This is a genomic window from Vallitalea pronyensis, assembly GCF_018141445.1.
Taxonomy (GTDB): domain Bacteria; phylum Bacillota; class Clostridia; order Lachnospirales; family Vallitaleaceae; genus Vallitalea; species Vallitalea pronyensis.
In genome coordinates this window covers 1300759-1416101 of record NZ_CP058649.1, presented here as the reverse complement: position 1 = coordinate 1416101, position 115343 = coordinate 1300759, and the positions used below count along the sequence as shown (strand labels likewise).

The 115343-nt window shown below is 35.0% G+C and carries 98 protein-coding genes and 1 riboswitch (3 of these 99 cut by a window edge); of the genes, 4 read left to right on the top strand and 94 right to left on the bottom strand.

The window, feature by feature from the left end:
* The 46 genes from HZI73_RS05910 to HZI73_RS05685 form a co-directional block, all read right to left on the bottom strand.
* Positions 1–1276, bottom strand: partial view of a B12-binding domain-containing radical SAM protein gene (locus tag HZI73_RS05910; protein ID WP_212697333.1) — the 5' portion only. 32 nt of this gene lie to the left of the window's left edge; the window shows 1276 of its 1308 coding nt (coding positions 1–1276); the start codon lies at positions 1274–1276; its stop codon lies beyond the left edge, outside the window.
* Positions 1273–3669, bottom strand: a complete 2397-nt coding sequence (locus HZI73_RS05905; RefSeq protein ID WP_212697332.1) for a PEP/pyruvate-binding domain-containing protein — start codon at positions 3667–3669, stop codon at positions 1273–1275. Before HZI73_RS05905 ends, HZI73_RS05910 begins: the two co-directional genes overlap by 4 nt.
* Positions 3666–4565, bottom strand: a complete 900-nt coding sequence (locus tag HZI73_RS05900; protein WP_212697331.1) for an ACP S-malonyltransferase — start codon at positions 4563–4565, stop codon at positions 3666–3668. The genes HZI73_RS05905 and HZI73_RS05900 overlap by 4 nt, the downstream gene beginning before the upstream one ends.
* A 22-nt stretch (positions 4566–4587) precedes the next feature.
* Positions 4588–5910 carry a B12-binding domain-containing radical SAM protein gene (locus HZI73_RS05895; RefSeq protein WP_212697330.1) on the bottom strand — a complete coding sequence of 441 codons (1323 nt, stop codon included), beginning with the start codon at positions 5908–5910 and terminating at the stop codon, positions 4588–4590.
* A gap of 4 nt (positions 5911–5914) precedes the next feature.
* Entirely contained in the window at positions 5915–6409 is a 495-nt protein-coding gene (locus HZI73_RS05890; RefSeq protein WP_212697329.1) for a hypothetical protein, read from the bottom strand.
* Complete coding sequence (locus HZI73_RS05885; RefSeq protein WP_212697328.1) at positions 6406–7512, bottom strand: beta-ketoacyl-[acyl-carrier-protein] synthase family protein; 1107 nt, start codon at positions 7510–7512, stop codon at positions 6406–6408. The genes HZI73_RS05890 and HZI73_RS05885 overlap by 4 nt, the downstream gene beginning before the upstream one ends.
* Complete coding sequence (locus tag HZI73_RS05880; protein WP_212697327.1) at positions 7505–7747, bottom strand: acyl carrier protein; 243 nt, start codon at positions 7745–7747, stop codon at positions 7505–7507. Before HZI73_RS05880 ends, HZI73_RS05885 begins: the two co-directional genes overlap by 8 nt.
* A gap of 6 nt (positions 7748–7753) precedes the next feature.
* Positions 7754–8467, bottom strand: coding sequence for a beta-ketoacyl synthase N-terminal-like domain-containing protein (locus HZI73_RS05875; RefSeq protein ID WP_212697326.1), 714 nt, complete (start codon positions 8465–8467; stop codon positions 7754–7756).
* Positions 8468–8471: 4 nt separating this feature from the next.
* Positions 8472–9698 (bottom strand): beta-ketoacyl-[acyl-carrier-protein] synthase family protein, encoded by a 1227-nt coding sequence (locus HZI73_RS05870; protein WP_212697325.1) that lies wholly within the window; start codon positions 9696–9698, stop codon positions 8472–8474.
* Positions 9699–9708: 10 nt separating this feature from the next.
* A complete protein-coding gene (gene metK / locus HZI73_RS05865; protein ID WP_212697324.1) occupies positions 9709–10905 on the bottom strand; it encodes a methionine adenosyltransferase in 1197 nt (398 codons plus the stop codon).
* 287 nt (positions 10906–11192) lie between these two features.
* The gene (locus HZI73_RS05860; RefSeq protein WP_212697323.1) at positions 11193–12347 is read right to left on the bottom strand and encodes a hypothetical protein; all 1155 of its coding nucleotides are present in this window, start codon (positions 12345–12347) and stop codon (positions 11193–11195) included.
* 412 nt (positions 12348–12759) lie between these two features.
* On the bottom strand, positions 12760–14391 hold the full coding sequence (locus HZI73_RS05855) for a B12-binding domain-containing radical SAM protein (RefSeq protein ID WP_212697322.1): 1632 nt from the start codon (positions 14389–14391) through the stop codon (positions 12760–12762).
* Positions 14392–14431: 40 nt separating this feature from the next.
* Entirely contained in the window at positions 14432–15991 is a 1560-nt protein-coding gene (locus tag HZI73_RS05850) for a B12-binding domain-containing radical SAM protein (protein ID WP_212697321.1), read from the bottom strand.
* Between the two features lie 43 nt (positions 15992–16034).
* Positions 16035–17819 (bottom strand): amino acid adenylation domain-containing protein, encoded by a 1785-nt coding sequence (locus HZI73_RS05845; protein ID WP_212697320.1) that lies wholly within the window; start codon positions 17817–17819, stop codon positions 16035–16037.
* Between the two features lie 83 nt (positions 17820–17902).
* Positions 17903–19039, bottom strand: a complete 1137-nt coding sequence (locus HZI73_RS05840; protein WP_212697319.1) for a hypothetical protein — start codon at positions 19037–19039, stop codon at positions 17903–17905.
* 60 nt (positions 19040–19099) lie between these two features.
* The gene (locus tag HZI73_RS05835; protein WP_212697318.1) at positions 19100–20128 is read right to left on the bottom strand and encodes a hypothetical protein; all 1029 of its coding nucleotides are present in this window, start codon (positions 20126–20128) and stop codon (positions 19100–19102) included.
* A 36-nt stretch (positions 20129–20164) separates the two neighbouring features.
* Positions 20165–21427, bottom strand: a complete 1263-nt coding sequence (locus HZI73_RS05830) for a nucleotide disphospho-sugar-binding domain-containing protein (protein ID WP_212697317.1) — start codon at positions 21425–21427, stop codon at positions 20165–20167.
* 74 nt (positions 21428–21501) lie between these two features.
* Entirely contained in the window at positions 21502–22503 is a 1002-nt protein-coding gene (locus HZI73_RS05825) for a hypothetical protein (protein WP_212697316.1), read from the bottom strand.
* 25 nt (positions 22504–22528) lie between these two features.
* Positions 22529–25912, bottom strand: coding sequence for a condensation domain-containing protein (locus HZI73_RS05820; RefSeq protein ID WP_212697315.1), 3384 nt, complete (start codon positions 25910–25912; stop codon positions 22529–22531).
* A 16-nt stretch (positions 25913–25928) separates the two neighbouring features.
* The gene (locus HZI73_RS05815; protein WP_212697314.1) at positions 25929–26255 is read right to left on the bottom strand and encodes a hypothetical protein; all 327 of its coding nucleotides are present in this window, start codon (positions 26253–26255) and stop codon (positions 25929–25931) included.
* Positions 26256–26283: 28 nt separating this feature from the next.
* On the bottom strand, positions 26284–27291 hold the full coding sequence (locus HZI73_RS05810; protein ID WP_212697313.1) for a BtrH N-terminal domain-containing protein: 1008 nt from the start codon (positions 27289–27291) through the stop codon (positions 26284–26286).
* 80 nt (positions 27292–27371) lie between these two features.
* Positions 27372–28268: a hypothetical protein gene (locus tag HZI73_RS05805; protein WP_212697312.1), complete on the bottom strand. Its 897-nt coding sequence runs from the start codon at positions 28266–28268 to the stop codon at positions 27372–27374.
* Positions 28269–28311: 43 nt separating this feature from the next.
* Positions 28312–29151 carry a PIG-L deacetylase family protein gene (locus tag HZI73_RS05800; protein WP_212697311.1) on the bottom strand — a complete coding sequence of 280 codons (840 nt, stop codon included), beginning with the start codon at positions 29149–29151 and terminating at the stop codon, positions 28312–28314.
* A gap of 18 nt (positions 29152–29169) precedes the next feature.
* Positions 29170–30339 carry a glycosyltransferase family 4 protein gene (locus HZI73_RS05795; protein WP_212697310.1) on the bottom strand — a complete coding sequence of 390 codons (1170 nt, stop codon included), beginning with the start codon at positions 30337–30339 and terminating at the stop codon, positions 29170–29172.
* A gap of 2 nt (positions 30340–30341) precedes the next feature.
* Positions 30342–31178, bottom strand: a complete 837-nt coding sequence (locus HZI73_RS05790; RefSeq protein WP_212697309.1) for a radical SAM protein — start codon at positions 31176–31178, stop codon at positions 30342–30344.
* Between the two features lie 26 nt (positions 31179–31204).
* Positions 31205–32362, bottom strand: coding sequence for a Rid family hydrolase (locus HZI73_RS05785; RefSeq protein ID WP_212697308.1), 1158 nt, complete (start codon positions 32360–32362; stop codon positions 31205–31207).
* 54 nt (positions 32363–32416) lie between these two features.
* On the bottom strand, positions 32417–32695 hold the full coding sequence (locus tag HZI73_RS05780) for an acyl carrier protein (RefSeq protein WP_212697307.1): 279 nt from the start codon (positions 32693–32695) through the stop codon (positions 32417–32419).
* A gap of 38 nt (positions 32696–32733) precedes the next feature.
* A complete protein-coding gene (locus HZI73_RS05775) occupies positions 32734–34038 on the bottom strand; it encodes a hypothetical protein (RefSeq protein WP_212697306.1) in 1305 nt (434 codons plus the stop codon).
* Between the two features lie 49 nt (positions 34039–34087).
* The gene (locus tag HZI73_RS05770; protein ID WP_212697305.1) at positions 34088–35731 is read right to left on the bottom strand and encodes a carbamoyltransferase family protein; all 1644 of its coding nucleotides are present in this window, start codon (positions 35729–35731) and stop codon (positions 34088–34090) included.
* 70 nt (positions 35732–35801) lie between these two features.
* A complete protein-coding gene (locus HZI73_RS05765) occupies positions 35802–40103 on the bottom strand; it encodes an amino acid adenylation domain-containing protein (protein ID WP_212697304.1) in 4302 nt (1433 codons plus the stop codon).
* Positions 40096–41217 (bottom strand): U32 family peptidase, encoded by a 1122-nt coding sequence (locus tag HZI73_RS05760; RefSeq protein WP_212697303.1) that lies wholly within the window; start codon positions 41215–41217, stop codon positions 40096–40098. The genes HZI73_RS05765 and HZI73_RS05760 overlap by 8 nt, the downstream gene beginning before the upstream one ends.
* 18 nt (positions 41218–41235) lie before the next feature.
* On the bottom strand, positions 41236–42651 hold the full coding sequence (locus tag HZI73_RS05755; RefSeq protein ID WP_212697302.1) for a condensation domain-containing protein: 1416 nt from the start codon (positions 42649–42651) through the stop codon (positions 41236–41238).
* 1 nt (position 42652) lies between these two features.
* Entirely contained in the window at positions 42653–43765 is a 1113-nt protein-coding gene (locus tag HZI73_RS05750) for a U32 family peptidase (RefSeq protein WP_212697301.1), read from the bottom strand.
* A 38-nt stretch (positions 43766–43803) separates the two neighbouring features.
* Positions 43804–48306 (bottom strand): non-ribosomal peptide synthetase, encoded by a 4503-nt coding sequence (locus HZI73_RS05745; protein WP_212697300.1) that lies wholly within the window; start codon positions 48304–48306, stop codon positions 43804–43806.
* 34 nt (positions 48307–48340) lie between these two features.
* Positions 48341–51427, bottom strand: coding sequence for a cyclic peptide export ABC transporter (locus tag HZI73_RS05740; protein ID WP_212697299.1), 3087 nt, complete (start codon positions 51425–51427; stop codon positions 48341–48343).
* 35 nt (positions 51428–51462) lie between these two features.
* Complete coding sequence (locus tag HZI73_RS05735; protein ID WP_246552367.1) at positions 51463–52269, bottom strand: bifunctional 3-deoxy-7-phosphoheptulonate synthase/chorismate mutase; 807 nt, start codon at positions 52267–52269, stop codon at positions 51463–51465.
* Positions 52256–52798 (bottom strand): antiterminator LoaP, encoded by a 543-nt coding sequence (loaP, locus tag HZI73_RS05730; RefSeq protein WP_212697297.1) that lies wholly within the window; start codon positions 52796–52798, stop codon positions 52256–52258. The genes HZI73_RS05735 and loaP overlap by 14 nt, the downstream gene beginning before the upstream one ends.
* 336 nt (positions 52799–53134) lie before the next feature.
* Positions 53135–53944 (bottom strand): undecaprenyl-diphosphate phosphatase, encoded by an 810-nt coding sequence (locus HZI73_RS05725; RefSeq protein ID WP_330619752.1) that lies wholly within the window; start codon positions 53942–53944, stop codon positions 53135–53137.
* Positions 53945–54076: 132 nt separating this feature from the next.
* Positions 54077–54793 (bottom strand): aspartate/glutamate racemase family protein, encoded by a 717-nt coding sequence (locus HZI73_RS05720; RefSeq protein WP_212697295.1) that lies wholly within the window; start codon positions 54791–54793, stop codon positions 54077–54079.
* A gap of 324 nt (positions 54794–55117) precedes the next feature.
* Positions 55118–55474, bottom strand: coding sequence for an aspartate 1-decarboxylase (gene panD, locus HZI73_RS05715; RefSeq protein WP_212697294.1), 357 nt, complete (start codon positions 55472–55474; stop codon positions 55118–55120).
* On the bottom strand, positions 55464–56324 hold the full coding sequence (gene panC, locus HZI73_RS05710; protein ID WP_212697293.1) for a pantoate--beta-alanine ligase: 861 nt from the start codon (positions 56322–56324) through the stop codon (positions 55464–55466). Before panC ends, panD begins: the two co-directional genes overlap by 11 nt.
* A complete protein-coding gene (gene panB, locus HZI73_RS05705; protein WP_212697292.1) occupies positions 56308–57168 on the bottom strand; it encodes a 3-methyl-2-oxobutanoate hydroxymethyltransferase in 861 nt (286 codons plus the stop codon). Before panB ends, panC begins: the two co-directional genes overlap by 17 nt.
* Positions 57119–58024, bottom strand: coding sequence for a Rossmann-like and DUF2520 domain-containing protein (locus tag HZI73_RS05700; protein ID WP_212697291.1), 906 nt, complete (start codon positions 58022–58024; stop codon positions 57119–57121). Before HZI73_RS05700 ends, panB begins: the two co-directional genes overlap by 50 nt.
* A 176-nt stretch (positions 58025–58200) precedes the next feature.
* Positions 58201–59391, bottom strand: coding sequence for a bifunctional phosphopantothenoylcysteine decarboxylase/phosphopantothenate--cysteine ligase CoaBC (coaBC, locus tag HZI73_RS05695; RefSeq protein WP_212697290.1), 1191 nt, complete (start codon positions 59389–59391; stop codon positions 58201–58203).
* A gap of 100 nt (positions 59392–59491) precedes the next feature.
* The gene (locus tag HZI73_RS05690; RefSeq protein ID WP_212697289.1) at positions 59492–60427 is read right to left on the bottom strand and encodes a DUF1848 domain-containing protein; all 936 of its coding nucleotides are present in this window, start codon (positions 60425–60427) and stop codon (positions 59492–59494) included.
* Positions 60428–60536: 109 nt separating this feature from the next.
* Positions 60537–61523: a cysteine peptidase family C39 domain-containing protein gene (locus HZI73_RS05685; protein ID WP_212697288.1), complete on the bottom strand. Its 987-nt coding sequence runs from the start codon at positions 61521–61523 to the stop codon at positions 60537–60539.
* Between the two features lie 271 nt (positions 61524–61794).
* On the opposite strand from HZI73_RS05685, the gene HZI73_RS05680 reads away from it, so the two are divergent.
* The gene (locus HZI73_RS05680; RefSeq protein ID WP_212697287.1) at positions 61795–62829 is read left to right on the top strand and encodes a hypothetical protein; all 1035 of its coding nucleotides are present in this window, start codon (positions 61795–61797) and stop codon (positions 62827–62829) included.
* 162 nt (positions 62830–62991) lie between these two features.
* Here HZI73_RS05680 and HZI73_RS05675 read toward each other — a convergent pair whose 3' ends face one another.
* Positions 62992–63981 carry a hypothetical protein gene (locus HZI73_RS05675; protein WP_212697286.1) on the bottom strand — a complete coding sequence of 330 codons (990 nt, stop codon included), beginning with the start codon at positions 63979–63981 and terminating at the stop codon, positions 62992–62994.
* A gap of 332 nt (positions 63982–64313) precedes the next feature.
* Here HZI73_RS05675 and HZI73_RS05670 point away from each other — a divergent pair, with 332 nt between their 5' ends.
* Positions 64314–64904, top strand: coding sequence for a hypothetical protein (locus tag HZI73_RS05670; protein WP_212697285.1), 591 nt, complete (start codon positions 64314–64316; stop codon positions 64902–64904).
* Between the two features lie 135 nt (positions 64905–65039).
* On the opposite strand, the gene HZI73_RS05665 is transcribed toward HZI73_RS05670, so the two are convergent.
* The 44 genes from HZI73_RS05665 to HZI73_RS05450 all read right to left on the bottom strand — a co-directional run bounded on the left by HZI73_RS05665 (position 65040) and on the right by HZI73_RS05450 (position 111079).
* Entirely contained in the window at positions 65040–65963 is a 924-nt protein-coding gene (locus tag HZI73_RS05665) for a Fic family protein (RefSeq protein ID WP_212697284.1), read from the bottom strand.
* Between the two features lie 80 nt (positions 65964–66043).
* A complete protein-coding gene (locus HZI73_RS05660) occupies positions 66044–66976 on the bottom strand; it encodes a M23 family metallopeptidase (RefSeq protein WP_212697283.1) in 933 nt (310 codons plus the stop codon).
* Between the two features lie 117 nt (positions 66977–67093).
* Positions 67094–67561: a MarR family winged helix-turn-helix transcriptional regulator gene (locus HZI73_RS05655; protein ID WP_212697282.1), complete on the bottom strand. Its 468-nt coding sequence runs from the start codon at positions 67559–67561 to the stop codon at positions 67094–67096.
* Positions 67562–67734: 173 nt separating this feature from the next.
* Complete coding sequence (locus tag HZI73_RS05650) at positions 67735–69099, bottom strand: M23 family metallopeptidase (protein ID WP_212697281.1); 1365 nt, start codon at positions 69097–69099, stop codon at positions 67735–67737.
* Positions 69100–69463: 364 nt separating this feature from the next.
* Positions 69464–70180 carry an EcsC family protein gene (locus HZI73_RS05645; RefSeq protein ID WP_212697280.1) on the bottom strand — a complete coding sequence of 239 codons (717 nt, stop codon included), beginning with the start codon at positions 70178–70180 and terminating at the stop codon, positions 69464–69466.
* A gap of 179 nt (positions 70181–70359) precedes the next feature.
* On the bottom strand, positions 70360–71415 hold the full coding sequence (locus HZI73_RS05640) for an alpha/beta hydrolase family protein (protein ID WP_212697279.1): 1056 nt from the start codon (positions 71413–71415) through the stop codon (positions 70360–70362).
* A complete protein-coding gene (locus HZI73_RS05635; protein ID WP_212697278.1) occupies positions 71408–72025 on the bottom strand; it encodes a TetR/AcrR family transcriptional regulator in 618 nt (205 codons plus the stop codon). The genes HZI73_RS05640 and HZI73_RS05635 overlap by 8 nt, the downstream gene beginning before the upstream one ends.
* A gap of 208 nt (positions 72026–72233) precedes the next feature.
* Positions 72234–74615, bottom strand: a complete 2382-nt coding sequence (locus HZI73_RS05630) for an ABC transporter permease (protein WP_212697277.1) — start codon at positions 74613–74615, stop codon at positions 72234–72236.
* Positions 74612–75292, bottom strand: coding sequence for an ABC transporter ATP-binding protein (locus HZI73_RS05625; protein ID WP_212697276.1), 681 nt, complete (start codon positions 75290–75292; stop codon positions 74612–74614). The genes HZI73_RS05630 and HZI73_RS05625 overlap by 4 nt, the downstream gene beginning before the upstream one ends.
* Positions 75293–75401: 109 nt before the next feature.
* Entirely contained in the window at positions 75402–76466 is a 1065-nt protein-coding gene (locus tag HZI73_RS05620) for a sensor histidine kinase (RefSeq protein WP_212697275.1), read from the bottom strand.
* 217 nt (positions 76467–76683) lie between these two features.
* The gene (locus HZI73_RS05615; RefSeq protein ID WP_212697274.1) at positions 76684–77643 is read right to left on the bottom strand and encodes a hypothetical protein; all 960 of its coding nucleotides are present in this window, start codon (positions 77641–77643) and stop codon (positions 76684–76686) included.
* 225 nt (positions 77644–77868) lie between these two features.
* Positions 77869–78627, bottom strand: coding sequence for a DUF975 family protein (locus HZI73_RS05610; RefSeq protein WP_212697273.1), 759 nt, complete (start codon positions 78625–78627; stop codon positions 77869–77871).
* A gap of 181 nt (positions 78628–78808) precedes the next feature.
* Entirely contained in the window at positions 78809–79099 is a 291-nt protein-coding gene (locus HZI73_RS05605; RefSeq protein WP_212697272.1) for a hypothetical protein, read from the bottom strand.
* 237 nt (positions 79100–79336) lie between these two features.
* Complete coding sequence (locus HZI73_RS05600) at positions 79337–79762, bottom strand: hypothetical protein (protein ID WP_212697271.1); 426 nt, start codon at positions 79760–79762, stop codon at positions 79337–79339.
* A 123-nt stretch (positions 79763–79885) separates the two neighbouring features.
* Positions 79886–80416, bottom strand: coding sequence for a permease (locus HZI73_RS05595; protein ID WP_212697270.1), 531 nt, complete (start codon positions 80414–80416; stop codon positions 79886–79888).
* Positions 80407–80895: a permease gene (locus HZI73_RS05590; protein WP_212697269.1), complete on the bottom strand. Its 489-nt coding sequence runs from the start codon at positions 80893–80895 to the stop codon at positions 80407–80409. The genes HZI73_RS05595 and HZI73_RS05590 overlap by 10 nt, the downstream gene beginning before the upstream one ends.
* Before the next feature lie 294 nt (positions 80896–81189).
* Positions 81190–82092 carry a helix-turn-helix transcriptional regulator gene (locus tag HZI73_RS05585; protein ID WP_212697268.1) on the bottom strand — a complete coding sequence of 301 codons (903 nt, stop codon included), beginning with the start codon at positions 82090–82092 and terminating at the stop codon, positions 81190–81192.
* 78 nt (positions 82093–82170) lie between these two features.
* The gene (gene cobK / locus HZI73_RS05580; protein ID WP_212697267.1) at positions 82171–82929 is read right to left on the bottom strand and encodes a precorrin-6A reductase; all 759 of its coding nucleotides are present in this window, start codon (positions 82927–82929) and stop codon (positions 82171–82173) included.
* 10 nt (positions 82930–82939) lie between these two features.
* Positions 82940–83665 carry a precorrin-3B C(17)-methyltransferase gene (gene cobJ, locus HZI73_RS05575; RefSeq protein WP_212697266.1) on the bottom strand — a complete coding sequence of 242 codons (726 nt, stop codon included), beginning with the start codon at positions 83663–83665 and terminating at the stop codon, positions 82940–82942.
* Complete coding sequence (locus HZI73_RS05570) at positions 83658–84686, bottom strand: cobalt-precorrin 5A hydrolase (RefSeq protein ID WP_212697265.1); 1029 nt, start codon at positions 84684–84686, stop codon at positions 83658–83660. The genes cobJ and HZI73_RS05570 overlap by 8 nt, the downstream gene beginning before the upstream one ends.
* Positions 84683–85444: a precorrin-4 C(11)-methyltransferase gene (cobM, locus tag HZI73_RS05565; RefSeq protein WP_330619690.1), complete on the bottom strand. Its 762-nt coding sequence runs from the start codon at positions 85442–85444 to the stop codon at positions 84683–84685. Before cobM ends, HZI73_RS05570 begins: the two co-directional genes overlap by 4 nt.
* Positions 85445–85551: 107 nt before the next feature.
* Positions 85552–86136: a precorrin-6Y C5,15-methyltransferase (decarboxylating) subunit CbiT gene (cbiT, locus tag HZI73_RS05560; protein WP_212697264.1), complete on the bottom strand. Its 585-nt coding sequence runs from the start codon at positions 86134–86136 to the stop codon at positions 85552–85554.
* The gene (cbiE, locus tag HZI73_RS05555) at positions 86126–86740 is read right to left on the bottom strand and encodes a precorrin-6y C5,15-methyltransferase (decarboxylating) subunit CbiE (protein WP_212697263.1); all 615 of its coding nucleotides are present in this window, start codon (positions 86738–86740) and stop codon (positions 86126–86128) included. The genes cbiT and cbiE overlap by 11 nt, the downstream gene beginning before the upstream one ends.
* Positions 86741–86864: 124 nt before the next feature.
* Positions 86865–87977 carry a cobalt-precorrin-5B (C(1))-methyltransferase CbiD gene (gene cbiD / locus HZI73_RS05550; RefSeq protein ID WP_212697262.1) on the bottom strand — a complete coding sequence of 371 codons (1113 nt, stop codon included), beginning with the start codon at positions 87975–87977 and terminating at the stop codon, positions 86865–86867.
* The gene (locus HZI73_RS05545; RefSeq protein WP_212697261.1) at positions 87962–88762 is read right to left on the bottom strand and encodes a nitrilase-related carbon-nitrogen hydrolase; all 801 of its coding nucleotides are present in this window, start codon (positions 88760–88762) and stop codon (positions 87962–87964) included. The genes cbiD and HZI73_RS05545 overlap by 16 nt, the downstream gene beginning before the upstream one ends.
* Positions 88759–89439, bottom strand: a complete 681-nt coding sequence (cobI, locus tag HZI73_RS05540) for a precorrin-2 C(20)-methyltransferase (protein WP_212697260.1) — start codon at positions 89437–89439, stop codon at positions 88759–88761. The genes HZI73_RS05545 and cobI overlap by 4 nt, the downstream gene beginning before the upstream one ends.
* Before the next feature lies 1 nt (position 89440).
* The gene (locus HZI73_RS05535) at positions 89441–90070 is read right to left on the bottom strand and encodes a precorrin-8X methylmutase (RefSeq protein WP_212697259.1); all 630 of its coding nucleotides are present in this window, start codon (positions 90068–90070) and stop codon (positions 89441–89443) included.
* The gene (locus HZI73_RS05530) at positions 90057–91448 is read right to left on the bottom strand and encodes a cobyrinate a,c-diamide synthase (protein ID WP_212697258.1); all 1392 of its coding nucleotides are present in this window, start codon (positions 91446–91448) and stop codon (positions 90057–90059) included. Before HZI73_RS05530 ends, HZI73_RS05535 begins: the two co-directional genes overlap by 14 nt.
* Positions 91449–91461: 13 nt before the next feature.
* A complete protein-coding gene (locus HZI73_RS05525) occupies positions 91462–92241 on the bottom strand; it encodes an ABC transporter ATP-binding protein (protein ID WP_212697257.1) in 780 nt (259 codons plus the stop codon).
* Complete coding sequence (locus tag HZI73_RS05520; protein WP_246552365.1) at positions 92234–93259, bottom strand: FecCD family ABC transporter permease; 1026 nt, start codon at positions 93257–93259, stop codon at positions 92234–92236. Before HZI73_RS05520 ends, HZI73_RS05525 begins: the two co-directional genes overlap by 8 nt.
* A gap of 2 nt (positions 93260–93261) precedes the next feature.
* Positions 93262–94365, bottom strand: a complete 1104-nt coding sequence (locus tag HZI73_RS05515) for an ABC transporter substrate-binding protein (RefSeq protein ID WP_212697256.1) — start codon at positions 94363–94365, stop codon at positions 93262–93264.
* A gap of 170 nt (positions 94366–94535) precedes the next feature.
* Entirely contained in the window at positions 94536–95282 is a 747-nt protein-coding gene (locus HZI73_RS05510) for an ABC transporter permease (protein WP_212697255.1), read from the bottom strand.
* The gene (locus HZI73_RS05505; RefSeq protein WP_212697254.1) at positions 95279–96121 is read right to left on the bottom strand and encodes an ABC transporter ATP-binding protein; all 843 of its coding nucleotides are present in this window, start codon (positions 96119–96121) and stop codon (positions 95279–95281) included. Before HZI73_RS05505 ends, HZI73_RS05510 begins: the two co-directional genes overlap by 4 nt.
* A gap of 65 nt (positions 96122–96186) precedes the next feature.
* The gene (locus tag HZI73_RS05500) at positions 96187–97632 is read right to left on the bottom strand and encodes an ABC transporter substrate-binding protein (protein WP_212697253.1); all 1446 of its coding nucleotides are present in this window, start codon (positions 97630–97632) and stop codon (positions 96187–96189) included.
* 57 nt (positions 97633–97689) lie between these two features.
* Positions 97690–98556, bottom strand: coding sequence for a sirohydrochlorin cobaltochelatase (locus tag HZI73_RS05495; protein ID WP_246552363.1), 867 nt, complete (start codon positions 98554–98556; stop codon positions 97690–97692).
* A 150-nt stretch (positions 98557–98706) separates the two neighbouring features.
* Positions 98707–98888, bottom strand: a riboswitch (cobalamin riboswitch).
* Positions 98889–98979: 91 nt separating this feature from the next.
* The gene (locus tag HZI73_RS05490) at positions 98980–100029 is read right to left on the bottom strand and encodes a bifunctional 3-deoxy-7-phosphoheptulonate synthase/chorismate mutase (protein WP_212697252.1); all 1050 of its coding nucleotides are present in this window, start codon (positions 100027–100029) and stop codon (positions 98980–98982) included.
* A 405-nt stretch (positions 100030–100434) separates the two neighbouring features.
* The gene (locus HZI73_RS05485) at positions 100435–101283 is read right to left on the bottom strand and encodes a carbohydrate ABC transporter permease (RefSeq protein WP_212697251.1); all 849 of its coding nucleotides are present in this window, start codon (positions 101281–101283) and stop codon (positions 100435–100437) included.
* Complete coding sequence (locus HZI73_RS05480; RefSeq protein ID WP_212697250.1) at positions 101283–102239, bottom strand: carbohydrate ABC transporter permease; 957 nt, start codon at positions 102237–102239, stop codon at positions 101283–101285. The genes HZI73_RS05485 and HZI73_RS05480 overlap by 1 nt, the downstream gene beginning before the upstream one ends.
* Positions 102240–102365: 126 nt before the next feature.
* The gene (locus HZI73_RS05475; RefSeq protein WP_212697249.1) at positions 102366–103739 is read right to left on the bottom strand and encodes an ABC transporter substrate-binding protein; all 1374 of its coding nucleotides are present in this window, start codon (positions 103737–103739) and stop codon (positions 102366–102368) included.
* Positions 103740–103981: 242 nt separating this feature from the next.
* Complete coding sequence (locus HZI73_RS05470; RefSeq protein WP_212697248.1) at positions 103982–106126, bottom strand: glycoside hydrolase family 3 C-terminal domain-containing protein; 2145 nt, start codon at positions 106124–106126, stop codon at positions 103982–103984.
* A 44-nt stretch (positions 106127–106170) separates the two neighbouring features.
* Positions 106171–108516, bottom strand: coding sequence for an endo-1,4-beta-xylanase (locus tag HZI73_RS05465; RefSeq protein ID WP_212697247.1), 2346 nt, complete (start codon positions 108514–108516; stop codon positions 106171–106173).
* A gap of 51 nt (positions 108517–108567) precedes the next feature.
* Positions 108568–109578, bottom strand: a complete 1011-nt coding sequence (locus tag HZI73_RS05460) for a LacI family DNA-binding transcriptional regulator (protein WP_212697246.1) — start codon at positions 109576–109578, stop codon at positions 108568–108570.
* A 193-nt stretch (positions 109579–109771) separates the two neighbouring features.
* Positions 109772–110521 carry an MBL fold metallo-hydrolase gene (locus HZI73_RS05455; protein WP_212697245.1) on the bottom strand — a complete coding sequence of 250 codons (750 nt, stop codon included), beginning with the start codon at positions 110519–110521 and terminating at the stop codon, positions 109772–109774.
* 48 nt (positions 110522–110569) lie between these two features.
* Positions 110570–111079 (bottom strand): hypothetical protein, encoded by a 510-nt coding sequence (locus tag HZI73_RS05450; RefSeq protein ID WP_212697244.1) that lies wholly within the window; start codon positions 111077–111079, stop codon positions 110570–110572.
* A gap of 173 nt (positions 111080–111252) precedes the next feature.
* Here HZI73_RS05450 and HZI73_RS05445 point away from each other — a divergent pair, with 173 nt between their 5' ends.
* A complete protein-coding gene (locus tag HZI73_RS05445) occupies positions 111253–111879 on the top strand; it encodes a TetR/AcrR family transcriptional regulator (RefSeq protein WP_246552521.1) in 627 nt (208 codons plus the stop codon).
* Positions 111880–112053: 174 nt separating this feature from the next.
* Here the strand turns inward: HZI73_RS05445 and HZI73_RS05440 are convergent, their stop codons facing one another.
* Positions 112054–113595: a helix-turn-helix domain-containing protein gene (locus HZI73_RS05440; protein WP_212697242.1), complete on the bottom strand. Its 1542-nt coding sequence runs from the start codon at positions 113593–113595 to the stop codon at positions 112054–112056.
* A gap of 184 nt (positions 113596–113779) precedes the next feature.
* On the opposite strand from HZI73_RS05440, the gene HZI73_RS05435 reads away from it, so the two are divergent.
* Positions 113780–114424, top strand: a complete 645-nt coding sequence (locus HZI73_RS05435; RefSeq protein ID WP_212697241.1) for a class I SAM-dependent methyltransferase — start codon at positions 113780–113782, stop codon at positions 114422–114424.
* Positions 114425–114479: 55 nt separating this feature from the next.
* Here the strand turns inward: HZI73_RS05435 and HZI73_RS05430 are convergent, their stop codons facing one another.
* On the bottom strand, positions 114480–115343 hold the 3' portion of the coding sequence (locus HZI73_RS05430) for a response regulator (RefSeq protein ID WP_212697240.1). It continues 3 nt past the right edge of the window; 864 of the gene's 867 nt are visible here — the last part of the coding sequence; its start codon lies beyond the right edge, outside the window — the gene reads right to left on this strand; the stop codon is at positions 114480–114482.
* Position 115343, bottom strand: a 1-nt sliver of a protein-coding gene (locus HZI73_RS05425; protein ID WP_212697239.1) for a hybrid sensor histidine kinase/response regulator. 2957 nt of this gene lie beyond the right edge of the window; a 1-nt sliver of its 2958-nt coding sequence is all that appears in the window; its start codon lies beyond the right edge, outside the window — the gene reads right to left on this strand; the stop codon is cut by the window's right edge — 1 of its three bases falls inside, at position 115343. Before HZI73_RS05425 ends, HZI73_RS05430 begins: the two co-directional genes overlap by 4 nt.

Below are 115343 nucleotides of genomic sequence, written 5' to 3'. Positions count from 1 at the left end.
TCTTTATCCTAGACATTCTAATCTTCGTGTTCTTTTGTGAATAAAATTGATCATAAATCCATGCAACACCTTTAGCAAGTTCATCCTCAGTCATTAATAGGGGTTTATAGACCACATCCCAAAAGGTATAACGGCTCCAATCATAATCAATGATCTTATTTTCTTTGTCCATTTTCATAAATAGCTCTGTTCCTGGTAAAGGTGTCAATATTGTAAAACTACCAGAATAGATACCGTTTTTCATGGTAAAATCCAGCGTGTTTTCAAAAACACCCATACTATCATTATCTGTTCCAAACATGAACGATCCCCATATGTAAATACCGGCATGATGAATTTTTTCAATCATCTTGGCATACCTGTTTGCTATGTTGGCTTTCCATTTGTTTTTATCTAATAGTTCTAAACTATTTTTAGTAATGTTTTCAAACCCAATAAAAAGCCATCTGCATCCTGCTCCTTTTAGCAAATTCAACACTTTTGTATTGTCTGCAACGGAGATATCTGTTTGGGTTCCCCAAATAATATCTTCTTTTTTGATTGCTTCTAGTAATTTTATAGAGTTTTCCATATCTATAAACATATTATCGTCTGCAAAGAAAATAAAAGGTGAAGGATCGATGGCTTTTATTGCTCGAATTTCTGCTATCACTTGTTTAATTGATTTGCTTCGATATTTACTTCCATACATAACAGGTAAAGTACAATACCCACAAGTACGAGGACATCCTCTAGTTGTTTGAATACTATAGGAACTATATAATGCGGTATTGATTAAATCATATCGTGGTATAGGCGATTGGGATAGATCGATATAGTAACTTGCTTTATATATCTTTTTGGGTTGACCTACTCTAAAATCTTCTAAAAATTCAAGAAATATAGCCTCACCTTCACCAACCATTACCGTATTGGCATAGCCCATAGCTTCATCCGGATAAATGGTTGCATGAATACCGCCTATTACTGTATGACTTCCCTTTGCCTTAAACTGACTGCATATTTCATATGCTCTATTAATCTGTTGTGTCATTCCAGTTAGTATTACCAAATCAAAATGTTGATGGAATGGTATCTCTTCCCCATGATCCTCATCAATAAAATGCAAGCTATAATCTGGTGGAAATAGTCCTGCTATTGTCAGCAAACTTAAATTAGGTGTTTCCCAGGCTCCATAAAATTTTGATACAACATCATTTCTCTCAAGAAAATCTTTCAAATATTTATTCTTACCATATTTTGACCCTTTTGGTACAATAAGTGCAGTTTTTATCATCTTTTCACATCCATCACATTCATAAGTTTTATTCGCCCAGTAGTACCATTTATTTCAACCCATTCACCATTATGAAAAACAGTCGTGGCATCATCATTAAAAACAACTACAGGTATCCCATATTCCCTTGCTACAACAGCACCATGTGATAACATATTCCCATAGTTCATAATAAGCCCGTTAGCAATCTTTAGAATAGGTGTCCAACTGGGATGAAACGTTTTCACAACACCAATATCACCCCGTTCTACTTGCCCTAAATCATCTAGACTATTTATTATCTTTATCTTACCTACTGCTTTTCCTCCACTAATTCCCATCACTTTATAACTTTTGAAATTACCTGTTTTTTGAACAGAAACATGAACAGAATTCTTAATAATATAAGGTGGTTTATCTTTTTTTGCCTGTTCATAGTTATCTCTTCTGGTATTGATGATGTCTTTGTTCATTAAGTAGTTAGGATATAAAATGCCCTCTTTGATTTCATCAATTTTCATGTGAAATATATCCTCACTGTTTTGTATAACGCCCTTCGCTCGATAGTATTTCGAAATTTTTAATAAAATTTGTCTAATCAAAAGCCAGCTCTTGTCAAAATAATAGCGTTGATTTTCTCTCAAACACATATACTCACCTGTTAATGTTATGCGTTTTTTTAGCTTATGCCCATACCATAGCTTTCCAATGCCTTTGTGTTGTTTTGATATTGTTTTTATCAAGTTTCTTTTTATCTGCTCTGGATCAATATGTTGATCATCATCTGTTTGGCATAATATATCATTTCGTATGAGTTGCTTCATAAGAGCAACTACTTTACTGGGTTCCTCAACCCAATGGGTATAATATAAGTCATCGCACTCTGTCCCTCTGTGACCATGCTTCAATATAAACGCATTGAAGCGACTTAATATATAGGCATAAGCCTGATTATGTTGTATTTCTTGTAAGATTTCTTCAGCAGTATTTTGACTAAAAAACAAATTCAACTTATCATGATCATGGATTAATCGTGTAAGCTCTAGGAGCTCATTATTTGCCAAAACCGTTTTATTACCATTGGTTTGCTTTCCAATTAACTGTGCTATCTGGTGTTTATCATAATCATGATGTAAACATGTTTTCTCCAGGTCATCATATAATATCTGTGCTAATCCCAAAAACCTAAAATGGTCTATCCCAATAAATACACAAAAATTATCTATCACGTCCTCTAATAAAGCCAATAAATCATGATCATGATGCGTATGATGTATCTTATGCATGTAATGGGTAATCTTTTTATTATACGTTTGTAACCGTCTATACCATGATTTGTAGCCATTACACGCTATTCTATAGAATTGTATTCTTTTAAGAAACCTATTCTTTCCATCATCTTCGAAATATTTTTTTTGATAATGCACATTCCAATAGACACGATTATGTAGAAAGCAAAGGGGCTGTTCGTCAAAATCCAGTCCATGGTGATTGTTGTAGATACTGAGATATACTCTATTTTGCCATGACTCTAACAATGATAAATAGCATACGGTTGCTGGTTGTGCATACCTATCAAGCAAAATACAATTCAAATTATCTATAGAAACTTTCCCATAAACATTACCCTCGTTGCATCTGCTAATGGGTCGAACCTGAAATATCCATAGGATACCGTCTTTGATGCCCCATTCAAAATCACAAGGGTATAAGAAATCTAATTCAAGTTGCTTTGATATAATTTTAATACGTTTTTGTTCTCGTTTTGTGAGAACTTTTTGGTGTTTCGTCATGCCTTTTGCGGGAGTGACATAATCCTTTTCATCACCACCGGTTATACCTTGATTATTCCCCCAACAAGCTTCTGTCACAACTTCATTTTGTCTTGTAATAGGGTGACGTGTAAATGTAACCCCTGACTTGACACAATCAATCATACATTGTATTAGAACAGACATGGCTGGAATATGTCGCTCAACATCATGGGCATATTGTTTGGCTATTGGTGAGTAATATGAAGCCCATACTTTTTTAATGGCTAAAATCATATCTTCATCGCTTTTCACATGCATAACACTTTCAAAAATTCCTGCATAGGATGTGGATAATCCATCCTCTTCCAAAGCAGAAGAACGTACGATAATAGCCCCTGTTATGACTGATAATTCTTCAAAAATAGCCTGTAATTTTTTTATCAAAACTCCATCAAACTTACCCCTTAGTATCTTCTCTGGTAGCTTGTCGTCATTTACTTTAATTTGATTATATTTGCAGTATGCTATAAAAAGATCTGTTGTGATGACATAACCGCTACAAACATGATACCCCAGCTTGAGTAAACGACTAATTTGGTAAGCTTTTGTCCCTACCTTATGGATGGATTCTCTCTTAATATCTTTTATTTTTATTATCATAAATCACCTATATTGCCTATCCATTTGCAATTTAATGTGCTATCGGCTATGCGTGTATTGGCCGAAACGGTACAACCCGGACCAATCTCTATTAAATCCACAATGGCTTCTGATTTCATATTATTTACCAGTGTAAACCATTGTATGGGATGATTAATTTGACGAGATAGCTTGTCCCTTATTAACTTTCCATTATAACTTTTTGTACCATCGTAACAGCTATACACTGGCCCTGCATGATTGAATACTTTCATGTGTTCAAAATCAGCTTTGGCTCTATATGCAGCTCTGTTGCGAAGAGGACTGTGATATGCTTTCTCTGCATATAAGTTGATAGCCCATCTAGCCCCTTTTTTCTTAGCTAATTCTATTACTTTTTTGACATGGTTATACTTGCCAGATATAATATTTTGAGTATGTGATATATAGGAACTTACACAAACTTTTTCGTGATTTTCATCTACCTTTTGACAACATTTCTCCAAGGTTTCCTTATGAATACCTATGATCCGATACATACACTCATCATGAGAACTTTCACTCATGAGGATTGACTCTAATTGATGAATAAGCCTTAACGTATCGGATAATTCAAAAACCCCAGCAGCTACACATGCTATAAACTCTCCTTGGCTATATCCAGCAAATGCCCTTGGCTTTCCATACATCCTTTCAATAACCTTATAAATGGCATAACAATGTGTTACTAAACAAATCATTTCCCATTTCACATGAATCCTCGTACCCCCATAACACATCTTAGCTAAATCATATTTCATGCAATCACTTGCTTGTTCAAATATATCTTTTACTTGTACATCCTCCTCATAAAATGATTTATCTAATCCTTTTGAAATAGCTTCTCGCCCTGGAAAAGCAATGACACTTCTATGCATTTTTTTATGTAGTAAGGGATAATCATCTCGTGTCAATGTGTTTGCTCCTTTTTTTATATCGCATATTTTTAATGAGATAACGCAACCTTTCATTGGCATTTTTTTGATGCGTAATTTTTTTGTACGTGTATAATAACCCTTCTTTTAATGCCTTAATCTCCATTTGTTTTGGCTCAATTACCACATCCCATAACGTATAATCATGCCACTCATAGCTTATAATTCGTTTCTCTTTTTCAAGTTGTTTTCTAATTTCTGTGCCGGGTAATGGTGTTGGCACTGTTATATTTGCACCATATAGATGATTATCATTAATAAAATCTGCCGTCTTATCGAATACATCTGACGTATCACCATCTAAGCCAATAATAAAAGTTCCATAAACACCGATTCCATATGATTGAATTTTCTTGATTTTTTCAGCATAATGATGCAAGTATTCATATTTAAAAGTTTTACTTTCAATATTTTTTAAGCTTTCCTCGGATACACTTTCAAATCCTATTACAACCCACTGACACCCAGACGCTATCATTAATTCCAGTAGATCCTCATCATCTGCAATGGTGATGTCTGTTTGTGCAATCCACCGCAGATTCTTTGGTATGAGGCTTTGCAATAATGCTTTGCTTTTTTGTCTTAAAACAAATAAATTATCATCTGCAAATAGAATTAATTTATCAGGGTACATCTTTTCAATTATTTCTATCTCCTGTAGAATCTGATGATTTGACTTACGCCTATATTTCAAACCATACACATTAGAAGCGCAACAAAAATTGCATTTTCTTGGACATCCTCTGGTTGTATACACGTTAATAACAGGATAGTCATAATCTCTAATCAAGTCATATCGAGGTACGATACAATGCTTCATATCAAATGTACCAACATGAGCCTCTTGATAAATATCTTTGTGTTGATGGTGTATGTAATCATGAATAAATTGTGGAAACAACACCTCTCCCTCACCTGCTATAACCACATCTACATATTGTTTCGCTTCATGAGGTAATACCGTAGCGTGAATACCTCCCATCACCGTTATGGTGTTCTTCCTTTTGAAAATGTCAGCAATTTCATATGCTCTTGTGGCTTGTATTGTCATTGCACTGACACATACCATGTCATAAAGCTGGCTAAAATCTATGTCCATATAGTTTTCATCTATATAAACCACTTCCCAATCAGTGGGAAAATAAGCAGCAATTGTTAATAACCCTAAACATGGTGCTGACCAAAAGTGTCTAAAGCTTCCCATCGTAATGGACTCTTTCAGAAACTTGGTCATTTCCTTTTCCTTACTAAATATTGTTGCTTTGGGATTAATGAGTGCTACTTTCATATTTCTATTCCTTTCTCAATATATACCTACCCATTGAGGTACCGTTTTCATCTACATGTATATCAATCATACCTTCACAATTGCCAAGTTTTGTCTGCACGATACAATATTCTAATGCATGTGGGGCATCCTTATTGGTGTCATAAAAAACACATGAAGGACCATGAATATCTAAATACATGGTTAGATGTGCAAGAGCAGTACTTAACATAACATTAGGAAATAGACTTGGGTTGATGCCCCTATAATCCTTGTCACAAATGATATGTGCTATTTTTTTAATGGAACGTATAGGTCCTGTTTGGGTCGATAAAACAACGCCTGTATGATAGGTGTCTATATTGGATAAATCACCATCAAATAAACGATAGGCTACATAGAGAACCTTCTTGGTAAACCTATCCATGATTCTTTTGTTTGGGGGTTCAAACATATTAGATATAAACTCATCATGACTGATTACGATACACTTTTTTATTACAACGTCACTTATATTCATAATCCACACACCAATACTGTATTTGTTCCACCGAAAGCGAAACAATTCACCAGAACATTATTAATTGTTTTATGTTTTTTTCTATACATTCTCCCCTTGAATTTGATTGTTTCATCCTGCTCATTCAAATTAACAATATAGGGGATACACTGAAATTCTAAAGCACATAGAGCAGTAAGTAATCCAAACGCACCAGATGCACCTCCTGTATGACCTATTTTTCCTTTTGGTGCTGTCACATCAATGTTTCCGAATAATTCATATATGACATGACCTTCAATACGATCATTAAGACGCGTTCCTGTTCCATGAGCTACGATGACATCTATATCATGCTGCTGTTTCTTTGCTTTCTGGAGAGCTTGACTTATAGCTCTAGAAATGTGGCTTCCATCGGGTTTGGGTGCTACGGTGTGATATGCATCACTTGTTACAGCTTGTCCTAATATTTGACAATAGCTGCCATCCATATTTGTACTTCGTAAAACATAAAAAACAGCTCCATCACCAACATAGATACCTTTTCTATTTGTATCAAAGGGCTTGCAACCGGTATTATCTATTGCATTAAGTCTTTTAAAACCACAATAGGTGATATAAGAAAAAGCTTCTACGCCTCCTGCAATAATAAAATCATACCTATGAACACGTAATAAATCATATGCATATGCTATTGACTGGGCACCTGCACAACAAGCATTTGCAATAATAATCACTTTTACCTTTGTTTGTAAGCGTTTCTGTATTTTACACGCTAACTGTGACATGAATGCATCTGCTACATTCACACCTTTCAAACATTCATCTGACATGCCCATACCTGTACCAAGAATAATACACCCCTCTTGGTTCGTTAGTGAAATTTTAGCATTATGGATAGCCGATACAATAGCTTCGTAGCACATATTCAAAAAATATTCTTCATAATTTTCCTCATACATTGTGTGACTTGTCATATCAGCCACAATTTCTTTTTTATGATGATGAATCATAAGGCTCTGTTTCTCTTGTATCCAATCCTGATTAATCCCATGCCAAAAATCACTAAGGGTATTTCCAAGCTTTGATCGGATTCCAATGCCAGTTATATAAACTTTACCCATGGTTATGATTGAGATATTCGCTTGTTATTCGAACAACTTCAGCAACACTGGTCATGTCAATTAGTTTTTCAGGATTGATTGTAATGTGATACTTGTTTTCAATTTCAGCTAAGATTTCAAGTGCCTTTAGTGAGTCCATGCCGTAATCATCAAAAAAAGAGTCATTTGACTCTATATCATCTACAGATACCTGAATAATCTCTGATACAATCTCTTTAATTTCTTTTTCTAACATCCTATTTTAACCCTCTTTCTTTATTTGTATTATTGTTCTACGTGACCCATGTATGGCTTCAATGGTAATCCTACCATGTGAACCCTCATCTTTAGTCAATTTTTCAATTTGGTATAAAGGACCATGGCTTCTATGAATTTGCTCTTGTTTGTTATCAACAACACCTATTGAAGCATCATCAATATCATACTTAAGTATTTCAATATCACTTTCTTGTGTTGATAAATAGAATGCTGCACTACTATGTGCAAAGGCTTTGTTTTCTATCTTTTCTGCTATTTCAGAGTGTTCTTCAGCCAAACTTACAATAGCATTGTCTACTTCTCCATTTGCTATATGCATGTATGCAAGCCCTAATGCATCTAATCCTGATGAAGCCCCATTGGATATATTATAAATGGGTTGTGTCATATTGAAATGAATGCCAGCTCTACATGATGGAGAATTTAGAACCGTGTTTGGGAATAAACTAGGGTTCACTCTTAAAGCACCTAGTTTTTCACAAACCTTGTTGAATTCATGTAAACTATTCAAACAACTATAGGCTGAACCAAAAAAAATTGGCACATTCATGGCCATATTTTCAATCCCATGCATCAATTTACTTATGGATATAATACACATTCTACTAATGCGGTCAATATTCTTATCAACGATATCTATTTCCTCAAAGCCTTCCCTAAGAAAAACGCAATTGTTTATATAGACTTTTCTTTTCATGACCCTATACTCCTATCACTAAACTACTTGTCTGTCCACCAAATGCAAAAGAATTTGACATAACGTATTTAAGATTCTGTTTTCTAGGCTTATTGGCTACAACATCTATATCACAATCCTCATCTTTGGACTGATAATTCATTGTGGGTAAAATAGTCCTTCTTTGTATCATTAATAAACAAGCAATCAGCTCTAGGGTACTGGCAGCACCCATTGAATGCCCTAGTACGGATTTAATTGAACTAACTGGTGGTAAGTTGTGGCCTTTGAACATTTCTTTAATGACTTTTGCTTCAATTTTGTCATTGGCTTTTGTACCCGTTCCATGTGCAGAAATATAATCAATATCCTTTAATGAAAGACCCGTATTCATCATTGCCTTCTTCATAGCTAATAATTCACCCTCACCATGAATATGAGGAGCTGTCATATGATAAGCATTTGATGAAAGACCGCTTCCTACTATCCTACCAAATACTTTCTGATTCTTTCGCTGCTTTTCTTTTTCTAATATGACAATACCGCAACCCTCTCCCACAACTAAACCTTTCCTATTTTTATCAAATGGCCTACAAAAGTCTGTTGCTAAAGATAGTAATCTCTGAAAACCTGCAAATGCTACTTTTGAAAATACATCAACGCCACCAGTAATAATCATATCTGCATAATCCCACTCAAGAAGTTGTTTTGATATTGCTACAGCATAATTTCCTGCTGCACATGCAGCTGGGACTGCAAACATATATCCTTTTGCACCAACAGCTTCTGCTACTGCTTTAACAATATTAAATGTTTGATATTGCTGATATAACCTGTTATCTATACTTTTATTTTGACAAACGAACTTGGTTATTTGTTCTTCAACTTCAATTTCACCCATAGTCGTTCCAATGACTACTCCAACTCTTTTATTATTGACTTGATTCAAATCAATTTTTGCATGATGGATGGCTTTCAATGTAGTACTTACAGCATAACAAGCCGCTTTCCCATATGTACTCAATATGTCTTCTGGAACATTTGTGTTCCATTTAGATGTCTTAATTTTTGATCCAATTTTTATTCTATAATTTGGGTTACTTTTAAATTCATCTATCATACCATACGTTACCTTACCGTCATAAAGATTATGCCAATAATCATCTAAAGTAAAGCCAGCAGTGGACAATACCCCCATACCCGTAACAACTATATCCTTCATCATTTCACCCTTAACTATTTTATGTTTCACCTTGTCCCATCTATTTCAAATATGCCTGTATCTGATCCACTTTATCTGTTCTTTCCCAAGCAGCATCTATATCTGTTCTACCAAAATGACCATATGCTGATAACTGTTTGTATATTGGACCTCTCATGGAAAATTGTTCTATTAAAGCAGCAGGTCTAAGATCAAAAATCTCACTTATCATATGTGCAATATCTTGATCTGGTATTTTAGCTGTATTAAAAGTATTCACATGAACGGATACTGGATTAGAAACACCAATTGCATAGGCAATCTGAACTTCGCACTTATCTGCAATGTCTGCAGCAATAATATTTTTCGCAACATATCTTGCAGCGTATGCTCCTGTTCTATCTACCTTAGTAGGGTCTTTACCTGAAAAAGCACCCCCTCCATGTCTTCCCATGCCACCATAAGTATCCACGATGATTTTTCTCCCTGTAAGCCCTGTATCAGCACATGGTCCTCCTTTCACAAATCTTCCCGTTGGATTAACAAGAATTTTTGTTTTACTGTCAATAAATTTCTGAGGTATAATCGGATGTATGACATACTTGATAACATCTTGATAGATTTTTTCCTGTTTAACGTTTAATAGATGTTGTGTGGATATGACTATTGTATCGATTTTCATTGGTTTACCATCTTGGTACTCAAATGTAATCATGGATTTCCCATCAGGTCCCAGATAATCAAGACATTTGTTTTTCCGAGCCTTAGTGAGTTGCTGACTTAATAGATTGGCATAGTATATTGGTGCTGGCATGAGAACGTCTGTTTCATTACAAGCAAAACCAAACATCATTCCTTGATCACCTGCACCTAATGACTCTTTTGCTTCTTCCCCATTAGCTTTTTCACTTTGTCTAGCTTCCAAAGAAAGACTTACACCTAAATCAATATCATCGGATTGTTTATCTATCATGGACATTACTGCACAATTTTGCCCGTCGAAACCAAAACAATCTCCTTCATATCCTATCTCGCTAACCGTCTCTCTAACAATTTGTGAAATATCTACCCCTGCATTTGATGTAATCTCACCCATTACGGATATAACACCTGTAGTAGCTGTTACTTCACAAGCCACTCTTGCATTTTTGTCTTTTTTAATATAGGCATCTAAAATAGAATCTGAGATCACATCGCACATCTTATCTGGATGTCCTTCGGTAACAGATTCTGATGTAAACAAAAAATTATTCTTCATCTTAATGATCATTCCTTTCATTCAAGGTAAAAAAATCTAAAGCCAAACATGGCTATACACGGATATTGGAAATAATACCATCCTATCTACACTTATGTAACCCTGTCATATCTATCTGCCGAAACAAAATTAGATATCCTTTATATGTAATATTATTATAGATTCTGGTGTATGGATTTTAAAGACCCAGTAGGTATAGGTCGTTATACTTTTTGCTTCATGTTCTTGAGATATAATGCAGAAAAAAAGTGCTTCATTAGGTTACCTAATTAGCAACATTTTATTGATTATGTCATGTCTTCACACGTCCTATTGGAGAGCAATATTTTCTCATATGTTGTTATTATAAATTCACCGTATGTCCTCATCCCACTATAAGAAATTATATCTAAAGCCATACAAAAATCCCTTTCATAGGTATTGAATAATTTTAAGACCGTTATGCCATCATGTTCATCATAAATGCATTCATCAAGTTTTACTTCTCTTTCTAAATATTGATTTAATGTTATTTCCAGCCTTTCTTTAAGACTTCCTCTACGATATTCCAAAAGTTTAATGGCTTCTTTTTTCAATGTAATTTGTTGTAAAAACAACTTTCTTATGGTGATGATGTTCTTATTAAAGACCTCTCTATCAATCTTATTATATGCAAGATAATACTTCATTAAGTTATACCATATATTCTTCAACTGATCGAATATCTGGTGAAACATTTCAGCTAATTTAATGAAGTATGGATTATTATTCGAATTATTTTTTACAATTAATGCTAAGTGTTCAGCCCTTGAAAAAATTGACCTTAGTTTAGGAAATAGTATCGCGTATTGATAATCATGTTTTTTATGCTTTAAACATATTTGATACCACTCTTCTATAACGTTGTAGTCATTACCTTTTAAACATTCAATGACTTTATGCCTATCGTTATTTTTATTGTAGGTTTTATTGACCAGTTTATTGACACGATATATTTCTTTTACACCTTCATTAAATATTTTTTTGTTCATTTTATAGGAGGATAAACCATAAAATTCATCTTTGATATAGTAATTCTCTTTGTCTTCACCATATATGATAAAACAATGTGTGTCTTCATAGCTTATATCTGAATATATGTTAGCTACTGGGTATTTGAATAAATCAAAAGATATAAGATACACCTCTTTTTGTTTAAATTGCATTTTTTTTGTCTTTACTAAGTCAATACCGTAATTTTTTTTCATTGCGTTGACAATGTTGTATACATCCTTTGTTGTGATATAATCATCGATATAATGACTTTTATTTTGGTCATTATATTGTATTGGTGAATGAATAAATAATTTCCAATACTCATTTCCATAAAACAAACATAATGTCATTATTTGCTGAACAAAACAATCATATGCTGATTGGTTAATGTCATCCAGTTTAACATCATTAATTTTATGCCTATACATATATACCTCCTTATCCTATCATCCATACAAACTGCTTTTGATGGTATGAAGACTTTGGTAGTGGAAGGGGCACCTTCAATCATAGATACCAAAGTCTCCATCATCATCCTAATCGTTCTTTATTTTATGGAATAAGCTTTGCTGACATATTTCCACCTCCATTCATACTTCTTTTGATGGTATGAAGACTCTGGTAATGGAAGGGGGATTTCCTTGATCTTAAATTTACCAAAGTCTCCATCATCATCTTAACGATTCTCTATTCTACACATTACATTTTGTTGACATATTTCCACCTCCATTTTAAATTTGTTTAAATATAGTTTTTTAGACATCTCTATTATAGATGTTATATCCTAGTCATTAAACATGTGGTAGGTATAGATTAATATACTTTTCGAGGATTAATCCATTAAAATAAATGTATAAAATAATGACTATAAGACGTATTATGTCGCATTAACCCTATGTACATTATATTCTTAATATTATCCATATGATTAGCGATTTGAATCATATCTTTACTACCTAAATATTTATCTGATATCTCCATGGCTTTCTGATCATGCCATTGATTTTCTGCAAGATCTAATAATTCTTTATACCATTTGGCAATGAGCTTGTTCGCTTGAATACGCAATTGATCCAATTTCACTTCAAATACGTCTAATAGCTCACGAACTTTATCCTTGCAATCCTGTTGTATGTGCCTTTTAGCATACAAAAATATGGATAAAAAATCATTACAAAAGAAACTTATTCTGTCAATGGCTTTATTGGAATCATGCCCAATTGACGATATATATTTTTCAATAAAATTGATGAATACGCCAATTCGCTCATCAACAAAATAATACCCATCTTCATTAAATACACCCTTCATTAACAGATTATCTCTAACAATTTTTTCATAGAGTGGTGTATTAATAAGCATATTATACCGATTAAATAAAATAGCTTTTATTGATAAAAATTTATATTTTTCAAGGAAATCAATATTTTTACGTAAATTTTCAAAGGTTGAATAAGGATTTATATTAATAAAACCTGGTTGAATATTAACACCATATTTATTAAATAAGTCTATTATTTTTATGTTTTCCTCTAGTGTTGCTCTTTTGCCATATAGTTTTAAGTCAAATGAATTAGCTGCTTCTATTCCTATACAAGCAGCACTTAAACCTGATTTTACCAGCAATTCCATAAGCTCAGGTGTAGCCTTTCTACAAAATTCTGCTCGGAAGTTTGCAAAGTAACATATTTTAAGATTTCTTCGTATAATTTCTTTTGCAATTTTTATTAACCTACTATAGTCATTGGATGGATCCTCGAAGCTTCCATCAATGAAATAGAATGCATGAATTTGATGTGTATTCACGATGCTCTCTATTTCATCAATAATACCTTTAACACTCCGACCTCTCCAACAACTCCAAAAAAGCTGGGATGCACAAAAAGTACACCTAGCTTTACATCCTCGAGAAGTTGATATTTGTGCTATTTTTAAGTTGTTTTCAACCAATATATCACGAGCAGGTACTGGTAATGAATCCAAATCTTTAATAAGCTCTTGGTCTTTATTTACATATATCTTGGCATCTTTCCTATATGTGAGTCCATTGACAGATGTAAAATCCCCCTCTTCTTCCACACATCTAACGAGGTTTAAAAAAACCTCTTCACCTTCGCCTCGCAATACCATATCAATATAAGGTGCTTCTTGCAAAATGCCCCTATGATTATGTGTTGCTAAGGTCCCTCCAACACATAGATACACTTGCGGTATGCGTCGATGTAGCTCTTCACATACACTAAATACCACATGCTTAGACGTACTATATAATGAAAAACCTACTATATCTGGTAAATAGTCCATAATCTTAGCATAATCTAGCTGCTCCTTCGTCTTACCCATTACCATTACTTCATAGCCGTGTGCACGTAAGTAAGAAGCAATTGAACAAATTCCAAGCTCCTCAAAAGTCATTCGCATACCTTCCGTATATAGTGCTATCAACAATACTCTTGGTTTTTTTCTTCTCATAGTTAGTATTCTTACCTTTCATTGCTTAATGATTAAAACCTCAAAGCTTATCTATCTCAAGTTTTGCAGCGTCAAAAAAAACATTAATACGATTTGCCTTGTGAGCCCATAAGTCAAAAAATGCATCGACACGCTCTTGGGTGACATGCCTACTTAAGATACCATCACATAAATGAATAGCAAAATCCATATAGATATCAAATAGTTCTGTCATCTTATCTTTTAACACCTTAGATAGATTCATGTTTCCTTTTTCTTCTGAAAGTATAATATAATAGTATTTATAGCTGATGTTCTTGATTAATGTATTCCAACGTATTAGAATAACGTTCAAGAATTGCACATCTCTATCACAAAATTCATAGCCTTGTTCATTCATGATATATAAGCCTTCTTCTTCTAGTTTACCTCTAAAAGGCGTTCCAGCAACTGCAATCATATGTATGAGATTAGAAAATGGATCGGAGTATTCATAACGTACATTTCTATATTCTGATTGCTTTAATAAGGTAAAGTTATCTCTTACCTCTTGAATGGTTACATAAGGATCCAAAGGAATAAATCCAATCGTTGCCTTAATCTTTAATTTAGCTACGACCTCTAGAGCCTCCATATTTTCTTTTACCGTTACATTCTTTTGAAAATAATCTAACTGACGTTGTGAGAATGATTCAATGCCAATAAAGACATGGTACAGTCCGACTTCTTTTAATTTTTTAAGTAATGCATATGATGGCTTCATGTCCTTTGCGCATACAGTTATTTGAAATGGGATCATAATATTTTTTGCTTTTAGTAATTGATATAATGCCTCTATTTTCTCTAGATTCTTTGGTATCTGGGTAAGAAAACTGTCATCGTTATAATGAATATTATCAATACGTTCATACTTCTTAATGAGATACTCAATCTCTTCAATAATATTTTCTGCTGATCTTATTCTGAATTTTTTACCAGGGCATCTTTTATAAAATGATGTAATGGCACAGAAGTTACAGTGATTAGGGCATCCTCTCGTGGACAACAAACGAACTTCTTTTTTCGAACTGTAAAAAGGCCTATCAGGAAATGGAAGTTCATCTAAATGCTGAATCAAAGGCCTTGACTTAGTCTGGATATACTCTTTTTCTTCTAAATAAGCGATGCCTGAAACTTCTCTATAATCACCACCTGCTTTTAATGTTTTCATAAGTTCTAAGACGGTGTATTCGCCTTCGCCAATGACACAGCAATCCAATGCCTCAAAATTTCTTAAGGTCTCTTCTGGCGTCAAAGTTGGTGTATAGCCACCTAAGAATACAAAGGTTTTAGGATCTATGCTCTTAATCATATGCAGAATTTTCGCAGAGTTGTATCGATTATTATCACATGTTGAAATCCCTACCACGTCATATTGCTTTTCCTTTAATATTTTTCTTAATTTAGACATTGAAATATTCTGTCCCATACTTTCGATAATCTCTGTATGAAACCCATGCTTATTTAATATAGCACTTATATAACCTATCCCAATATGGGGTATCGTAAACCCAGTGGATGAATATTCATCACCTGGAAACCTATTTGAAAAATATGGTGGGTTTATCAAGCATATTTTCATTTTATATTACATTCCTTTCATGATTATCCGTCCATACTATGGATTAATGGGTATTTTCATTCATACGCTTACTGTCCAAAACGCAACGCTCAATATATTGAACAATGGATGAAATATCTTTGAATTTAGAGAAATCTAACATATCATCGCTAAATTCAATATTGAAATCTTCTTCTATTTTAACGACTACTTTTATAAATACGATAGAATTTAATCCTACTTCAGCTGTTTCTGGATTTTTAGATAAAATTGTTTGACGGATGCCCGTTGTACTGCTTATGATTTTTATAATTTTCTTACTGATATCACTCTGCATATTATATGAATCGTTGAGTGCATCATCCATATAAATTTCTATATTTGATAAAGCTTTTCTATTTATTTTATTGTTTGGTGTCATGGGGATTTTATCTATTTGTATAAGCTTATTTGGGATCATATGTTCTGGCAGCCTCTTAGTTAAATGCTCTTTTAATACATCCTGTTTAATTTCTATATGGGATGTAAAATACAGGCATAGTATATCATCGTGTTTTTTTCTTTTTGATTGTATGATAACTGCTACTGCTTGATTGATATCACAATGGTCAGAAGCAACGGATTCTATTCTTTCAAGTTCAACTCTAAAGCCTCTTAATTTAACTTGATTATCCTTACGTCCAACGTATGTTATATACCCATCTTCAACGATGTAGCCATAATCCCCGGTTCTATACATCCTTTTTGAATCGATCTTGTTTCTGACAAACCTCTTATCTGTTAACGCTTTATTATTAATATAGCCCATAGCAAGGCCCGCCCCTGCAATACAAATTTCACCTACATGACCATCTTTTATTTCATTGAGATCATCATCAACAATGTATACCTCTGTATTCTTGATTGGTTTACCTATATCCACGTTATTTTTACCTGTAAGATTACTAACCGATGACCAAACTGTTGTTTCAGTAGGCCCATACATATTGTATATCTTTGCATTGGTTTTTGACTTTAATAACTCCAGTAGGCTTGACGTTAGCACTTCGCCACCCAGCATGATGTCACTGACACCTTTGAGACACATAAGGTCCTGATCATAGTTAACTAACATCTGCATGGTTGATGGTGTTAACTGAATCATGTCTATCTTATTCTCATGTATTAGCTTAGACATTAGCTTTGGATTACCTTGTTCTTTTTCATTAGCCATAACAACCTTTAGCCCTTTACATAATGCTAATATGGTTTCCACAACAAATATATCAAACGAACATGATGTTAAACATGCTATGGTTTTACCTTGTGAAAAATGGATGACCTCACATAGACCTTCTATTAAATTGATAACAGATCTTTGAAAAATACCTATAGCATTTGGTACACCTGTTGTACCAGATGTATAGATGATGTATGCTAAGTCATTGGCATCGTATTCCGTCTTTTTTTCTTCATGCAACTGGCCAACGTAACGCTCTCTGCTATCCATATAGAAAATATTTGTATCCTCAAAATACTGTTTATACTTTGTCATCGTAATGACATTGCACTGACCAATGTTATTGATCATTGTACGCATTTGTTCTTGAGGATATACGGGATCAATTGGTACATAAGCAATACCTATTTTTAAAGTAGCAAATATAGCCATTAATAATTCTGGTGAACGTTCCAATAAGATAATACATCGCCTATTATTCATGTTAAATACCCGTGACAATTGATTAGCCATATTGTCCACCTGTTGAATAAAATCTCTGTACTCTATCTGGGTATCGCCACAAATAATAGCTTCTGCTCCTAGTCGTTGATTTTCTTGTAATAAGTGATATATATTCTTCCCTTGCATACAAAAACTCCTTTAAAAAGTTAAATGAAAGAGTGAACCATTCTTTAGAATGATTCACTCTTTCATCTTATCCTTTAATTTTCTTATTTCTGTTTTTTATTTCTTGTCTTATTCGAATCTGCATATACTATTTTCTTGGTGGCTTCTAAAAGAATTCTCAAGTACTTAAAGTCAGTTGGACCACTTCCAATATTGCACCCCTTATCCTTACACGTGTACAGCAATTGGTTATCCCAATTAACTTTTATGCGTGCCATACAGCTTTCTGGTGACGAGGCACCATAGCCTGGATTACAATTAGGATCACACCTATGTAGGTGATGACATATATAGTTCACGATTTCTTCTTGATTATCTTCAATAAGTTGTTGAAATAAGCTAGTTGTTTGGGATGTATTTAGAACCCATCTCATATAATGATGGTAATTTTTTGTTTTGTATGAATGAACATGACAATAGAATACAACACCGGCTTTGTTTGAATAGGCAATACGATAACCATGATCATCATAATACTCTATTTTTCTTCTATACTTTAGTGTTGTTAATATGCGATCTGTGTGAATAACTTCATCACCCAGTGATTCTGGTAGTAATTCTAAAACATCTTCAAAACCTAATGGATGATTTTCAAATAATCTAAAATCACATCTGCAAAAATGGCGAAGACTATTTTTTTTGTCCTTAGCACAAGCTTTTGAAAAATAGCAAAGAGCCCATAACATTTTTGGATATTTGGTATGGTTTATGATCACTTCTTGTCCCTCTTCAACATAAAAACCTAATTGTTCAATGATGGATAGAAAGCCATCTTTTGATTTAATTATTTTGTTTTTATGTAACAGAAGTTCATACCATACCCCTTGACTTATCATAAACCTTTCACCATCTAAGATTCCTACCTGCCCTATTTGAAATAGAAAATCCAATATACCATTTCTCGCTACTCTTCTAACATTTAATCTCTTTTTGCTAAATTGATCATGTCTAATAAATGGTTCAAGTGGTAGGTTATACTTCTCCGGTTGCTTATACATATCTTGGAACATGTTTTTTAAGAAATGATAAAAGTCCTCTTCAGCTTCCAAGAAATTCTCAACATCACCTTCTACTAACGCCTTAGGAACGACTTTGTACAATGGCGACATAAATGTACCCATCCCCCAAACATACCATTCTGCAAATGTGTTAAATGTATCTTGTTTTTTATCGAAAATCATCTCTCACACCCCTTATAATACACTATAATTATTATTTCACCTCTATTATAGCATAGTTCTCTAAAATTTATTGATTAAATGCAAGAAATTTTCCAATTCTTTTTTTTCTTTATCTATAAGCATATCTATAGCCCTAATTAGCTTTTTTGATAATTCTTTTTTTCTGCTTATATTTTTACATACATAATATTTAAGAAATATATGAAGAGAATGATTAGCCATTTGCTCGACTATTGTGTAGTCCTTTATGATACTTTCTAAGTCAATACCCAATGTCTTCTGAAGGTACTTCATTCTGAAAAGAAAGTTTTTTTTGTGTTCATAAATCATAAAAAACATAGGATAATTTTCTAATTGATACTGTGGTATGGATAAAAAATACTTTATGTCGTTATAGATGTCTAAGCCGAATTTAAATTCTTTTTTGTAATAATATTGGGCTACTTCTGGACAATAGGTATTGGTACAACCTAAATATTCTTCAAGTTCTTTCCTAAGTAGGTTTAGATTCATATCTATTGATTCACGACTATCTTTTAACCCCATGATGGTCATGTTATCTTTATCATTATCAATAATGTCATATTGATTAAAAGCTTCATCCAACACATCAAATGCAACCTGCGTTCTAACAAAATTGTAATTTGCACCATACCCAATAACATCATATGTTCTGTTATGCTCATTGCAGCCACACACCATGATAAGGTGTCGCTTATGCTCTTTTTGATACCTTATCCTATTGGTTATATAATACTCATCTACAAAAAAGGATATCACATGTCCTTCTTTCAATACATCTCTTATCAAAGTATGAACATCTTGTAAAAAACCCTTTTTATAAGCACTTTGGCTAATTACTTGATAATCATAGCAGTCGCATAATTCATACCGTGGTTGAACATACCGTAAATCCATATACTCAAAGCCTTCTGCCTCATGCCTACAGCTTTTAAAATTAATAAAATTACTCATAAACCAAGGTAATGCTTTTTGTGTTTTAAAAATAACACTAAGTGGATAAGCATACATCTGATAGCACCTGACTGGAGGCGATAGATTCACATCGATTTTTATGTTTTGCATCATGACCCCTTTCTATCTTCTATTTGGCGATAATCGTATTTATGACATAAGATTTTTTATATTTAGGATATGATCAGCAGCTTTACTACTTCCCCCTGCATCCATGAATAACTGATTTAATTCTTTGCTGTTTCTTATCATTTGCTTATTGCAATAAGCTAGCTTTATATGTGCCTTTAATTCATTACTGCTTATGTCGAATGATTTTATGTAAATGCCTATTCCGAATTTTTCTACCTGTTGTGCAGCAATAACCTGATCAAAAGAAGTGGGTATTATGATTAATGGTACTTGATAAGAAACCGATTCTCTAATAGAGCTTAGCCCCCCATGACAAATGTATACACCTGCCCTTTTTAATAGTTCTATCTGAGGTACATAATTTTTAATGGTAAAGTGACTTGGGATTTTTGTGCTTTTGAGTTTTTGGTAAATTTGGCGATTACATGTGGATATAACAACGGAATGATTATTTTGCTTAAATGTATGGATACATACTTCATAAAAATGTAAACATTGCTTCCAATGCGTACTCCCCATAGATATATAAATAATAGGTTTATTTCCAAGTTTTTTGAATGGAAATCGAATGTTTTGTTTTCTTTTATCCTTTTCATAACCTATGAATTGGTACAATTTCTTATCTAACTTATCACTGTGTGGTTGAAAAGCTAATGGAAGATACGTAATGTTTAAGTAATCCGAATAAAACAGTTTCAAAAAATCATCTATTGTCATACCCTCTATGGCCAACTTATGTAAATCACCCTCAAAGAATTTCAAGAACTTGGCTTGATATTTAGATAACTCATCATCTACCAGGTTCAGTTTCTCCTTCAATATGTGCCATAGATCAAACCTTCTCAATGCTTGGGTATAAATAAAATCCACATGGGATGCAATGCTCGGTATGCCCATTTTGTGGGCCAATAATTTTCCCCAAACACATAGTGTATCATGTATGATAATATCTGGTTCCAAGGCCATTATTTCATGCTCATGGTATGCTATAACTCTTTTATTGATATCATATAACTTTAAAAAATTATTCTGTTGAAAAGCATACTCTTGTAAAAATGTTTTTTGCTTTAATGGTTGATCGGTATCTTCTTTATATTTCTTGAATCTAAACCTTGCTTTATAGTAGCAACATGTAGCCCCTGCTTCTTCAATAACCTTTTTATAAGGGCTAGAGGCGTAATAGAATACTTTTAAGCCTCTAGCCACAAGTTCTTTTATTAATCCCAATGTAGGGAAAATATGACCATCAAAAGGATATCCAAAAAAAACAACCGTCGACATAATGCCTATCCTCCATTTCTATTCATGTGATGGATTTCTATTATTGTTTACTACAAGAAAAATAACACCTGATGTCATGGGGTATTAGTTTTTAGGTATTGTACGATTTCATGTGCCAGATTTTCCTCATAAGCAGCTACTTCATAGATTTGTTCATATATTTTAGATAAATACTTTTTTGAGTACTGTGTCATAATATATTTAATTAATAAATTTTTTATGGATATCCAGTGTGCATAAGCTTTATCTAATTGTACCCCAAATATGTTTAATGCTTCTATTTTATATTGACGATAAAAATGAAAAAAAACTCTCGCATTTTTCTTTCGAGCTAACCCAATGCTATTGATACATAATAGGAGGGAAGATGCTTCGATTTGATTACAATCATCAAATTCATCTTTTAAACTACTGGTATGCATTATTTCTTCAGCAAATAACCGTATGTTCTGGAAATCACTTTTACCATCTGTACCATGTAGCGTATTTTTAACACAATGATCCACTATTTCAGACCAATGCCCGATATGATACTGGTCCAAGAATTCAAATACCAGCACATTACCAAAACCATTCATATAGTTATCCAATGGCAAACTCACATTCTTACGATTGAAAAAAGGATCCACACAGATCATTTCATTCCTATTTATTTCTACTACCATACAATAATGGGATATATCATACTTCTTAAATGCAGTATTCCAGTTACACCAAAACCCATTAATAAAGATGGCTACAGGTAATCCCTTATCATTGGCCTCTTTTATTCGTTTAAGGGCTTGTTCTGGTTTTTGAATATCATGTTCTATCATATGAATACCCACATGTTTATTTAAAAGATATTTTTTGCCAATATATTTAATGCCATCTCTATTTGTGCTGATTCTTCGCCCTAGTAATGTTTTCTTATCATCCGGAGGAAAATACCCAAAATCCCAAGCATTCGCATACATCATAATGTATTCCCTCTTTTTCCACCTAGCCAATGTAGCGAATATATCTTCTAGACAATTCCCATGTACATCATGATACGGTTCTATTTCTAACAACACATTTATCAACTCACTATTCATCTTTTATAACTACAAAAAAGCTTAATTATAAATTTAATTTTGTTTGAGGTATGTCTATTTTAGATTGTTTTAATATTGAATTTTCCTTTAATTGACTAATCCTTATAGAACCGTCGTTTATGATTATTCTTATTAAATCCATGTAATCCTGCACCAAATGATGTATGGTTTGTTTTCTATATAGGTTACTTTTATAATTGACAACCATGAGTAACCCTATATGATGATTGAAAATATCCCAAGTTATATCATTGTTAATGGTCCTGTTTTTAATATAATAAGGCTCAAATTCTAAATCATCAAGTGTCCTATCTGGTCTTTCCACATGAATCATATTAAACATTAAACGCATCATTGCTCCCAAGTAAATACCTGTTTTTTCTGCCAACACTTCTATGGGATAATTTTGATAGGGATATACTTCTCTTATTTTATTTTTGGTATGAACTAATATGTCTAATAGCGTTTCATCACTTAATATATAATTTCTAAAAGGTACGACATTAGAAATCAAACCAACAATAGGATAACTTTCTACGTCTTTACGTCCAGACACATTAAGACCTATGACCATATCACTACGCCATGTGTATGTAAATATGAGCATATTGAAACAGGAAAATAACAGTTCAAACATTGATATACTATTTTCTTTAGAAAAACTTTTCACTTTTTTAAACAACCCATCATCCATTTTTTTTGAAAAAGTATCCATACTATCACTTTTTTTATTGGCATCAAACGGAAAATCATACGGAATAACCGTTTTTGAACATTTTTCACGATATATATGCATCCAATATTTTTCCATTATCTCCTGTTCACTTTCATGTGTGAGTTTCTTAACATAAGTAGAATAATCCATATCCAATTTAGGTAATTTTTCATTTTTATATAATGTAGAAAATTCATGAATAATAATATTCGTCGAAATCCCATCACATATGATATGATGAATATCAATTAAGAACAAGTATTGATGTTTCTCCATGTTAATAAGTTTAAAACGTATTAGGGGATCCTTGGATAGTTGAAAAGGTTTTACAAATTCTTGTATCAATGTATCGATACTTTTACCCATAGAATCAGCTGTTTCTAAATGAACCACCCTATCCGAATGGATGGTTTGCATAGGTTTATTATCCACTAGATGAAAGGATGCACGTAGAGCCTCATGTCTTTTTACAATCTTAATTAAGGTATTTTGTAATCTATCTATATCTAAAAGACCCTTTATGACAGTAGCATAGGGCATATTATATTGGGTATCATTCATGTGTATTTTACTGGAGAAATAAATCCTTTCTTGCTGTATGGTAAGAGGTATATACTGCTCTTTATTGCTTTTATTCTTTAATGGAATACTTTCACTCTCTCTGCATAAAGTTTCACTGGTAAATAATTGATGTAATGAAGTTGCATTGATAAGTTGTATGGGATCCATATTAAAATTGTACTTTTTCTTCAATTCATCTGCAATGTTCATGGCATGAATAGAATCCCCTCCAAGTTCTAACAATGAACAGTTTGTATCCACTTCTTCAAATCCTAATACTTTTTTTATTATTTCTATTAACGCATCTTTTAGCACCATCTTAGCATCTTTTATAGATGATTGTTGCTGCTGTTGACCACGTATGTTATTGTCTGAATCACAGACAACCTCTTTATTAACCCCTGGTATGGTCAACCAATGCCTTACCTTCTTAAAGGGATATAACACCATACTTACCTTATTGCATTCTATTTTAGTATAGAATTGACTCCAGTCAATATGCTCCCCCTTAAGATACTTTGACATAGCATCTAATTTGTTATCTAAATCTATCCTATGACTCTTTTGGGCGTTTACATGAGGCTTGCCATTTTGTTTATAAAACGTACGACCTAATGTGTCATATTCTTGAAGTTTTTGTATGAGTTGTTCAACATTAGAAGCCATAGTAGCAAACCTATATTTAAAATGATTTCTTCCTAAGTTAGACGTATAACATACATCCACAAAATGTAACTGTTTGTTCTCATTTAAAAATAGAATATACCTTTTAATCAATTGAGCTAATGCTGATTCTGTTTTTGCTGAAACAGTAAATACAAATGGCTCTTCTCCCTCTCTACAACCTTCCAGTCTTCTAGGGGCTTCTTCTAATACAACATGGCAATTCGTCCCACTAAAGCCAAATGCACTAACCCCACATAATCTTTTTCCCTTATCTTTTTTCCACTCTCCAAGTCTATCAATCACATATACTGACGAATTACAAAAATCAATATGACCATTTGGCCGATTAAAATGAATAGAAGGCACTAGCATTTTATGATGTAAACATAATACCGCTTTTATAAAACCCATAATCCCAGCTGCTCCATCTAAGTGCCCTACATTCGATTTTACACTGCCGATACCACAAAACTGTTTGTGGCGTGTACTCTGACTAAAAGCATTGTTTATGGATGCAATTTCAATGGGATCACCTAAAGTTGTCCCCGTTCCATGGGCTTCAATATACGTTATCTCTTTGGGAGATACACCTGCCTTATGCCATGTGTCTATAAGCAGTTTTTCCTGAGCTATTGGGTTAGGTGCGGAGATTCCTATTGCATGTCCATCATGATTAATGCCACTTCCTTTGATTACGGCATATATATTATCTTTATCCTCTATAGCTTTGTGGAGTGGTTTCAATAAAACAGCACCTACCCCTTCACCTGTTCCTGTCCCATCGGCATCATCATCGAAAGACATGGTTTTGCCATTGGAGGATTCCACACCTACTTTTATCTTCCTATACGGTAAAACATGTAATTGTATACCACCTGCAATGGCCATATGGCATTCCTCATTCTTAATGGACTCACAAGCCTGATGGATAGCCACCAAAGATGATGAACACACTGTATTAATAAGCATATTGGGTCCTGTTAAATCCAGTATGTGTGAAATCCTTCCACCAATTAAAGGCGGACAATTTCCTGGTACTGCAATAGAAGCAAAAGAAGGATTCATCGCCATAATCATATGTCGATAATCACTTTCACTGACATAGCCAACAAATACGCCTGTATGGGTACCTCTAATTGCTTTCATGCTATAACCCGCATCTTCAATAACATGCCATGCCGTTTCTAAAAATAATCTTTGATTAGGGTCCATATACTGAGCATCTTTAGGTGGCATATCAAAAAATTCATTGTCAAAATAATCGATATGCTCTAAATAAGTTCCATTCTCCCAATTAAGCTTTTCTATATTTCCATCAACATACTGTAAGTATTCTTCTACATCTTTTTTTCTGTTATTTGGTATTGCCTTAATGAAATCTCTACCCTTTTTTAGTCCTTTCCAAAAATCATCTACTTTTTCAATATCAGAAAGTCTTAATGCTATTCCTATGACGGCTATATCCATGTTTCTATCCCACCCCCTACCTGACAGTTCTTAATTGAAGTATTTCCTCAACAGCATTTTTCATATATTTGTATACTTCATTATTCTTGATGGCATCTATTATTTCATAAAATCTTAGTGTTTTTTCGTCTACGGTTATCTTTTTAGTATCCATTATGCGTTGTAATAGCTTTAATGCCTTTATTGCTTTGTCTTGTGCGTGCCTATTATTATTTCTGTCTAGATTGTCAAGGAGAACTTCCATTTCTTTATAGGGTTTGATAACACCCATTGAAAATTCTTGATTATTATCGTTCAAATTAGGCGTACTTACTGCATGTTTGAGACAACTAATTATCATCAACCTATAGGGTTCATTCATCACATTCACCTCATCTATTTATCCTCTCATATTGGCTACCTATGACTTCAGTTATTAAATCTTGTTGCTTGTTTGCCAATTGTAATCCACTTTCAATTATTCGATCTATCACCCGATTATTATCCATATACGACCCAACTAACATTTTCATCAAATATTTATCCCAATCCTTAATTAAGATTTTTATTCTATTGATGATCATTTTTTTTAATGTATCCTCCATATCACTATCATGCATATATTCAAGAATATAATGATTGACAAATGAAAATTGAACCTTAAAAAGATAAAATAATTCATTGAATTCTTTCTTGGCTTCCTCACGATTAATCCCTTTTAACAACTTTATATCCATAATGCAATTTCTGAATGCCTCTATTCCTTTTGTCAATCCCTTATGGCTATTATCCTTAATAAAACAGTGCAATCGGGATAATACTCTGTTTGCCTTGTATGTCTTATCTAATTTTTTATAATGACTAAAATCAAACCTAGAGTACAAATAAACATTTTCTAAAAATACATTGTATGATAATTTGACCGTATAATAGGGTATGGGGTTTTGCATCTGATCATAGACATAAGAATCATAGAGATATATCTCTTTTTTCTCATCGTCGAACCCATAGACAATGACTGCATGCATGGCATCAACCTCTGTCAAATAGGCAGGTGGTGTTTGATAGGTTAAACACTTTGAATTAATCAAGATAATAACTGGATTATCTTTACAAATAGCTTCTTTCAACCCAATAAGGTACGTGAGGGCTTTTGTGTTTTCTTTTACAATCACTTGAACATTAATTTCCTTAGCATAATTCTTTACAATGGATTGATAATCATTAATGATTATGTTTTTATGAATTTCCTTTGTTTGTCTATCTTTTTCATTCACGTAATAGCAAAATAAGCCATTTGCTAAGAAAAAGATTTCATATTCTTTTAATGCACATCCATAAAACTTTGATAAGTCGCATAGATTACTAAACAGACAATTATATCCCGTTTGAGGTGCCAAGTTTTTATCAATGGTATATCTAATAATGTTAACATCCTTTCCTTATCCGTTTATCCATGAAGTTTTATATTATTCAATGTTTATGTTCCTTTCAATTTTTCATTTATTTTAGCCAGAACCACTGCTAAATCAATGGAATTGTGTACATATTGTAATAATTCTTCTGTTATACGTTGGTAAAATAGCTCATCTATTTTGTTATGATTTGATGCAAGTATTTGATTAATCTTCTCTGCCACAATGACTTCCATGTGCCTATATGTATGGGTTGTAATAGCCCTTCGTAGCTTGTGGGATTCATATCCATGATTCTTAAAGTATTCATCTAATTGATATATTTTAATCTCTGGTTGATTCAAAAATTGTATTAAGCAATCTTTCATCATTCGCCATAATAATGTTAAAACATGCTTGTTAACGGATGCATCATAGGTAATGGCACATTTAAGGTTTTCTTTTGATACATAAAATAGAAAAGAAGGATTTCCATACGTGACTTCTATTTTATTATGAATACCTTTATAGGATACTGTAATCTCATTGGATAAAAACTTATTATATGTTAACTGTAACTTATCATCAATAGAATCATCTGTATATGCATAAGCCTCTTCTGTTGCTCGTTTATTACCTAATATTATATCCTTAAATGATTTTGATGGGTCGACTATCGTTCTAACAGGTAAAAGCGTATGTTTTTTATCGCCTTTTAACGCTGGTACACAAACAATAAAATCATTATATGTGGTATGATAATATAAAACATAGCTCATTACCGTTAGCATGATAAGAAATATGGCATGATCGGACTTGGCAATGGCAAATAATTCTTTTTGAATTGTGTCAGGTACATTTAAATATAACCGATTTACAATAGAATGATTGGAAGCCCCTTTCTTTTGATATAGTGACATAAATGTTATGTCAGTCACCTGGTCATGAAGCCAGTAGTGACTCTTATCAGAGTTCTTATTCATATGATGCTATCTCCTATCCATGATTATTCTTATTATTCATCATCTATTGACTATCTGGCAGTCTTAAATCAGGGAAATCCTTGAAAACATATCGACAGTAATCCTCCGTCGTATAACATGTAAAAGCTTCTACGTGTTTCCATGGGAATATGGTTTGAAGCCCTTTTATATCCCTTATTTTTCTTTCTTTTATCACCGTTTTTATGTAACCTCCATCTACTCTTACACTAGCTAATGCCCTGTAGGCAGTAAGATTTCTTGACAACGCCCAAAAGTCAAAATGTTTCATCTGTGATTGATAGATATTAAGTAAAGCTTGTTTTTGTTTTATATGATTCGATATATTAATAAGGATATTTGCATCAAGGGGTGACCACACCTCATAGCTACAAATACTTCTATCTATCGTCTTCCAATCAATTAACGCATTAGCTAAGATAATATTAGCGGTAAAATGATCTAAATGGCTATCCATTATATGTGGAACATATATTAAATCTATCCTATTTTGATGTATAATGTTTCTTAGCAAGGCTACGCTTTCACTGGTAATGATAATGTTTTGATCACCTAAATCCAAAAAATAATATTTTTCTATTTTCCATTCTGCTAGAACTTTAAGTGCTTCGTGATAACGCTGTTCTGAAACCATATGTTCATGACTTGTACCACCTTTTTCTCCGTTTGTAAGATAGACGATTGACACAAAATCACCTTCATCTAAATGCTTGCATATTGTCCCACCGCAACCTAGAACTTCATCATCTGGATGAGGTGCAATAACTAATATTCTCTTACCTTCTGGCTTCAACAAGCACTTCACACGATTGTTCACATGAACATATGCATTTATGATATCTTCACTGATAATTTTGCTATGCATCCTTAACACCCTCAAAATCTAATTTTTCTTTGATTTGTTATAAATATTAACATAATGACTATATAGGATTTTTGTTTGTTCTTCTAGCTGTAGTTGCCCACTCCACTGAATACAATTTTCTCTATATTGCTTGTAAATCATATCATCTGTTAAAAGCGATTCCATTGCTTGGGCATAAGCATCAATATCTTTTATCGGTACTTTCATACCTGTTATACCTTCTATGAGCCATTCATCAATACCTTCTATGTCAAATGCTATGACAGGTACACCATAAGCAATGGCCTCTGCACCAGAAAAACCATATGTTTCATGACCAATAGATGGGAAAGCCATCACTCTTACTTTTGATAAGTATTGAAATAATTCTTGTTGAGGTAAATGTCCGACAAAACGGACATTATGTTGTATCTCCAATGTATTTGCCAGACTCATAAGCTTTCTAAAGTATGACTTATCACACGTACCTGCAATGATTAATTTCCAATCTCTTAGATTCATTCGAGCCATAGCTTTTAATAGATAGGCTATCCCTTTTTGTGGAACTAATCGTCCAGCAAATAATATGACCTTATCCGATACATAAGAATAGGTATGAGGACGACTGATTAATGGTGGCAATTTGAATAACTTTGTTTCGTCTATTGTCATATCACGCATAATGGAATATATATTATTGGAAAAGTAAAACAGCCCGTCATAACGCTTTAATGAATTGAGATAAGCCTTGTACATCTCATAGTCATCTATGTGGATACATTTTTTTGATAGACATGCTTTATTAATGGGTTTATCACAATAGGTTTTTTCTCCCTGTGTTAAGAATTTAGGGCAGACTAAGGAACTATAGTCATGTACTGTTCTAACTGTAATCATATCCTTACACAGCTCATAGAAATATTGATGTTTGTTGGATTTATTAATAATATAACTGCTATACACATCATCGAAATGTATTATATCTGGTTTTATGGTTTTATGTAGTAAATCACTTATTGTATGATTGTCCAATAAATAGATGTAGTCTGAAATACTTTCAAGTTCATTTTTATAATCTACCTGATTTTTTTCATAAGATAAGTAATACTGTTCAATACCATATTGATTCAATAAGGCATGTTGCTTTTTTAGATAAAAAAAAGAACCATGTATATCGGATATGGACTGAACAAAATGCAATATCCTCATAATCACTCTCCTGACGTATTAATAAATGAACGACTATTATTGTATTCATTGTGATTAATACATGTCCCACATGGGTATTCCTTATAATGTTGTTCTTCACCAAAAGGTACTCTAAAGTCATGACAATTGGGAGTACCATCACATTTCATCATCTCTATGGTATTGTTATAGATATAATAGGTATAGCCATTCTTAAAGAAATCACATACAAAATCTCGCTTCTGATTTTCTAATATGTATTGCCATCTGTAAAAGTATTCCTTAGGCGGCAAGAAGTCTGCTTGTTTAAGTGCTTGATAATCAAGAGATTTTGATATAAGTTTTCCTTTAATGCTACATGGAAACAGATGCAATCTGGTATTAAAATCCCTATCTATTAAGTATTGAATAAATTCATTAATTTCATCTGTGGTTTGTCCAAGGATTACACTTTGAATCTCTGCCTTGTATCGGAAAATATTATCAAGGATAGTATCTACTTGTTGTTGATTCAATTTCCGAAATTGATTCATACGCTTATTATGCCCATCCAATGATACCACACAGTGAATGTTGGTATGTTCTTCTAGTACATTGGCTAATAACAATCCATTGGATAATATTTCGATACAATATCCTTCTTTTGCTTTATTTTCTAAGTAATTGATTATGCGTTGATATAGCGTGATTTCACCTCGACATTCAACTCTCATAGCTACTTCATTTTTATCAAATCTATTCAATATTTTTTTTAGTGATCCTATGACTTTTTCCTCGTCAACCGTATAATGGGGTTTATCACAATACCAACAATTCAGGTTGCATTTTCCTAAAAAAACCACTCCTCTGTATTTACGCATATTTCCTCCTATCTATGCAGCTCGCTTTATTTATCCTTACATCTTACTTTTTTTACTGCTATACCATCAAATTCAAATAACAAGTCTTCCCGACAAACATGACCTACTACACAAGTACAAGGTAAGTTGTCAATGTTCTTTTCTTCTATTATACTTTTATACATAGCATAGTATCGTTGGTCTTTGAAAAAACATGTCACATGACATAGATCAGAGAAATTCATCTTAACACTTTCTAATATATTCTCAATATTTTCTATGGTATATGTTATTTGCTTATATGGGTTATTCCTATATATTGTATCACCGTGTTGATTAATACTGGCAGTACCTGAAATCTGTAGTTCTACAAGATCATCATAGGTTATAACCATCCCCCTTGAAAAAGTTGATTTAAAGATATAATCATCACCTGAAGCCTCATTCTGATAGGTGTTGTATACCCTATTAATGCTCACATGGGAATGACGTTTATCAATACAATAGACGTGCATACAACTTTCTTGATTTTGTCCAAATCCTTCTATACATGTGCTGGCAGGTAGGTTATTGGAATCAGCTGAATAGTTAATGCCTACTTTTGTAAAAAAATCTCTTCTTGCTTTATTAAATATTTCGTAATAGCTATTAATATCGTAGAGGTATATCCATGTCCTAACGATATCTGTACATGCAAAATGATGTTTTAAGATGGTGGTTTCAAAGCTTTCAAGTATATTTTTGTACTCACTTTCTTTATCTCCTTCAAATCCTGTATTTTCAAGTAGATGCAAAATCCTCATATCATCACTAGCCATCTCAGTACCTATTAGATGGCCCTCTCCATTATGGATGTAATGAAGTGTCATCTTGGCATGATCCGATATCGCATAGATCTGAATACCAGACATTGGCGCATTATGAACGGATGCTCCCTCTACATAAAGTAGAGGTGCCATGTCAATTTCATATACTGCCAATGTCTTATTACGCAAATTCATCCATTTCTCTTTAAATTCAATATTACCAAAACATTTTTCATACACTATTTTGAGTCCATTTTTATTGATAACTTGACACAGATTTTTATATATCTTTTCAATAGCATGGTCGTCCACTACATCCATGAGGTCTACTGTAAAATAAAATCTACTATGATTTTTTTCTTCTAATGTTTTTACGGTTATTTTTGATTTATTACTCATATTTCCTCCTGACAACACCCTTCGTGGGTATTCAATGCCATGATAAAAACTATATCATAATTTGTTTTGTATGAATTCAATTAAATCTTTGACTGTTTCAAAATTATCTGTTTCAAGTTCGTCATCCGTAAACTCAATGTTATATTCTGTTTCAACTGCAACCACAATTTTGATAAAATCAATTGAATTATTAATATAGGATGCTAAACTTTTTTCCATGATTAATGTGTCATTAATACCTAAATTCTCCTTGCAAATTTCTGTGAGTTTGCTCAGCATTGCACGATTACTTTTATCCATTTTTTCTCCTCCATTTACATCAATAATTTTCATTTTTAATTAATCATTTAACAACGTACAATAGAATCCTATCACCAAATGACAGAATGCCCGAGAACAGCAATTGGATCATTATTTTTGTTGTAATGAATAACGCACTCTGTTTTATCTGTTTCTTGATTATATAGCTTGATGGATTTTCCTCCAACAAAATACATGTAGGGTGATTCGCTAATAGGATGTACTGAAAAAGGTGTTTTGTCTGCTCTTGGGTATTTAAAAGGGCCATCTGAAAAATCGACTGGTTCAATGGCCTTATCCAGATATATTTTTTTGTAAATTTCCATGGTATGATAATCAATGATATGAATCTGTTGTGGGAAGACGGTTGCTGCAATCAATTTTCTATTATTATAGGTAAACAACTTATGAGAAGGAATTCTAAGAAAATCCATTGATTCGTATGTATCCGTAATTATTGATTCTTCCTGTAATTTGAGTTTGTTAATACTGGATTTGCCAAAGCTATAGATAAAACCATCAATCTGATTAACACCTAGACTATGTGAGGATATATAGCATAAGCTTGGGTCATGTAAATCATGCTCAATATGTGCTGGTGTATTATTTAACTCAATGACTTTAAATGTGTTCTTTTCAATATCATAGATATGAATCTGAGATTCTTTTAATCCTTTCTCAAGCATCTTCCGCATATATGGCTTATCTTGATACATTGCCTTTGGATTTTCTGTAAACGCCACATAAGGATCTGATGTTGTGGCAACAGATATGATATATTTGTTATCCGGTGTGATGGATACACTATGAACAATATTATTGCATTCGAACCTATTGATTACTGTATATGTTTTATCATTCAAGTTATAACGGACTGTTTCAGCTTGTAATGGTACGCCATGCTGAACATTATCTACTCTATTTTTTGCACTGTATCTTACATAAATAATATGATCATCCATGATTACATTCGTTGATGATATCATTTTCATCTCATTGTCCAAAATAATATCATAGGTGTTATGCTCTGCATCAAGAACTATCATATAATAGCTATTAACTGAACTAACATATATTTTGCCATGATGATAGATGGATGAGTGAGGTACAAAAGAAAATTCCAGTGCATCTAATAATTTATTGCGCCACGTATAATGATGATTTTCTTTCATATATGTTTTTAGCTTCGTTTTTGCAGTATGAATATCAACGACCCATCGTTTGACGGCTTTATTTTCTGTGTCTATTAAATAGTAATAATGTTTTTCATTCCAACTATATGCGGGTACAAAAATTCGTTTATTATATCCCGAAGGCACATCACCAGTGCTTGTTACCTTGTCATTAGAACTTAATATATTAACGAATGAATCCATATTATCCTTCTCCTTTACTATTAAATCATTATCATGCAAATATCTAAGCTTAATTCTTAATCTTTGTTACTTGATAATCACCGATAAATAAATCATCCATGTCACAATCCAAATAGCATTCTATAGCATCGTAAGGTGATTCGACAATAGGCTTACCTTTGGTATTAAATGATGTATTCAGTAATACTGGCACATGTGTCAGTTCATAGAACTTCTGTATTAACTTATAGTACATTTCATTGGTCATGTCATCTATTGTCTGTAAACGTGCGGTGCCATCCACATGGGTGACAGCAGGAATTATCTCTTTCTTATCTTCCTGAACTTCACTTACATAGAGCATAAATGGGTTGTCTGGAAAATCTGTTTTAAAATATTCATTCACCTTTTCTCTTAATATAACTGGGGCAAATGGTCGAAAACTTTCCCTAAATTTAACCTTTGAATTAATGATATCCTTCATATCTTTCCTTCTAGGGTCAGCTAGAATGCTTCTGTTACCTAAAGCACGTGGTCCGATTTCAGATTTTCCTTGAAACCATCCAATAATCCTCCCTTTTTTAAGACAAGAGGCTGCTATCTCTAGTACTTTTTCTTTTCCTAATTTTTCGTATGTAATGAAATCCTTGAACTTTTTAAAAGCATGAAGAATATTATCTTCATTATAGGTTCTACCTGTGTAGGCATGTTTTAACTGTTTTCTTTTTTTAAGTGGATTATCTAATATATGATAGTAACCATATAGTGCTGCTCCTATAGCAATTCCTGAATCACCTGCTGCTGGTGGTATAAATACTTGCTCAAAAGGAGTATTTTTAAGGATTTTCCCATTTATTACACTATTATAAGCAACACCTCCAGAATAACATAACTTTTTACACTTTGTTTTTTCATATAAATGGTTCATAATAATAAAAATAAATTCTTCTAGCAGGTATTGTGCAGAATATGCGATATCTGCTTTAACTTTAAATTTCTCTTCTTCTGTCTTTTTGAGAAATACGTATTTTAGAAAATCTTTTAATCCACTGGATTTTAAGTCAATTTGTATATTCAAATGAGACTTTGAATCCACTTCTACCTTTGCAAATTTTCTCATTTCATTAACATAATTGCCTTCACCATATGATGATAACCCCATTAACTTACCGGAATCACGAAATCCAAAACCACATACTGTATTAAAAAAGGAGTAGAAACGTCCTAGTGAATTTTCATTAGCTGATGTATTATCTATCGAACCAACACCAGCTGCTCCATAAGCTTTGTCTATTGTGCTTAATGTTTTTCCATTAGCATATCCCAATGTAACCGTTTCTGAAGATTCAAATGCAAAAATACTCCCATTTCCATCAATGGTCAAAAGAGCTGCCTCATCATATCCCGATAAATAATAAGCACATGCATTATGTGCAAGATGGTGATTTATTTTAATCATTTTGTCAATAAAGGGTTTTCTACTATTTAATCTTGGAAAAAATAAATCACTGGTAATGATCATATCCATATCTTCATAGTTATAATTGTATTCATTGAGGCAATAATCCACAGAATTCAAAGTACATGATCTAACCCCGCTTCCGTGCTTTTCTTTAGAAAGTCTTTCTTCTTCTATTGTAATTAATATGTCATCATCTTTCAGTAAACAGCTGGATAAATCATGGTCCGATCCGCCTATTCCCAATATTTTCATTGCTTTTTCCTCCCTACTTTATATTTCCATACCTTATTACATCTCGTATATCCACCAAGATAATGACATGTTAACCAACATCAATTAATCTTGCCATTTTCGAAATAGTTGGATGTGCAAACAAATCCGTTACGGTGACTTTTAAGGGATAAAGACGACTAAGCTCCATATATAAGTCCATGAGTAATAGTGAGTTTCCACCGCTATCAAAAAAACTATCCTCCACTCCAATGTGGTCTTTTGATAATATCTTTTTCCATAAATCTAGAATGATTGCTTCTGTTTCTCCTATATTATGTGTACATTGCTTAGTGGACTTACTCTCATCCTTCATTTTATGGAGACGGTCATAATCTATCTTTCCTGTATAGGATATAGGTAAGTGATCCAATAAAATGACATTGTCTGGCATAAGCTGTTTGGGAAGTTTATCCCCAAGTTCTTTTAAAAAACCATCCATTTCAAAGCCTGATGTAGCCGTTATATATGCAACAACATCCTGAGATTCTTCATCTCCTTTCACAATAACCGCACATGCTATAATCCCATGACAACATTGAATATTCTGCTCTATGTCATCTAATTCCATTCGGACACCTCTATGTTTAATTTGTCTGCCTTCTCTCCCCAAGAAACGAATATTTCCATTCTCTAGCCATTCACCAATATCCCCAGTTTTGTAGATAACGTCATTTTTTTCAAAAGGGTTTTTAAGTAATTTTTCTTCGTTGCGTTCATCTTGATGGATATAACCATTAAATAAGCCAACACCAGCAATACCTATCTCACCAGCAATACCTATAGGCATTAAGTTATTATCATGATTAAGAATATACAATTTTGTATTGGCTATTGGCCTACCTATTATATCCGGGTCTTCTGCTGATAGTTGCACATGTGCTGTTGTTGCGACTGTATTTTCTGTGGGTCCATACTCGTTAATGAGTTGAATATGCTCATGATATGTTTGACTTATCTTAATCGTTTCTGCCTTGGTTTTTTCTCCAGCTAACACAACCAATCTCAATGACTCTAGCTTTTGTCCTGCATGGGTTAAGAGTAAACCATACATACTTGGTACGAGACTTGTATGGGTTATCTGTTTTTCTTTGATGATGTTCTGAATAGCCACATAGTCCTTCATGTGATGATGAGATGGCATGACAAGACTTGAGCCACTGAAGAGGCTTGTATAAAAATTAGAAACAAAGCCATCAAATGATTCAGATAATAGCTGTATGCCCCTATCCCTATCTGTAATATGGTATTGATTTATTCTCCATTTAGTATAATTAATAACGCCACCTTGTTTAATTGGAACGCCCTTTGGATGACCTGTTGAACCCGATGTATAGATAATATATAAGGTGTTGTTTATGCTAGACTGACCAATTTCCATAGTCTGTACTTCTTGATCCATTTTTCTTACATCAACATAATGACAGTCCCATACCTTCTCACCATCATCCACATCTGTTATCATCACTTGAGCTTTGCAATTATATCGAATTTGTCTGATTCTATCCTTAGGTATATGATAATCAACAGGTACATATATACACCCTAATTTTGCTACAGCAATCATGGAAGCTGCCAGTTTAATTCTATCCTTCACCAACAAGATAACGGCATCTCCTTTACCTGCATCATTTTGAATAAGCTCAAATGCGATGATATTAGATAGCTTATCAAGTTCGCCATAAGTAATAAACCCATATTTTATTTGCCTATATCTATTTTGTTGATGATACTTTTTAATTTCATAGCTCATCTCAAGAAAGTGTTGTCTGATATCCTTATTAAATTGCTGATCCTTATAGTTGATAAGTGGATAATTATAATGCATTAAGGATGGATAACTTCTTTTTCCATACATGTTTTGCTTACTAAATCCCAGGAAATCGTCATAAGTAATTGCTTCGGATTCCATTGCATATTTATGAACATCATCTACAATACAAGCACCTGGTTGTGCATGTAAATGCCCCCATTGTAGATCATTGATACATCTATATTTTCCTAATAACGTGGTTAGAAACTTCTTATCTGCCACCATATCACTATCTTCATAAAGTGGCATTCCAGAAATCATATACATATCCACGTGGCAATTAGCATATTTATCACAGGCATGAAGAAACTCACAGATGTGATCATCTGTTAGTTGAGGCCTCGTTAACCCATTATTGGCTAGCTTTTTTCTATGGTTCTGTGATAAGCTACAGATGTCAATATTGAGTCTAACGTATTTAAATGTGTGACATAACAAATCAATTAATTCTTCTGACACAACATCTAAACTAAAAAAAGCGCATTGATGGTTGGACAAATCAATGCCTTTCCACATGCTTTTACAATAATCATAATAATGTTCATGCCCATAATCAAAACTGAACATATAGGTGGATACATATTCTCGCAGATGAATAATATCTTGCCTTACCTTGTATGGATCCCTCCAACATGATGTTTGTTGTCTACAAAATATATCGCGTTGTACGGATTGAGAACCCCCACATTGAATACATGTGAACCGACATCCTCTATGTGTAGGTATATATAAGTTCGTATATACAATAGAATCTGTAGACGTGACAAGATCCGTAATCGGTTCTAACGCCATGTGTTGATCGATATTTTCTTTACTTTGTACATACGTTATCGGTTTGTTGACCACATCATTACCCTTTTTATAGATTACATTGGGTATATCCTGACTCCCCTTACATAAATGGAGTAGTGGTAGTTCCCCATCGCCACGAATAACATAATCAATATGATTATTCTTTATTACCTCATGGCAAAAATACGAAGCAGTATCACCTCCAACACATACAATAATGTCTTTATTATGATTTTTTATGATTCTTGCTATTTCATAAACTCTCTCCATATGAGGAAACCATTTCATACTAATACCCATAATTCTAGGATTGGTGTTCTTAATGATTTCTGTTATGTCTTTCACTAAAGACTTATAATCCCAAGCTGTATTTACAAAATGGCAACAGGCTTTTATGCCGTTTCTTATTAAAAATGACGTTAAGTATAATAACCCAACGCCTGCTGTTCCAGGTTTATCTCCAAGTAGAACAATGTCTCGATTTTGATCTGTATGCTTTTCAAATAACGGATTATTCGTTGTGCCTATTTCCTCTTTTTTATACACCCGTTCTTCTTCAAATTCACTATCATCCATTGGGGTGACACCATAATGTATCCCGTTAAAATCTATAATACCGTACTTATACAATATTTTGATAAAATAAATAAGTCCATTGATACGACTACAATCAATGGTTATCTTCATATTAATATCTTGTGTCGGATACAGGTTAGACTCTTCAACACTTACGACACTTATCTCACACTTTTTGTAATCCTCTCCAATATGGTGATGAAGAGCAAACACACTACCACTACTTGTACATAAATCACATACTTTGTTTGCCGAATCATTGAACACTAAACAGATATTCATCTTGGATTTTAGAAAAAACTTTCCATCAGACATATCTTTTCTAAACGCATGTTCATGTTGCTTAAATACGTATGTCAGCATCTCTTTTTTTTCAGAGACTGTGTTGTGGGGGTTTTCCAGTAATTCGCATATTGCTTGATAATTTACTGTTGTCATAATGGCTATTTTATCGGATCTTTTATCCACAACCCTTTTCAATATGTCAGGTATTGTTATTTCATCATCCAGACATGCTCGTGGGCCTTTAGAAAAGGCTAGTATCTCTTTTTTTTGTTCTTCGTTAACAAGTAATAACTTACCCATTTCAATATTTTTATTGTTCATGACTTGATGACATATATTTATAAAAGATTGATAAAAACCACGAATATAGCTCCCATGGACATACCGATTATCATAATCAAATATCATGTTATGGTCATCATAATTAGAAAATATGATGGTGATCACATTAAGCTGACTCTTCTTTTTACGCATCTCATTTACTTGATGAATCGAGGTTAAGCCAACGGATACATGCTGTATACCATATGCTTCAGAATCTATTTTTGACTGATCAGGATCTTGATATGCTTCTATCATGTTATGTTTGACGGTTTCAAGAAAATCCCTATAACTAGTAGTAGGGTTTATCTTATTGATTACATCAGCAGTATTCTGGTAATGGTCATTATCATTACTTTGTTTTAGGGGAGGTGCTGAAATAACCACTTTGTCATTTCCCGTTATTTTATAGAATACACTTATAACAATTGAAGTCAAAAAGCAATAGGTTAAAAACCCTTCCTTGTTGGTAATATCAACTATATGCTTCACCAATGCATTATCCAATACGAATACTTCTCTCGTGCTACTTTTATCTGTTGAGCTAGCTTGTTTACCATTAGCCACTTTTATCACCTATTTCTTTGGACAGTTTTTTAATATTGGCCGTATATTGATCAAAATTCTCGTAAAATATCTGGGCCGCTTCATGTATTCTTTTTGTGTCATCTATATCCACACATTGTTTAATAAAATCCTCACAGTATTTACATGTATTACAATCATTTGTACAGAATCCTATCTTCTTAACAAAAGGTAGAAGAAAGTCCTTTAGTTTTTTATTATCCAAGTAAACATTGAAAGCATTTGTTTGAGAAAAGCAATTGAGCAAATCCAGTAAATTCCCTTTATAATCTTCTAAAATATATCTTTTAACGCTCTCAACAATATCCCCATTCTGAACAGCTTGACGACCCTGTAATTTGAAATACCTGATACCAATACCTACATAATGCTGTAAATCCTCTGGTCTTATAAAGTTCATACGCAACAAATTCGAGGGTTTTTCACATCTTTTCATCATACATCTATGTGAGTAATACGTTACACTCTTTTCATTTGAAGATATATCATGTGACATCTGGTTATGATGAAACATTCGATAGATGCAGTTTTTATAACATATGACATTAACGATTAATTCTACTTTATCACCAAACGTATTGCGAATACTTTTTAAGGCTCCAAAATCCCGATTTGCACTTTCATCGACTACAATTCTATCCACCCCAAGTTTCTTATAGGATAAAGCCTTATCGGCGTTGGTTATATGACAAACTGTCGATGCCTTTATTTTAATTGGATACTTGGATGTTTTTACCAGCTCCATTAAAGATGGTAATGCAACGGTCATTGTGTCAATACCCATCTCATATAATTCTTCAATAAATTTTAATAGATGTAATGCTCCCCTATTACTGAATTCCTGATTACTTAAACAGGTTGAATTAAGTGTATAATTAAATTTAATCTTCTTCTTCAAAGAATAATCAATATATTTAGCCATATTTTTTTTGCTGACTATTGGTATATGATCCCCTGCTCTTCCTGACCCTAGGTCAGAATGTGATAGCTGTCCATAGGTTTCAATAATTCTATTACCTATAAACTTCTCATTGAATGCATCATACTTATCAATCGTTTCTTTTTTAAAGTCTGATGGAACACTAAAGTATTTCATATCATTACCTCGCCAATATTAAAATTTGAAATCTAGGTTATCAAATACCTGCTTAGTATTGGATGTTTTCTCTCTCTTGATGGTTTTTTTATGATGAATCCTTATGTTGTCAGTTGTTAATCGCTCTATATATTTGGCATGAACCAATTGCATCATGATGCTATAATAATCCCTTAATAGTTGTTGCATAAAATCATCTTGGAAAACATCTTGATTATAGGCAATCTCAATATCTGTACATGTACCAAATGCTTTTATCCCAACAGTAATATCTGAATCAATTTCGTAAAAGGACGAGTATAATTGTATATGACGTTGTTTGTTGTGTAAAAGTTTTCCAATAGGATAATTTTGAATCACGATTATGGTATTCATGATGGACTTCATAGCATAGGGAAATATATGCATTAAGTCTGTCAACTCAACATCTTTATGAGCCTCCATATCCATAGTCAATCGATTCGTGTCTTTTAAAATATGCATAATTTCTGTAGATGGCTTAATGCATAGTCTAAAAGGTAAGGTTCTTATAAAAAGACCGACCATTTCTTGAATGCCTTTTAAATCCATATTCCTTCCCGATAATGTAACGCCAAACACCACATCTGATTGATGATAATACTTATGCATTAAAATTGCCCATGCTGCATACCATAACACGGACATTGTTATATTGTGTAATTTACAGAAGGTATGGATAGCATTGGTATTATCCTCTGATATATGCAGCACCTCAATACTTGATTCTATTTTTTTAGATAGACCATATTCCTTGACGAACTTAGATTGTTGTGGATAATCCCTAAACATGTTTGTCCAATAATCAATGGTATTCTGGGTCTTATGTTGACTTTGTTGTTGTTTGATGTAAGCTTTGAATGGTGTTTTTTTGCTTAGTGTGATTGCCTTCTCGGAGCAGATGGCATCATAATATGAAAATAGTTCACGTAAAAGATTAGCATTGCTCCAACCATCTAATATCATATGATGGGATGTGATAATCATCTCCCACTCTTGTTCTGACAATAAAGTTAATGTTATCCTAAAAGGATTCTTTTGAAGATCAACCTTTTGCTCCCATTCCTTTAATGCTATTTTATCTGCTTCATACTGTACCACATGACTATCCACCTTTTTTAGATTATGAACATCAATATGTACATCTTTTTCCTTTAATATCATCTGAATAGGTTTTCTAAAACCTCGCCATCTTATAATACAGCGAAGCATTTCATTATTATTTATGACATATTGCCACGCTTGTATTATATGATGTAAGATGATATCACCTTTGATTTTATACCGCCATTGCTCATAGTATTTATTAGCGCTTTCATCGAGTAAAAAGGAGTATAACATATTTTTTTGCAACGGGGTTAAAGCAAGTATATCCTCCACATTCCCTATGGTAAGATCGTCAGACTTCTTATCCATTTTATTCTCCTTCGTTAACGCATGGTTTCATTGAGTACTCATCATATTGTGTATAAAAATTAATTGTCTTTTGATTGGTTTCGAGTGCTTTCTCAATATCCATACACTTATGGGCATAATCCAAACAGTAATGGCACCGCTCACAAATATCATTGCAAAAACTTGGATGGTTATAAAATTTTTCTATATAGCCATCTAACTTTTTATTATTTACCTTTAGTTGAAAAGCATTATAAGGAGAAAATAATGTTATTAATGCCATAAGATCCCCTTCATAATCCTCATCAAAATAATGCTGAATGGTTTTTAACAAGTTATCACCATCTGAATTATGTCGTCCTTGTATCTTAAAACATTCAATTCCTGATGCATAATAATATTTCAAATCTTCGGGACGTATCCAATTAAGCCTTAGTACATTGTGAATTGCACTTGCTTTTTGCATGGAACATCTATGAAAATAATAATTATTAATATCTTGTTTAATACTACTTTCATGACAATGAGCTTCATGATTATAATGAAATTTCTTATATGCACAATGTTTAACACATACATTATTGACGATTATTTCTACGCCTCTTCCAAAAACATGACACATGTTTTTAATGGTTTTAAAATCCCTTGTCATGTCCGGTTCCACAACCATTCTTTTTGCACCTAATTTTTTATAAAATAGGGCTTTACTGGGTGAATCAATTTCACATATTGCAGATGCTTTAATGTTGATATCTAATCCTAAACCATTGATTAATTCTATAATAGAGGGCATGGCTATAGTGAAAGAATTAATTCCCATATCGTATAATGTACATATAAATGCCTTGATTTTCTTCTGATTCTCTTTACAGAATTCCTTATTACCCATACATGATGGGTTAAACACATAGTTAAAATTAATATTATACTTCTTACAATACATCATGTAGTTCTTAAGACTGGCTAATGACATTTGTGGTAGCATTGAAACCATTCTTCCTGAACTGATAAACTCTCCCTCTGTTATTTGCCCATAAACCTCAGAAACATTAAATTTCCTGGACTTAGAATTTATAGCCTCTATTTTCTTTAAGGTTTGAATATTAAAATCACTTGGTATACTAAAATAATACATATTTTTTATTCTCCTACTTTAATGGGATGGTTTGCTCATCATGTAAACATATTATCTAATTCATCTTGCGATAGCTCCACTGTGTCGAAATCAGATGGTGTAAACTCAATAACCTTCCTCGTACAACAATGTGCTATAATCGTTTCAATATTCGCCTTATATTGACTAACGAATTCTCCCATAACCCTATCCTTAATTTTATGTCTGTTATAGGAGAATACTATATCTAACTTATCTCTAATCATATAGCAAGTGATATCCATCAAACATGTTAATGGGTTTGTATGACGACTACCCCAATGGAATTGATTACTTACAAGCTCTACATGGGTACCCATGGATTCCTCCATAAAACTTCCCATGAAATTGAATCGTATAACCTCTTTAGGATCTTCTTTTAGATGCTTTGTGATATACTGTAGTACCCCAAAACCCATTCCTTTGTTTGGTATTGCTCTTACCTTTTCTTTTACATGTTTAATCTGCTTTGGTAAATCATCTGACTTTAACCGAATATAGAAAGGATAGAGACTTGTGAACCACCCCACTGTTCTTGTTACATTGATGTTATCAAAAATATCCTCTCTCCCATGCCCCTCAAGCTCTATTACGATATCCTCATGTTTTGTGACATGTTTAATCGTACGCACTAATGCTGTAATGAGTAATTCTTTTGGTGTGGTGTTATAGGCTTTTTTCGTTTGGAATAATAAACATGTCGTGTCCTCTACACTTAACTGGGCTGATAGCGTACCCATGTTATCTTCTATGTATTCTGAGTCATTCACCCATTGGACACTCACATGTTTACCTCGTACAGTATGCCAATATTTTATTTCCTCATATGTCACTGTTTGACCATACTCTTCTAATCGTTTTGCCCAACTTTGATAGGATTGTGTTTTTGAAGGTAGTACTGTTTTTTGATTTTTTTGGATTTGTTCCATCATCCTATTCATATCATCTATGATAATCCTCCAAGAAACACCGTCTATCACCAGATGATGAGCCATAATAAGTAATCTTCCACTATGTTGACCCCGCTTAAACATGCAAGCTTTTATTAAGATACCCTTATATATGTTAAAACTCATTTTTAAATCTTCTGCAACACGTATCATGTAATTCCTTTGCTCGTTAGTTGATAAGCCAACTAAATCATACACTTGTAGATGATGATGTTGTTCCAAATATTGATGATTATAAAATAACGCTTTTGTCGTAGCATCCACATTTATTCTTAATGCATCATGATGGTACACTATTTTATTAAACATCATTTCTACTTGTTTAGAATCTACATCCTGTTTTAATTCCAGTAATATACTCTGTACATAATGGTTGCTATTTTTAAGTTTCTGTTCAAAAAACCAAGATATGATTGGTGTATGTTGAATACGTCCTTCACTGGGCTTTTGGTCAATGAACATGTTGTTCTTCTTGATACATAATGCCATGTCTTCAATCATTGGATAAGATAATATATCTTTGACCTTTATGGTATAACCCTTATCATTTAATATGGAAGCAATTTGTATTGCTTTTATAGAGTCACCGCCTATATGATAAAAGTTTTGTTTTATACTGAGTTCTTTCATGTTTAACACTTTACGTATGGCATGACTCAATATCTCTTCTTTTTTAGTTCTATAAGCCACATGTTCAACATGTACCAAATCATTTACTACTGGGTTAGGCAATAATGTTTTATTTACCTTTCCATTATGGGTTAATGGTATATGATCCAATTCGATAAAATATAATGGCATCATATAATCTGGCAACCCTTCTCGTAAAAAGCTTTTTAACTGGGTCATGGTGGTTTTATTTTTTATAACAATATAAGCACAGAGATACTTCGTATTATTATCCTCCATACAATGGACTACAGCCTCTTGAACACCCATATGCGTCTCCAGATATCTTTCTATTTCTCCTAACTCAACACGATGACCTCTTATTTTTACTTGTTGATCCATTCTGCCTACATATTCTATGTGTCCACCTTCAATAAATCTTGCTAAATCTCCTGTTTTATACATCCTTGAATGCTTCACATATGGATTTTGAATAAACCTTTCTCGGGTTAACAACGTATTATTAATATAACCCCTTGCAACACCATCCCCCGAAACATATAATTCACCGATTTCACCTTCTAAAACGGGATGAAGATTATCGTCTAAAATATAGACTTGTACATTATCAATTGGTCTACCAATTGGTACAGAACTGTATGTATCTTTTTCATCATTATACTTATGAATCATACACCCGACTACTGTTTCAGTTGGTCCATATTCATTCCATATTTCTATGTTTCCATTGTAGCTTTCATAGATGTTTTTAGCTAAACTTACCTTTAATGCTTCCCCGCCTACAATAAACTTTCTTAGTGAAGAATGTTGAAGCTCCATGTTATGCAACAAGGATAAATGGGATGGTGTCAATTTCATGATGGTTGCTTGATTATCCTTCAATATTCTATAGAGCACATGCACATTATCGTTACTATTGCCCTTATAGACGATTATTTTATTGCCAGTTATTAAAGGGGTAAAGATTGATGTAACTGTTAAATCGAATGCTAACGTTGAATACAGTGGAAATATCTCTGCTTCATTGCTAACATACATTCTTTTTGTCCACCATACATAATTTAATAAGGCTTGATGTTCAATCATCGTACCCTTTGGTTTTCCCGTAGAGCCAGAAGTATAGATGACATAAGCTAATTGATTGGATTTACTCATGCTTTCTATATTAGAAGTATCCTCATTATAGATATGATCATTGCTAATATCAATGATGGTACCTTCATAGTAATCCTCACTTAATCTTGTTGTATTGGTAAGCAATATTTGACTATCTGCATCTTTTAGCATATAACTTATCCTCTCTATTGGATAAGTTGGGTCAATAGGTAAGTAAGCCCCTCCTGCTTTTAAGATACCCAGAATACCAATAACACTCTCTATGGAATGGGTTGTCAACAATCCAATGATTGTTTCTTTCTTGACACCCTTTTTAAGGAGGTATCTTGCTAGTTGATTCGATTTATGATTTAATAGTTGATACGTTAATTGATTATCCTGAAAGATAATGGCTATATTTTGAGGTGTTTTTTGAACTTGTTCTTCAAATAATTGATGAATCGTTTTATCTTTGGGATAATTTCTTGTGGTGGTGTTAAATGCGTACAACAACTTTTCCTTGGTGGAGGTTGGCATCATTGAATGTCTAGAAACTGCATCATGTGGTTTTAAAAACAACTGGTTTAATAAATCGTATAAACGTGCATATAACGTGTCGATCTCTTTTTCTGTGTAGTCCTTTGTTTTATAATCGAAATCCAACGTTAAGCATTCTGAGTCGGTCCATTCCCTAATAATAAGTTGTAGTGAATACACCTGATTTCCATTATAAAACTCAACATTTTCAATGGGACACCCATTCCATTCTAATTGAAGCTTGGTATTATAATAATTAATACATGTATTAAAGAGGTTATCATATCCTCTTTTCTTAAGTTCTAAATCCTGTAAAAGCAAATCATATGGATATTTTTGATTATAGTAGCAAGCCATTAGTTCTTCATTTGCTTTTGCAATAACCTGGTAAAAACTATGGTTGTTATCAATGACAAATCTAAACGGCATTGTACTCGTAAACATACCAAATGTTTTCTTCTCTTTTTTACCGGATCTATTAAATACAGGTATACCTATGACAAGATCCTTCTTACCCGTTATCTTGTATAGATAGATTAGATACAAGGTAGCAAATAATGTATTGTAGGAAACACCATTTTTCTGTGTAAAATCTTTTATTTTAGTGGTTATATTCTTATCAAGTGTATATGTTTTTCTTTGACCTGTAATGGTATCTGAACTTGTATAAAGGGATGTATCGGGCAAAACGTTAAATCTTTTATTCCAAAATAGTCGATTCTTCATAAATCTACTGGTGGAAAAATACTGGTTTTCTTTTCTTATATAATCTAAATAGGTATATGCCACTTCATGACTAATTGGTTCTGTATGTATTAATTTCATATATGCATCATATATGTGATTGGTCATGATCATCATGGACCAACCATCAGCAATGATATGATGAAATTTTACAAAGTAACCCCCTTTATTTTCAGATATTTTAAAGAATGCAAAATAAAAAAGCCTCGTATTTTTTAGTTCAAAGGGCTTTCCTGCTTCAAGTTGTATCCACTTGTTAAACGCTGTAAGGGAATCCTTGCTGTGAGAGAAATCCATAAAATCCCATACATAATCCTCCATGTCATCTATGTATTGCTCTACTTTCCCATCTTTTTCTATAAGCTTTAATCGCAAACCTTCATTTTTCTGTATAAAAATATGAATGGCTTTATGCAATAATTGAAAATTTATTTTACCATGAATACATACTGTCCCTCCAATATTATGTAATGATGTGTTTGGATAAATCTTTTCTAAATACCAGATCCTCTTTTGAGGGTGAGTTAGTGGGTATAATCTATGTTTGTTGGCCTCTATGCTATTCATGTTGTTTGTCATGCCTCTATCACAACCTCCAATATTATTCTCGAATAACTCCTCGTTCAAGTTTTATCATCTTGTCAGCTAAATCAAAGAATCTATCATCATGTGTAATAACAATAACACCTTTCCCCTTTTCTTTTAATTGAGGTAAAAGTTCTGTATAAAAAAATTGTCTAAACTCTGGGTCTTGTTCTGCCGCCCATTCATCAAATAAGATAAAAGGTTTATGATCAAGACAACTCACAATATAAGCAAGTCTCTTCTTTTGACCTGTAGATAAATTCTGTGATTCAAATGCTCCATTTTCTTCTATAACAACTTTATTATCTATCTTCATTAAAGATAATAACGCTTCCACAAAGTCTCTTTCAGATTTCATATCCACACCATATAACTTCCTAAACAAATAATAATCGCTAAATACGGCCGAAAAGCACTGGTTTAATTCTTTCGTGGTACATACTTTTCCGTTAATTAGGATTCTCCCATTTTTAGGGGCATATAAACCCGTTAATAATTTTCCTAATGTAGACTTTCCACTACCATTACCACCCGTAATAAAAGTTATCTCATTGGTTGACACATCTAGATCTATAGAACCTAAGGTAAATTCACTATACGCTTCTTTCGTTATATCATTTTTTATAATATACTCATAACCCACTTGTTCAAATTGAATTGTCATATGATCTGCTATGGATAAAACGTCAGTAGGTTCGTCATTACCTTCACTGGTTTCATTTAACGCCTTAATTAACTGATTAATACGCTTTACATTAACCCGTGTTTCCGTAATTTTTGGGATATTTGTCATTATTGCCCCAAATGGACCAATTAGATAGAACACCATAAACAACGTTTGTCTCAAATCATTCACGCTAATACCAATGATGAATAGTGGGAACACAAACACGACAACACCAAAAATAGTATTATACATTAGTGTGTTATATATGTCTAAATTCATAAATTTTACTGCAGCTTTTTTGGATAGTTCTGCTGTAAGGCGAGAATATTTTTTCATTTCATGCCAAAAATCATCTCTTCTTCGTTGACTCAGCACCAACTCCTTAAAACCATATACCAAATCAGATAACTGACCAAAGTATACATCTTGGATATCCCTATTTTTCTCCCAATATGATGATGCTTGTTTGCTTGTTATTATACCAATAAGACAACTTAAGCTTATAACCAAAACTGAAGAGATAAAGGCAATGGAACTATTGGACATAAGGTAGGCAAGACAAAATATAAGGGTCAAAATATTGGATGAAAAACCAACGATTATTTCTGGTACTTTTGCTATTGCACGTGTATCATTATTTAAACACGCGTATATCCTTGCACTACCTATTCTCTCAATTGTCTGAAAAGAAGAATGGACAATTTTATCAATCATGATGATGCGTTTTTCATATGTTATTTCATTGGTAATAACAATCATGCGCCCTTGTAATAATTTTATGGTATAGACAAAAAAAGTAAGGGCAAATATAAAATAAATTAAGAGTTCCTTTGAGTATTCTAGGTTACGATTAAATGATTCATTAATGGTAAAAATAATAAGGGCACTGGTTAAACCGTTTATAATAGAAAGTGGAATGAGCGCAAAGTAATTCTTTTCCCTTGGTTTTGGGAAATTAAATGTGACGAGTACGTATAATAAAAATACAATGCCAGCAGCAAACCCAAATATACTACCATACACAATGCTTTTTGAACCCCATACCCTAACAACTTCCCATGGAAGTCTTCCCAAAAGTATATTGGGTAAAAAATATATACAATAACCAAAGAATACCATAATAGGAATTGCAATGGATACACCAGCTATTCTGACGCCTTTTCGTTTTTCTTTTTGTCTTTTTTTCATTATAATGTCAATAACTGCTATAATAAGTAAGCAAAGAAAGGCTATACCAAAGATAAGTGAGCCTATACAAATCACTGTAAACATCATGTCTATATTCCTGTAAATACTTTTTTTATACTTTTCTACTTCTCCTTGATTCAACGTATTAAAAAAATTATTAACAATGTATGAGGGAGCATTAGAATTATAATTAGTCAATACACAAATCCCTACCGTATCCTTAATACGAATCATGGATGAAAAGTTAGGATTTGAACCTTCGTGATTAATCTCCTTATTTCTTATATGAACATTCCATCCTGAACCATAATAAAAGTCTCCTGATGAGGGGACTTTTGTATTTCCCATATGTGATTTCTCAATAATTTTTTTATATTTTTCTGTTATAGCTACATGACCCATTTGAATGCTCATCCATCTAGCCATATCTTTAGCATTCGATATAATGTAACCTGCAGGTGTATTACCACGATACTCTGGTGCATTATATTGATTGATCCGTAAGAATTGTGTTTTATAACCCTTTGACATCTTGCTACTTTCTAGTGCAGTAGAACCTTTTACATAAGTATTTGTAAGCCCTAATGGGTCTAAAATTTTTTCTTTTATAAAGCTCTCATAACTTTGTTTGGTTATATTCTGTATAATAAGACCTAAAATATCATAATTAATCGTTGCGTACGAGAATTGCGTTCCTGGATAAAAGTCCAAATCAACATTCACTAATGTCCTTACTGTTTTTTCTAGCATATCTTGTGTGTTTCCCTTTGGAATATTTCCAAATGTCTTTGATGGTATTCCCGTTGTTTGATAAAGAACATTTTCAATGGTAATAGGTGTTTTACCACTCATAATTTGTCCATTAGATTGACCCTTGTAATTTAATTTTAACCATGGAATATACTGCTTAACATCATCCGTTAACTTTAATTTTCCTTCTTGTTCTAAATACAAAATTCCTAACCCAGTAAAAGCTTTACTCATAGAACCTAATTCAAATAATGTGTCTTGAGTTACTGTTTCCTTAGTCCTTTTATTTGCGTATCCATAAGTACGGATCTCAATATTTTCATTGGATACAACGGCCACAGAAATACCTGGCGTACGAGACTTCTCCATTGCTGTTTTTACTAAGTCATCTAGTGTATTTAAATGATTTGCATCATCCATTGTATTAGCCGAAATCGTTGCACTGGGAATACCTATTATCATGACTATGACTAATAGTATGACTATTATTTTTTTCAAGGCTAGTCCTCACATCCTTTATTCTTTTATCTTTTTTAATCCTTATCATGAACATGATTAATAAAATGATCAAACTCTAATAAATTCATTTGCTGTTTGGAATCCGATAGTGCTTGAGTAGGGTTTTGATGGACTTCAACCATGATACCATCTGAACCACATGCAAGAGCTGCTTTTGCCATTTTTATTGCGATATCTTTTCTACCAAGAGAGTGACTCAAATCAACAATGATGGGTAAATTCGTTTCTTCTTTTATAATAGCTACACAAGATAAATCTAATGTATTACGTACACAAGTTTCAAAGGTTCTAATACCTCTTTCACAAAGCATAATATTTTCATTGCCTCCACATAAGATATATTCAGCAGCATTCATAAACTCATTAATTGTTGAACACATACCTCTCTTCAATAGCACGGGTACTGACGTTTTACCTATTTGCTTTAATAGCTCAAAATTTTGCATATTTCTCGCGCCCACTTGAAAAATGTCAATATAGTCTTTCAAAATATCCATGTGCCTAGTATCAACAATTTCTGAGATAATCTTAATATTATATTTACCTCTTAATTTATTTAATATCTTAAGGCCATTTATTCCAATACCTTGAAAATTATATGGCGATGTTCTCGGTTTGAAGATACCAGCTCTGATAATCTTAATACCTTTATCCACTAAATAAGCTGTAATCTTATCCATCATTTCTTCATTTTCTAAAGCACATGGTCCAGCTATGAAGATAGGTTTTGGTATGTTGTAAAAATAATTATTCATTTGATGATGAATACGGTATGATTCTATGCATCTACCCATTTTCTTTCCTTTCTTAAATGTTGCCATGCTTACTTTTTCCATACTTTTGTAGTATCTCTATTCCTAAATCAATTAAGTGCTCATTATGACCCATCTTAAAGAGAACTTTTGCTCGACCTTTTCGCTTATCAATTTTTTTGATAAAACCTGTATACCCTAAAAGTGGTCCATTGATAACTTGAATTTCATCATTGATGATAAACGCTTCTGATATACCAATCAGCCCATCTTTATCAATCATACGTAGTATTTGTCGCATGTCTTCATATTTTACCTCATGAAAACAATCATCTGTCCTCAGAATATTGTTTATTCTTGGTAAGTTTTTTACTCGGTAATAAAAATCTATTATATTATTTGTCTCTAATAAAATATAGCCAGGAAATATTTTTCGTATAACCTGGCGGGTGACTCCTTGACGTCTTTCATAGATCTTTCTTTTTGGTAATAGTAAATTATAGGACATATCTGAAAATAATATGTCATTCGCTTTTTTAATGCGTGTACATATATCATCTTCATAGCCTGTTTGGGTTGACATAACATACCAACTCATACTTCACCTCTCCAACAGCTAACATAATTCATTATACTTTATTATTTATCTTTACTAGCCGAAACATAGCAAAAACTATAGTACAATTATAACGATTACATATCATGTCCAAAACCCATTATCGCACTAAATTGTTAAACATATTGCAGTAGTTTAATCATTCATTAATTTTCATATTTTTACTGTTGGTAATTTTATTTTCCTTACAGTTTCACGAAAATAATCTCAACATATATTACAACTTATTTCTCCATAAAAAAAGAGCATTGCTCTTTTTATGTAAAACCATTATAGTACCATTGAATACGAGATAGCTCTTTATGTATCTCCTATTGGCTATCTCATTAGCATAAAATATATAAAAATGATGGCTCCTAAACTAATACGATAGTACCCAAATACTTTAAAATCATGCTTCTTAATATACTGCATGAGAAACTTAATGGCTATGATGGATACAGCAAATGCTGTCACTACCCCAATAAGTAATAACACCATTTCAGAACCTGTATAATCTACACCGAGTTTCAACACTTTGAATACACTTGCACCAAACATAACAGGTATAGCTAGGAAAAATGTAAATTCCGCAGCTACATAACGTGATGTACCAATAAGCATAGCACCGATGATAGTAGCGCCTGAACGTGATGTACCTGGAATAAGTGCAAGTACTTGGAATAGCCCAATCATAAAAGCTGTACTGTAGGTCAGTTGATTGAGCTCCGTTATTTTGTACGTTTTATTTTTATGTCTATTTTCTACAAGAATAAATAACACACCATAGAGAATAAGCATCACAGCTACCGTTTGATAGTTATAGAACATCTCGTCCAATTTATCGTCGAATAGAACACCAATAACACCAGCAGGTATACAGGCTATTGCTACTTTGAACCATAAAACATAGGTATCTTTTTTTTCCATATTTGTTTTCTTGGAGGTAAATGGATTCAGTTTATGAAAGAATATGCATACGACCGCCATAATAGCGCCTAGTTGAATCACCACAAAAAACATCTCTTTAAAACGGTCCGACACATGAAGCTGCATAAATTCGTCTACCAATATCATATGCCCAGTACTGCTAATAGGCAGCCATTCTGTAACCCCCTCTATCATTCCTAATACGATAACCTTAATCATCTCAATAAGTTCCAATTCGCTTACCCCTTTCAAGATCGCTACAACTGTTTTCTTAACATAATAAGTCTACGTATGGTTTTATGACTTACTAAAATAAAACTTATACGCTTATCTAAAAACCCTTCATATTCTTTACTTCTGTTTAATTTTCTTTCGCTTAACATATTCTTGAACGACTGCTTCAGCTAAAGCCATTGACGAATCAATGTAATTCAGGGTACTATTTTCTTCTATTAACATGGTTAAATCTGTACATGCAACGACTACATGACGTACCCCTTCTTCTTGAATATCCTTCATCAATTGTTGCCAACATTGTAATCGTTTGTTTTTATCTTCTGCATCTTTACACATAGCTATGATGGCATTGACTTGTTTCTGCCAGCTATGGACGAACTTGTATTGTCCACCATTTTCTAAAATACCCTTTTGATAAAGATATGTTTCCATGGTTGTTTCAGTTGCTAGGACAGTTACTTTGCCATGTTTAGGTATATTTTTCAAGGTAACGTCTATAATATTTAATACCTTTGTATGAACATTTTTTTGAATGTCATTATAATACTTATGAGCTGTATTACATGGAATAGCTATGTAATCAACACCAAAGGATGCTAATCGCTTGGTTCCTTCTATGATAGATTGACCTAGTGCTCTATCATCATTTACTCTGTCCACGTAATAGGGTGTTGGTAATGCATACACAACCATATGAGGGTAATCTATATCATCCTTAGCACCATATTGAATCTGACACTGGTCTAGCACTAATTCTAAAAAAGGTGTCGTTGACCTTGGGCCCATCCCTGCTAAAATACCAATGCTTATATGACTATTTTGATTATTCATGTCGATTTCCTTTCTCTTTTGTTCTATATTTTTATTATCATTTGTTTTGTTTATCTTTATGCGATTCTATTTTATCATATATGGGTCACATTATCCTATTACTTAATTAAATTCTAATGATTATACCTATCAGATAGGCATCTTAGGTTTATAAGCCGTATGTCTATCAAATACTATTCTCTTTTATGACACCTTATATATGGGTCTCTGTTTAGTTTCAGTATCAAAAAAAGGGTATATTCCTAAATTAAGAAATGATACCCTTATATCTTCATTATGGTTTTACTTATAAACTTGGATATAAGATCATTAATTATCTTATACTTATAGTTTCTTAGCAATCCTATTATCCTCATCTAACATAACAACCTTAGGGACTAATGTTTTAGCTTCTTCTTTATCCACTAACCCGTAGGCAATAATGATAACCACATCGCCTGGTTGAACCATTCTAGCTGCAGCACCATTGAGACAGATGGTCCCACTGCCTCGTTCTCCTTTTATCACATAGGTTTCAAAACGGGCACCATTGTTATTGTTCACAATTTGAACTTTTTGTCCTGGTAATATATCCACTGCTTCCATTAATGCCTCATCAATGGTAATACTACCTTCATAGTTAAGGTTAGCATCTGTTACCCTTGCCTTATGCAATTTACCTGTCATCATTTCAATGAACATATGCCAAAACCTCCATCTGTAGATTATCTATCAATCGTGTCTTACCTATTTTAACAGCTAATGCCACTAAAATATTATCTTCAAGGATTTCAATATCTTCAAGGGTATCTGCTCCCACTATGCTTACATAATCAATGGTTGCAGAAGGCTTGGTATGAATTAACTTTGTCATCATGGCTTTCACTGTTTTTGAAGATCGTTCCCCTGAATCAATCAGTGCTTTTGCTTTTTGTAATGCTTCATAGAGAACAGTTGCCTGCTGGCGTTCTTCTGGATTTAAATACGTGTTACGAGAACTCATAGCTAACCCATCTGCTTCCCGCATAATAGGACAAACCACAATGGTAATGGGCATATTCAGGTCCATGACCATGCGCTTAATCACAATGGCTTGCTGGGCATCCTTCTGGCCAAAGTAAGCCCGATTAGGTTGTACAATGTTAAATAGTTTTGATACGATTGTTGTCACACCTTGAAAATGGGTGGGTCTTGATTGTCCACATAGTTGATGGGTCAAACCATTCACTTGGACATAAGTGACATGGTTATTTTTGTACATGATGTGATGGTCGGGTATAAATATAACATTTGCCCCGGCATCTACTGCAAGCTTCTTGTCATTTTCTATATCACGAGGATAATGATCCAAATCTTCGTCAGGTCCAAATTGAGTGGGGTTAATATAGATACTGAGTACGGTTATATCATTTTCCTTAACGGATGCTTCTATAAGGGATAAGTGTCCTTCATGGAGATATCCCATAGTTGGTACAAAACCAATATTTTTTCCTTCTCTTCTTATATCATCCAAAAAAACACGTAACGTCTGTATATCATGAAATACTTTCATGTTGATGACCTCCCCCATATATTCTCTCCATCACCTCATCTTGAAGATGGAAACTATGCTCAACAGATGGAAAGGTCCTTTCCTTAACCTGTTTAACATAATCCTTGGCAGCTGACATCATATGATTTCTAATATCCGTGTATCTTTTAACAAATTTAGGGGTTATCTTTTCGTAGAGACCAAACACATCGTGACTGACAAGTACTTGACCATCACAATGGATGCCTGCACCAATGCCAATGGTTGGTATTGTAATGGCATTCGTCATGTACTGAGCTAATTCCATAGGAACACATTCAAGAACAATTGCAAAAGCACCTGCTTCTTCTAGAGCTTTTGCTTCTTCTAATAATCGCAAAGCGTCAGCTTCCGTTTTCCCTTGAATATAGTAACCACCTAATTGATTAATGGACTGTGGTGTAAGTCCTATATGCCCCATCACAGGTATCCCAGCACTTACAATGGCATTTACTTGTTCAAGGACATCCTTGCCCCCTTCTAATTTGACGGCATGAGCTCTTCCTTCTTGTATCAATCGTCCAGCATTTCTTACGGCTTCATGAACACCTACGTGATAAGACAAAAATGGTAGGTCAGCCACAATGAGAGATCGCTTACTACCTCTACTAACTGCTTTTGTATGGTGAATCATATCTTCCATGGTGACCTGGGTGGTATCATCATAACCAAGAACAACCATGCCTAATGAATCACCAACGAGAAGGATATCCATACCTGCTTCATCTAAAATCTCTGCCGTAGGATAATCATAGGCCGTCATCATGGTAATGATTTCATTTTTCTTCTTCCTGTTTCTGATGGTCTGGGTCGTTATTTTTTTCATCTTGTAATACCTCCTTAAGGCAATATAGAGTGTATTCATCTAACTGCTTTTGTTTCTCAACAATATGTAACGTCTTCAACCCCAGTAAACGATAAATAGTTTCTAAGTGCTTATCCTCTTTTGATAGCGCTTGTATATGCGTTGTTATGGTTCCTAAGTCACCTCGAGTTAATGGACCCGTAAGTGCTTTCTCCGAACCATATGTTACATAATTATTCAGTGTAGCTGTAGCAAGTGGAGCTATAAGCTGATTGGCTGCATCAACATCAAAGCCCGCGTGTTTGAAGCTTTGAAAACCTATATCCATTAAAGTGACCAGATAATTGGATACCATGCAGGCTCCAGCATGATAGAGGGCTTTTTGCTCTGTTTTAATGGTACGCACATGAAGATGAACGTCTTGCAGCAACTGCTTTAGATCATCCATTTTCTTACCATTTCCTTCAAGTGTAAGTGGTGTTTTACATAGTGCCTCCAGGGCAGCATCTACATTAGCGAAGGATAACATGGGATGCAAAGAGGCTACTGTAGCTCCTAGTTCCTCTAAAGGCTTTAATAATGTGGATGGATGAACGCCACTGGTATGGCAGATAACTTTGGTCTGCCACTTGCATTTACATTGGGATAATTGATGAGCCACATGGTGAATAACATCGTCTGGTACTGTTAACATCATATAATCTGCCGATTCTACAAGTTCTTCTTTGTTATTAAAAACGCTGCTGTTTGTCATGGTTGCCGCTTTATGAGCTGATGCCATAGAACGGCTATAATAGCCTGTAACAGCTATACCCTGCTGAGCAAAATATCTGCCAAGGGTTCTGCCTACCTTCCCTGCACCTATAAAACCAATCATCCAGCCACCTCCAAAGCAATACGGTCATCTTATTTTTTTATCCATAAGGAAAACTTTCCTTTCACCAAAAAACCCTTCTTGAACAGACAGTGTCCAAGAAGGGTATATTTCACCAATTTATCTTGATTGACTGTCTTTGTCCAATGGATCAAAGCAGATTTACATGATTAATCTTTTCATGCTATTATATTGTCAAGTATGATATGTGCAAGCTGGCTTTTGGGCATAACAGGTAACTGTTGCTGTTCACCTTTTTTACTGACAAGGATAACTTGATTGGTATCCGATTGAAAACCTGCATCCGAACGGGTAATATCGTTAATAATCATTAAGTCCGTTCCTTTTGCTTTTAATTTACTCACACCATTCTCCATGATATCATTGGTTTCGGCTGCAAATCCCACGATGAATTGATGGGGTTTTTTATGCATACCGATCCATTTGAGTATATCTGGATTGCGGTTTAATGTAAGTACCAAATCTTCATCCGATTTCTTCATCTTCTGTTGGTGATAGATTGCCGGTCGATAATCGGCTACTGCTGCTGATTTAATGATAATGTCTTGATGATCGACATGTGCTTTTACCGCTTGAAACATATCTTCTGCTGTTTCCACTTGAATGAAGGTTGCTAAGCCCTTTGGTTCTTCTAGATGAACCGGACCTGTAATTAATGTTACGTCTGCTCCTCTTTGAATGGCTGCTTTTGCAAGGGCATATCCCATCTTTCCAGATGAATGGTTGGTGAGATAACGTACAGGATCTATGGCTTCCCGTGTAGGTCCAGCTGTAATGAGCACCTTTTGACCTGTCATGATTTTATCCTTAACCAGCTGCATTTTTATGGTTTCCATAATCCGTCCAACATGGGCAAGCTTACCTTGGCCTATATCACCACAAGCTAAACGTCCTGAATCGGGATCAATAAAAGCATAACCATATGCTTTTAATCGCTTTATGTTTCGTTGAACAATAGGATTGTCATACATGTTGGCATTCATAGCAGGAGCTATAAAAACAGGTGCTTTTGTAGCCATCACAGTAGTGGACAGCATATCATCTGCTATACCATTTGCCATCTTACCAATCATATTAGCTGTAGCTGGAGCCAAAAGAAACAGGTCTGCCGCTTTAGCTAATGCAATATGTTCAATATCCCATTTTTCTACTTTCTCAAACATATCCACCACAACAGGCTGCTGACTAAGGGACCTAAAGGTTAGAGGTGCAACAAATTCAGTTGCAGACTTAGTCATGATTACATGAACAGTTGCATTTAATTTTTTTAACTGACTGACGATGTCACATACCTTATAAACGGCTATGCCGCCACTTACACCGATTACGATGGTTTTTCCTTTTAACATAGGGAATCTCCTTTCGGTGTTAATGCCTATAATATAACATAACACGGATGATAAATCAATATGACTTACTTATCGTCCACTTGGTTTTCCTTAGATCACCTTATAATAATTTTATCTGTGTGTCTGAAAAGTATCGCTCAACCTTTCTTTCTGTAATCTTTTCATTCCCCTTAATCTGCCCAAACAATAAAGGTGATGCTGGATCATGAGCCTCATAATTGTGAAGTGCTGATTGGGGATTAGTATTGGCATAACAATATATGCACCCATGTGGACAAGTATGATAGGCACCAATATCGATACTTTTCACACAACCGCAATCTTCCCGCTGATGGGTATCTTTTGGGATGGTTGCAGAATAACCAATGATATCAGCTATTAATTGATCATCGATACATTTACCATGTTGGATACCAAAAGCCCCTAAATCAATCGCTTCAGCACATGTTTCTATGGTTATTTTATAGCCTTTGGCTATCTCAGCTAAGCCTTTTGCTAAACGTTTCATATCATCAGGGGTTATCTCTTTAAGATGCACATCTGACATGTTGCGTTTGGTCTTTGCATAGAGATCAAGAAAGCTAATGACACATTTATTAGTAGTATTTTCTAACTGACTGGCCATATAGTCAAAGTACTTAAAATGGTAAGCTATATCAATGGTATCGGATAGAAGAATAGGGTCATATCGCCAGATCACCTTTTCCTTGCCTACTTTCTTAGACAAGTCATTAAAATGGTGGATAATCTCTTTCTTCTTAGGCACTCCTGTTTCAATGGTCTTATCATAGGGATTAATGGATACTTGAAAGTAGTAATGATAGTGTTCTAATTGGTGAATATGGTTCATGATGTTTTTGGGATTCTTTGTCCAAAATACAAAACAATCAACATCTTCAGGTTTTAATGAAACCTTACTAATCTGATTATTATTCATTGGATTACGTACTAAAACATAACCTTCTTTTAGTCGGTTAAAAAACCATTCTGTATAAAAAGCTGGAATATCCGTTCTTCTACTGACACTAATAATCATGATAGATCCCCTTTTCAAAATATCTTTAGACATAGATAATGTAATGGTTCATCAAAATAAGCCATGTTTCTTCCATTGTAACGAAAAAACATGACCTGCACAACAAAACTTAAATAATTTTAATAAGGGATTGAAGCATACTTTCCTCCTCATAAGCTATCTTATCAATTTTAGTAAGTATCTTTTCTATTAATATCTGTGTTTTAGAGATGCCTGCTTTTATTAGCAAATTCCTTAATATGATGCATTCAGATAGAAGCTGTTGATATTTTATACGATATATTTCTATCTTATTTGGATCTATTTCTTTTTTTAAGTAATCTAAAAGCAATAACATAACACTCATATGATTACACACAACATGAAAACCTCTATAATCATAAGGAACTTTAGATTCTGCTAAGCGTTTTATGTATGTTGATAAATATGGATAAATGGCCAAGCCATAGATTCCTCCATCAACTTTTGGTACACTGCCATAAGCAATTAATTGCTGAGTAGGATCTTCACTTTTTATATATATGTTTAATAATTTTTTAGTTAAGGTTAAATCAAAGGCATGGTGCTTATCTTTATCAAAACATCGACTTACTATTTCAACAAATCTATCACTTTTATGATGTGTTCTTGCTGTCTTAATATCTGAAAAAGCAACCTCTAAAATCACTAACTTACCAGCTATAAAATTATCAGAAACAAAAAATATTTTTTTCTGAAGATCATATCCTAAAATCATAGCATCATCATGGTAGAAATGTTGTTTCTTATATCGTGTTGAATGTGGTATATAATAATGATCTAACCCAAGTAATACATATTTATTTTTATCTATACAATGTATGATATCTAACTCAAATCTGTCTTTCCACTTCTTATTTAAAATTAACTCTTCCAAAAAACAATCATCTTCAATGCCACTATCTAAACCCACAAAGCTTCCATCAGAATAATTGAAGTTATCCGTAAACATCATCATCCAATTCGTTATAATATATGGTTTTACTTGATTATAACATTCAATAACACCACATCTACTTGAGAGACCGCTGTAGCAATCAATGATTGGTGGATACTTAAATGGCAACTTTTTTATCATTTTTGACCTCCCCATGGAACAATCATAATATTTGACATAATAATACAATAATCAGTATAATAGATAATTATTTTTTTACAATATAACTAATTAATAATTATTTTACTTTTTATGTCTATAGATGTCAATATATTATTTAAATATTTTATTATACATCTTTATTAAGTTAATTTGTTTGACTTATATATAATTATTTCTTATAATGAACTTATAGTTAAGAAAATAACCAAATTAGCTGATGTAAACTATAGTTTATAAAAAGGATGATTAAATGAAGCTTACAAGCAAAGTACTTCCAATTAAGTATCCTATTATTACATCTTATCCTTGGCACGCTGGTCACTTAGCAATACTGTCTGCATATGATCATTGTTCGCCATGGATTTTCAGTCACTATATTCAACTAAAAGGCTCATTGAAAAAGTTAAAAGCTAGAGCATCTCAAGGATTAGATTTTCTTTTTTTTGATTATGAATATAGTAGTGCTATACCATGGTTTAGACCGTTAAGTCAAAAATTAAACAAAAATACCATGCATATGATTTTGAAAAAATATACTCTAAGTGACTTTATAATTGATAATATCAAGGATAATTTTTACATTTCTTTTCATCTGGATGACTTTTATCTAAAAGAAACCAATATGTATATGACGTATCATATCCATCATGAAAATATGATTTATGGTTATAATAGCCATGATAAAACCTTCAACATATGTGGCTTTTACAAAGACCATTCATTTAGTTTCTCTAAGATTTCTTTTAAGGATTTAGAAAAAGCCTTTAATCATTCAAAAGACCATCCTATTAAACTTCTTAAACTCCGAGATGATATACAATGGGCATTAGATATCGATATAATAAAAGACTTTCTTAATGATTATGTACTATCCTTAGATTCATCAAGAAAAATGGGGATTTATTCTGAACCTTTTTATTATGAAAAAATTTTTACATGGGGAATGGATAATTATGAGAATATCTATCAATACATTACCCATATGGAAACGATGAAAGAAGCCGATATAGATATTCGACCATTTCACCTGTTATGGGACCATAAAAAATATATGACTGAATTATGTCATTTCCTCAATGAAAGTAATCATCTAAATGACGCAGGTCATATTATTGAATCATATAATGCGATAGAAAAAACAGCCTTAGCTTTAAGAAATAAAATTATCAAATTTATGATTTCAGGAGAATGGAAATTAATAAAGCATTTATATCTTCAACTCGAAAGGATCGCAACAGAGGAAGAAAAACTTATACACCATATTATAAATAACATTAAAACTTGAAAGTAATCTAGTTAAATGTCTACTTTAAAAAAGAACCCCGCTAAATACCGAAGTTCTTATATAGGATGTCTTCTCTTACTCTTATCGTTATACATAATTAAAAATGGTCATTGTAAGTAGCAATATGTTACAAAACTTACCTAGCATTATTCTTTTATAAAACTAGTCTCCCAATGATTTAAGGAGCATACCTATAACCCGTTCCTCTTGGGATGCCAAATCATGCATGATAGCCTTTATTCTTTCTAGTAATGAAGGCTCTTTCGTTATGCCCAGTGTAAGCATCATGGTTCTTATACTGGATATTTTACCAAGCAGACTAGTATAGTGTTTCTGATATGTATCAACATCCCTTAGAACATTACGTTTTTTTATATAATGTAAGAATAATAGTATAAGATCCATGTGGTTATAGACCACATGAAAGCCTCTAACATCAAGGGGGACTTTGTAGTCAGCTAATAATTCAAAGTATCTTAATAGATAGGCGTACACATCTAATCCATATATTCGTTGACTGACAATGGATTTACTTTCATGGGTTAAGTGTAATAATGGATTTTTACTATTCAAATAACCCTTTAGAATCGTTTTGATAAGGTCAATATCCACTTCATACGATATGCCTTCATTAAAATCTCGACTTAATATAGCAATACTTTTATCATGCTCATGGTGTTTTCTTGCATCAATAATATCTGAAAATCCAATTTCTAAGATGACAAATTTCCCGTCGACAAAATTATCCGTAACATAAAATATCTCTTTTTCAAGATTATAACCATAAATCATGGCATTACCATGGTAGAAATGGTCCTTTATATAACTACTAGAACCAGGTACACGATAATGATCTAATTCTAGCAAGATGTATTTCTTATTATCTATATATTGAATAATATCCCTTTCAAATCCTTCTCTCCATTTTGCATGAAGTACTTCAACATCATTGAAAAAATGATTTTTTAGTCCACTCCCCATATTGGCATAGCTACCATTAGTATAGTCCAAGTTATCCGTATAAATCATCATACGATCGGGTATGATATATTGCTTCGCTTGTTCGTAACATTCTAGTATACCACATTCATTTGCAAGCCCCCCATAGCAATCAATGGTTGGCGGAAACTTAAACGGCAATTTTTTTATCATCCTCTTTTACCTCCAATTTTAAAGATAGTACCGTTCTCTTTTTTAGTAATTAATTATCTGTGGTAATCGTGTAGTTTAGACGTAACTTCCATTACAAAATAGTTGATTAGCACGCAATACAAGCTATATAAATTATCTCATAATTATAACCTTTACACAACATTCATTTTTTGTTTATCTATACGTTTATTTTTTCATCTTTGTATATTAACATTCATATCTTTTAAGGTTTTCATTGAATAATATGGCTTATAATGATACGATTAACGAGTAGGACTCGTTATGATAGAATTATTATTATTTACATTTGATATAAACTTAGGAGGATTAAGATGGCAATAACTTACCCTAATTATAATATTGAATATCTCTATCACTATTATGAAAAGTCCAATGGACCCTTTTTAAACTTATCTGATTATTCCTTACAAGAAGCTAAGGGCGTTCTTCAAAATCTAAAGAAAAATAATCATATCATGGCAGCCCATCGCTATGAAGGGTATATGGAAAGAAGAATAGAATTAGAACAAATGGCAAGGGCGTTGTTTGAAGCAAAAGGTGGAAAACCTGTTAGAAAGTCACCCCACTATATGGTTGTCGGAAAATGTGCTTGGTTACAATCATGGTATAATAATGGCGATTGTATCAAGATTTCATTAAAGGATTTTGATAAAGACACGCTTTCTTTTTCTTATGGTGATATGTTCCCAACATTTAGTTGCCGTGTAACAGATAACAAGGAGTATCGTCGTAAAATCTATACTTATAAAGAGATAATACATATTATTGCTAAATATGGGATGCCCCAAGATTGGAATTCTGATGGTCAACATGGTCCTGAGAGGTATATTGAGGTTCAGGTATGGGATGATGCACCTTTGTTGAAGTATATTGAAAAAAATAACAGGATACATAAACGATAGATAGAATAATGATCGGCCTAATAATAATTATCATCATCCTATCTATTCTTTTAGTACCATATTTCTTCTCCCCCTATTCATCCATGTCATTAAATGCTCTATATTAACATTCTTATTGAGTTTATAATTTTAAATCTATGGTACTATTACATCCCCCAAAAACTTCCAAACCATCTCCCTATACCGATCCTGCATCATTAAACATGTATCTACCAGGAACCCTTTTTCATTCTTATATTCAGATAATCCTCTATAATAGTACGCCTTATATTCATCTTCAATAATAAAGGGTATGATGGCATGTTTTAGACATTCCTTGAACATGATGATGCGTCCAATTCTACCATTACCATCTTGAAAGGGGTGTATGGTTTCAAACTGATAATGAAATTCAAGAATAGCATCTATTTCCACATGGGCTAAACCATTGTACCAGTGCAAAAGTTTTTTCATGTCCTTAGCTACATCTTTTGGTAACGTGGTTTCTTTTCCTCCTACTTCATTAGGCAAAGCTTTGTATTCACCTACATTAAACCAGTCAAGTCGAGCGTCACTGGTACCATTTTTTAATATTTCATGATATTTTTTGATCATGTTCTCTGTTAATAAATCTTGAGCTTGATCTATCATCTTATCAAATAAATAAAAATGATTCGCTGTTTCTACAATATCATCTACATTTGCAGAAGATTGTTGATTAATTAGGGTATTGGTTTCAAAAATATATCGCGTGTCCTCTTCGGATAATTGGCTGCCTTCTATACGATTAGTATTATAGGCAAACAAAATCTGTGTTATATGGTATAGATTGCCTTTCAGTTTGGATGTCTTTTGCTCTTGTAGTACAGATAATAAGGTCTTTTCCTGAACATCTCCTAACATCTTGTAAACCTCATCCATGGAAACATTAAAATAGTTAGCTATTTTTTTTAGATTTTCAGACCTTATTGAACTTGGCTTTTCAACACCATTATATAAAGTTGTATAAGGGATATCACAAGCTTTACTTAAATCAGATAGACCAATACCTCTTTCCTCTAAATATTGTTTGAAATTCATTTACTTCACCTCTACTCTATTATATCCAATTATCGATAAATATACAAGTTTTATCGATAATTGGATATAAGCATTCATGTTTATTTTGTTATCTGTACAGGTGAAATTCTATCGCCAATAGGGACATCGCAACCATTTTCTACTCTAACCCCTCCATTTGGCATAATTGGACCATTATCACTTTTAAAGTAGAGTGGTAGTCCTTCTGATAGTAGAAAATTATCCGTTAATGGGTTTTCTCTTTGATGGTGAATATGTAAATGCGGTTCAGAAGAGTCACCAGAATTACCTGCTTTGGCTATTACTGTGCCCTCCTCAATATGCTGCCCCTTCTCCACAAGTATGGAATCTTTCATTAGGTGTGCTAATACAAGATATGTACCTGTCTCATCTAATTTTATATAAATATAATTACCAAGCCTAGTGTCTGCCTCATCTAAAATGCCTGGCGTCATATCCTCTTCATTTCCCTGCAAATCAATGATAACACCTGATGCTGGCGCAACAATGTCTTTCCCATAAATACCATAATCCTCTAGTTTATGACTCCCCATACCAGCTGGTTCTATTAATAGGTCATATGCATAGCGTTGCACAGGAACCGTCACATGATAGTTATGCTCTAGTTTATCACCACCCCATCCCACAATGGTTGTTTCTTGAAATGGCACAGATACAGTAACGGATGGCTTAACTGCATGGACATCCGCAGGATAAGCTATCTGAGCAATCTTAAAAATCCATCCTGCAGGCCATGCTACAAAAATAGCCATTAGACATGTTATCACCTTTATTAACTTAGTTTTTTTGTGTTTAATGATATCTTTCATGATGAGAATGATACATGTGATAATTGTTATAACACCAACGATACCTAAGATTTGAATAAACCACCATGCAATAATCTTAGGTCTTCCTTTAAATAGATAAAGGCTACCCCATCCACCAATTTCCAGTATGATGAGTATCACTAGCCATATCCAGAGCATTGACTTTTTCTTTACTATATTCATAATTATACGCCCTCTTGTCTTTCATACATGTATGCTATTATGTTTCCATGTCTGTACCTCTTTATAATTGACTATACTTCATAGTGTATAGCTACTAAACGCTTTTTCCAAAAAAATTTATTGTATCTCTAACACTCCCTTCTTAAAAATATCATTGGTTTCTTTTAAAAAATGATAAATGATTTGCTGAGCTGTTTTATCCAACATATCCAATTTTTCTATTAGCGGATTCAAAAGTATCTCATGATTTTTTTCATGATAATAGTAGGCGGTTTCACCATCCTTTGTTAAACTTAATGTTAATCGCGATTTGTTTTCAGGGTCTTGATCTTTTTTAACTGTCCCTTTCTTATATAAGCGATTAACAATCTGAGAAACGGCTCCTTTTGTAATCCCTAATGCCTTGGCCAATCCTGTAATGCTTATGCCTTCATTTTCTTTAATGGCAACAAGGGTATGTATTTCTGCATTGTGCAGGGGTTCACTAAGCCCATAGTACATACTTTTCTTATCCAAATCCTGGATGTTTTGAACCAATTCAAAAAACATGGCTATCATTTGGTTTGTATCAATTTTATCATTCATAAGGATAGTGTATAGGAGCTATACACTTTTGTCAACTTAAATTTTACTGATTATTTTATAAGCAGTGATATAAACTTTAACATGACTGTGACATACCTATTCCACAATAAAAATAGCCTTTCAAAAATTACATTCCTGAAAGGCTATTTAATCATTTTTATTTACTGTTTATATTAGTTAACATAGTTTAAGGGATTCAATGGCTTACCATAACGTCTAATTTCAAAATGGACATGGGGTGCTTGGCTATTTCCAGTATTACCTGATGCTGCAACCACATCACCTTTATTCACCTTTTCTCCTACTTTCACATAAAGTTTACTGTTATGTGCATAATAGGTTTCAAAACCATCAGCATGTTTTATTTTAACGAGATAACCATAGCCGCCACTCCAACTGGCAAAGGTTACCGTTCCTGTTTCAGAAGCTTTTACACTGGTTCCAACGGAAGCACGTAAGTCAATTCCCCTATGAATTGATCCCCATCTAGGACCGAAAAGTGACGTGAGTTCACCATTAACAGGTTTTGAAAAACGCGGTAACTTTCTTGTACCCACAGCAATGATGGACTTAATAGGTTCCACGAGTATTTCCTGAGATACTATTTCTCGTCCCGTTTCTAAACCATTGGTATAGATCACATTAGCTGTTACTTTTTTTATACCACTTTCACCTTCTTGAATGGTTTTCCGATAATCTTTGTACTCATTGTTATCTTCTTGGTATTCAATGGGTGCTTCTATGTCATCTTCATATGCCACCTTCTCTTTTACAACAACGGATAAGGTAGGTTTTGGTATCATTAAATTTAATTCTTGACCTATTTGTAGCAAAGAAGCTGTTGTAACTTCTGGATTAATCTTTAATAAATCCGATAATCCCATATCGTTATCATTTGCCACTTCTGATAATGTATCTCCTGATTGAATCTGATACGTTATTTTCTCTTCCGTAGTTGATTGCAGTTTTTCCACCGCTTCTTCTTTCTCTACGATACGTTCACTATTGACATAGACTTCGCTTGCTTCAACAGATTCAACAAAGGATACATCTTGAATCTCCCCAGCATTAACAGGTGTAATATAGGCACTCTTTACTTCTGCCAAAACAGCTTCAGCTGCTTGGTCATCTTCTAAGATAATTTCCGTTTCATTATCAATGGATAAAGCTTTAGCTTTCACCCAAAAGTCATCTTTATTGTATAATAAGACGGTAAAAAGCTCATCTGCAAGTTCTTTTTCATTAAGAAGCTTTTGCTTATCCAGTTCCAAAGGTTGTGTAATAACTGTCTCATCAATTAATATAGCTCTATCAAGTTGCTTCTCTAAACGTGTTGATGCTGCCTTTAGTGCTTCATCGATGATACCAATGTCTTCAATAAAACCTACTTCACTATTTTTGAAAGTTGCTTTATAAATAACCTTGTATTGTCCATGTACTTGTTCACGAATCAATAATGTTGTAACAAGTATTGATAAAACCAGCAAACTTACAATTGTAAACTTGTTTTTACTCATTTTTATATATAAGGGTCTCATGTATTTCCTCCAAATCTTCCTATTGCCATCACAACACCCTGTCCCATCCTAAGTGAATTAACTAACTTCCTAACTACCCTCCTTTACAACTTTTAATTTTGTGTTGACTCTCTGTATGTATATTTAGGGTTCATATCTGAACGCCTATTCAGTTGTTACATAATTGTAACATTTTATTTGGATAATGTCAAACTTCTGTAACATTTTCTTTTTCCTTATGTCGTTTACCTTTTTTACCAATAAAAAAAGCCTATTTTATTATCATCTTTTTTGATCATAAAATTAGCTTTTTCGCCTTAACGTTCGTTATTTAATTGTGAATAGCATATGAGTGAAAACGCTTTCTAACATGGTTCATAGCACTTTAATTAAAAAATCGCATGCGGTAAGCTTGCATGGCTGTGTGACTTAGTTTGTTAATAAGTTTCGTATTGACATAAGCACCTACCACTGCACCAAATCCAGGTATCATCTGAAGTAATTTGGCTAAATCAATATAGTCTCTATACTCCAGTTGAAAAGTCCGCCAATCAAAACTATTGATATCCTCAGGTAACGTGGTCAGATACACTTGAAAATTCTCCATCTTAGCATATACTTCATTGGTACGACTTTTGCTGGAGAAGGCCAGTTGAAAAATACTAAGAATATAGATTCTTTCTCGGTAATCATATACATCATAACCATAAGCTGCTGCTATGTCATAGAGCATCTTAATTTTAATACTCATCAATAGTGGTAAATCAGCAAGACCTAAGAGAATACCGCCTGCTCCTGTCCCAGCCCCTTCTATCAATGCCGTTGTTCGATACCTTTTTGTTAATTGGGACACCAAGAGTTCTCTTTCGTGAAGTCCCATATGCATGTAAGGTGTTTTGGTGATATATTTTGAACCAAATAGGACCAACTTGGTCATGTTCTTAATGGCTTCTGTCACCAATTCATGGTATTTCTCTGGTAGAATATCATTGAGTTTATTTTGAATGCCTTTGGATGTCTGTTCAGCCATGGTAGGCTTTCTTCTCATTTTCTTTTTCCATTTGTTCAATTCTTTTAGTGCTGTCTGTTCATAATAATCCATCTATATCCCTACTTTTAATCATGTTTAATCGTATTTAAGATTAACTATATATATTATATTCAATAATCAATTACGATAAATCCTTAAATGTTCTATACTGTATCATATTGACTTTACTCGTTACACGATTATTTGTCAAGTGGTTGTGTACGCATATTGATAGATATTGGAAATGTTCATCAAATCTTTTCATTATACGTCACGACCTTATCCATAATTGGAAAAAGAGATTCCATCACTGTTTTCCATTCGAACAGTAAGCCCATATGACCAGATTTATAATCGATGGGATATTCACTCATATAAAAATCCCGTAAGTCACTAACCCTTTCATAAGTTATTAAACGGTCATGTAGGCCTGCTATGGATACAACTTTATTCTTAGGAATAAGTGGTTTATAGTTTAATAATTCTATGGGGTCGTATAGTGATTCAAAATCTTGTCCACCACTTATCCATGTATCCTTTTTAGCATTGAGTCCTGGGCATACGGGTAACTCTTTCAATGATTGGGGTAACTTAGCCCCTGCCTGTCCCATTATGTACAAATCTGCTCGATTATCACAGGTTCCTAAAAATGACGTCACATGTCCTCCTAAACTAAATCCACCAACCATTACTTTGCTATAAATTGTTTGCCCATAAGAAAGAATCTGAGATACATCATCTACTGCTTGCCTCATACCCTCTATTGTCACAATAGGGCAAGAATCAAATAGGTAAGCTCCTGAGTAGGGTTGATTTTTGGGGCTTCTCAACATATGGAATGGCAAATGAACTGCTAATATTTCTATAGGGTTACTTGTACTCATTAGGCGTGGAAACAAAAAATTAATTTCGTTTTTATAATCACGCTCTGAAAAACCATGAAGATAGATTAAAGCTATTTTTTCTTTTTTACTTTTTTTCTTACTTGTAATATGCTCAAAATAAATCGTCTGATTTTCAGCAAATGTTTTATAAAGTGGTTCATATGCCTCTATTGGTTTGTATCTCGATTCCATACTGCATGTTCTTATTTCCACGTCCTTCAACACTTTTGTGCTCAGCACGATGGGCTTATTAAAATTCTCACATTTCTTAAAAACCTTAATTTTAGAATAGATAGCTTTTATTTCATTGGCTTTTAATGAACTACATTGTTGGAAGATATGTTCATCTGACTTTTTCTTATTCATGGATGCAAATACCCTAATACCCATGGTTTCTATCATTTTAGCACATAAACTATTCATCTCTGCCTCCATCTATGATCGCATAGTCACATATCCTATTTAACAAAAAATCAATAATAGCATCATATTGATCAAGACCTATCTCTTCTTTATGAAAATTCAAATAAACTAAAGACCGTATGGCTCCAATGACTTCAACAGCGTCAATATCTTTCATTAAGTGTTTTGATTTCCAATCATTCATTAGTTCCACTATGAGTTCTAAGGATTTTTCTCTTTCATCTATCATATCATCTGATGACATATTTTCTAAAATAAAGCTATATTCATTTTTATGTAGGATTGTGTTCATTAACGCATTTTCATATAATTCCTTGACTATTATACGGTAAAAACACTTTAATGCTTTGGCAGGATTATCTTTATGCTTCATAATTTCTGCAGCAATTCTTTTGCGAATCTTATATTTTTCAGTACGTATAATCTCTAGAAAAAAGGTTTCTTTTGATTCAAAGAATCGATAGAACATACCATTAGCAATACCTACTTCTGATGTTAAATCCCTAATTCCAAACTTCTTATACCCATATTTTTCAAACAGTATTTTTCCTTTTGACAATAGCTTGGCTCTAATCTTTTCTAATTCTTCTTGTGTAAAAGCTCTAGGCATTTGCTAATCCTCCTCTTTAAGAAAACAAATAAATCTATGAACATTTTTTCATTTTTGTTCATATATTCATTGTAAAGCATCATCATTCTTTTTTCAATACCTTTTTTAGATTATTGTAGAGGTTTATTCTTAGCTTTTTTCATTTCATAGAAAAGCACCGTTCCTACTTAGATAGAAACAGTGCTTTTCATATAATTAATATACATTTTTAATTATGTCGAATAAGTGATGTAACCGCTTCTTTTTCAAAACGATGAATGCAGAACTTAATAATAGCACGCATTAAAATGAAAAAGACAACAAATATGCCAATGGACCATAATGGGAAGATAAAAGGTATATCTTCGTTGCCAGGGTAACTGATAAAATCAAGATGTCCATAATAAGGTATAGCATAGCCTACAGGCAATCCAATAACTGTTGTGAGTATAATGACAAGGTTTCCCTCATAATGAAGACTTTTTCTGAATTGCTTAGATGTCATACCAATGGAACGTAACATACCTAATTCCTTTCTTCTCGTGACCATAGACGTATAAGTACTATTGAATATCATAAGAAAGCTAATCAGTGCAATCATGCCAATAAATATATAAATCATCAGACTCATTCTTCTAATGTTTGTTTTGCTTGTTTCACGCAGCTCATCAATATACATAATGGAATAAGCGTTAACAATATTCTCTTTTATGACGGATTTTACCCTTTGGTAATTTTCTTCTTTAATATCAAGTGAAACCCGAATATCACTATACATCTTATAATGATTATCTGTATACTCCATTGGTACAATAATAACTGGTGCTATCCATTCATTCCACATAAATTTGTCTTTAAGTTTACCCACGATGGTTAAATCATTACCATCTATCGTTAATTTGTCACCAATACGATAATGCACACCATGCTCCATGTCCAAGACAAAACACCAATTCTTCATCTTTTTAAGTTCTTCTAACGTATATTCTGATACGCCAAATTTATTATAATATCGCGTTAGGACAAGATCATTAAGCCCTTTAACTTTAATATCAGCATCTTCCCCATTATCATTATAGGTTTCTAGGCGCTTAAGGTCATCTGTATACGTTTCACCAATCATTAACTGGTCTGTTGGTATCTTTCCAATCACTGTGACCTCAATGGCTTTTTTATACGCTCCATCCAGTTCATCAATAAAGCCGAGCTTCTCTTGGGGTAAACCCGATATTTGAATGTCTCCTGTGATGCCTCTTCTAATCATCTTATCCGTTGTATTGATACTTGTAAAATAACTAAAATATAAGAAAAGTATTGCACTTATACATATGGTTAATACGGTTAGTAATTGTTTAATGGGATTATTCAACATATTGGTTAGGGCTAAGCGAGTGACAGGATTCTTTACCTTCTTGACCCATCTTTTTAAACCTCTCCATTTTGTGGTGCCTGAGTAATCGATTGATTCAATGATGGAAATTTTTTTAACCTTTCTTGAAGGTATTTTAATGGATACCCATACACCGAAAATTTGTAAAAGGATTACTGTAGCTAACGCAAACGCATAATAATGTTCTTGCAGGGATAGCTTCATGGAATAACGAAGGTAAGTCCACAATGAGAATGATGATAGCTGTATATAGGATATATTACCATAAGTCATGACTAAGAGAATAACATGTATAATACTACCAATGACTAAACCAATCACCAGCCCTCTAATTAAATAGAACCAGCCCTCTTTTACTAAAAGCTTTCGTATTTGCTTATTGGTCATACCTATGGCCTTTAGCAAGCCTAGATTTTTTACACGTTCAACAATGGCATATGAAAAAATATTGCTAATGGCAATGATACTTAGTATCAGAACAAGAGCCAACACTAAAGCAAAGTCCAGTGGAATATCTGGTCTCTTTATGGACCTTACCCTTGAATCAAGTATACCTGCTTGCTCCGCAATGTTATCCATTACTCTTTCTTTATTATTACCCTCAACTTTTAGATAAAAGTAATGTGCAAAACGTTCTGTTTTCCTAGCATAGCTCTCTGTTACAAAAGCCACAGATTGATGCTCATCTAAATTGCAGTCCTCAAATACCCCTGATAATCGAAATGTTTGCGTTTGGATGCCATCCTTATCATCTATGTATGGAACTTGAACAATAACGTCATCCCCTACTTGAAGGGATGGTTTGATTTTTGATAGAGCCGAACGTGTCAGACCAATTTCGTGATCCTCACTAGGATACCTACCTTCTACTAACCCATAGCCAAAGCCTGCTCGCATGCCTTCATCTGAGTATTGCATTTTCATAGGTGATTTATCAGATAACTGAGTATTGGATAGGCGAATGAGGGTTCCATAATCCAGTACCTTAGCATTGGTGATGACTTTCTCTCTCTGATTGTCAGATGTATCCATGCAATAACCATCAAATGTACCAAACTCATGATTAAAATACAGCTTAGACGATATAAGTCTTCCATGAATGAACATGCTGTATACCGCAATAAGCAGTATGGTTGAAAGGCTAACGGCCAGTACAATCAAGCGGCTCCGTGCCTTAGAACTTTTTATATAGGCTTGTGATAAATGACGAATACACCTCATGTCAGATCCCTCTCTTCAATTATTTTTCCGTCTCTTAATCGAATAACACGATCTGCTTCCTGAGCAATTCTTTCTTCGTGGGTGATGAGAAGAAGGGTCTGATTATACTGTTTAATGGTTTTTTTAAGCAAGTGAATAACTTCTTCACTGTTCTTAGAATCAAGATTACCAGTGGGTTCATCCGCTAGGATAATGGCAGGATTGGATGCAAGTGCTCGGGCTATTGCCACACGCTGCTGCTGCCCTCCCGATAATTCACCAGGGAGATGACTCATACGTTCGTTTAATTTAAGGGTATGTACGATACCCTCCACATACTTCTTGTCCACCTTTCGACCATCCAGCTCAATGGGCAGTACAATATTGTCCCAAGCATCAAGGACATTCACCAGGTTATAGTTCTGAAAGATGAATCCTATGTTACGCCTTCTAAAAATGGTTCGATCCGTTTCATTAAGCTGATAGATATCGGTTTGATTCAGATGCACCTTTCCCCCAGTAGGAAAGTCTAAACCACCTATTAGATTTAACAGCGTGGTCTTACCAGAACCAGATGCACCTACAATAGCTAAAAATTCACCTTTTTTAACGGTCAGATTAATAGCATCTACTGCTTTCACTGTTTGTTGTTTACCCTCATAATATTTCTTTAATTGCTCGATACGTAATACGTCCATCGTAACCTCCTTATCTGTACAAGGTCTTATTACCTCATCAACATGTATGTCATGTACTAGTATAACGAGGCTAGCTTACAACTCTCTGACAATTAAGATGACAATGTTGTCATACAGTAAAAAAGAGTATTTCAAATGTGGTGCCAACACCTAACTCTGAATATACCTTAATGGTACCGTTTTGATTTTTCATGATTTCCTTGGCAAGATATAGGCCTATACCGATACCCTCATGTACCCCTGTATGTTTTCCTTTGTAGAAGCGATTAAAAATAAAGGGCATATCTGCCTGACTGATACCCATGCCTGTGTCGGTTATACATATTTTATTGAACATTACATTATGCTCTATTTGAATGGTAACCTTACTGTTACGTGTAGAATACTTTATAGCATTGTCTAAGATATTGACAATGGCTTCTTTTGTCCACTTCTTATCGAATGAACATCTGGGTTGATCACCATCCATAAGAATTATTTCAATGCCTTTTGCCTCCGCATCCAGATACACGGTATTAACCGCTTCAAGGATAACATGGTGAATGGGCTGTTCCTGCATATGAAGTTGTATCAATCCTGTTTCCAATTTAGATAAATCCGATAGGGTTCCTGTTAACCACTCAATACGATCCACCTCATCACTGAGTTTTATCATGACACCTTCTTTTTCTTCTTGGGATATCTGACTATCGTGTAACAGAGAATAGAACAATTTAATGGCTGCAATAGGCGTTTTTAATTGATGGGCTACTTCTGTTACAAGGCTATTAAGCCTCTTTCTTTCCTCATTAAATTGATCTTGATTCGTATAAAGCTTATTAACAAGGGCAGCCATCTGATAATCTAAACTATAGAGAGCACCTTCCTTATATTTAACAGGTATATAATCTTCCTCCTTGAAATTGTTATTCATGGCACGAGCAATATGACCGGATGTTCTATTTAAGTGTTCATGAATATACGCCACTATGTGATAACCAATAAGAAAGGTAGCTATTAGCGGCATCACCAATGCAACCAACATGCTATTGTATTGAAAAGTCTTACTCATAGGCATGATATTAAAATATCGTATCCCGATTAAACCACAACAAAAAAGGGCTACAGCAACATAACCTATAAACAATCCCTTTATATAACGCTTAATCTTTTCATCACTATATAACCCTGTCACGATTATGCACACCTTTCATTCTATACTTCTATTCTTTTTATGTTAAAGGTTAACTATTTCATGATGTATACATCATGCCCATCAGTAGAAATGATACATACATGTATTACAATTATCATAGCACAATTACATCATTTTCTCATTAAATTATGATTAGTATAATTAAAAACCCCTCTAAATACACATTTAGAGAGGTTTAACACATTTTATGATACCATCATCCATCTAATCTACCAAATTTCTTTAATAAAAGCATGTTTTCAATAATGATACAGGATTTCCACCAGTTTTTACTCACTTCAAATGCATCAGGATAGGCATTCCAACGCCAAACAATATCCCAAACACCATCTTTATTTCTCTTGTTTATGATATAATCCAGTTCTTTATCCATGATGTCTTCATTACCAACATAGACAACACTGTCTGGAGAATCGATAAAATGAGATGGTTTTTGGCAATACTCTGCCCATTTTGATGTATCTCGTTCAATGAATTTTTGGACTTGTTGTTGCAGTATAGGCTTTAATTCTTCTGTGTTGTACTGATTTGCTATATTGGCATTTTCCAAACACTGAATTAAATAGAGATAACACCTTACTTCTCCCTCTTTACTATAATCTTTATAAGCTGTCCCATCAGAAGTAACACCATAAAGATATTGGTCAATGGCTTTCCCAGCAATTGTCCTAGCTTCTTTATACAGTTTTGAGCCTTCATCGGCAAAAGCTATGATGAATCCTGCTAATCTGGCTGTTGGATTATAGCCCCATTCTTTTACTTGATCTTGGCTTTCATACTGCCACCATGGTGCATGAGGATAATCATTATTGGTGGGAATCAGTGCTGACCAATAACCATCTGTATAATGAGGTGTATTTTCAAGATAACTTAATATCCTCATTATCATAGGATGGGATTTATCTGTAAAATTAATCTCATTCAGTAATCGGATAGCATAGGAAGTGGTATAAGGTGTTGAATGTGGATTCCATGAATCTGCCTCTAAAGCATTGCCTATACCTCCATCTTCATTTTGATAATGTTGAAGCACATCCATAAAATCTTCTTTACTCCCATTCTCAAAATGAACTTTCCATCTAGCAATTTCAATAGGTCTTGCATGGCGATACATATAACTTTTAACATGTGCAAAATCTGATTTGGTAACCTTCATGTAGCATATCCTCCTTCGTAAATTTAATCAATTTTTTAAAGTTGCTCTACGTACAATCATAACCATTACAATGATTTATCGTACACAGCATATGTATTAGTAAACTATTTTTAATGCATATCTTCCGTTGCTAATTTTATATGTAATTGTTTCCAACGTATAGGATAAGCCACTATTAATAAGTATTGCTATTGATAGTGACTTAACTAATCTGAATGAATGTTATCAAATGGTTGTGTTTAGTTTTTGGTTAGTGCCTAATATCTCATCTTGCATATTTAATTCTTCATGAGATGTTAAACCTCTTTCGATAGCATCTTTTCTTAGTATCAAATAAAGTTCTGCATTGGTTGCATCATCGTAGGGTTTGACAAAAAGGACCCCAACGAATAAAGCTAATACACCTAATAAATACCAACCAATGAAAGATAAATCCAATACAAAGATTTCAAATTTTTGTCCATGCGTCATTTCGTTACTGAGTTGAATGGCTCGCATATAGCCAATCTTTGGATTATCAGCTAAAATATAAGGTACCATACGATAAGCATATGATTTGATGATACCCGGTATGATTAATAACAGTGTCCATAAGAAAATAAATATACCGCGTAGCATCATGGTTAATAGGATATTGGTGTATCTACCCTCTCTAAAACCATAACCTAAATTCATATAGGTATCTCCTTCAGCAGCTTTGATAAAAAATTTTCTTCCACCAACTTCAAGCATGTAACCTATAAATATACGCAGTAGCAATAACACAATTACTACAACTGCTATGATCGTTAATATTCTTATGAACTCTAAATCAAAAAATCCATTATTATCAATTTCTCTGGTATAACGACTTCCACTACCAAAGCTTCCACCATTAGCGCTACCACCTGCTAGTAATATGACTAAACTAACAGCAAAAGCTTTCCAATAGTTTAACCTTAAAACTGCTTTAGCCTTTCCCTTAATAAATTCTCTTGACCACATTGTATTCCTCCTCGTCATCTTATTCTACTATTCCTATCTTATGTATCTCCTTCACCATTTGATAAAAGATTGTGCCACCTTTACTTCGTATTGTGATCAATTCTAAATGAACGGTATATATAACCAATTCATTTATACCCACCTAATATTATACATAATAATGATACTTATTGATACTTTTTTATATCACTTTTAAATCTTTTAACAATTGTATGCCATCTCTTATACCTTGACGGTACAAATCATATTGAATGAGCCCTTGTATATAATTACGGGTACTCAAATACACATCAAGTACGTCACGCTCTTTGTTATCCAAGTTATACATTATATCACTCAACTGCTTATCCACTTCTTTTAATGAATGCCGTTGTTCTATCACATCCTTATTATGGGCTTCACACGTACGAACCTTCTCTTCTAATACATCCCAAAGAAAGTCGTCTATGATTTTTTTATGCTGATGTATCATGTTGCACCTCCAATATATTTATTCACCTCATTTGATTATATAATATATAGCAGGTGTCCTATGGCTTTTATGGGAAATTCCCATAAAAAAACTTATCTAATAAAAGATAAGATTATTTCTTTATTATGCCGTTTTTAGCGTTCATGTGACGTAAAATGATGATTCATTTAACAACTATGGTACATGTTCCTTTACTATTTGCTCAACCATGATATAGTATAATGTATGTTATTGAAATCAATATATAGATATAGCCTCAAAATATTCACGCTCTTCATAAGTCCTCCAAAAATTCATCCCTAACTCTTTACATTCAAAAAGTGAACTATCTTTAATGTTTTCACTGTCAAATAAAATATGGTATTGACTCATTAATTTTTGTATAAAATCATGTACATTTACCTTAAATATTTCTATGTCATATAATAGTATTTTATAATCGTTTATTATAGGCCTAGCAAATTCAATATTACTTACTTTGTAATCATTATATTCCAAAACCAAATTAAAGTTTAAATAAGCTTCTTTTAAATAGCAACTATTTTCTTTAACTACAAAAGGAATTCCTATGTTTTTATGTACTTCCATTTTATCCATTCTAAGGTCTATGTTACTAATTCCTTTGTTAGGAAATATCCCTATTGTTTTTATTTTACTCTCCATCTACTTTTTCACTCCAAACACTATTCTATATATTTATCAATATAAAGTCTTCTTCAACTACACCACAATAGCATAAACTAAAGTTACTGTGCTTTCTATGAAATAACATCTATCTAATCCTTTCTATAAAGACTCAGCCCTCTCATAGATCCTCTTAATCTCTTCCTTGGGCATAATCCTTGCAAGAAAATAAGCAATAATGATGATACCTGGAATATCAATCAATAACCGAGTGATTGCAAACTTTGTTCCAAGGGATGATAATTCAAATAGAAACATGGGGATTTTGGTGGTGGACCATGCACCAATAAAAATAAGGATATTGGTAAACTTAACACCTTTTTTCATAAATACGGCTGCTATAGGAAAAGCACCATATAGCGGTCCTGCTGCGGCAGATCCTAAGATAAAGGCTAGAACAATACCTTTTAGCCCAGAGCCTTCGCCCATAAAACGCACCATGGTTTCTCTAGGTACCCAGACATCCAATAAACCTAAGAAAATAAATATGGGAGGAATAATAAGTGCCATTTCTTTTAAGGAATAGCCCGTTACATGAACCGCTTGCAGACCATATTCTTTATTAACAAGAAATAACACACCTAACATCACGAGTGTTACAATGAAAAAACGATACCGTTTAACTATAGCCATGTGCCTGTTACCACCTTTCCAATAATTAGTGCTACAACAAATGAAAAGATAAATGCAATCATATTTCGTATAATACTTAATTTCTTACCAAAATACTTTATTTCAACAGGTAAGGTCATAAGACCTACCATCATTAACGTTGAGACAAACGCTCCAATCTGGACATACCCTGCGCCATTCTTTAGTAAAAGCGCTGCTGTTGGAAATGCAACAAATCCAGGTATAAGCGTGACAGAACCGATGATGCCAGCTATCAGTGTACCGTACCAACCGGATTCTGCTCCAATCACTTTTGAGATCATTTCTGTATGAAATATGGCAAGCATGATGCCCACAAGGACAATTACGCCTAATAATTGTGGCAATAAATTCTCAAAGGCTTTCCAAGCTTTCTTTAAGGCTTTCATGGTCTTCTGTTTGTTTTTATAATAAGAAAATACGAGGCATATTATGGCGATGCCATATAAACTTAGATTCATTGTTTAGATCCTCCTACGATGGTCTATATTGCTCTGCTTAGTATATCCCTCTATTTACTGCTTGTCAATCATCCAAGTACTTATTCTGTTATTTATTCTAGCGGGTATATAACGCGTTCGTAGAACAAAGCGACTATGTCGCGTATTGCGAAGCAAGTTGTTTCGTTATGAAAGTTTCCATAGCACAAATGAGAACGCTTCTACATCATTTGTTGAATTGAGAACTTTCCAATAAAATAAAAAAACTAGAAAATGACCTTTAGCCACTTTCTAGCTCTTACCTACCTTATGGTATTATTTTATTTCCCTGACGGGCTTAGCTTCAATATAACCTCGATAACCCCTTGGTTCCAACTGAAATCTTGGTCCATCGTCTTCAGCCCATGCAAATCCATAAACGGTTGGATCGTAACCTTGGATTGCTTTCTCTACATCATCTATTGCCTCACCAAATTGTTCATCTTCATAAGGCTGGCCTTGAAATACCATCATCTTACAAGGGGGTAAGTCAATGATATCAAACCCTTCCGGTATTTTACCTGAATAGTCCTTAGAAACTTCTACCCCTTGTGCATATATGGATGTGCCTGCTGGTACCATCTTAGGAGGTAACCATACCCCTATGGGCTCGTAAAGGGCATCTTTCACACTGGTTAATATCCCCCAAATATCACAACCAACCTCTTCACAGTATTCAAAATAATGGGTTGCTTTCACACCCCTCTTTAGTATAAGTTTCCTTGCCTCACGGTCAATCACTTGGACAAAAACAGTATGTGTCTCTTTCTTTTCCTTCATATTGCGGTCTCCCTTCTTATAGTGATAATAATCACGAACAGGATAATCAATGAAGAGTTTAATGGGAGTTGGATTATCGGCATACCGCTTAGGCGATACACCAAATGCTTTGGAGAATGCTCTTGTAAAACCTTCATGAGATTGAAACACATAATCAAGGGCCACATCAAGTACTTTTGTCTTCTGATCCCTTAGGACAAGAGCAGCACGTGATAACCGTAAATCTCGTATATACTCAAAAGCTGTCTTGTTCGTTAGTTGCTTGAATATCTTAGCGCTATGCCATGGCGAATACCCAGCAACCTGGGATAAATCATATAATGTGATGGGCTCATGCATATGTTCATGAATATAGTTTTGCATTCTGCTTACTGCATCTACCTGTTCTTGGTTCGTCACTCCCTCACCTCCTATTACAGAATAACATAGAAACGGTTACTGTTTCTTGACCGAAATTGTGATGTTTGAGCTGTTCACTTACTTGTTCAATCCATAAACATGTGCCAAGACCTTTTCTTTCTCATCGTAACAAACAGGATACTGTATCTTTGGTCGATCGATAACAATTAATTCGATACCTGCTTGTTTGGCAGCTTCTATTTTCATACATGTACCACCTTCATGTCCACTATCTTTGGTAACAAGATATTGAATATGATACGTTTTAATGTGCTTTAAATTATCTTCCAGTGTATAGGGTGGATTAAGAGCGATAATCTGATTGTCTTGTAAACCGCAATCATATGCTTTTTGTATGGATGTTTCTACAGGCAATATACGCACAACCATACGTTTTTTATCCAATAGCCTTACCAGTTCATCAATATGGTTAACACCTGTTGAGAACAATATTTGACCTTGATGGTTATTCAAATACTGACAGGCTTCTGCGTAAGTGTCCACATGCTTTCCCATATCTTTACAAATACTTGACTTTCTCTCGTACCTGATCATGGGTGTACCTAGGGCATGGGTGCTTCCTATAATGTTACGTGATATAGCCACAGCATATGGATGTGTTGCATCAATCACCACATCTATATGCTGTTCCCTCATATACTGCTCAATATCTTCTTGAATCATCTTACCATATATACCCTTAATATGTCCATGTTCTGGAACAAGACCATTACCATGTGCACTCATGGAAGAAACCGTAACACCATGACCCTTATCCGCTAATTCCACAGCTAATTCTCTTCCATTACGCGTCCCTGCAAAAATAAGTATTTGCATAAGCTTCACCTTACCTTCTGTAACCTCTTGGCGTAATCATTTTACCGTTCTTCACATAGGTATCACCATTACCCACGATCACCATACTGGACATGTCGATGGGAACATCACACATGTCTTGCAGTGTTGTGATGTAAACCTCTTGGTTATCTCGACGAGCATTTTTCACAATGCCTACTGGTGTCTGGCTATCTTTATATTCCAGTAAAATATCCCTAGCCATGCTGATATAATGAGGGCGACCTTTACTCTTAGGGTTATAGATACATGTGATAAAATCCCCCATACCTGCTGCGTGAAGACGCTTCTTAATGACTTCTATATCTGTAAGTAAATCACTGAGGCTGATGTACACAGAATCATGAACAATAGGTGCACCTAATACAGCCGCTGCTGCATGAGCAGATGTTATCCCCGGATAGCATCTTACCTCGATATCACTTTGTTCTTCTAATACGATCTCTTGCATAATGCCACCAATACCATAGATGCCTGCATCGCCGCCACTTACCATGGCTACTGTTTTTCCAGCTTTTGCAAATGCTAAGGCTTTTTTACAACGGTCCACTTCTTTTTTCATACCGTTATAAAAGACTTCCTGTTCATGGATGAGAGGTGTAATGAGTTCGATATATTTCTTGTATCCAACAATGACATCGGATTGTTTGATGGCTTCTACCGCTTCATAGCTCATACAATCTTGTTGTCCTGGGCCTGTGCTAACAATATTAATCATGGATGTCCTTCCTTTCTTCCCATATGCTGATGGTTATACCGTTGTGTTTCATTTTCTTAGCTATACATGTACCCTTATTGGATGCTAAATAACCGCTGGGCATGGACACAGCTCCAACCCCTGTAATCTGTTTCACAAAAGGCGATTGGTCAAACCGCTCCACGACCTGTGCAAGTTCCTCCGCGGTATAGACACAATAGGTTGCATCTAATTGTTTTACCAGTTCTAAAATACCAGCCTCATCCTTTTTTAAGTCAATGGATGCTACACATCCAATGGCTTTTCTTGATAGATGATGTTGTTTCAGACAATCCTTTAAAAATCCATGAATGGCTTCGTAAGTGGTGTCCCTTTTAGCACCAATACCAATGACAATGTTTCTGGGTATCAGGGTTGCCGTTGGTAGAGGATATTTCTTATGGGTTCTATGGGTGATATGGATAATTCCCTTAGTTCCTTCTCTTAAAGTTGTTGTAAGCTCAATACCCTTCATGGGTATATCCGAAATGATATCAATTTGGTCATCATTAATCATCATTGCCGTTAATAGCTTGGCATCTTGATAATTACCAATCACCAAATCATGGTCCTTGGCTAATAAGTCCACAGCTGTTTTGTGCATCAAATCCGATGCCGTTGTAATAACAGGCTTAGCTTGGATTCTGCTGGATAGATGCCTAGCAATCTTATTGGCTCCACCAAGATGTCCCGATAAAACAGGAATAAGGTATGACCCATCCGGTGATAAACACAATACCGCAGGGTCCATACTTTTATGTTTTAAATAAGGTGCGATGTCCCTGACAATAATGCCCATGGCCATCATATAAATAATCACCTTGTAGTTTTTAAATAATACTTGATTAAAAGCCTTCAAACCACCTTCTATAACTTCAACATGCTCTACTTGATATTTGGGCAATGTATAAATATGTATGTCTGCAAGATCCGCACACTTTTCTCGCATCTTAACAGCATAGGCAACGGTTTGTCTATTCAGCGCTACCATGGCCCATTTCATACATCCACAGCCTTTCGGTATTCGTGTGTAAAATGTTGATCATACAGCTTGGATAACGTATAATCACAATCTATAAAATCACCTACGAGTATTTGAGCTGTCTTGGTTATTCCTGCTTCTTTTACTTGTTCGGCAATGTTGTCAAGGGTTCCTATAATGATTTTTTCATCTTCCCAAGTGGCCCTTTGAATCACTGCTATGGGTGTGGTCATGGGATAGTGTTTTCCTAACTCACCAACGACTTTATCCATCATCCCTACCGATAAGAATATGGCCATACTGGCTCGGTGGCTGGCTAGTGACGCTAATGATTCCTTATCCGGTACAGGTGTTCTTCCTTCTATTCTTGTCAATATAACGGTTTGGGACACATCTGGAAGGGTAAATTCTTTCTTAATGGCTGCTGCTGCGCCGCAAAAAGAGCTGACCCCTGGTATGACTTCAAAAGGTATTTTTTTTGCTTCTAGAGCATCCATCTGTTCTTTAATGGCGCCATAGATAGATGGGTCCCCTGTATGTACTCTTACAACCTGCTTGTTATCTGCTATACCTTTTATCATGACGTCAAGGACTTGATCAAGATGCATGCTTGCACTATTATAAATCTCTGCACTTTCTTGACATCCTTCCAATACTTTTTTATTCACCAAGGATCCTGCATATATAATGATATCTGCCTCATCGATGGCCTTTTTTCCTTTCATGGTAATCAGCTCTGGATCGCCTGGTCCTGCTCCCACAAATACTACCTTATGCAATATGTTTCCTCCTCTATAAAATAGTCATTCTTGTTGTCTTATGCTTTGTTGCAAAGTCAACATGCAAGCAAAAGTGAACAATAATTGTCCTTGGTATGCATGCAACTTTATTGTTTTCTTGCCGACAATATGGTAATGGGATTTTCCGCTAACATCATATGGCTATTACCCACGGCTTTGCTTCTGCTTACCCCCATCTGAATGACGTCTATCTGGTCATATGTTCCTTCTTTTAACAGAGATAATATCTTCCCTGTATTCTCGATGGTGATGGTGTTAGCCACAAGGATACCACCCGATACCAAATGGGTATCTAAGTAATGAAATATATCTGGTAACTGACCACCACTGCCACCAATAAAAACCCGATCATAGGTGGTATCCGGTAAATCATCTGGTGCTAGACCTTGTATGACTTTTACTGTGTCCACACCAAAAGCTTCTGCATTAGCTTTAATCAGTTCTACACCTTCTACATGACGTTCAACAGCCGTTACGTCTTTGGCTATTCTCGCGCATTCTATGGTAACAGACCCTGTCCCTGCACCAATATCAAGAACCCTGCTATCTTTCATTAATCGTAATTTACTCATGGTTACCGCTCGTACTTCACTCTTGGTCATGGGGACTTTACCTCGAATAAATTGCTCATCGTCAATACCCGATACATCATAAGACCATCTATGCGTCATATTCAATCACCACCACACTTAAGGACTTGGCTTCGTAAGCCATGGCCTCTTTTATTGTCATCTTATGAATACGCTCATCTTCATAAGATAAGTTTTCACCAATATACATGACCCGATCCTCTATCTGATGCTCATGTAATACATTAGCGATGTATGCTGGGCTATGGTGATGGTCTGTTAGAATACCAACACTATCATGGTCTGTGAGTTCTTGTATGACATCTACTTCTCTTCCATGATAACTGATCCATTTTGCTGACTCATAACCACGTTTTAATTTGGCATACATATATTGCAGCGAACTGATACCTGGAATGACCTCTATCTTCGTATGATCCACTGTCCGCTTAACAAAATTCAACATACTGTAAAACAAGGCATCACCCGACACCACCACAGCTATATCATCATCTAGATGTTCCTGAATATATTGCCCAATGTAGTCAAATCCTTTGCTATAGTTTAGTGTCTCTTGACAATAGTCTTTTACAGCTTCCAGATGTCTATCAGCCCCTATAACCGTCTTCGCCTTCTTAATATACTTGATGGCTACTGGTAAAATATAATCTGGATTCCCTGGTCCAATACCAATCACCCTAATCATGTGCATTACTCCTTTGTATGGTCATGAACGTCCTAGACATAATAACATCTATACAGATGCTATGACACCTATTCAATTCATATTTTCTAATCTGTTAACAGTTTTTACAAGACGCTTACATGCATCAAGTAAAATAAGTTAACATATCCTCTGCGTCAGCACTTCTTCCTAATGTGCCATGAATGGTTGAGAAGATAATACATGCGACTTGTACTTTATTATGACACATGCCCTGACAGACTTGTTGACATTTTTCTGCCATATGTTCAAAAACTTCCTCTGCTTTTCCATGTGCCTTAAGAAGACCCACTGCTTCATCTGTGGTGTTACAGCCATGAATCTTCTGGATGACTGTTTCATTCACATGACAAGCTGCCGCACAGGCTGCTATGGATGCCATACGTCCATCCCCATATTTACTATGGGTGTTCTGGCTTCCAGCGGCTACCTTCACCATTTTACCTACATGGCCTATAAAGAGTATCTTTCTAAATCCTTGTCTGTACGCTTCTTCCATCATAAATGCTACAAAGTTACTGATTTTTTGAATATACTTCTCTTCTATTTTATGAGCCATGGCATAATCCCGTCCAAAGTTACCAAAGACATAGACAAGCCAGTTACCATGATTGGCCTTTTTAATGCCTAACTCTACTTTTAAGGTATCCATAAGGGCATCCTCGGACATGGGTTCCACAATACCTGATGTACCAATGATGGATATGCCACCTATAATACCTAAGTTCGCATTAAATGTTTTCTTAGCAATGGCTTCACCCTCTGGGGCAAAGATGGTAATATCCACCCCTTGACCAGCTGGTAGAACCTGCCGAACTTCTTTATCGATGGTCATGAGGGGTGTTGGGTTAATGGCTGATTGACCCACCGATATACGCAGACCTTTTTTAGTCACAGTACCTATACCCACACCACCTTGGATACGAATACCTTCTTGATCCGTTTTTTTCACGGTTGCATAGATACGCATACCATGGGTAACATCCGGATCATCACCAGCATCTTTAATCACATAGCAGGTGGCATAATCTGCCCCTTCTTCCACTGGATAAACGGGAATGTTCAGATCCCATCCTTTTGGCGTGCCTATCAAGACAGATTGAGGCTTAATATCATGCATTAGCATCATAGCCGCAGCTTTGGCTGCTGCTGTTGCACAGCTTCCTGTGGTATAACCGTAGCGTAATTTTTTACCTTCTTTTTCTATGAATCGTTCCATGATTTCACCAACGTTTCTTCTGCTTTTTGATAGATAAGTGGTTGACGGTCATGATGAAACAAGCGATCCCTCATACCTTTCTTATGAAAGTCATAGGATTTCAGATCAATGATCATGCGATAATCTTCTAGAGATGCAAGAGATAATCGTAATTCTCCCCTGCCATCATAACCAATCATGCCGCCACCTTTCTCACCAAAAATTAAGTTGGTAGCAAGAACCGTTATACGATTATCGTATGCCCGTGCTACCATGTATTTTTTCCACATCTCAATCCGCTTGCGCGGGTCATTGGGTGAAGCAGATGGTGCAAAAATAACCTGAGCACCCATCCTCGTCATGATGGACGCAAGTTCAGGAAAATGCGTATCGTAACATACCATGATACCAAATGTCAGACCTTTGGATTGAAAGACGTGTATCTTCTCCCCTGGTGTTACATAGGCTTTTTCTTTGTTGCCAATATGTATTTTTCGATAGCCTTCTATGGTATGATGTAGAACAAATTGGGCGATATAGCGTTTTGTACCATCTCTTTCAATACCGCCTACCAGTATGGTCATATTCAATTGTTCTGCTAAAGTTCTTAGCGCTTCTAGGTAATCATATTGCTTATCAATGGCCTCATCGGACTTATTCAAATCATAGCCTGTTAGGGTAAGTTCGGGAAAACATATACATGTAACACCTTGCTCAGAGGCCTCTCTCACATGACCTACGATTTTGTTATAGTTTGCTGTCATATCTTGTGTACTGGCGTATACTTGTACCATGGCTATTTTCATCTTTTCACCTGTGCCACGGTGAAATAAGGTACCTTTCCTTCTAAAAATCCTCGATCACTGGTAACCATCTCATTCTCCAATCCCATGTTGGATAAGAATGTTGCTGGACGATTATCTTGTACAATCAGTTCATGGAGCAATTTGGGGTTGGCGCTTACTTTCATCACAACCAGATTATCATGTAATTGGAAAGCCTGCCTAATGGTCCTTTCATCATCTGTCATATTGATAATGGCTAAAGACTCTTTACCAAGACATAGAGGCTGTCCTATATGTGCCGCACCTTGTAAAAAAGAAGCAATCCCGGGTACATAAGTGACGTGATCGATATAATCAGCAATATATGTAAATGTACAATAGACAGAAGGATCTCCCAAGGTAAGATAGACCACCTTCTTCCCAGCTCCTAAGTCTTCATTAATCATTTGGGCATTATGGCGAAATATCTGTTGTATCTGTTCATCATCCTTCTGAAAGGCGACCATAGGAAAATAAAGATATTTTACCTTGGACATATCCTTTATGTAAGGCTGTGCTATCTTCAGGGCTGTACTCTCTGTGGATGCTTGTTTCTTAACCGGCACCACAATTACGTCTGCTTCTTCTATTAAACGTACAGCTTTTATGGTTAATAATTCAGGGTCACCTGGTCCCACACCAATACATGTTAATGTCATATTATCTTTCCTTTCCTATCTTTAAGATGGCGTTCATCATAGCCACGGCTACTGGACTGCCGCCTTTTCTGCCTTTAATGCTAATATACGGTATATCCCTTTCCATAAGTAATTCTTTGGATTCCTTAGCGCCAACGAAACCTACGGGAACCCCTACAATTAACCCATCAAAATGACCTTGTTTGTCAATGAGCTCAAGAAGTTTGATGAGTGCTGTGGGTGCATTACCTATAAGATAGATGCCAATCTCTTTGTCATAAAAAGCTTTTTCCATGGCTACCATGGACCGTGTAATGCCTTTTTCAAGGGCTTGTGCTTTCACGTCTTCATCATGGACATAGTTGACCATGGTACAGCCATATGCTTGTAAAAGTACACGATTAACCCCCACTGTTATCATGTTGGTATCACCATAGATCTTACATCCTCTTTTAATGTGTTGTATACCCTTTTCAATGGGATCCCCTGAAAATCGAATCAGGGATTCGTATTCAAAATCCGCCGTTGTATGAATAACTCTTTTAATGACCTTTAATGCGTCAGAGGTAAAATCCTCAGGTGCTGTCATTTCGGATTCAATAATCTGCATACTGCCTTCTTCAATAGCCATAGGATTCTTAATGTATTCCATGGGAATAGCCTCCTTCCTTATACTGTCTACATGTTTCTATAAAATGCTTGGCAAAATTCAAGTTACTGTAATAGTGCAGATGCGCATACGCTGCTACACCGTTCTTTTTTGCATAGCCGCAAGTCCATTGCCGTATTGTTTGACCAAGTCTTGATTTTTCTACTGCATATACCTGGGGTTCCCCAATATAGGCTTTCGAACGGTGAAATTCATGAATCCGTATATGATCTCCTGCTTGGCCGTAGATACAAGAATCCTTAAGGGTGAGCTTTCCATAGCCAAAACGTTGCAGCCGCTTTTCCATGGTAGTATAGCCTTTTAACCAGCCAACCATGTTATGCTGTGTGCCTTCTAGGTCTACCAGCTCATCACAAAGGTACATTAAACCACCACATTCCGCTACATAAGGCAGTCCCTTATCTAAGGCATGGTAAATGGCTTCTAACATGGGTATATTCTTGGATAAATCCTCAGCAAACATCTCTGGAAAACCACCGCCTAGTATCAAGCCATGAATACCTTCTGGTAACTGCTTATCTTCAAGGGGACTAAAAGGTACAAGCTCTACATTTAACTTGTCCCTTAAGTAATCCAGACTGTCCTGATAATAAAAATGAAAAGCTTTATCCTTGGCAATAGCCACCCGTACATTAGACCCTTCATACACTGGCGGTTCATAACGGGTTACACAGGCTTCTGCCATGGTCCCGATCTCCAATATTTTATCCAAATCAATGGTAGCTTCAATGGCTGTGGCTAACTGATGATACACCTTATCTAAACCACTCATCTCAAGATGGGGTACTAACCCCAGATGCCGTTCGGGTAAGGATACATCTGCGTTCTTAATCAAATAGCCACAAGGTATTACATCTGTATGATACATAATGGCGTCTCTTAATAGTTCATAATGGGCAGCGCTGCCTACATTGTTCAAAATAACACCTGCTATGGTTACATCCTTGTCAAAAGCAGCAAACCCCTTAACCGTTGCCGCGATGGATGAGGCTACCTTACTGCCATCCACAACCAAAATAACAGGTGTCTTTAACAGCTTAGCAATGGATGCACTGGTTCCCACATCTGAGCCTACTTCTTTTCCATCAAACAACCCCATAACACCCTCAATAACAGCTATATCGGCATTGTTACTGCTCTGCTGAAACAGGTATTTAATCACTTCTTCTTCCAATATATAGGAATCCAAGTTACGGCAGAATCGTCCTGTAATCTGGGTATGAAAAGCAGGGTCAATGTAATCCGGTCCAACCTTGTAGGGCTGGACATGCATACGCTTAGCCAGAGCCGCTAAAATACCCATGGTAAGGGTTGTCTTGCCTACACCGCTTTTGGTGCCTGCTATCATAATTTTCTTCATGCTCCCACCTCTTTCATGCTTGTCGCTTGCTTTCCAAAGGAATAAAATGAGGGTAACGACTGCCTTTTATAAAATTTCCTTTTAGACGAAAGACCCCTTCCATGGTATCTTCATTGATAATGTCCTTGGGTGATCCTTGTTTTACGATAGCACCTTTTTTCATGACAACGATGTCATGAGAATACCTGGCTGCTTGGTTAATATCATGGAGTACCATCACAATGGTGATGCCCGTTTTTTCTTGTATGCTCTTAATGAGTTCGAGCACATCAAATTGGTGGGCAATATCCAGGTAGGTGGTTGGCTCATCCAGTAAGAGTATGCGAGGTTCTTGCGCAAGAGCCATAGCAATCCATGCCCGTTGGCGTTCCCCTCCTGATAAGGTGGATACCATCCGTCCTTTCATGGTGGTCATGTCTGTTTTATCCAATGCCCATGCCATCATATCATAATCTTTCTGTTTCATCCGCTTGCCAAAGGAAATAAAAGGATACCTGCCAAAACTGACCAATTCGTGCACGGTGAAATCTGCTGGAACTTTGGGATTCTGAGGCAGTATGGCTAATGATTTTGCCAGCTTTTTAGGCGAATAATGACTTAGATTCTTTCCTCCGATTTCAATCCTGCCCTTCTGGTACTTGAGATTCTTACTCATGGCTTTTAGCAATGTACTTTTTCCACAACCATTGGGACCGATGATGGTGGTAATTTTCTCTTCTGCTATATGAAAAGAAACGTCTTGAAGAGCAACATGCTTGTCATACTGAACATGCAGTTTTGTTATGTTAATCATGAGCAATCCTCCCTCTTAAGAGATATAGGAAAAATGGAACCCCTAATATAGCCATGTTGATCCCCACAGGAATCTCCATAGGTGCAGCAATAACACGAGCAATGGTGTCACAGAATATGACAATGCCCCCTCCAAAAAAAGTGACACCCACATACACATAGCGATAATTGGAGCCAATCAACAGCTTCACAATATGCGGCACAATCAGCCCTACAAAACCTAGAAGACCCACCACACTGATACTGCTTGCAGCGAGTAACGAAGCTAATGCAATAAAGAAGAAACGGCTTCTTTCCACATGTACCCCTAATGATGTAGCGATTTCATCCCCTAACATAAGCACATTGATCTTTCGAGCATTTAATAAACATAAAATGAAACCAACAATCACATAAGGCAGCAGCCGATAGAAATCTGACCATAATGCAAGGTTCAAACTGCCAATGGTAAAGCTTAAAGTATCCGATACCCGATCTGGAAAAAAGATCAAAATCAAATTAATCAAGGCACTCACCAAAGAAGATATAGCCACCCCTGCTAACACCATCCGTAAAGGCCGCACTCCATTCTTATAGGATAAAGAATAGATAATCATGGTGGTTAAAAAAGCACCGATAAAAGCGGCAATTGGGGTTAAGTTCACATAAGCTGGTAAGAGCACGATACATATGGTTGCAGCTAATCCTGCCCCGCTTGACACCCCGATAATATTAGGTGAAGCAAGGGAATTACGCATAATACCCTGTAATATGGCTCCAGATAGGGATAAACTTATGCCCACTAACATCCCAACCAGTGTTCGAGGCATACGGATGTTCATAATAATGTGATAAGTTAACCCATCCTTCTCCACAAACAGTGCTTGAAAGGCCTTCTTCAGCGGTATATGCGTAGCTCCAAGAGTTATACTAAGGATGACACTAACAAAGAGAAACACAAAAAGTATCCCTAATATACTGAGCTTATAACGTCTATTTTTTTGTTCATCCTGTTGGGCTAAAGAGGTCATGGCTTTCATCCTTATTCACCAAATACATCTGGGTATAGAAGCTTCGCAATATGTGTAAAAGCTTCTGCGTATTTCTCATTGGGTTTATAGACGGAGTATTCTTTTGGTAAGTAATATACTCGGTTATTCTCAACAGCATGCACTTGGTTCCATGCAGGGTTTTCGTCAATCATTTTATTAACATTTTCTTTTACGCCCTCAATATCTCCCATAGTGGATATCATGATAATTTCTGGATTCTGGGTAATGAGGGCTTCAATACTAAAAGGCACTCTGGACTCCCCTTCTACCTTAACATCGGAGGCATTTAAAATATTCTCCCCGCCAAGTGCATAAATCATCTCACCTGTAAGTGCCATATCAGAATCCAAACTCATGCTCTTAGACGTTGCAAACATGGCAGCTACCCTTGACTTAGTTTCTACTGCTTGGGCTTTTTCAATAATGCCATCAATCTCTGTGATAATGGCTTGTACTTTTGTATCATAGGCTTCTTCTGTACCATTAATCTTGCTAAAAAGATACGCATTTTCCTTAAATCGTTCATAGGCATTAATGGATGTATCGATAATCATGGCTTCAATGCCGCTTTCCTTTAATGTAGGCGCTAACGCCACTTGACCTTCCACATTGGCAGCTAGAATCACTAAGTCTGGTTCTAGGGCAATGATGGCTTCTAAACTGACACTTCTTGAACTTCCTAAATCCATCAGGTCTTTGGCTTCTTCTGGAACGTTAGTAGAGCCTTTTACTTTGGTTAAAGACGTACCACCTGCATAATACCATAAACCTAGAATAGAGTTAAAGGCAATGACCACTTTCTCAGGTTTTTTTGTAACCATGGTCTCTGTACCGAATTTATCCACGTATGTAATGGTGGTTTCTGTTTCTTCTATTATGAAATCAGGATAGAGATTCGTACCGTTTGATGGGTTTGCTTGTTCTGTCATATCTTCTGTTGAATCTCCTGTTTGTCCTTCTGTTGTTTCTGCATCAGCATGAGTTGTTACGTTTTGATTGCTGTCTTCATCCTTCTTTTTTGCATCGGATTGACCACAACCTGCTACACTTAATATCATCATAATGACCAACATACAACTGATTAATTTCTTCATGTTTTTTCTCCTTATTGGGTAGTCTATCATCTCTATCCTATCAAGATGAATAGCCCTCTTCATTTCCTTCTTTTTTGTCAGTATTTTATGGCGTCTGGACAAATTATTGTGCCGCTTAGCATCTGCACGTTAGGGTTGTCACTGCCCGTTTTACTCTATTTCCACATGTCTTAAGTCGCTATTTTTAAACAGATACGATAAGACATGGTTAAAAAAATAATACAATACACCACCACACCTAAAATATTGGCTACATAATACGTATCATATGTAGCAATGGCCCTTAACATGGTTGACATATGGGTTAAAGGCAGTAAGTGGATAACTTTACGCATAAAATCCGGTAAATAGTCTGTTGAAAAGAACGTACCACACAAAAAAGTCATGGGTAATATCACATAACTGCCAAAACGGTTCATATCTGCATGGGATTTAGCTACCAGTGCTCCCAGCATACCTAATGAAGCAAAGGTCAGACCATTTAAGAACATCAGTAAAAGAAAACTTCCTGTGACATTCAAGGAAATACCAAATACAGCTGCAATACTAAGGACTAACATACCTGCGTACATCCCCCTTAAAGCACCGGCTATGGCTTTTCCTATACAAAAGCTAAAAATGGATATAGGGGCTATCAAGTATTGCTCAAAAGTCTGATCATAAACCCGGTTGGTAATAAGCTTAACAGAAATGGCTTTATAACTGGCATTCATGGTAGTCAGAGCCACGATACCTGGAATTAAAAATTTCATGTAAGTGACACCAGATAAAGAATATCCTCCGCCTATCCCTAAGCCAAAAGCAATCATATAAAGTAAGGGACTGATAATGGCACTGATGGTAATTTTCATAAAGTTTCTTTTGAAAATAACCCATTCATCCCATATAATGGGATACAACTCTTTGAAAACCCTCATAATGCTTCCACCTTTTCCTTCGTATATTTCACATAAACATCTTCCAGATTGGACCTTCTTATTAGCACATCATCCACTTGCTTATGGGAATATGCTGTGGCCTCTTCTCTTGTATTAAAATAGGCATAGTGTGTTTTTTGACCATCAAATACTTCCACTACATAAGCTTGTACATCTTTTAACAGTTCATGGGGCGTGTTTTCTATGACAATTTTACCATGGGTCATCATACCGATGCGATCACATAGTACCCTGGCTTCTTCTATATAATGGGTGGTTAAGATAATCGTTAACCCCTCGCTTTTTAGATATTTTAATAAGTCCCATATGCTTCGACGAATAGCAGCATCCAATCCTACTGTTGGCTCATCTAAGAATAAAATCTTCGGACGGTGCATCACAGCACGAATAATCATGAGCTTTCTTTTGTTACCCCCTGACAGCTTAGCCACTAACTTATGGGCATCTTGATCCAATTTGGCAAAGATTAGCAATTCTTCTATACGTGTTTTCATCTCTTTTCGCTGCATGCTCTGGAGCATACCATGGTGAATGAGGGTTTCATAAACCGTAAACTCCCTTTGCAGGCTATAATGCTGTGGTACAACACCTATCTGAGCTTGTATATGCTTCTGCCCTCTTTTAACCCTTTCATTCATGATATGCATATCACCAGAAGTGGGTGGCAATAGGGTGGACAACATTTTAATGGTGGTGGTCTTACCTGCACCGTTTGGTCCAAGTAAGCCATAAAAGGTTCCAGCTTCAATATCTAAATTCAACCCGTTAACCGCAGGGTTTTTATCGTATTTTTTTATGAGATCTCTGGTCTTAATCATCGCTGTCCCTCTTTCATATATGGGTTATGAACGTTCACTTCTATACCATGATGACATGAACGTTATTAGAAATCCCTCAGTCTCTCCAATAGACTATAAAGGGCTTCCACTGTATAAGGGTCATCTGGCTTAAAATAACCATCCATGAGTTGCATCTCACCATGGGCAACTACTTTATTTATCATCAGCTCTTGGTTATGCCCTTTAATATCTTTAATGGTTTTAAAATCCTTCTGACCAGTCAAATCCTTAATGATATAGATAAAATGTGCTATATCTGATCTTGTTACAGCATCATGCCTACCGAAAGTTTCATTTCCCGTCTTATCGCGTTTGGGTAATAAGTAACCACGCATGGAAACAGTCTCTATCTGGTCAAAATCTGCATCCTGCTCTGTCACATCTAGGTATTTCCCATAAGTATGCAGGTGTTTCTTTACGTCGTAATAGTCACTTCCTGTTATGGTAAACATTTGAAGCCTTCGTTGATTGTATACAATATGGCTAAAGACTTCACGTGTTAACGGTATATCATTGCTAACCTTCGTCTCGTCAATCATCACTTCTGGATAGAGAATCCTTGCCATATCCCTTACCCCTTTCACATAACGAAAGGTATATTGATTAACCAGAGGATGAAGCAATTCATAAACTTCACCTTCACGTATTGCTTTTACTTGTCTGAACTTGTCCTGCTGGTTGATGGAAATAATACTTCCCCCACCATCCCGTACACCTTGTAGCGTAAAATAGACATCGATGACCTCTTGGTTACGTTCGATATGCGAAAATCCATACCTTACTTGAGGTTGATTGGGGATAGAAGGTTTGGCATCTTTGACGATGTTTATTCCCCCTGCTAGGTCAATGGCTTCAAAGAGTAATGACCCTTGTGCAGGTGTCCAGAATCCCTTTTGGGATGTTTCTACAAAAACTGTTTTCTTCTTTTTTATCTGAGATGTTATTTGTTTTATTTGGTTTAGTTCAGCATGATAATCCTTTAACATCCTATTCGCTTGGTCCTCTTTTTGGATTAACATGGCAAGCTTTTGTATGTAGTAATCAAAGTGCTGAACAGACTTTGGCATAAGGGATACAACCCATAGACCATTACTTTCCAGCTTGGATACAACCCGAGGATACTGCTGATTAATCTCTGGTGTAATCAAGACAAGATCTGGCTTGGCCTTAATGAGTTTATCCATATCGGCTTCATGATCCATGGCATACCTTGGCAGATCAACTACCCTGGCAGGATAATGAGAACCCTTATCTACACCAATAAGATGGTGAGAAGCCTCTAATGCATAGATATTCTCTGTATGAACGGTGGATAAACTCACGATACGACTAGGAATTTTGTGTATCATAATTTTATTACCTACATCGTCAATAAACACGTGATGATCCACTATCTTACTGGCATCTTTTGTACCATGAATGGGTATATCCCGCCCAAGTACAAGCCCTATAAGGATGATGCTGCCTATAATGGGTATCCATTTTTTCATAAGCCTGCTTCCATTCCTTTCCATAAAAACGCCATAGCTTCTGCAACGGTAATGGTTCTATTTTTCATCAACCAAAGCTTCATTTGCATGTTGAACGAATAATTCTCTAATGGATGAAAGTTCTCCTAGCCCTTTTAGTACGTAATCCACATCGTATCCTTTGGCTTTAAACATCACTTTCCAGCTATCTTCTTCGTCACCAGCCATATCGTTATAGGCATGATCACCAGCTACAATCATAAGTGGCATCAATAATACTTTCTCATACCCGCTTTGCTCTATGTCTTTTGCTACATCTTCAAAAGAAGGTGACCCTTCTACTGTTCCAATAAAAACTTGAGGATAACCTGCATGTTTGAAGGCATAATCAAGGGCTGGGTAAGCGCTATTGGCATCATGATGTGTACCGTGTCCCATAAGAACAACGGCTGTCTTTTCATCCACATCGGGTACTTCATCCATCATGGCTTCAATAACCCGTGTATAATCCTCTACACTAGATAATAAAGGTTTGCTGACGTTGAGTATTTCAAATTTATCCTTAAATGGATGAAGCGCTTCATTCATCTGGTCATATTCTTCACCGTTAATCACATGGGTGGGAACCACAAGAACTTCTCCATAACCTTTTTTATAGATATGCTCAATTTGTTCTTCAACATTTTTGTAGGTGACTTGATCACGTTCTTTGTAGATATCAATGATCATCTGGGATGTAAAAGCGTTAAAGGCATCATACTCTGAGAATGTGGCACCCAATTCTTCTTCTAAGGCATCAATACTTACAACCCGATTCTCAACAAAACTTGATCCAAAACTCACAACTAATAAAGCTTTCTTATCTGTTTTACTATTGACCCCCTGGCATCCTGTTAAAGCTAATACCATCATAAGACTTACTACCATGATTATTATTTTCTTCATCCTTTATATCTCCTTTAAATTTAAAATAAAAAACCACTTATCCAAAGATAAGTGGTTCAAGCATTCAATTATGAAAACAACAGGATTGCAGTAAAGCTTACTAGATACAATCGTTGTTTATAAATTTTGCCCCTATTACCCGTAGAGTTTTTGCAAATTTCTGAGCAGGCAGGTCTTCTGACTTAAGCTTCAACGTACAATCATCCCTTCCCATCCCTTATGGACAGTGGTTATGATGATAACTCAGCTAATACAGCGGCGGGACCGTGCAGGATTTCAACCTGCTTCCCTATTATCCGTATCAATACGGCACCTGTTCATCGACATATGTAGTTAAGTACTATACTACAATGGACAAGAAGGAAAGTCAATATGCTTTTTTAAATTATTTGCATATCAAGACTGTTAATTTATACTATCCCTTCATGCTTCCAGTGCTCCAAGCAGTTCTTGAAATTCTTCAGGGTCTAACTGCTGCCGGCTATCGGATAATGCCAGTTCTGGTTTGGGATGAACCTCTACCATTAAGCCATCAGCCCCTACAGCTAAAGCTGCTTTTGCAATGGGTTGTATAATGTCTTTTCTTCCCAGTGAATGGCTGATATCAACAATAATGGGAAGCTGTGTCTCCTTCTTAATGATTGGAATGCTGGAAATATCCAATGTATTTCTTGTTTTGTTTTCAAACGTTCTGATACCCCGTTCACAAAGAATTATTTTTTTATTCCCTTGAAGAGCGATATACTCTGCAGCAAATATGAATTCTTTAATGGTGGCACTCATACCCCTTTTTAATAAAATGGGTTTGCCTGAAGCACCTGCACGTTTTAACAATTCAAAATTCTGCATGTTTCTTGCCCCAATCTGTATCATATCAATATGTTTGGCTACCGATTCAACCTCACTTCCATCAACAACTTCTGATACCGTAATGAGATTATGCTTTTTACCCACATGAGACAGTATTTTCACACCCTCTTTGCCTAAACCTTGAAAATCATATGGTGATGTGCGGGGCTTGTAGGCTCCTCCTCTTATAAATTTTATGTTATTACCTTTTAATAGTTGAGCTATTTTCTCAGCGTATTCTAGGCTTTCTATGGCACATGGACCTGCAATAATATAGGGTCCTTCTTTTTCAAGATTAAACATTTCTTTTATGGTACAAAATTTTACTTTGTTGATATCACTCACTAGAGGTAATTTTTCATGGCTGATGCCCATAAATTCCAGATTCACCTTAAATATATGATTAAATATATCACCAATCATTTTACCAGATAATGGTCCCTCGTTCTTTTCAATGATGTTTCTAAGCATTTCCTCTTCTCGCTCCGGGTCAAAATAGTCGCTACTGACTTTATCTTTTAGCTCTCTAATCTGCTTGATTAATGCTGCTCTAGCATTTAATGATTGTAATATATGTTCATTCACTTCATCCACTTGTTGCCTCAAAGCTTGAATTTTTTCCATGAGTTCACTTCCTTATTCTTAAATATTCGATTGCTATTATTGTTAGTCATGCATTGTTACAGACTTCATTTAACCTTTTATGTCGTTTTTATAAGCTCATTCATTATGTCAATCTTCATCAAATGGTTCTTAATCTTGTACATGTCATGCCATGCATATGGTTGATTGGTATTATTTATATGGCATGTCCAGCAACAACAAATTGTCGTACACCAATATATATTATATATTACTGATTGTTTTTTTTCAATATACTGACAGTTTAATCTTTTTCTAGCTATAGCTGTAACTGACAAAAATAACCCTTAATCTATTAGTCGTAATAGATTAAGGGTCTAAACGTAACAAGCTTACTATACATAATATTTATCATTATCTAAAACCATGCTATCTCTGGGAAGTTACTTATTCCTTAACCCCTCCAAGTGCAACACCTGCAATAATGTACTTAGATAGGATAAGATAGATGATTAATAGGGGTATAATGGTCATGGTAACACCAAGGTAGATACCGCCTAGCTCCGTTCGATAAATATCTGCTTTGAGTAACTGGACAAGCATGGGCAAGGTATATTTTTCTTGGGTACTGATGAGCATAAGTGGTGTTAAGAAGTTATTCCATGAACCAACAAATGTAAAGATACCCATGGTCGCTAGTGCTGGTTTTAAGATAGGCATAGCAATACGATGGAATGTCTTCATTTCATTGGCCCCATCGATTCTAGCCGCAGCCACCAAGTCCTTTGGAAAAGTCGCCAGCAAATACTGCCGTAGGAAAAAGACCGTCGCTGGTGAAGCAATTGCTGGAAATATAAGGGGTATATAATTATCTGTCAAACCAACTCTTAAGACCATCTGATAAAACCCTATAAAGCTGATTTGTGCAGGTACCATTAAGATAAAAGCGATTAAGGCAAATATGAATTTACGTCCTTTAAAATCATAGATTACCAATCCATAGGCTGTTAAAGCGGAAAAATATAAGCATAAAAATGTGACAGAAACAGAAATGCTCAAACTGTTGCTAAAGCCTCTTATGATATTAAAGCCTTTTGAGGTTAATATATCATAATTGTACCCCATATAAATACTAGGCACCATGGAAAAGCCTTGTTGAATTTGTTCTGTTGAACGTGTTGCATTCACAATTAATATCCAAAAGGGCAAGATACTGAGAATCAACAAAAGGGCGCAGACACCATATTTAATAACAATCGTAAGATGATGGTATTTACCAAGTCTAGTACTTTTCATTACTTATTCACACCCTCCTTGTTATGACGATTCATGAACTTAAAGATGACTAAACTAATCAATAAAACAATTACCAATAGGACAATGGATGCCGTTGCCGCTACATAGAAATTACGGTTACCTGTAAAGGCTTGCTTGTAGATATACATGGTTAAGGTCTCCACTGCAAAATCAGGTGCTCCATTGGTTAATAAAAACGGTATATCAAACATCTGCATACCGCCTACCAAAGATGTGATTAACACATATAAGGTAATAGGTCTCAGAAGAGGCAATGTAATCTTTTTAAAAATCTGCCAGCTGCTGGCACCATCAATACGTGCCGCTTCGAATAGTGATGGGTTAATACCGAGAATGCCTGCGCTAATCACAATAAATGTACTGCCATACCACATCCAGAATTGGATAAATGCCACAATGAGCCTTGTGCCCGTTTTACTTCTAAAGAAATCAAAAGGCTCTGCTAACACATTGAGCTTCATTAAGATTTGATTAACAGGACCTACTGGATAACTAAATAACGTATAGAATAAAATAGCTACAGATGCGGCTGTTATAATGTTAGGCATATAAAATGTTGTTTTAAAAAGTCCCGCACCTTTTAATTTGATTCGGGTATCTGTGAACCACTTTGCCAACATCAACGCAATGGCTATCTGAGGTACAAAATTGATAACCCAAATAATCCATGTGTTTTGAAGAGCTCTAATAAAATGTGAATTCTTTACTATGGCTACGTAATTTTTCACACCAACAAAATCCAATTTGGTTTCCCAACCTGCTAAATCCGTAAAGCTAAGCACAAATGTATAAATAATTGGATACAATTGAAATAGTATAAAAGCAATAATGAAGGGAGCTACAAAGAAATAGCCATATTTACTGTACTTTGCTTTCCCCATTCTTTTTGAAGTTTTCTTAATCCTTAAAACACCAACATTATTTTCTTGATTCATAATCATGCTCCATTCCAATGAAAGTACATTGCTTAGTTTCCCACTAGAATAAGTATCAACAATAACCTGTTTTATCTTTGAAATTGTTGATACTTATATGTATCACCAGGTGATGGTTCTCAATGTCTAGTAATCCAAATTAGGGAATGCACTTTGTACACCTGCTTTAAAATCTGCCAGTGCAGTCTCTTTATCTTTTTCACCTTTTGAATAGGCTGTTAGTTGTTCTGCAAATAGATTATTAATATCAAGATCGCTTCCTGTCAATATGGATGCATCAATGGATGGTGCCATTTCTGCAAACTTAGCATAATGATTTTGTCCTGCTAAGAACTCTTCTGAATAACTGTCTTTGATGGACTCCACCACACTTTGATGGGCTAAAAAGTCCCCACTGTTTTTTGCATACTCTGTTAAGAAATCTTTATTTAAAGCAATATAGTTAATCAAATCAACTGCCGCTTTCTCCATTTTGGTACCTTCACGAACCGTTAACCATGTGCCGCCCCAGAAATAAGGTGATGGCCCTTGAATCATACCCCAATCGCCAGATGTGGACTCACCTGTGTTGGCGTTAACTGCATTTGACTTAAGCACATAATGAAGTCCCCAGGTTGGCAAGAAATAACCCATGACTTGGTCATTGGACATGGAGGCAAACCAGCTTTCAGTCCACTGCTCCGCTTGATTGGTTAGTCCCTCACTTTCAAGCTTTTTACCAATCTCTAACAATTCTTCTGCTTTTGGGTCGATAACAAACTTATTATCCACAACCCAGCCGTTCTCTCTTGAAGCTAAAAATACGTTTTGTAAATCCCCTAAACTACTCACAAGTTTTGTTTCCCCACCTGATTTGTCATTGACTGTTTTAGCCGCTTCATAGAATTGATCAAAATCAGATAATAACCCTTGAACCTCCTCTGGCTCACTGACACCAAGGTACTTCTTGGCTAAGCTTCTTCTATAGAAGAATGCACCAGGGGTAGCCTGCCAGCTCATGCCTTTTAATGAACCACTTTCATCTGTAACCGTATCCAGTACATATTGAAGTGTTTCATCTGCTTTTGGTGCAATACCCAATGTTTTTAAATCTTTTGTAAAGTCAGAGTTAACATATTTCTTTACAAAGGCAGCTTCTAGAGCAAAAACATCCGGTGCTGATTTGCCTGAACCTAATACAGGGTCTAATTTTTGCTGATACTGGTCATTGGGTATCACAACAATTTCAATCTCATAACCCAAGTCAGGATTATGTCGCAAATAGTATTCATTGATCATTTTCTCGATTTCATCTGTGAATGTCCATACCACTAATTTTTTCCCTTTATTTTCTGCTGGGCCTGATGGTTCACTGGTTTCTGTGTCTTTACCTGTTGTATCACTTCCTGCTTTATCATTTCCTGTTTTACCCCCGCCTGAAGGTTCTGTATCTTTTGCCCCACAAGCTGCCAAACTGAACACCATTGTTAACACCATAAGTATACTTAGAATTTTCTTCATGTTAATCTCTCCTTTTTTTGAAATGCCTTCTCTTATTATTCGCTAGTCAACACAAAATTATCTGTATCACCATGATAAGAATACAGTTACTCAAAGGATTGTACATACCTTTTAGTAAGAATAGGAAGTGGCGTATTTGTGGTACAGCTATCACCTTCCTATGTTATAAAAAAGCTAGGTCATACCTTCTGATATGGTTTTCTACCCCCAACTATTTTTATCCTCTTGTCATAAAACCCAAACTAAACCACTTGGAAATCAATGGCTAATGGTTTTGTACCTGTCAACTCATTGCTGACTTCATCTGGTCCACAACCACCTGCATATACAGTGAATCCACCCGGTTCTAACACCAACTGGCCACTTTTGTTAACCACACACATCCGCTCTTTCTTAATGATGAATGCTAATGTCTTGGATTCATCTGCCTTTAGCGCTACATTTTTAAAACCAACTAACTGATAATGGGGTGTCTTGACGCTGGCCTCCAAATCTTTTAAATAAACCTGCACAACTTCTCGACCTGGTTTTTGGCTTTTATTCGTTACCGTTACATGTACCTCTTGGTTTTCACCGTGGTGTAATACCTCCTTAGAAATGTTCAAATCACTGTATACATAATGATTGTAGGATAAGCCATAACCAAATGTATACAGGGGGTCACACTCTATGTAACGGTACGTTCGGTTGTTCATACTGTAATCTCTAAAATCAGGTAAATCTTCCGTTTTTCTGACATAAGTAATGGGTAATCTTCCAGAAAAATCAACGTGGCCAAACAATAAATCAGCTAAAGCAACACCACCTTCTGGCCCAGGGTACCATGCTTCAACAATAGCATCCACGTGTTCTTGTGCCCATCTCAAATCCACCGGACTCCCTGAAACAATAACCACAATGGTGGGGGTACCTGTTGCTACAACGGCTTCAAGTAATGTATTCTGTAATCCTGGTAGTAACAAGGAAGCCTTATCACCTGCTGCTTGCGCATTGGATACATCACCTTCTTCTCCCTCAATGTGTGCATTCAAACCTAAACATACGATGGCTACATCTGAACGTTTTGCTGCGGATACGGCTTCAGCAATACGGTCTTGGCTATTGGCTAATGCTTCTGTTTTGTCCTCTTGGAGTTCACACCCTTTGGCATAATAGACACGAGCTTTATCTTTCAGGGTCTTCTGTATACCTTCTAGTAACGTACAGGATCTGGATGACGTACCGCTGTAATTTCCATATAAGTTATCTGCGTTGTGAGCATTAGGCCCAATAACAGCTACTGTCTTCAGGTTATCCTTACTAAGGGGTAAGCGCTGGTCTTTGTTTTTAAGCAGTACCATACTTCTTCTCGCTGCATCTATAGCCAGTGCATGGTGACTGTCTTGATCATTCACCTCATATGGGATGTTGGCATAGGATACCTGTTCCTGAGGATCAAACATGCCTAGTTTAAAACGGGTCATCATTAATCGTGTGACTGCTTGATCAATCTCTTCTTCTGCTACCAAGCCTAATTGAACCGCTGACAAAAGGGAGGCAAATGTTTTACCACAGTTGAGATCGCTCCCAGATTGGATAGCTAAAGCGGCTGATTCTTGGGGTGTTGAGGTGACCTTATGATGCATATGGAAATCACAGATTGCCCAGCAATCAGATACCACATGACCCTGAAACTGCCAATCTTCTCGTAGTATTTTTTGTAACAAGGTGGGTGAACCACATGCAGGTTCACCATTTACCCGGTTATAAGCGCCCATAACAGCTTCAACATGGCCTTCTTCTACGCATACTTTAAAAGCAGGTAAGTAGGTCTCATACAGGTCTTTTTGGCTAACCACTGCATTAAAAGAATGTCGTTCATTTTCTGGACCACTGTGTACAGCAAAATGCTTTGCACAGGCTGCTATTTTTAAATACGTCTCATCATTTCCTTGCAATCCATGAATGAATGCCAAACCCATTTGTCCTGTAAGATAAGGGTCTTCACCGTATGTTTCATGTCCTCTGCCCCATCTAGGGTCTCTGAATATATTCACATTAGGAGACCAATGGGTCAGCCCTTTGTAAATGCCATGGTCACCTTCTCGTACAAATTCATGATGTTTTGCCCTTGCCTCATCAGCAATCACATTGGCAATCTCATATACGAAATCTGTATCAAAGGTAGCCGCCAACCCAATGGCTTGGGGAAATACAGTGGCTACACCTGCCCTTGCAACACCATGGAGGCATTCGCTCCACCAATTATAAGCTGGTATATCAAGGCGTGGGATAGCTGGTGCATAATGGAGCATTTGGGATACTTTTTCTTCTAGAGTTAATCGGCCTACTAAATCTTTTGCTCTTTCTTCAAGTGATACGGTTGTATCAAGATACGTATAGTTCATCTTATCTTTCTCCTTCTATATGCTAACAACATGATTGGGTTCATTTAGTGAACAAACTGTAATTCGCCAAAATCCTCAACTGCATGACCCGTTTTCCCGCCAAAGAAAGGCGATACAAGGTGCTTAACCCCATGCCCGTCATTATCCCTTAATAAGAGCTGTATGGGGATAATGGTATCCTTTTCAATGGGTTGATCGACCTCAAAATAAAACTCAAAAAATTGCCCTTGTTCATCCCAAGCGTATTGAAAATTTTTGATGTCTCCTACTATTTGTGGTTCCTGTAATATTTTGGCTGATAGATGTATGTCTTGGTCTTGGTACGTCATCAATAGCTCAACGCTATCGGATTCACTCAGTGGACCTTCTACAATGGTTATATCATCCATACGTGTGATGTAGCCAAAAATGGCATGATTACTATGGTTGATTTTATAAGTACCATAGAGGTCATCTCGTTTCTTTGGCATGGCATGATGGGGTGCTTCTAATAAATCATAGGCGAAGTTATAGCGCACACCTTCTGACCATTCTGACCCATTGATTTGCCCATCAATGGTTGGTATGACTAGTGCTTGACGTGATTTTATAGGGGGTATCACTTTATCGAAGTTGGCTGGTCTAGGCGTATCACCCTCACATAGTAGTAAGGTTAAATCCCTGCCCAAATAGCTTTTATTCATACCCGTAATGGGGTACAACTGGTAATTGCGATTGCCACCTGAATCATTATCAGAAAGTGCCATATTAAATCCCATGGTCAGTCCCGTCATATCGGTTTCTGGAAGTTTAACTTTAAATTCTAGTAGCGTACCGTCCCCATTCCAGACAGCTACATGATCGGTATCGCCATTTTCGAAATCATGGCCCACCACTGTTCGAAATTGCTTAAAATAATCACCATACTCTAAGAATACTTCTACATTATCATTTTTATAGGTTTCACCCACAATATTGTTGATGGTTATGTTATCTTCTCTTTGAACACATCCATATAAATAATCTTGATGATACGCTAGTTTAAAATCCGCCCAAACATCGGCTTCATCAGCTGGTAGACATTGATTCTCCCCATCTAATTGATTATAGGAAAAACCATAGGTATAGATGTTATCCCATTCACCTTCATCAATCAAACCGTCCACAACAGGAGGATTTTCTACATAAGATGCTTTTAATGGGTTGACTAATTGTCGATTATGGGTATCAATGGGTTGGCCATAAGTTAGCGGTATTGGCCCCCTAAGTATATTGTGAGCTAAAGTGGCATAAGCAGGCTTAGGCTGATAGTTTTCATCATAGATTAAAGCCCATCCCTGTCCTGAAAAATAACCGGGTACCCACGAGTATTTATCTGTAAATCCCCACATGGTGAATGATACCAATGCATCTAAATCCAGTGCTATATCCATCAGTTCGCCATAATACTGTGCTTGTAACGCTAATAACGCTTCTGTAGGCGTACCTAACATCCTTATATCCAATTCTGTAATGTCAATTTTTAACCCTAAATCCGCAAAGCGTTTTAGATTTTTATACACACTTGGCATGTCAAAGGGTTGATGGAGATCCATATGGAATTGAAAGCCCACACCATCTAAAGGAATATTCTTTTCTAATAATTCAACACATAAGTTATACATGGCATCAGCCTTAACACCTGGTTCCTCTATACCATAGTCATTCAAAAATAACTGAACATCTGGATCGGCCTCTCTTGCCCATATTAAAGCTTTTTCAATGTATTCTTTACCAAGGGTTTTATACCAAATACTTTCACGATAAGAACCGCCTTCAAAAGCTTCATTGACCACATCCCATGCATAAATGTCATCTTTGTAATGATCAACAACTGTATGAATATGCTCTTTCAAGACCTTTGAAAGTTCTTCTTTTGACCATTCCCTATTGGTTAACCATGTAGGATTCTGAATATGCCACACTAAGGCATGCCCCCGAACCTGCATATTATTCTCTCTAGCAAAAGCTACAACAGCATCTCCTTCTTCGAAAGTAAATTGGTTCTCTTGTGGGTGAATAAACTGCCATTTCATTCTATTTTCAGGGGTTATAACGGTAAAGTCTTTTTTAAGGGTATCCGCATAAGCTTTCTCTTGAAGATAAGCTGGTTCAATGGCTGCTCCAATTAAGACATTGTACGCTTTTGCAGCTTCACCTAAACGGAATTCTGTCATATCTTGTGGAGGGCCTTCAACAGCAACAGACGCTACCTCTTTCTCTTGATTTTGTTGTCCTTGTTCCACTTCTTGATGTTGTTGTTCTTGTTCCACAAGTGCTGTTTTTTTGTTTTGACACCCAACAAGTAACCCACCCAGTACGACGATGATGATCATAGAGCTCTGTATCCATCTACTTTTTAATCGCATCATAAATCTCTCCTTCAATCATTCTGGGAGCGTTCCCAGATTTGCCAAAAATTTTTATCTTGGTTTTGATGTTGTTTCTCTAATCTTTAACTCACATTTGTACACCCGATTCTCTGTCTTCTTTACATGGTTCATCATATCATGAAGGCTGTGTACGGCATAGATAGCCATGTCTTTTTGAGGTTGTCGAATAGTGGTTAATGGTGGTATATAGTCTTTTGTCATTCTTACCAATGGCAAGTCGTCAAAACCCACAACGGAGAAATCCTTGGGCACTTTAATACCCTTCTCCTGCAAGCCATTAATCAAGCCTACTGCTGCTGTATCATTGAAGCAAAATGCTGCTGTTAATCCTTCCTTGAATACTTCATCCGCTAGAATAAGTCCATATTGATAGGCATCTTCGTATTCATAACCAATATTTCTGGATGAGTTATAAGTAAGACCAAAATCTTTTAATGCCTGCTCATAGCCTCGGTGACGTTCTTGAAATTCGACACTTGTTTCAGCTGCACCGATATGTATAATCTTTTGGTGGCCTAAGTCAATTAAATGTTTAATGGCTTCATAGGTTACCTCATAATTGTTAACATCAATGGACAATACCCCATCCACCTTTAAATTGGTTCCAAGAACAACTACAGATTCCCCTGCTCTAACAAGGACTTCCAACTCTTTCTCTGTGACAGAATCTTCACCAATAAAAATGTAGCCGTCAACACTTTTATTCACCAATCCTAAATAATCCACTCGGGATGGTGAATGGCTATTACGGTTGCAATAAATAGCACCATAGTTAAACTCATCGTCAAAAATATGATTAATGTCATGCACAAATTCTGCATAAAAATTAGCCGATAACTCACGTACAAATACAGCAACAACATTTGTTTTTTTCAATGCCAAGTTTCTTGCAGCTGAATGTGGTTTGTAATCTAACTTTTCAATGGCTTGTAATACTTTTTCTCGTTTTGAATCAATGACCCCTGGTTGGTTATTCACAACACGTGAGACAGTACTTTTTGATACACCTGCCTCTTTGGCTATGTCATATATGCTAATCATTATACTCACCTACTCTTTATATCTAATAGCATATCACAATTTGGGACCGTTTTCAAGACATTTTTTTGTACAATTATAACCATAATCTCTTATCTGCTTAAAATTTCTCATTCAATATGACCATTCATCCGTCTTACAGCCCTATAGTCGTTATTTTTCATGGAGAAATTAAGAAACTATTTCCTCTGCTAATCTATGAAGGATGCCGATCCATAATAATGACGTTGGTATTTTCATTGACCAGTTTTTTAAAGACTTCCAGTTGATCTGTGCCAAGATTATAATGCATAGGGATGGTATACTTCGGTTTGATATGATTAATAAATGCCCCTGCTTCTTCCGTTGTCATGGTTAACTTTCCACCATCTATAGGTGTTAAGGCAACGGTTATGTTCTTAAGCTGGCTCATCTCGGGTGTATAATCGGTGTCGCCTGCATGGTATACGCTAACATGGTCTTTGGTTATGATATAACCTACATTTCCAGCTGATTTTGCATGAGGCGCTATGACTTTCGCTTTAACATTGTAAGCACCTATTGCTTGAATGCGAAAGGAATCATCATCCAGATGTTCACCTGGTTCGATTTTTTGTATGATACAACCTTGTATGTGCTTTGTTAATTTTTTATATACCTTTGATGGACAAACAACAACCGTCTCTTTTTTAACCAGTTTCTTTATATCCGGTATGGAAAAATGGTCTTCATGACCATGGGTTAATAGGATATAATCTGCCTTTTCTTCCCCCTCAATGATAACAGGGTCCAAAAAGATACGTTTGCCTCCTGCTTCCAACTTAAAACTAGATGGAAAGAAATCCACATGATTAACAATGAATGGTACATGAATATTAACGGCCCCTGTAGCTGTTAATACCATATCCTCTTCAATTGTAAATTGTACCGGTTCTGTTACTCTTTTCTTACTTTTGACTAAACTCATTGACATACGCCTCCATTTTTATTTGCATAGACCCTTCTCTATCATTTTTTACGATTCTACTTTTATTATACAGAATCGTTTTCTATAATAAAAGTAAATGATTTCAACCAAAAATAATATTAAAAAAATCCATTTTAAGAAAGTCATGGTATAAGCTATATTGACAAACGTTTTTTCGATTGTAGGATAAGTGTGTAGCAGATAGTCAATGGTTATATTTTCACCAATATCAGCAATACCTCTTAATATAACGGGTAAGTACAATATTTCTTTTCTTATGACTAGCGGATTAACCTGTGCTCTTTCATATAAAACTTGTATCTGCAAGGCTGCAAATGCAACAATAAATAAATAATCCACTTTATGTAATAAACGATAGATTTCCTGTCCCTTATGACCCATTAACTGAAGCCATTCTTTTACATGCTCACTATCGTAATATAGCATCATATCCAAAGTATATTTTATTCCTGTACTGTTTTTTAACCATCTGTCCACAATAAAAAAAGTAATAAGTGTTACGATAAATAAAGCTCTCATGATATGATTTTTTTTCATACTTCCCTTCCTCCTTCTTGACAAATTCGTCATATATACTCTACAATGAGTATATTATTGGTACATATGTTATACTCTAAGTATTTTAAGTGTACCGCAAGTACACTTAGTGTTCTTTAAGTATACCCTCATATAAAACGTATGTCAATAGGGAGGATGAAATCTTGACTTCAATGACAAGAGCTGAGCTTGATAAACAAGCTCGAAGAGATGCTATCATAACCGCTGCTGAAAAAGTATTTATTGAGAAAGGGTATGATGCAACTTCAGTAGCTGAAATTGCAAAAGAAGCTGTTTTTACCAAGACCACCGTGTATAAATATTTCCCAACGAAAGACCATTTATATATGTCTGTTGCTTTAAGGGGTAACGAAAAATTATATGGGTACCTTTCATCTGTGGAAACAGCTGGCAAAAATGGTATAACATTATTACAAGACATGTGCATGCAATACTATTTCTTTTATGAGAAACATCGTTCGTTATTTTATATTATCCACCATGTTAGCTTCATAAAACAAAAAAATCCACAATTATTCCTAGAGAGTTCTTGGACAGATATTGAAGCACGTATCGTTGACCTTGTGCAACAATCAATCACACGGGGTATTACTGATGGAAGCATTAAGCAAGATGTACAGTGTGTGGAGACCACTTATAGCTTTATGTTTATGCTGACGGGTTTTTTTAAAACCCTTAATGAGCATGGCGAATCTTTTGTAAAACACTATGACCTTCATATGAAGCAATTTGTCAAACACGCCATTCATCTGATGATGGACTCTCTTAGACAACATTGATAGTGTACAAAGCGACTACGTTGTTCTTGCTAAGCAAGTTGTTTTGTTAGGAAAGTTTCCTTCGTACAAATGAGAACTTTTCTATAAGAGCAAAAAGGAGATTCTGTTGTTTAGAATCTCCTTTTACATGACAGGTGAAGCTGTTTATACGTCAACACTTCATCCATAATTTTGTCATAACATCTCTAATATTTCTTCCAGACCTTGTCGTGCCTGCAAGTCATAAGCTTTTGCCTGTTGAATAAGTGTTACAATTTTTTTCCTAACTTCAGAGTCAGCAAATCGTTTGCTTGCTTCTTCATGTTGTTCAAAACCACCTTTAATCACATCCATATCCATGGCACATTTTGCTTCTTTTCGAAACAAATCAGCTACATGATGGCATTTTTCTGCTAGATTTGGATGGCATTTTCCTATGTATTCAGTGAAGCATGCTGCATAGGACCTTCCCTCTGCAATCATGACTTGTGCATCATTTTGACACATAAGTCGTTCAATCAGCATAGGCAATATAGCATTTTGAGGAAATTCTTGTTCATGACTAATAGCATTAGCCCAGGCGTCATAAGCATCTTGCCCACCTGCTAATTCATTTCTTATATTTTTTGTTAATGGGTCGATATGGGTTATCTTCTTATTCGTCATAATCTGAATGGCATTCTTAACCATTTCTTTTATACCCGTTTTTTCCACTTGTTGCTCACCTATAGCCATAAGTGCTATGGTTTCCTTATTCTCCCACCAATTATCACAGATAAAATACCCACATTGATGATAGGTTACTCCTTTGTTAAATTCCATATTATCCTGAAAGCAATTCCATCCAAGGATTTTGTGACCATTATCCTGATAACCCGTAATCACACAAGCCTCTGGTGGACCAATGATTCCCAATGCTATAACAGGACTCCCTTGGTCAATCTCAGAAGTAATCAACTGAATAAAGGATGCTTTATCCCCTTGATCTCTTGTCAAAATCTTATATGAACGACCTGCCGCTGCAAACCCTTTTTCAAAAGCTTTATAAGGCTCATTGTATACATTCATAATATCAACATTGCCACCATCCCAATAGTTAAGGTTCCATCTTAATCGAAATGCGGCTCCCGTAGCTGCCATAATATATGCATAATCCGTTGTTTGGCCCATATAATTTAGGCACGCTTTTAATACGGTTGGAAATGGTGTACACTCTTCATAAGTATAAGCTACTTTTGGAACACCATATAAAATACAAGTTCCGTTATTCTTTTCTACACTTTTCATCTTATCTGTTACCTCCAGTATAGGTTGTGAAATCATGAAATATTCCTCATCGCGATAAATGACCGGTGCATACATCCCCATAAACAATCGTCTTCGACCGACCTTACATGATTGTTTCCTAAATCTCGATGGCATCATACCTGTAATGCGTTTAAACGCTCGTGTAAAGGAATCATAACTGCTAAAATGATAATTTGCAGCTATTTCAGTGAGGGATTCTTTTGTATGAACAATTTCAAAAGCTGTATTGGAAATCCTTCTTATGAGCATATATTTGGCTAAGGATATACCTGTGGATTCTTTAAACACTTCTCGAATATGCCGATAAGAAAACCCGACTATCTTTTCTAAATCTTTGTAATCCATCTTATCTTTTACGCTGGTTTCAACAAAACTTGCTACTGACCATATTGTAAGGGAATAATCCATTTTCAAACCACCTTTATTCATCTTCCGGAAGTACATTCATTATAACATGGTTTTAAAATCATAACTCGACATTTTTGACCTTATGTATTTTCACAACTATCCATAACTGATTATTCTAAGCATCTTTCTAAAAATCCATTTTTAATCCTTTAAAAAAGACCTGAGATATGATAAACTATCCAAAAGTAAAAAGGAGATTATACCAATGGACTATGATTATCAAAAAGATTATTGGAACAAGATGGCGGATCATAAAAACTTCACCACACCTTTTCAGTTTGATATTTTTTTAAAGTATGTTCATAAAAATGAGGCTATTTTAGACATTGGGTGTGGCTATGGCAGAACTTTAAATGAGCTATCTGAAAAAGGCTTTACCAAGCTACACGGCATTGACTTTTCCAAGAATATGATTGAACGTGGAAAAAAACAATTTCCTCAGCTAAATTTAGCATGCACCGATAGCAAAACCTTACCTTATGAAGCGGACACCTTTGATGCAGTTATCATACTAGCGGTCTTGACCAGTATTATTCGTGATGATGACCAACGTCAGTTTATCTCAGAAATTCAACGTGTTTTGAAGCCCCAAGGTATCTTATATATTAATGATTTTTTAATAAATTCCGATGAACGAAATGTGAAACGATACGAGATGTATGAAAACAAATTCAACCAATATGGTGTCTTTCAGCTACCGGAAGGTGCTATCATGCGCCATCATCATATCCAGTGGATAACTGAACTGACAAGTCCTTTTAAGCAGATCGCCTTTCAAGAAATGTCGTATACAACCATGAACGGTAATACGTCAAGAGGGTTTTATTATATGGGTGAGAATATGGCCTAGCGAAATAGGCTTGATTAGATTTATATTTATTCATGAACATAAGAACTGATGTGTCTTAATCATACATCAGTTCTTGATAGATATGCTCATATTTTGATTGAAGTATGATAGCCCAAGGGTAATCATGTTCTTCTAACAACATCCCTTTATATAAGGCGTTGACATAATCCCTATTAATTGCATCACCTTTCTTATAGCTGGTGTACACGTTGGATAAGGCAATCATATCCACATGGATGTTTTCTATATTAAATCGCATCTTTCCACGTAAAGATTCAATGGGAATTTTTACATTGGATTTTTGGGCTTGACGTCGTATATAATATAGCGTTGTATAGAGATTATTCATTCCCTTTTTACTATCTAAATCCCGCCAAAGACTATCAATAATTTTATCTTTTGATACAAATGTTCCTTCTTCACATACCAGAAAAGCAATCAGTTCATCTGCTTTTTTTGTCCGCCAGTTTAGATTTATTATTTCGTCACCATGGTACATGGACAATCTTTTAAAACAGTCAATATGTAATGTATGATTCTGTTTAACCTGCTCATTTGGTAGTGTTTTATAATATTCTTCCACACGTTCAACAGATTTCAGTAAACGTTCTCGTCGAAATGGTTTCAATAAATAATCAATTGCATTGAGTTCAAAGGCTTTGATTGCATACTGGTCATAGGCAGTCGTAAAAATAACAGGTACATAGGTTTGTATGTCCATAATACGACCAAATACCTCTAGCCCATGAACTGGCATTTCCACATCAAGAAAGATCATATCTTGCTGATGATTCGGTAAATAGCCAAGGGCATCTAGCGGGTCATCAAAAGCAACCACTTTTGTAATGGTGGGTATTTGTTCTAACAATTTGACAAGTCTGGTTATAGCATGTTTTTCATCATCAATAATCATGGCTTT

Bases quoted from the DNA above. Each gene is read 5' to 3' on its own strand.
- HZI73_RS05905 (WP_212697332.1), bottom strand. From the start codon at position 3,669: ATGATAATAAAAATAAAAGATATTAAGAGAGAATCCATCCATAAGGTA.
- HZI73_RS05900 (WP_212697331.1), bottom strand. From the start codon at position 4,565: ATGCATAGAAGTGTCATTGCTTTTCCAGGGCGAGAAGCTATTTCAAAA.
- HZI73_RS05895 (WP_212697330.1), bottom strand. From the start codon at position 5,910: ATGAAAGTAGCACTCATTAATCCCAAAGCAACAATATTTAGTAAGGAA.
- HZI73_RS05890 (WP_212697329.1), bottom strand. From the start codon at position 6,409: ATGAATATAAGTGACGTTGTAATAAAAAAGTGTATCGTAATCAGTCAT.
- HZI73_RS05885 (WP_212697328.1), bottom strand. From the start codon at position 7,512: ATGGGTAAAGTTTATATAACTGGCATTGGAATCCGATCAAAGCTTGGA.
- HZI73_RS05880 (WP_212697327.1), bottom strand. From the start codon at position 7,747: ATGTTAGAAAAAGAAATTAAAGAGATTGTATCAGAGATTATTCAGGTA.
- HZI73_RS05875 (WP_212697326.1), bottom strand. From the start codon at position 8,467: ATGAAAAGAAAAGTCTATATAAACAATTGCGTTTTTCTTAGGGAAGGC.
- metK (WP_212697324.1), bottom strand. From the start codon at position 10,905: ATGAAGAATAATTTTTTGTTTACATCAGAATCTGTTACCGAAGGACAT.
- HZI73_RS05860 (WP_212697323.1), bottom strand. From the start codon at position 12,347: ATGTATAGGCATAAAATTAATGATGTTAAACTGGATGACATTAACCAA.
- HZI73_RS05855 (WP_212697322.1), bottom strand. From the start codon at position 14,391: ATGAGAAGAAAAAAACCAAGAGTATTGTTGATAGCACTATATACGGAA.
- HZI73_RS05850 (WP_212697321.1), bottom strand. From the start codon at position 15,991: ATGAAAATATGCTTGATAAACCCACCATATTTTTCAAATAGGTTTCCA.
- HZI73_RS05845 (WP_212697320.1), bottom strand. From the start codon at position 17,819: ATGCAAGGGAAGAATATATATCACTTATTACAAGAAAATCAACGACTA.
- HZI73_RS05840 (WP_212697319.1), bottom strand. From the start codon at position 19,039: ATGATTTTCGATAAAAAACAAGATACATTTAACACATTTGCAGAATGG.
- HZI73_RS05835 (WP_212697318.1), bottom strand. From the start codon at position 20,128: ATGATGCAAAACATAAAAATCGATGTGAATCTATCGCCTCCAGTCAGG.
- HZI73_RS05830 (WP_212697317.1), bottom strand. From the start codon at position 21,427: ATGTCGACGGTTGTTTTTTTTGGATATCCTTTTGATGGTCATATTTTC.
- HZI73_RS05825 (WP_212697316.1), bottom strand. From the start codon at position 22,503: ATGAATAGTGAGTTGATAAATGTGTTGTTAGAAATAGAACCGTATCAT.
- HZI73_RS05820 (WP_212697315.1), bottom strand. From the start codon at position 25,912: ATGGATATAGCCGTCATAGGAATAGCATTAAGACTTTCTGATATTGAA.
- HZI73_RS05805 (WP_212697312.1), bottom strand. From the start codon at position 28,268: ATGAATAAGAACTCTGATAAGAGTCACTACTGGCTTCATGACCAGGTG.
- HZI73_RS05800 (WP_212697311.1), bottom strand. From the start codon at position 29,151: ATGCATAGCAAAATTATCAGTGAAGATATCATAAATGCATATGTTCAT.
- HZI73_RS05795 (WP_212697310.1), bottom strand. From the start codon at position 30,339: ATGAGGATATTGCATTTTGTTCAGTCCATATCCGATATACATGGTTCT.
- HZI73_RS05790 (WP_212697309.1), bottom strand. From the start codon at position 31,178: ATGCGTAAATACAGAGGAGTGGTTTTTTTAGGAAAATGCAACCTGAAT.
- HZI73_RS05785 (WP_212697308.1), bottom strand. From the start codon at position 32,362: ATGAGTAATAAATCAAAAATAACCGTAAAAACATTAGAAGAAAAAAAT.
- HZI73_RS05780 (WP_212697307.1), bottom strand. From the start codon at position 32,695: ATGAAAATTATTGATGTAAATGGAGGAGAAAAAATGGATAAAAGTAAT.
- HZI73_RS05775 (WP_212697306.1), bottom strand. From the start codon at position 34,038: ATGGATTCATTCGTTAATATATTAAGTTCTAATGACAAGGTAACAAGC.
- HZI73_RS05770 (WP_212697305.1), bottom strand. From the start codon at position 35,731: ATGAAAATATTGGGAATAGGCGGATCGGACCATGATTTATCCAGCTGT.
- HZI73_RS05760 (WP_212697303.1), bottom strand. From the start codon at position 41,217: ATGAAATACTTTAGTGTTCCATCAGACTTTAAAAAAGAAACGATTGAT.
- HZI73_RS05755 (WP_212697302.1), bottom strand. From the start codon at position 42,651: ATGGATAAGAAGTCTGACGATCTTACCATAGGGAATGTGGAGGATATA.
- HZI73_RS05750 (WP_212697301.1), bottom strand. From the start codon at position 43,765: ATGTATTATTTTAGTATACCAAGTGATTTTAATATTCAAACCTTAAAG.
- HZI73_RS05745 (WP_212697300.1), bottom strand. From the start codon at position 48,306: ATGAATAGCATAGAGGCCAACAAACATAGATTATACCCACTAACTCAC.
- HZI73_RS05735 (WP_246552367.1), bottom strand. From the start codon at position 52,269: ATGGCAACATTTAAGAAAGGAAAGAAAATGGGTAGATGCATAGAATCA.
- loaP (WP_212697297.1), bottom strand. From the start codon at position 52,798: ATGAGTTGGTATGTTATGTCAACCCAAACAGGCTATGAAGATGATATA.
- HZI73_RS05725 (WP_330619752.1), bottom strand. From the start codon at position 53,944: ATGATTAAGGTTATCGTATTAGGAATGATAGAGGGGGTTACAGAATGG.
- HZI73_RS05720 (WP_212697295.1), bottom strand. From the start codon at position 54,793: ATGAATAATCAAAATAGTCATATAAGCATTGGTATTTTAGCAGGGATG.
- panD (WP_212697294.1), bottom strand. From the start codon at position 55,474: ATGTTCATTGAAATGATGACAGGTAAATTGCATAAGGCAAGGGTAACA.
- panC (WP_212697293.1), bottom strand. From the start codon at position 56,324: ATGAAAGTATTTCATGATATACAGACGTTACGTGTTTTTTTGGATGAT.
- panB (WP_212697292.1), bottom strand. From the start codon at position 57,168: ATGAAAAAAATAACGACCCAGACCATCAGAAACAGGAAGAAGAAAAAT.
- HZI73_RS05700 (WP_212697291.1), bottom strand. From the start codon at position 58,024: ATGATTGGTTTTATAGGTGCAGGGAAGGTAGGCAGAACCCTTGGCAGA.
- coaBC (WP_212697290.1), bottom strand. From the start codon at position 59,391: ATGTTAAAAGGAAAAACCATCGTAATCGGTGTAAGTGGCGGCATAGCC.
- HZI73_RS05690 (WP_212697289.1), bottom strand. From the start codon at position 60,427: ATGATTATTAGTGTCAGTAGAAGAACGGATATTCCAGCTTTTTATACA.
- HZI73_RS05685 (WP_212697288.1), bottom strand. From the start codon at position 61,523: ATGATAAAAAAGTTGCCATTTAAGTATCCACCAATCATTGATTGCTAC.
- HZI73_RS05680 (WP_212697287.1), top strand. From the start codon at position 61,795: ATGAAGCTTACAAGCAAAGTACTTCCAATTAAGTATCCTATTATTACA.
- HZI73_RS05675 (WP_212697286.1), bottom strand. From the start codon at position 63,981: ATGATAAAAAAATTGCCGTTTAAGTTTCCGCCAACCATTGATTGCTAT.
- HZI73_RS05670 (WP_212697285.1), top strand. From the start codon at position 64,314: ATGGCAATAACTTACCCTAATTATAATATTGAATATCTCTATCACTAT.
- HZI73_RS05665 (WP_212697284.1), bottom strand. From the start codon at position 65,963: ATGAATTTCAAACAATATTTAGAGGAAAGAGGTATTGGTCTATCTGAT.
- HZI73_RS05660 (WP_212697283.1), bottom strand. From the start codon at position 66,976: ATGAATATAGTAAAGAAAAAGTCAATGCTCTGGATATGGCTAGTGATA.
- HZI73_RS05655 (WP_212697282.1), bottom strand. From the start codon at position 67,561: ATGAATGATAAAATTGATACAAACCAAATGATAGCCATGTTTTTTGAA.
- HZI73_RS05650 (WP_212697281.1), bottom strand. From the start codon at position 69,099: ATGAGACCCTTATATATAAAAATGAGTAAAAACAAGTTTACAATTGTA.
- HZI73_RS05645 (WP_212697280.1), bottom strand. From the start codon at position 70,180: ATGGATTATTATGAACAGACAGCACTAAAAGAATTGAACAAATGGAAA.
- HZI73_RS05640 (WP_212697279.1), bottom strand. From the start codon at position 71,415: ATGAATAGTTTATGTGCTAAAATGATAGAAACCATGGGTATTAGGGTA.
- HZI73_RS05635 (WP_212697278.1), bottom strand. From the start codon at position 72,025: ATGCCTAGAGCTTTTACACAAGAAGAATTAGAAAAGATTAGAGCCAAG.
- HZI73_RS05630 (WP_212697277.1), bottom strand. From the start codon at position 74,615: ATGAGGTGTATTCGTCATTTATCACAAGCCTATATAAAAAGTTCTAAG.
- HZI73_RS05625 (WP_212697276.1), bottom strand. From the start codon at position 75,292: ATGGACGTATTACGTATCGAGCAATTAAAGAAATATTATGAGGGTAAA.
- HZI73_RS05615 (WP_212697274.1), bottom strand. From the start codon at position 77,643: ATGAAGGTTACCAAATCAGATTTTGCACATGTTAAAAGTTATATGTAT.
- HZI73_RS05610 (WP_212697273.1), bottom strand. From the start codon at position 78,627: ATGTGGTCAAGAGAATTTATTAAGGGAAAGGCTAAAGCAGTTTTAAGG.
- HZI73_RS05605 (WP_212697272.1), bottom strand. From the start codon at position 79,099: ATGATACATCAGCATAAAAAAATCATAGACGACTTTCTTTGGGATGTA.
- HZI73_RS05600 (WP_212697271.1), bottom strand. From the start codon at position 79,762: ATGGAGAGTAAAATAAAAACAATAGGGATATTTCCTAACAAAGGAATT.
- HZI73_RS05595 (WP_212697270.1), bottom strand. From the start codon at position 80,416: ATGGCTATAGTTAAACGGTATCGTTTTTTCATTGTAACACTCGTGATG.
- HZI73_RS05590 (WP_212697269.1), bottom strand. From the start codon at position 80,895: ATGAATCTAAGTTTATATGGCATCGCCATAATATGCCTCGTATTTTCT.
- cobK (WP_212697267.1), bottom strand. From the start codon at position 82,929: ATGCAAATACTTATTTTTGCAGGGACGCGTAATGGAAGAGAATTAGCT.
- cobJ (WP_212697266.1), bottom strand. From the start codon at position 83,665: ATGATTAATATTGTTAGCACAGGCCCAGGACAACAAGATTGTATGAGC.
- HZI73_RS05570 (WP_212697265.1), bottom strand. From the start codon at position 84,686: ATGAAATGGGCCATGGTAGCGCTGAATAGACAAACCGTTGCCTATGCT.
- cbiT (WP_212697264.1), bottom strand. From the start codon at position 86,136: ATGACGCATAGATGGTCTTATGATGTATCGGGTATTGACGATGAGCAA.
- cbiE (WP_212697263.1), bottom strand. From the start codon at position 86,740: ATGATTAGGGTGATTGGTATTGGACCAGGGAATCCAGATTATATTTTA.
- cbiD (WP_212697262.1), bottom strand. From the start codon at position 87,977: ATGGAACGATTCATAGAAAAAGAAGGTAAAAAATTACGCTACGGTTAT.
- HZI73_RS05545 (WP_212697261.1), bottom strand. From the start codon at position 88,762: ATGAAAATAGCCATGGTACAAGTATACGCCAGTACACAAGATATGACA.
- cobI (WP_212697260.1), bottom strand. From the start codon at position 89,439: ATGACATTAACATGTATTGGTGTGGGACCAGGTGACCCTGAATTATTA.
- HZI73_RS05535 (WP_212697259.1), bottom strand. From the start codon at position 90,070: ATGGAATACATTAAGAATCCTATGGCTATTGAAGAAGGCAGTATGCAG.
- HZI73_RS05530 (WP_212697258.1), bottom strand. From the start codon at position 91,448: ATGAAGAAAATTATGATAGCAGGCACCAAAAGCGGTGTAGGCAAGACA.
- HZI73_RS05525 (WP_212697257.1), bottom strand. From the start codon at position 92,241: ATGATTAACATAACAAAACTGCATGTTCAGTATGACAAGCATGTTGCT.
- HZI73_RS05520 (WP_246552365.1), bottom strand. From the start codon at position 93,259: ATGAAAGCCATGACCTCTTTAGCCCAACAGGATGAACAAAAAAATAGA.
- HZI73_RS05515 (WP_212697256.1), bottom strand. From the start codon at position 94,365: ATGAAGAAATTAATCAGTTGTATGTTGGTCATTATGATGATATTAAGT.
- HZI73_RS05510 (WP_212697255.1), bottom strand. From the start codon at position 95,282: ATGAGGGTTTTCAAAGAGTTGTATCCCATTATATGGGATGAATGGGTT.
- HZI73_RS05505 (WP_212697254.1), bottom strand. From the start codon at position 96,121: ATGATTAAGACCAGAGATCTCATAAAAAAATACGATAAAAACCCTGCG.
- HZI73_RS05500 (WP_212697253.1), bottom strand. From the start codon at position 97,632: ATGAAAAAATGGATACCCATTATAGGCAGCATCATCCTTATAGGGCTT.
- HZI73_RS05495 (WP_246552363.1), bottom strand. From the start codon at position 98,556: ATGAAGAAAATAATAATCATGGTAGTAAGTCTTATGATGGTATTAGCT.
- HZI73_RS05490 (WP_212697252.1), bottom strand. From the start codon at position 100,029: ATGGAAAAAATTCAAGCTTTGAGGCAACAAGTGGATGAAGTGAATGAA.
- HZI73_RS05485 (WP_212697251.1), bottom strand. From the start codon at position 101,283: ATGAAAAGTACTAGACTTGGTAAATACCATCATCTTACGATTGTTATT.
- HZI73_RS05480 (WP_212697250.1), bottom strand. From the start codon at position 102,239: ATGAATCAAGAAAATAATGTTGGTGTTTTAAGGATTAAGAAAACTTCA.
- HZI73_RS05475 (WP_212697249.1), bottom strand. From the start codon at position 103,739: ATGAAGAAAATTCTAAGTATACTTATGGTGTTAACAATGGTGTTCAGT.
- HZI73_RS05470 (WP_212697248.1), bottom strand. From the start codon at position 106,126: ATGAACTATACGTATCTTGATACAACCGTATCACTTGAAGAAAGAGCA.
- HZI73_RS05465 (WP_212697247.1), bottom strand. From the start codon at position 108,516: ATGATGCGATTAAAAAGTAGATGGATACAGAGCTCTATGATCATCATC.
- HZI73_RS05460 (WP_212697246.1), bottom strand. From the start codon at position 109,578: ATGATTAGCATATATGACATAGCCAAAGAGGCAGGTGTATCAAAAAGT.
- HZI73_RS05455 (WP_212697245.1), bottom strand. From the start codon at position 110,521: ATGAGTTTAGTCAAAAGTAAGAAAAGAGTAACAGAACCGGTACAATTT.
- HZI73_RS05450 (WP_212697244.1), bottom strand. From the start codon at position 111,079: ATGAAAAAAAATCATATCATGAGAGCTTTATTTATCGTAACACTTATT.
- HZI73_RS05445 (WP_246552521.1), top strand. From the start codon at position 111,253: ATGACAAGAGCTGAGCTTGATAAACAAGCTCGAAGAGATGCTATCATA.
- HZI73_RS05440 (WP_212697242.1), bottom strand. From the start codon at position 113,595: ATGAATAAAGGTGGTTTGAAAATGGATTATTCCCTTACAATATGGTCA.
- HZI73_RS05435 (WP_212697241.1), top strand. From the start codon at position 113,780: ATGGACTATGATTATCAAAAAGATTATTGGAACAAGATGGCGGATCAT.